Source organism: Indolivaga macrotermitis, from assembly GCF_900128985.1.
Taxonomy (GTDB): domain Bacteria; phylum Bacteroidota; class Bacteroidia; order Bacteroidales; family Dysgonomonadaceae; genus Dysgonomonas_A; species Dysgonomonas_A macrotermitis.
The window spans coordinates 519,041-634,383 of sequence record NZ_FQUC01000001.1 but is presented as its reverse complement, the minus strand read 5'-3'; the positions used below and the strand labels follow the sequence as shown (position 1 = coordinate 634,383).

The 115,343-nt window shown below is 39.6% G+C and carries 95 protein-coding genes and 1 tRNA gene (2 of these 96 running past the window's edge); 43 read left to right on the top strand and 53 right to left on the bottom strand.

All coding sequences use genetic code 11. The features are described from left to right. The 3 genes in view from BUC12_RS02545 to BUC12_RS02535 are tightly spaced (at most 17 nt apart) and all read right to left on the bottom strand, a layout consistent with a single transcriptional unit that may run on beyond the window. On the bottom strand, positions 1–85 hold the beginning of the coding sequence (locus BUC12_RS02545; RefSeq protein ID WP_062175593.1) for an FtsL-like putative cell division protein. Its footprint begins 254 nt before the window's first position; 85 of the gene's 339 nt are visible here — the first part of the coding sequence; the start codon lies at positions 83–85; its stop codon lies beyond the left edge, outside the window. Positions 86–102: 17 nt separating this feature from the next. After that, on the bottom strand, positions 103–1,044 hold the full coding sequence (rsmH, locus tag BUC12_RS02540) for a 16S rRNA (cytosine(1402)-N(4))-methyltransferase RsmH (RefSeq protein WP_062175592.1): 942 nt from the start codon (positions 1,042–1,044) through the stop codon (positions 103–105). Beyond that, entirely contained in the window at positions 1,037–1,495 is a 459-nt protein-coding gene (locus tag BUC12_RS02535; RefSeq protein ID WP_062175591.1) for a division/cell wall cluster transcriptional repressor MraZ, read from the bottom strand. The genes rsmH and BUC12_RS02535 overlap by 8 nt, the downstream gene beginning before the upstream one ends. 282 nt (positions 1,496–1,777) lie before the next feature. Between BUC12_RS02535 and BUC12_RS02530 the strand changes: the two genes are divergently transcribed. The 4 genes from BUC12_RS02530 to BUC12_RS02515 all read left to right on the top strand — a co-directional run bounded on the left by BUC12_RS02530 (position 1,778) and on the right by BUC12_RS02515 (position 5,903). After that, positions 1,778–2,620 carry a 1-acyl-sn-glycerol-3-phosphate acyltransferase gene (locus BUC12_RS02530; RefSeq protein ID WP_062175590.1) on the top strand — a complete coding sequence of 281 codons (843 nt, stop codon included), beginning with the start codon at positions 1,778–1,780 and terminating at the stop codon, positions 2,618–2,620. Between the two features lie 93 nt (positions 2,621–2,713). Further along, complete coding sequence (locus tag BUC12_RS02525) at positions 2,714–3,775, top strand: GNAT family N-acetyltransferase (RefSeq protein WP_082141850.1); 1,062 nt, start codon at positions 2,714–2,716, stop codon at positions 3,773–3,775. Positions 3,776–3,849: 74 nt separating this feature from the next. Further along, entirely contained in the window at positions 3,850–5,073 is a 1,224-nt protein-coding gene (locus BUC12_RS02520; RefSeq protein WP_062175589.1) for a 3-phosphoshikimate 1-carboxyvinyltransferase, read from the top strand. Positions 5,074–5,075: 2 nt separating this feature from the next. Continuing rightward, on the top strand, positions 5,076–5,903 hold the full coding sequence (locus tag BUC12_RS02515) for a metal ABC transporter permease (protein ID WP_062175588.1): 828 nt from the start codon (positions 5,076–5,078) through the stop codon (positions 5,901–5,903). A gap of 67 nt (positions 5,904–5,970) precedes the next feature. On the opposite strand, the gene BUC12_RS02510 is transcribed toward BUC12_RS02515, so the two are convergent. The 3 genes from BUC12_RS02510 to BUC12_RS02500 all read right to left on the bottom strand — a co-directional run bounded on the left by BUC12_RS02510 (position 5,971) and on the right by BUC12_RS02500 (position 11,777). Beyond that, complete coding sequence (locus BUC12_RS02510; protein WP_082141849.1) at positions 5,971–7,884, bottom strand: carbohydrate-binding domain-containing protein; 1,914 nt, start codon at positions 7,882–7,884, stop codon at positions 5,971–5,973. A 205-nt stretch (positions 7,885–8,089) separates the two neighbouring features. After that, positions 8,090–10,213, bottom strand: a complete 2,124-nt coding sequence (locus BUC12_RS02505; protein WP_062175587.1) for a S46 family peptidase — start codon at positions 10,211–10,213, stop codon at positions 8,090–8,092. 58 nt (positions 10,214–10,271) lie between these two features. Then, positions 10,272–11,777 carry a lipopolysaccharide biosynthesis protein gene (locus BUC12_RS02500; protein WP_062175586.1) on the bottom strand — a complete coding sequence of 502 codons (1,506 nt, stop codon included), beginning with the start codon at positions 11,775–11,777 and terminating at the stop codon, positions 10,272–10,274. A gap of 1,128 nt (positions 11,778–12,905) precedes the next feature. On the opposite strand from BUC12_RS02500, the gene BUC12_RS02490 reads away from it, so the two are divergent. The 3 genes from BUC12_RS02490 (at position 12,906) to BUC12_RS02480 (ending at position 16,152) form a co-directional block, all read left to right on the top strand. After that, complete coding sequence (locus BUC12_RS02490; protein WP_062175584.1) at positions 12,906–14,717, top strand: AMP-dependent synthetase/ligase; 1,812 nt, start codon at positions 12,906–12,908, stop codon at positions 14,715–14,717. 8 nt (positions 14,718–14,725) lie between these two features. After that, positions 14,726–15,856, top strand: a complete 1,131-nt coding sequence (gene hemW, locus BUC12_RS02485) for a radical SAM family heme chaperone HemW (protein WP_062175583.1) — start codon at positions 14,726–14,728, stop codon at positions 15,854–15,856. Between the two features lie 62 nt (positions 15,857–15,918). Then, a complete protein-coding gene (locus BUC12_RS02480) occupies positions 15,919–16,152 on the top strand; it encodes a hypothetical protein (RefSeq protein WP_062175582.1) in 234 nt (77 codons plus the stop codon). A gap of 10 nt (positions 16,153–16,162) precedes the next feature. Here BUC12_RS02480 and BUC12_RS02475 read toward each other — a convergent pair whose 3' ends face one another. Together BUC12_RS02475 and BUC12_RS02470 are read right to left on the bottom strand one after the other, a co-directional pair. Then, complete coding sequence (locus BUC12_RS02475; protein ID WP_062175581.1) at positions 16,163–16,867, bottom strand: 16S rRNA (uracil(1498)-N(3))-methyltransferase; 705 nt, start codon at positions 16,865–16,867, stop codon at positions 16,163–16,165. 15 nt (positions 16,868–16,882) lie between these two features. Continuing rightward, complete coding sequence (locus BUC12_RS02470; RefSeq protein WP_062175580.1) at positions 16,883–17,485, bottom strand: bifunctional nuclease family protein; 603 nt, start codon at positions 17,483–17,485, stop codon at positions 16,883–16,885. Between the two features lie 182 nt (positions 17,486–17,667). Here BUC12_RS02470 and BUC12_RS02465 point away from each other — a divergent pair, with 182 nt between their 5' ends. The 3 genes from BUC12_RS02465 (at position 17,668) to BUC12_RS02455 (ending at position 21,146) form a co-directional block, all read left to right on the top strand. Further along, positions 17,668–18,099, top strand: coding sequence for a GtrA family protein (locus BUC12_RS02465; protein ID WP_062175579.1), 432 nt, complete (start codon positions 17,668–17,670; stop codon positions 18,097–18,099). 120 nt (positions 18,100–18,219) lie between these two features. Next, positions 18,220–19,416 carry a bifunctional phosphopantothenoylcysteine decarboxylase/phosphopantothenate--cysteine ligase CoaBC gene (gene coaBC / locus BUC12_RS02460; RefSeq protein WP_062175578.1) on the top strand — a complete coding sequence of 399 codons (1,197 nt, stop codon included), beginning with the start codon at positions 18,220–18,222 and terminating at the stop codon, positions 19,414–19,416. Positions 19,417–19,442: 26 nt separating this feature from the next. Then, positions 19,443–21,146, top strand: a complete 1,704-nt coding sequence (locus BUC12_RS02455) for a M23 family metallopeptidase (protein ID WP_062175577.1) — start codon at positions 19,443–19,445, stop codon at positions 21,144–21,146. 11 nt (positions 21,147–21,157) lie between these two features. Here the strand turns inward: BUC12_RS02455 and BUC12_RS02450 are convergent, their stop codons facing one another. After that, positions 21,158–22,075 (bottom strand): LysR family transcriptional regulator, encoded by a 918-nt coding sequence (locus tag BUC12_RS02450; RefSeq protein WP_062175576.1) that lies wholly within the window; start codon positions 22,073–22,075, stop codon positions 21,158–21,160. 153 nt (positions 22,076–22,228) lie between these two features. On the opposite strand from BUC12_RS02450, the gene BUC12_RS02445 reads away from it, so the two are divergent. The 5 genes from BUC12_RS02445 (at position 22,229) to BUC12_RS02425 (ending at position 25,448) form a co-directional block, all read left to right on the top strand. Beyond that, positions 22,229–22,882 carry a YceI family protein gene (locus BUC12_RS02445; RefSeq protein ID WP_062175575.1) on the top strand — a complete coding sequence of 218 codons (654 nt, stop codon included), beginning with the start codon at positions 22,229–22,231 and terminating at the stop codon, positions 22,880–22,882. Between the two features lie 82 nt (positions 22,883–22,964). Beyond that, entirely contained in the window at positions 22,965–23,795 is an 831-nt protein-coding gene (gene ygiD, locus BUC12_RS02440; RefSeq protein WP_062175574.1) for a 4,5-DOPA-extradiol-dioxygenase, read from the top strand. A gap of 58 nt (positions 23,796–23,853) precedes the next feature. Beyond that, positions 23,854–24,570, top strand: coding sequence for a pirin family protein (locus BUC12_RS02435; RefSeq protein WP_062175573.1), 717 nt, complete (start codon positions 23,854–23,856; stop codon positions 24,568–24,570). A gap of 219 nt (positions 24,571–24,789) precedes the next feature. Continuing rightward, positions 24,790–25,005, top strand: coding sequence for a hypothetical protein (locus BUC12_RS02430; protein ID WP_062175572.1), 216 nt, complete (start codon positions 24,790–24,792; stop codon positions 25,003–25,005). After that, positions 25,002–25,448 carry a nucleoside deaminase gene (locus BUC12_RS02425; protein ID WP_062175571.1) on the top strand — a complete coding sequence of 149 codons (447 nt, stop codon included), beginning with the start codon at positions 25,002–25,004 and terminating at the stop codon, positions 25,446–25,448. The genes BUC12_RS02430 and BUC12_RS02425 overlap by 4 nt, the downstream gene beginning before the upstream one ends. Before the next feature lie 3 nt (positions 25,449–25,451). On the opposite strand, the gene yaaA is transcribed toward BUC12_RS02425, so the two are convergent. The 16 genes from yaaA to pyrH all read right to left on the bottom strand — a co-directional run bounded on the left by yaaA (position 25,452) and on the right by pyrH (position 40,442). Further along, positions 25,452–26,213 carry a peroxide stress protein YaaA gene (gene yaaA / locus BUC12_RS02420; protein WP_062175570.1) on the bottom strand — a complete coding sequence of 254 codons (762 nt, stop codon included), beginning with the start codon at positions 26,211–26,213 and terminating at the stop codon, positions 25,452–25,454. A gap of 102 nt (positions 26,214–26,315) precedes the next feature. After that, positions 26,316–28,043: a sensor histidine kinase gene (locus BUC12_RS02415; protein ID WP_062175569.1), complete on the bottom strand. Its 1,728-nt coding sequence runs from the start codon at positions 28,041–28,043 to the stop codon at positions 26,316–26,318. Then, positions 28,040–28,741 carry a response regulator transcription factor gene (locus BUC12_RS02410; protein WP_062175568.1) on the bottom strand — a complete coding sequence of 234 codons (702 nt, stop codon included), beginning with the start codon at positions 28,739–28,741 and terminating at the stop codon, positions 28,040–28,042. The genes BUC12_RS02415 and BUC12_RS02410 overlap by 4 nt, the downstream gene beginning before the upstream one ends. After that, complete coding sequence (gene phoU / locus BUC12_RS02405) at positions 28,725–29,405, bottom strand: phosphate signaling complex protein PhoU (RefSeq protein ID WP_062175567.1); 681 nt, start codon at positions 29,403–29,405, stop codon at positions 28,725–28,727. Before phoU ends, BUC12_RS02410 begins: the two co-directional genes overlap by 17 nt. Positions 29,406–29,464: 59 nt before the next feature. Then, positions 29,465–30,250, bottom strand: a complete 786-nt coding sequence (gene pstB, locus BUC12_RS02400) for a phosphate ABC transporter ATP-binding protein PstB (RefSeq protein ID WP_062175566.1) — start codon at positions 30,248–30,250, stop codon at positions 29,465–29,467. Next, on the bottom strand, positions 30,235–31,113 hold the full coding sequence (gene pstA / locus BUC12_RS02395; protein WP_062175565.1) for a phosphate ABC transporter permease PstA: 879 nt from the start codon (positions 31,111–31,113) through the stop codon (positions 30,235–30,237). Before pstA ends, pstB begins: the two co-directional genes overlap by 16 nt. Then, positions 31,110–31,958: a phosphate ABC transporter permease subunit PstC gene (pstC, locus tag BUC12_RS02390; protein ID WP_062175564.1), complete on the bottom strand. Its 849-nt coding sequence runs from the start codon at positions 31,956–31,958 to the stop codon at positions 31,110–31,112. The genes pstA and pstC overlap by 4 nt, the downstream gene beginning before the upstream one ends. Positions 31,959–31,981: 23 nt before the next feature. Further along, positions 31,982–33,019 carry a phosphate ABC transporter substrate-binding protein PstS gene (gene pstS / locus BUC12_RS02385; protein WP_062175863.1) on the bottom strand — a complete coding sequence of 346 codons (1,038 nt, stop codon included), beginning with the start codon at positions 33,017–33,019 and terminating at the stop codon, positions 31,982–31,984. Between the two features lie 307 nt (positions 33,020–33,326). After that, the gene (locus BUC12_RS02380) at positions 33,327–34,355 is read right to left on the bottom strand and encodes an outer membrane beta-barrel protein (RefSeq protein ID WP_062175861.1); all 1,029 of its coding nucleotides are present in this window, start codon (positions 34,353–34,355) and stop codon (positions 33,327–33,329) included. Between the two features lie 98 nt (positions 34,356–34,453). Further along, positions 34,454–35,743 (bottom strand): bifunctional folylpolyglutamate synthase/dihydrofolate synthase, encoded by a 1,290-nt coding sequence (locus BUC12_RS02375; protein ID WP_062175563.1) that lies wholly within the window; start codon positions 35,741–35,743, stop codon positions 34,454–34,456. A gap of 2 nt (positions 35,744–35,745) precedes the next feature. After that, positions 35,746–37,179 carry a cardiolipin synthase gene (gene cls, locus BUC12_RS02370; RefSeq protein ID WP_394333923.1) on the bottom strand — a complete coding sequence of 478 codons (1,434 nt, stop codon included), beginning with the start codon at positions 37,177–37,179 and terminating at the stop codon, positions 35,746–35,748. Between the two features lie 111 nt (positions 37,180–37,290). Beyond that, positions 37,291–37,689 carry a hypothetical protein gene (locus tag BUC12_RS02365; protein ID WP_062175562.1) on the bottom strand — a complete coding sequence of 133 codons (399 nt, stop codon included), beginning with the start codon at positions 37,687–37,689 and terminating at the stop codon, positions 37,291–37,293. 12 nt (positions 37,690–37,701) lie between these two features. Next, positions 37,702–38,103, bottom strand: coding sequence for a ribosomal maturation YjgA family protein (locus BUC12_RS02360; protein ID WP_062175561.1), 402 nt, complete (start codon positions 38,101–38,103; stop codon positions 37,702–37,704). Beyond that, complete coding sequence (gene rsgA / locus BUC12_RS02355; RefSeq protein WP_062175560.1) at positions 38,084–39,010, bottom strand: ribosome small subunit-dependent GTPase A; 927 nt, start codon at positions 39,008–39,010, stop codon at positions 38,084–38,086. Before rsgA ends, BUC12_RS02360 begins: the two co-directional genes overlap by 20 nt. 98 nt (positions 39,011–39,108) lie before the next feature. Continuing rightward, positions 39,109–39,669 (bottom strand): ribosome recycling factor, encoded by a 561-nt coding sequence (frr, locus tag BUC12_RS02350; RefSeq protein WP_062175559.1) that lies wholly within the window; start codon positions 39,667–39,669, stop codon positions 39,109–39,111. A gap of 62 nt (positions 39,670–39,731) precedes the next feature. Further along, positions 39,732–40,442 carry a UMP kinase gene (gene pyrH, locus BUC12_RS02345; protein ID WP_062175558.1) on the bottom strand — a complete coding sequence of 237 codons (711 nt, stop codon included), beginning with the start codon at positions 40,440–40,442 and terminating at the stop codon, positions 39,732–39,734. A 480-nt stretch (positions 40,443–40,922) separates the two neighbouring features. On the opposite strand from pyrH, the gene BUC12_RS02340 reads away from it, so the two are divergent. From BUC12_RS02340 to prfB, 7 genes are all read left to right on the top strand, one after another. After that, a complete protein-coding gene (locus BUC12_RS02340; RefSeq protein WP_062175557.1) occupies positions 40,923–43,388 on the top strand; it encodes an endonuclease MutS2 in 2,466 nt (821 codons plus the stop codon). 16 nt (positions 43,389–43,404) lie between these two features. Further along, positions 43,405–44,403, top strand: coding sequence for a Stealth CR1 domain-containing protein (locus BUC12_RS02335; protein WP_062175556.1), 999 nt, complete (start codon positions 43,405–43,407; stop codon positions 44,401–44,403). A gap of 76 nt (positions 44,404–44,479) precedes the next feature. Then, positions 44,480–45,280 carry a 5'/3'-nucleotidase SurE gene (gene surE, locus BUC12_RS02330; protein ID WP_062175555.1) on the top strand — a complete coding sequence of 267 codons (801 nt, stop codon included), beginning with the start codon at positions 44,480–44,482 and terminating at the stop codon, positions 45,278–45,280. Positions 45,281–45,295: 15 nt separating this feature from the next. After that, complete coding sequence (gene lpxB, locus BUC12_RS02325; RefSeq protein WP_062175554.1) at positions 45,296–46,429, top strand: lipid-A-disaccharide synthase; 1,134 nt, start codon at positions 45,296–45,298, stop codon at positions 46,427–46,429. 2 nt (positions 46,430–46,431) lie between these two features. After that, complete coding sequence (locus BUC12_RS02320) at positions 46,432–48,081, top strand: alkaline phosphatase (protein WP_062175857.1); 1,650 nt, start codon at positions 46,432–46,434, stop codon at positions 48,079–48,081. An 84-nt stretch (positions 48,082–48,165) separates the two neighbouring features. After that, positions 48,166–48,864, top strand: coding sequence for a porin family protein (locus BUC12_RS02315; protein WP_062175553.1), 699 nt, complete (start codon positions 48,166–48,168; stop codon positions 48,862–48,864). 95 nt (positions 48,865–48,959) lie between these two features. After that, positions 48,960–50,073 (top strand): peptide chain release factor 2 gene (gene prfB / locus BUC12_RS02310; RefSeq protein WP_139261987.1). Its coding sequence is split into 2 segments (ribosomal slippage): positions 48,960–49,022 and positions 49,024–50,073, totalling 1,113 coding nucleotides; the frame shifts between segments, so codons are not numbered across the junction. A 78-nt stretch (positions 50,074–50,151) separates the two neighbouring features. Here the strand turns inward: prfB and BUC12_RS02305 are convergent. Together BUC12_RS02305 and BUC12_RS02300 are read right to left on the bottom strand one after the other, a co-directional pair. Then, positions 50,152–52,512, bottom strand: a complete 2,361-nt coding sequence (locus tag BUC12_RS02305; RefSeq protein ID WP_062175551.1) for an ATP-dependent helicase — start codon at positions 52,510–52,512, stop codon at positions 50,152–50,154. 74 nt (positions 52,513–52,586) lie between these two features. Beyond that, positions 52,587–53,093, bottom strand: coding sequence for a YcxB family protein (locus tag BUC12_RS02300; RefSeq protein ID WP_062175550.1), 507 nt, complete (start codon positions 53,091–53,093; stop codon positions 52,587–52,589). Between the two features lie 185 nt (positions 53,094–53,278). On the opposite strand from BUC12_RS02300, the gene BUC12_RS02295 reads away from it, so the two are divergent. From BUC12_RS02295 to BUC12_RS02275, 5 genes are all read left to right on the top strand, one after another. Beyond that, the gene (locus BUC12_RS02295; protein ID WP_062175549.1) at positions 53,279–53,635 is read left to right on the top strand and encodes a MarR family winged helix-turn-helix transcriptional regulator; all 357 of its coding nucleotides are present in this window, start codon (positions 53,279–53,281) and stop codon (positions 53,633–53,635) included. 52 nt (positions 53,636–53,687) lie between these two features. After that, positions 53,688–56,132, top strand: a complete 2,445-nt coding sequence (locus tag BUC12_RS02290; protein WP_062175548.1) for an FAD-dependent oxidoreductase — start codon at positions 53,688–53,690, stop codon at positions 56,130–56,132. A gap of 110 nt (positions 56,133–56,242) precedes the next feature. Beyond that, positions 56,243–56,318, top strand: a tRNA-His gene (locus tag BUC12_RS02285). Between the two features lie 91 nt (positions 56,319–56,409). Continuing rightward, entirely contained in the window at positions 56,410–56,871 is a 462-nt protein-coding gene (locus tag BUC12_RS02280; RefSeq protein WP_062175547.1) for a hypothetical protein, read from the top strand. A 258-nt stretch (positions 56,872–57,129) separates the two neighbouring features. Beyond that, the gene (locus BUC12_RS02275) at positions 57,130–58,062 is read left to right on the top strand and encodes a hypothetical protein (RefSeq protein WP_062175546.1); all 933 of its coding nucleotides are present in this window, start codon (positions 57,130–57,132) and stop codon (positions 58,060–58,062) included. Between the two features lie 90 nt (positions 58,063–58,152). Here the strand turns inward: BUC12_RS02275 and BUC12_RS02270 are convergent, their stop codons facing one another. The 3 genes from BUC12_RS02270 to BUC12_RS02260 all read right to left on the bottom strand — a co-directional run bounded on the left by BUC12_RS02270 (position 58,153) and on the right by BUC12_RS02260 (position 60,996). Next, complete coding sequence (locus BUC12_RS02270) at positions 58,153–59,037, bottom strand: AraC family transcriptional regulator (protein WP_062175545.1); 885 nt, start codon at positions 59,035–59,037, stop codon at positions 58,153–58,155. Between the two features lie 156 nt (positions 59,038–59,193). Continuing rightward, positions 59,194–60,195 carry a DNA polymerase III subunit delta gene (gene holA / locus BUC12_RS02265; RefSeq protein WP_062175544.1) on the bottom strand — a complete coding sequence of 334 codons (1,002 nt, stop codon included), beginning with the start codon at positions 60,193–60,195 and terminating at the stop codon, positions 59,194–59,196. Between the two features lie 21 nt (positions 60,196–60,216). Beyond that, positions 60,217–60,996, bottom strand: coding sequence for an AMP nucleosidase (locus tag BUC12_RS02260; protein WP_062175543.1), 780 nt, complete (start codon positions 60,994–60,996; stop codon positions 60,217–60,219). A gap of 95 nt (positions 60,997–61,091) precedes the next feature. Here BUC12_RS02260 and BUC12_RS02255 point away from each other — a divergent pair, with 95 nt between their 5' ends. Further along, positions 61,092–61,544, top strand: a complete 453-nt coding sequence (locus BUC12_RS02255) for a type I restriction enzyme HsdR N-terminal domain-containing protein (RefSeq protein WP_062175855.1) — start codon at positions 61,092–61,094, stop codon at positions 61,542–61,544. Positions 61,545–61,555: 11 nt separating this feature from the next. Here BUC12_RS02255 and BUC12_RS02250 read toward each other — a convergent pair whose 3' ends face one another. The 10 genes from BUC12_RS02250 to BUC12_RS02205 all read right to left on the bottom strand — a co-directional run bounded on the left by BUC12_RS02250 (position 61,556) and on the right by BUC12_RS02205 (position 75,208). Next, positions 61,556–62,683: a metallophosphoesterase gene (locus BUC12_RS02250; RefSeq protein WP_062175542.1), complete on the bottom strand. Its 1,128-nt coding sequence runs from the start codon at positions 62,681–62,683 to the stop codon at positions 61,556–61,558. Beyond that, on the bottom strand, positions 62,680–63,798 hold the full coding sequence (locus BUC12_RS02245; RefSeq protein ID WP_062175541.1) for a metallophosphoesterase: 1,119 nt from the start codon (positions 63,796–63,798) through the stop codon (positions 62,680–62,682). The genes BUC12_RS02250 and BUC12_RS02245 overlap by 4 nt, the downstream gene beginning before the upstream one ends. A gap of 85 nt (positions 63,799–63,883) precedes the next feature. Further along, positions 63,884–64,561, bottom strand: a complete 678-nt coding sequence (locus tag BUC12_RS02240; RefSeq protein WP_062175540.1) for a zinc metallopeptidase — start codon at positions 64,559–64,561, stop codon at positions 63,884–63,886. Positions 64,562–64,683: 122 nt separating this feature from the next. Continuing rightward, positions 64,684–65,961 carry an adenylosuccinate synthase gene (locus tag BUC12_RS02235; protein ID WP_062175539.1) on the bottom strand — a complete coding sequence of 426 codons (1,278 nt, stop codon included), beginning with the start codon at positions 65,959–65,961 and terminating at the stop codon, positions 64,684–64,686. A gap of 17 nt (positions 65,962–65,978) precedes the next feature. Continuing rightward, entirely contained in the window at positions 65,979–66,467 is a 489-nt protein-coding gene (locus BUC12_RS02230) for a Fur family transcriptional regulator (RefSeq protein WP_062175538.1), read from the bottom strand. Between the two features lie 123 nt (positions 66,468–66,590). Further along, positions 66,591–68,168, bottom strand: a complete 1,578-nt coding sequence (locus BUC12_RS02225) for a SusD/RagB family nutrient-binding outer membrane lipoprotein (protein WP_062175537.1) — start codon at positions 68,166–68,168, stop codon at positions 66,591–66,593. Positions 68,169–68,183: 15 nt separating this feature from the next. After that, entirely contained in the window at positions 68,184–71,327 is a 3,144-nt protein-coding gene (locus tag BUC12_RS02220; protein ID WP_062175536.1) for a SusC/RagA family TonB-linked outer membrane protein, read from the bottom strand. 364 nt (positions 71,328–71,691) lie between these two features. Continuing rightward, positions 71,692–73,119: a tetratricopeptide repeat protein gene (locus BUC12_RS02215; RefSeq protein ID WP_062175535.1), complete on the bottom strand. Its 1,428-nt coding sequence runs from the start codon at positions 73,117–73,119 to the stop codon at positions 71,692–71,694. A 37-nt stretch (positions 73,120–73,156) separates the two neighbouring features. Continuing rightward, positions 73,157–74,848 carry a glutamine--tRNA ligase/YqeY domain fusion protein gene (locus tag BUC12_RS02210; protein WP_062175534.1) on the bottom strand — a complete coding sequence of 564 codons (1,692 nt, stop codon included), beginning with the start codon at positions 74,846–74,848 and terminating at the stop codon, positions 73,157–73,159. Between the two features lie 24 nt (positions 74,849–74,872). Next, a complete protein-coding gene (locus BUC12_RS02205) occupies positions 74,873–75,208 on the bottom strand; it encodes a hypothetical protein (protein WP_139261986.1) in 336 nt (111 codons plus the stop codon). A 250-nt stretch (positions 75,209–75,458) separates the two neighbouring features. Between BUC12_RS02205 and BUC12_RS02200 the strand changes: the two genes are divergently transcribed. Next, positions 75,459–77,840, top strand: a complete 2,382-nt coding sequence (locus tag BUC12_RS02200; RefSeq protein ID WP_062175532.1) for a TonB-dependent siderophore receptor — start codon at positions 75,459–75,461, stop codon at positions 77,838–77,840. Between the two features lie 450 nt (positions 77,841–78,290). Then, positions 78,291–80,693 (top strand): transglycosylase domain-containing protein, encoded by a 2,403-nt coding sequence (locus BUC12_RS02195; protein WP_062175531.1) that lies wholly within the window; start codon positions 78,291–78,293, stop codon positions 80,691–80,693. 85 nt (positions 80,694–80,778) lie between these two features. On the opposite strand, the gene queA is transcribed toward BUC12_RS02195, so the two are convergent. From queA to BUC12_RS02170, 5 genes are all read right to left on the bottom strand, one after another. Next, entirely contained in the window at positions 80,779–81,828 is a 1,050-nt protein-coding gene (gene queA / locus BUC12_RS02190) for a tRNA preQ1(34) S-adenosylmethionine ribosyltransferase-isomerase QueA (RefSeq protein WP_062175530.1), read from the bottom strand. Between the two features lie 21 nt (positions 81,829–81,849). Beyond that, positions 81,850–82,554, bottom strand: coding sequence for a tRNA pseudouridine(55) synthase TruB (gene truB, locus BUC12_RS02185; protein WP_062175529.1), 705 nt, complete (start codon positions 82,552–82,554; stop codon positions 81,850–81,852). Positions 82,555–82,559: 5 nt separating this feature from the next. Further along, complete coding sequence (locus tag BUC12_RS02180) at positions 82,560–83,417, bottom strand: undecaprenyl-diphosphate phosphatase (RefSeq protein ID WP_082141848.1); 858 nt, start codon at positions 83,415–83,417, stop codon at positions 82,560–82,562. Positions 83,418–83,480: 63 nt separating this feature from the next. Beyond that, positions 83,481–83,729, bottom strand: a complete 249-nt coding sequence (locus BUC12_RS02175; RefSeq protein ID WP_062175528.1) for a DUF3098 domain-containing protein — start codon at positions 83,727–83,729, stop codon at positions 83,481–83,483. Between the two features lie 5 nt (positions 83,730–83,734). After that, a complete protein-coding gene (locus BUC12_RS02170; protein WP_062175527.1) occupies positions 83,735–84,613 on the bottom strand; it encodes a cell division protein FtsX in 879 nt (292 codons plus the stop codon). A 453-nt stretch (positions 84,614–85,066) separates the two neighbouring features. On the opposite strand from BUC12_RS02170, the gene sufB reads away from it, so the two are divergent. Further along, positions 85,067–86,515, top strand: coding sequence for a Fe-S cluster assembly protein SufB (gene sufB, locus BUC12_RS02165; protein WP_062175526.1), 1,449 nt, complete (start codon positions 85,067–85,069; stop codon positions 86,513–86,515). A gap of 79 nt (positions 86,516–86,594) precedes the next feature. On the opposite strand, the gene typA is transcribed toward sufB, so the two are convergent. Further along, complete coding sequence (gene typA, locus BUC12_RS02160) at positions 86,595–88,394, bottom strand: translational GTPase TypA (RefSeq protein WP_062175853.1); 1,800 nt, start codon at positions 88,392–88,394, stop codon at positions 86,595–86,597. A gap of 548 nt (positions 88,395–88,942) precedes the next feature. Between typA and miaA the strand changes: the two genes are divergently transcribed. Beyond that, complete coding sequence (gene miaA, locus BUC12_RS02155) at positions 88,943–89,857, top strand: tRNA (adenosine(37)-N6)-dimethylallyltransferase MiaA (RefSeq protein WP_062175525.1); 915 nt, start codon at positions 88,943–88,945, stop codon at positions 89,855–89,857. Between the two features lie 2 nt (positions 89,858–89,859). Here miaA and BUC12_RS02150 read toward each other — a convergent pair whose 3' ends face one another. After that, complete coding sequence (locus tag BUC12_RS02150; protein ID WP_062175524.1) at positions 89,860–90,717, bottom strand: hypothetical protein; 858 nt, start codon at positions 90,715–90,717, stop codon at positions 89,860–89,862. A gap of 104 nt (positions 90,718–90,821) precedes the next feature. Between BUC12_RS02150 and BUC12_RS02145 the strand changes: the two genes are divergently transcribed. After that, complete coding sequence (locus BUC12_RS02145) at positions 90,822–92,252, top strand: CCA tRNA nucleotidyltransferase (RefSeq protein WP_062175523.1); 1,431 nt, start codon at positions 90,822–90,824, stop codon at positions 92,250–92,252. 549 nt (positions 92,253–92,801) lie between these two features. Here the strand turns inward: BUC12_RS02145 and BUC12_RS02140 are convergent. Next, positions 92,802–93,368 carry a Crp/Fnr family transcriptional regulator gene (locus tag BUC12_RS02140; protein ID WP_062175522.1) on the bottom strand — a complete coding sequence of 189 codons (567 nt, stop codon included), beginning with the start codon at positions 93,366–93,368 and terminating at the stop codon, positions 92,802–92,804. Between the two features lie 255 nt (positions 93,369–93,623). Here BUC12_RS02140 and BUC12_RS02135 point away from each other — a divergent pair, with 255 nt between their 5' ends. From BUC12_RS02135 to BUC12_RS02125, 3 genes are all read left to right on the top strand, one after another. Beyond that, entirely contained in the window at positions 93,624–94,073 is a 450-nt protein-coding gene (locus tag BUC12_RS02135; protein WP_062175521.1) for a hypothetical protein, read from the top strand. Between the two features lie 89 nt (positions 94,074–94,162). Beyond that, positions 94,163–96,373 carry a TonB-dependent receptor gene (locus BUC12_RS02130; protein ID WP_062175520.1) on the top strand — a complete coding sequence of 737 codons (2,211 nt, stop codon included), beginning with the start codon at positions 94,163–94,165 and terminating at the stop codon, positions 96,371–96,373. A 25-nt stretch (positions 96,374–96,398) separates the two neighbouring features. Further along, positions 96,399–96,725, top strand: a complete 327-nt coding sequence (locus BUC12_RS02125) for a heavy-metal-associated domain-containing protein (RefSeq protein WP_062175851.1) — start codon at positions 96,399–96,401, stop codon at positions 96,723–96,725. A 30-nt stretch (positions 96,726–96,755) separates the two neighbouring features. Here BUC12_RS02125 and uvrB read toward each other — a convergent pair whose 3' ends face one another. Then, positions 96,756–98,798: an excinuclease ABC subunit UvrB gene (uvrB, locus tag BUC12_RS02120; RefSeq protein ID WP_062175519.1), complete on the bottom strand. Its 2,043-nt coding sequence runs from the start codon at positions 98,796–98,798 to the stop codon at positions 96,756–96,758. Between the two features lie 1,557 nt (positions 98,799–100,355). Between uvrB and BUC12_RS02115 the strand changes: the two genes are divergently transcribed. From BUC12_RS02115 to BUC12_RS02085, 7 genes are read left to right on the top strand one after another with little or no spacing between them, the layout of a single operon-like run. Beyond that, positions 100,356–101,045: a hypothetical protein gene (locus BUC12_RS02115; RefSeq protein WP_062175518.1), complete on the top strand. Its 690-nt coding sequence runs from the start codon at positions 100,356–100,358 to the stop codon at positions 101,043–101,045. A 26-nt stretch (positions 101,046–101,071) separates the two neighbouring features. Next, complete coding sequence (locus BUC12_RS02110) at positions 101,072–101,773, top strand: hypothetical protein (RefSeq protein ID WP_139261985.1); 702 nt, start codon at positions 101,072–101,074, stop codon at positions 101,771–101,773. Then, a complete protein-coding gene (locus BUC12_RS02105) occupies positions 101,770–102,258 on the top strand; it encodes a hypothetical protein (RefSeq protein WP_062175516.1) in 489 nt (162 codons plus the stop codon). The genes BUC12_RS02110 and BUC12_RS02105 overlap by 4 nt, the downstream gene beginning before the upstream one ends. Before the next feature lie 16 nt (positions 102,259–102,274). Continuing rightward, positions 102,275–102,481 carry a hypothetical protein gene (locus tag BUC12_RS02100; protein WP_062175515.1) on the top strand — a complete coding sequence of 69 codons (207 nt, stop codon included), beginning with the start codon at positions 102,275–102,277 and terminating at the stop codon, positions 102,479–102,481. A gap of 46 nt (positions 102,482–102,527) precedes the next feature. Then, complete coding sequence (locus BUC12_RS02095) at positions 102,528–105,605, top strand: hypothetical protein (protein ID WP_062175514.1); 3,078 nt, start codon at positions 102,528–102,530, stop codon at positions 105,603–105,605. Positions 105,606–105,651: 46 nt separating this feature from the next. Beyond that, positions 105,652–108,750 carry a hypothetical protein gene (locus BUC12_RS02090; RefSeq protein ID WP_062175513.1) on the top strand — a complete coding sequence of 1,033 codons (3,099 nt, stop codon included), beginning with the start codon at positions 105,652–105,654 and terminating at the stop codon, positions 108,748–108,750. 41 nt (positions 108,751–108,791) lie between these two features. Continuing rightward, positions 108,792–111,887 (top strand): hypothetical protein, encoded by a 3,096-nt coding sequence (locus BUC12_RS02085; protein ID WP_062175512.1) that lies wholly within the window; start codon positions 108,792–108,794, stop codon positions 111,885–111,887. 236 nt (positions 111,888–112,123) lie between these two features. On the opposite strand, the gene BUC12_RS02080 is transcribed toward BUC12_RS02085, so the two are convergent. The 4 genes from BUC12_RS02080 to rbfA all read right to left on the bottom strand — a co-directional run. Next, positions 112,124–113,155, bottom strand: a complete 1,032-nt coding sequence (locus tag BUC12_RS02080; RefSeq protein ID WP_062175511.1) for an inorganic phosphate transporter — start codon at positions 113,153–113,155, stop codon at positions 112,124–112,126. 12 nt (positions 113,156–113,167) lie between these two features. Continuing rightward, a complete protein-coding gene (locus BUC12_RS02075) occupies positions 113,168–113,815 on the bottom strand; it encodes a DUF47 domain-containing protein (RefSeq protein WP_062175510.1) in 648 nt (215 codons plus the stop codon). A gap of 179 nt (positions 113,816–113,994) precedes the next feature. Continuing rightward, entirely contained in the window at positions 113,995–115,224 is a 1,230-nt protein-coding gene (locus BUC12_RS02070; protein ID WP_062175509.1) for an ABC transporter permease, read from the bottom strand. Continuing rightward, positions 115,221–115,343 carry the 3' portion of a 30S ribosome-binding factor RbfA gene (gene rbfA / locus BUC12_RS02065; RefSeq protein WP_062175508.1) on the bottom strand. The gene runs 237 nt beyond the window's last position, so 123 of the gene's 360 nt are visible here — the last part of the coding sequence; its start codon lies off the right edge, out of view; it ends in the stop codon at positions 115,221–115,223. Before rbfA ends, BUC12_RS02070 begins: the two co-directional genes overlap by 4 nt.

Genomic DNA, 115,343 nt, shown 5'->3' with positions numbered 1-115,343 from the left:
TTTTAAGAAAGAAATCCTCGGTAAGGATAGTCCCGCTCAAAACATGCATTGTATTCTTTCGTATATCTTTCAGACTAAACTTCATAAGTCACTCCTCCAGAGTCATTTCTTTTCTGCAATCCGTAATTTAGCACTACGGGAACGAGGATTTACAGCCTGCTCTTCGTCCGATGGCACAATTACTTTATTATTAACCAATAAAAACGGTGTATTTACATTACCATAAAAGTCCTGCTCAACCGTACCTTCAAAATTCCCTGTCTTGAAGAAATTTTTCACAAGACGGTCTTCCAGCGAATGATAAGTAATAACCGACAATCGTCCTCCGGAATGGAGAACATCTTTTGCCTGAAGCAGCATTTCTTTCAACGCCTCCATTTCCTGATTCACTTCTATACGCAGAGCCTGAAAAGCCTGCGCCAATATCTTTTTCTCTTTTCCTCCTTTAGTATAAGGTGTAAGAATCTCCAACAAGTCCTTTATTTGGCGGAAAGCTTTTTCTTTTCTTTTTGCTACAACCTTTGAAGCGATCTGACGCGACTGCTTCAACTCGCCATACAGATACAACACATTCGCTAAATCTTCTTCCTGATACTCATTCAGCACTTTTGCCGCAGTAAGGCTTCCCTGCTGATTCATTCTCATATCAAGATCACCTTCTTCAAACCGAAAAGAAAAGCCTCTTTGATCATCATCGAAATGATGCGACGAAACCCCCAAATCAGCCAGAACCGAATTAACAGATTCGACATCATGGTATTTCAGGAAAGTTTTCAGATAACGAAAATTACTTCTGATAAAAACCAGACGCGAATCGCCTGTTATATTATTGACAGCATCCTCATCCTGATCAAAAACATAGAGACGGCCTTTATCTCCAAGCCTCGACAATATTTCCCGCGAATGCCCTCCGCCTCCGAAAGTCACATCTACACAGATGTCACCGGAAGAAATATTCATCCCGTCAACACTCGCTTTAAGTAACACAGGAACATGATACCCATCGGCCGTAATGAAATTATCTTTGCTTTTATTTTCAACCATGAGAATTCTCCTTATTCATTATCTCCTGAATCTGGGCTCCGAAATCAACAGGATTAACAAGAGTAGTTTCCAGCCTGTCTTTACTCCATATCTCAATACTGTTATCCACTCCTAAGAACTGAATCTCTGCACCCGCCCCTATCATTTGCAGATAGCGCTTCGGAATCAGCACCCGCCCGCTGGCATCGATCTCCAGACGTTCGGCATCAACAACAAATTGCCGGAAAAGCTGCTGCTGGGATTTATCCCACCGGCTCAAACGGCTTCTCAAACATTGTACTTCTGCGTCCCATACATCGACAGGATACAAAACGAGGCAATCTTGAAAGATATCTTTGCGAAGTATAAGCACAGACTGAGCTGCGCCCTGCAATACCTTACGAAAGGCGGCTGGCACAAAAACCCTCATCTTTGCGTCTATCTTAGCATCTATACTTCCTAAAAACTGCATTTATCTTATCTTTTCAGTCTATTTTGCCTACTATTAATACAATAGAGCGTAAAGTTATAAAATAATCCACTTTCCCCCACTTTAAAACACCATGTTTTCTTAAAAAGTTTTCAACAGGTCATCTTTTCTAGTATTCAAGCCATTAAGAGCACTATATTTTATGCTTTTGCAAGTTGATACATTCTACAAAAAATCTTAAACACTCAGCAATATATCCGATACATCTGTTATCATTTTTATAAAAGGGTTATCTTTACGGCGAAAGGAAAATCAATATAAAAGATGGAAGACCTGAGTGAAACATCGACCCCTAACATCTTAGACCTGGATAAGGTTTTTAAAGGAAAAGCTCCTAAATTGTACGCCAAGACTCCGTCTTTCGTCATCAACTACCTGAAAAGGAAGGTACATATAGATGAGCTGAATGAGATACTCACCATCTATGCCGATAAATACGGGGTAGATTTTATGGAAGCTGTTGTCGGTTATTTCGATTTAAAACTACATGTCGAAGGGTTGGATAAAATAAAGAATGAAGGCAGATATGTATTCGTATCAAACCATCCTCTTGGAGGGCTCGATGGTATTTGTTTATCAGCTATTATCGGCAAAAAATTTGACAAGAAAATCAAATATCTGGTCAACGATATCCTTTATTACATAAAAAACCTGCAACCCATATTCGTTCCGGTAAATAAATACGGCAAACAGGCTAAAGATAAAGCAAGAGCTATACACGACGCATATGCTTCGGACGATCAGATCATCACCTTCCCGGCCGGCATGTGTTCGCGGAAAATGAAAGGGAAAATAATCGACTTAGACTGGCACAAATCCTTTATCCAGAAAGCAACCGAGACAAAAAGGGACATTGTTCCAATTTATTTTAATGCTCATAATTCGAATTTCTTTTATAGATTTGCAAATTACAGGAAAACTTTGGGCGTTAAATTCAATGCCGAAATGCTGTTTCTTCCTGATGAAATGTTTAAAAATAAACATCAAACATTTACTGTTATAGTCGGAGAGCCTATCAAATGGGAAACATTGGATAAATCGAAGACCCCACAGCAATGGACAGATGAAATCAGACAGATTACATACAATTTAGCACCGGAAAAGTAATAGGCACTTATCAATCGGAATACCTGAATAAGTGCTTAAACAAAACGCTATAATTGTTGGAACAAATCTTTAATACTCACTGTTACTTACTATATGGATAGTATTATTCCTGAAATAGACAAGAGACTGATTAAAGCCGAATTGACGAAAGATAAATTCTTACGGAAAACGAATAAGGCTAACAACGAAATTTATATTATCACACACCACAACTCGCCTAACACCATGCTGGAGATAGGCAGGCTGCGTGAAATTGCATTTCGATACTATGGAGGGGGAACCGGCAAAAGTACTGATATAGATGAGTACGACTTAATGGACAATCCGTATAAACAACTGATTGTATGGAACCCCGAAGCACAAGAAATACTCGGTGGCTATAGGTTTATTTGCGGGCCGGATATCGAATTCGATGAGAAAGGCGAGCCTATACTGGCAACCTCTCACCTGTTCCATTTTTCTAAGAAATTTATCACCGATTACCTTCCTTATACAATAGAATTGGGACGTTCGTTCGTGTCCCTTGAATATCAAAGTACAAGAGCCGGATCGAAAGGTATTTTTGCCTTAGATAATCTTTGGGACGGATTGGGAGCCCTTTCTGTTGCAGACCCTACAATGAGATATTTTTTCGGAAAGGTAACAATGTATGACACATACAACCCTCAGGCACGGGATATGATTCTGTACTTCATGAACAAGCACTTCCCTGATCCTGAACACCTTGTATATCCGAAGCAAAACCTAAATATAGATACGGACAAAAAGATACTGAAAAGATTATTCGACGAGGACGATCTAAAGACCGACTACAAAATACTGAATACCTCTGTCAGAAAACTGGGAATCAACATTCCTCCGTTAGTGAATGCCTACATGGGATTATCACCCCAAATGAAAGTTTTCGGCACTGCCATCAATGACTCTTTCGGTAATGTAGAAGAAACCGGAATACTTATCGATAAAGATGAGATACTGGAAGAAAAGCGTAAACGGCATATCGAGTCGTACCTGCTTGATAAACCGTCGAAAAGATTCCTTAAGAGATTACGTCAAATGATTAACTGGAGTTGGTCTTCTTACAAAACAGGCAGAACTACAAAAACGGGCAGAACTACAAGCCGTTTTATCAGAAGGCGCAGGCTCGAAGAATAATAAAAACCACAAAAAAACGATTAGTCTTATACATTAGCTTTTCGTATATTTGTATGAAAATCCGATTACAACTGATGAAATACAAAGTAAAAGGCACCGCTACAATCCACAGCAACATACAACTGGCTGCATCTAAAAGCATCAGCAACAGAGCGCTTATTTTAAGAGCGCTTAGCAACAGCCCTTATCCGATCGAAAACCTGTCCGATTGTGACGATACCAGAGTTATGGTCGAAGCATTTTCGTCTCACGATCATTTATTTGATATCGGAGCGGCAGGTACTTCTATGCGTTTTCTTACCGCATATCTCTCGCGGATTCCCGGAGAATGGATCATCACAGGTACCGAAAGGATGCAAAAACGCCCTATCAATGTGTTAGTTGAAGCTCTTAATGCAATAGGAGCTCATGTCGAATACCTGAAAACAAAGGGTTATCCTCCATTAAAGATCAGAGGTAAAGCTCTCGAAGGTGGAGAAGTATTTCTTTCGGGAGGAATCAGTTCGCAGTTCATATCTGCCCTGCTGATGATAGCCCCGACTATGGAAAAAGGCCTTATCATTCATTTGGAAGGAAATATTATTTCTGTTCCCTATATCAAACTGACACTAAAAATGATGGCCGAATTCGGTGTAAAATCGGAATGGACAGGCAATACCATTAAAATATTTCCAAACGAATATCGTCCCGTAAAATATACGGTCGAGTCCGATTGGTCCGCTGCGTCGTACTGGTACGAAATAGCTGCCCTAAGCAACAGTGCCTATATAGAACTGAAAGGCTTATTTAAAGACAGCGGGCAGGGCGATTCGAAAGTTGCTGAATTATTTGTTGACTTAGGCGTAAGTACAGAATTCACGGCAGATGGTGTTATTCTGACTAAAACCGACCGTGTAGCAAAGAAAATGTTCCACAACTTTGTGAATGAGCCCGATTTAGCGCAGACCTTTGTGGTTACTTGCTGCCTGATGAATGTACCGTTTCTGTTTACCGGACTACAAACCTTAAAGATAAAGGAAACCGACAGGATTGAGGCTTTAAAAGTTGAAATGAAGAAACTGGGGTATGTCATCACCGACAGGGAAGACAGTATCCTTGAATGGAATGGCGAAACCTGCGAACCGGAAACGAATCCCGTTATTGCTACGTACGAAGACCACCGCATGGCTATGGCATTTGCTCCGGCTGCGATTAAACTCCCACATTTACTTATTGCCGAACCTATGGTAGTAACTAAATCTTATCCTAATTATTGGAATGACCTGAAAAAGGTCGGATTCGAAATAGAGGAAATCTGAAAATGAATTTTTTTGAACTTTTTCAATACGATTTTTTCAGTAATGCTCTTATCGGTAGTATTTTCGCCAGTATTGTGTGCGGTATTATCGGTACGTACATCGTTGTGAAGCGCCTCGTTTTCATTAGTGGCGGAATAACGCATGCATCTCTGGGAGGACTGGGTATCGGCTTCTATCTGGGAGTTAATCCTTTTTTGGCGGCAATGATATTTTCGATCTTCTCTGCGTTTGGCATCCAGTGGTTCACGTCGAGACAAGGCGTACGCGAAGATTCGGCTATCGGAGCCTTCTGGTCTTTCGGTATGGCTATCGGTATTATATGTATCTACCTGAAAGCCGGATTTGCACCAAACTTATCCGATTACTTATTCGGAAATATTCTTACCATTACCCGTACGGATATCTATATGTTCGTAGCCCTGTCAATCATTCTCGGTCTGGTTTTCTCATTCTTCCACAGAGAGATACTTTATACTTCATTCGATCCTGATTTTGCCAGAACAAGGCATTTACCTGTAAAGTTGATAGAGTATACTATGATGTTCTTTATCGCGGTTTCGATTGTGCTTATTATCAGGCTTGTGGGAGTTGTGCTACTGATGTCTTTACTTACCATTCCGCAGATGACCGCAAATCTGTATACGGCTAATTACTCTAAGATAATATTTCTGTCCATCCTGTTCGGATTGATCGGTTGTGTTGTAGGACTTATCTTATCAGCCTACATAAATGTACCATCCGGCGCGTTTATTATATTCACCCTGATTGCTATTTTCTTTATTTGCAAAATAGTATGCCGCATATCCGGTATTCAGCCCTCTAAAGCATAGGTTGATCCTGAAAAATAAAAAGGGAAGAAAAATATATTTTTCTTCCCTTTTCATTTTATTTATTTTATCAGCGACCTCCGCCACCCATTCCTCCACCTGAGGATACATTACCAACAGTAGTAACCATCGATGATGTTGTAAAGGTATTAGCCGAAGTTCCTTTTGTATATGTTTCGCCTGAGTACAGTCCATGGAAATCAGTCCCTCCTGAAACACTGCCTCCCGTATAAATTGTATATGAGGTACTTGCTTTCAGATCAGGAGAACTAACTAACATTACCATCTGGCTGTTATAAGAACGTGGAACTTTTACGGTTAAGACTCCTGTTCCATCTGAAGATGCGATATGAATCAACTGGTTAGCCGTTCCGGTTCCTCCGTAAATCACACAACGTTGCGTAGTAACACTCGATGTGGGTGTACTTGTTGCTCCACCAAAACCAATCACAGTTCCACCTGTTATTTTAAACGTATTATTATCGCAGTCAATTCCTTCTTCGGGAGACGTTGTTCCTGACGAAACAATCGTTCCGCCTGTAATAGTCAATGTTCCGTTCGAGTCGATACCATCATTAGTCTCACTGTAGCAATATATCGATCCTCCATTGATAGCTATATGGTTCGATGCATTTATGCAATCGTCATAAGTTTCTATTTCTATAGTTCCGCCATTTATAGTCAACGTCGCTTTACTTTCAAGCCCTTCAGCTTCCGTTTTGGTCGTTTTAATCGTTATTGTACCATTATTAACTGTTAAGTCTCCATCGCTCTTGATTGCTTTGGCTGCTGTATCGTCTGATCCGTACACAAACTGATCGCCTGTAGTAGTTACATTTATGGTACCATTATCGATCGTTATAGTTCCGTCTATACTGATACCTTTTCCTCCACTACCCGAACTGGTAATGGTCACCGTTCCGTCTTGCATCAGGAAGTTTCCATCTGCTTTAATTGCGGATGCGGACGAAATATCGGCATCATCCGTATCGTAATACGCAGCGCCTTTAGATACAAATATCAATGTGCCTTTTGCGATAGTTATGTCGCCTTTACTTTTTAAGCCCTTCGATCCTTTTCCCACAGTTGTAATATCAAATGTACCACCATTTACCGTAATATAAGGGGTAATTGAGGTATCGGTTCCCGAATACGATGTTTTTATTGCATCTCCTTCAACAGTACTGATCTTTATATCTCCACCATTTATTTCGATATACCCTTCCTCACATTCCATGCCGTCTCCTGTTGATACCAGATTGACAGTTCCTCCATCAATACGGATATAATCATTGGCATGAATAGCATCTTTTACAGCGCCGGCAACTTTCACAACACCTCCGTTTATCCGGATATAGTCGTCGCTGCAAATCCCATGCTTATAGCGTCCCTGAACCTGTAAACTTCCGGCACCTCCGAAGATCAATTGTCCTTCGCTGAAAAAGGCCGCTTTCATATCTTCATTGCTAGTAGCGGTATAAGTGGTTCCATCTATAAGACGGTTAGAAGTACCTCCTACTAAGGTTATGGTTACTTTTTTCCCCGACTGGATATTCAATGCCGGCCCATCTCCGCTAATAATATCAACCCCATTGAATCCCAATCCGAACTTATAGTCACTGTATATCTTTACCGAACCATTAGTCGTAGATCCCGATAATACATAGTTGATTTCAGTAACCGTATTAGTAGAAGTAACAACCACATCAGCTCCGTCTGTTACGATCGAAACCCCATCTTCGGCATATGGATTATCTACTGTAGCTGTAGTTCCGGAGAAAGCAATGGTCACAGCATTCACAAAGGTGGTATCCTGAGAATTGGTTACAAAATTCTCGTCCACATTATTTTCGGTTCCTTCCTCAACGGTTTCTTCCTCATCAGTACCTCCATCAATTACCGATTCATCGTCATCGCTACTACATGACAAAGCAAATATTGTCATAAGGCCGATGAAAAATAAAAAGAATCTTTCTAGTTTCATTTGTCAATTATTTTTTTGGATAAAATTTAGGATGCGCTAAGTTTATAATCATTAGACTCTTCCGCAAAAACAATCGACAAATTACCCCATATAGCCGATGAATAACCGTATTGGACATAAATAAAAAAGCCTCGCCGTCTTAGGGCAAGGCTTTTTTTATAGATTTCTTATATTACAATTTAATAAGATAAGAAGGCTGGAGAACTTATTTCTGAATATTCAGTTCTTCGATAAGACGATGGCAACCCATAATTTTATCTATTGTATATAATACATAACGAATATCGACACTGATAGTACGTTGCAATTTAGGCTCAAAAATAATATCACCGCTCAAGGCTTCCCAGTTCCCATCGAAAGCCAGACCTATCAGCTCCGCCTTTCCGTTAAATACAGGGCTTCCCGAATTTCCTCCGGTAATATCATTATTGGAAAGGAAACCAACATGCATTGTTCCGTCTTCGTCGGCATATTCGCCCCACTGTGCGGCTTTCAGGTTATCGAGTATATATTGCTGAACAGCAAATTCCGGATCATCTTTATTTTCTTTTTCCAACACACCCTGTGTAGTTGAGTAATAATCGTAGCTGACCGCATCTGCCGGATTGTATCCTCCTACCGATCCGTAGCTTAAGCGCTGTGTGAAATTTGCATCAGGAGAGAAAGCCTTATCGGGTTCCATTTCCTGAAGAGCTGCCATAAATTTACGTGCATTTTTATCTATAGTCGGATAATATGGAAGCAACTCTTCACGGATTTTCAATCTACAATCGGCAACTGAGTTAGACAAGGCAATCGCAGGGTCTTTATCTATATCTTTCCTCGATGAATTAGCCAAAAGAGAAGCCAAACTTGACAAACTAGTCAGTTTAGTATTTTTAAATACCCAATCGGTATATTTTTCATAATCACCTTTGAACTTCTTATCTATAATTTCATAAATATCAGGGAGATAAGCAGCAGGTACTTTTTCCGCATAAAAACGAAGTAATGCCGGCATCAGTTGTCTATCCAGTTCCGGTTCGTAGTCTTTGTATAAGTCTACCATTTTTGACCTGACCGCTGCTGCTGCCAATTCTTTATCACTTAAGTCTATAGCATTAATGATATTTGCAAAACGAACCAGTTCGATTCCGTTATTGAATGTTTCGCCAAAGTAAGTAGCTATCTTAACAGGCTCCATTGTACTTGTGTAGGCATTGTCTAAACTAGACAGTACCTCCCCGTATTTTTCCTGAGCCGACGGGCTTTTCGCAATCCAGTCTGCCAGGCGGGATTCTAAATCCTGTTTGTTCTCCAAAACATGAAGGCGGCGTAGTGCCTGATTCATACCCATAGAGTTTTTCCAGTAGTTTGAACTACGGCTGAATTTTACCGAGTATTTGATACGTACAGCATCATCCGCATTCATCGCTTTACGCCAGATATCCTGTTTAATAGTACGGACTTCGATACGGGGAATATTTTCTGATTCCATCATTTGCTTGATACCCCACGACGGAAGATAACGCTCGGTACTTCCCGGATATCCTATAGTCATCGCATAATCCTTATCCTTATATCCTTTGACGGATACCGGTACCGAATATTTCGGTTTGTAAGGCACATTATCGGCACTGTAGTTAGCTGCCTGATTGTCTTTGTTAGCATATACACGAAATACAGAGAAGTCTCCTGTATGGCGTGGCCATTGCCAGTTATCGGTATCACCACCGAATTTACCGATCGATGACGGCGGAGCAAATACCATGCGTACATCTTTAAATATTTCATATACTACCAGATAATATTTATTACCTGTATAAAAAGGGACAATACGCGCCTGTAAAAATTCGCTGTCCTTATATCCATCAAGAACCTTGGTCGACAGAGAGTCTATAATTACATTTCTCTCCTCTTCCGTCATATTATCTGTTACTCCGGCTGTCACTTCCTCAGTTATATCTTCAGTCTTTTGGAGAAAAGAAACTGTTAAACCTTCTGTATATAGTTCTTCTTGTTTCGATTGGCTTACAAATCCGTCTTTCAGATAATCATGTTCTACCGAACTGTGCTTCTGTATAGCATCGTATCCGCAATGATGGTTGGTAAAGATCAACCCTTCCTGAGACACGGCAACTCCGGTACAACCTCCGCCGAATATTACAACTGCATCCTTCAACGAAGCGTTTTTTTCGCTGTAAAGACTATCGATAGGGAAAGTAAAGCCGAGCTCCTGCATGCGGGCAGCGCTCTGGCGATTAAGCTCTTTCAGAAGCCACATACCTTCATCGGCATGAATAGCAGACAACGTCAGCAAAGCTCCGAATAATAAAAAAATTCTTTTCATTTACACTACTTTAAATTTATCGAGGAACAAAAACCTCTTCTTTTATTTTTTTAAGGTCTCAGACCTTTTTATTAGTTTTAAAAAACTTATTTATATATGGTATTTCTGATACCGGAAGATCTCTCTTCACCAGAACCAAGAAAAACACCCCCAGTAAGAGAGTCCTGTACGACAATCTGAGGACTTCATTCTCTATGGGGACATATACTCCCAATGTATACAAAACACCCGCTAAAAGGAAGTATAATGCAATAGTCTTTAAATCATATCTTATAGGGAAATACTTTTGCCCGTAAAAATAAGATATCGACATTATAATCAAGTTACAGACAAATGTAGCCCAGGCACTTGCTATAAAGCCGAAAACGGGTACAAATATAATATTTATAAGAACAGTAATAACACAGCCCAACACCGAAAAAGTAGCGCCATACTGAGTTTTATCGATCAGTTTATACCAAACAGACAGATTGAAATATATACCGAAAAATATTTCCCCCATCATGGCTATGGGCACAATGGAGAGACCAACCATATAATTCTTGCTGACTATATATTTCAGTATATCCATAAAAAACATAACCCCAAGAAAAACAAAAAGTGCAAAAATGATAAAGTATTTCATCGCCTCGGCATAGGGTCGGGTGTCTTTATTATCGTTATTCTTGGCAAAAACAAAAGGCTCGTAAGCATACCTGAATGCCTGTGTGAACATGGTTATTACAACCGTAATTTTCAGACAGGCGTTGTATATCCCTAATTGGCTATACGCCTCATCGGGACTCTCGAAAATATGAGGATAAACAAGCTGGGCTACTGTTTGATTTATAACTCCGGCAATACCTAATATCAGCAACGGGAAAGAGTATTTATAAATACGCCTCAAAAGCGCTCCGTCGAACTGATATTTGAATCCTGTCATATCAGGAATAAGTAAGGCAAACAAAACTATATTAGCTAACAAGTTTGCTATAAATATATAACCGATCCCATAACCGGGATTATAAAACCAGTCGATCGTTTCCGGAAATGACTTATATATATACGGGCATGCAACCAGAAAGAACAGGTTGAAAAAGATATTGGCAAATATGAATATTATCCTAAGTCCGGCAAAGCGCAAAGGGCGTTTTTTGTACCTCAGATAAGCGAAAGGAATCACCATAAAGGCATCCATAGCTACCGTCACAGCCATCATTAAGATATGTTCGGGATGATCGGTATACTTCATCCATTCCGAAATGGGCGACAGAAACAAGGCACATAAACCGATAAAAAGAATAGAAGTAACTCCTAAAGAAGTAATTACAGACGAATACACTTTAGCCGGATCTTCGTCTTTTTTATTCATAAAACGAAAGAAACCCGTCTCCATTCCATACGTCAGCAATACCATAAAAAGGGCAACAAATCCGTAAATGTAGCTAACCTTACCGTACTCTACCGTATTAGTGAAAATATATACATGTAATGGTGTCAGACACCAATTCAAGAAACGACCCAGAATACTGCTTAGCCCGTAAATGGCTGTATCTTTTGCCAGACTTTTTACTCCTCCTGCCATAATCAAGCGATAAATAGGTCTTTGACCCGAAAATTCAGGATGCAAAGGTAATATAAAATAAGAGGAGGGTCGCCGGCGGGCTTGTTATTTTTGTTAAATCTAAAAGAATATCTATATTTGCAAACTCTAAACAGAAAAGTATCCTATTTAGATACAAAATATCGCACAAATTATGCAGAATATTTTCACACATAAAAACTCTGATAACAATCTAAATTTTAACAATTTGGATTTGTTTTTATGTACTGAAATATTAGAGAGAGACCCATCACAGGGCGTTAACTAAACAAAAAAAATTATTATGTCAAAACAACGGGATGTTTTTTAATATCCTCGTTTTCGTCGTATACATCCAACTATTTATCACTAGCAGGACGGGCAAACTGTACCGATTCGAGTCATTATTACTTTTTAATTGTCACTTAAACACTACTCTGGACTGCAGTTTGTCTAAAAACCTGCTAATTGTTGCAGCAAGGTGCAGCGAATGCACTTTGCTGTTTTATTTTCGAGATTTACCGGATAGTCTTTTAAACACAAAAACGCAAAGAGACAAAGACTTTACACAAGAATTCCTTGTAGGGGGGAAGCGCTGCTTTACCCGTTGTCTTGAAAAACAAGATAGTGCACTTAGTGCCTTCTTCGTCTGCTTTGTGTTAAAGCCCTTATTATCGGCCAGAGCAGAGCCCTGCCCCTACAATAGCGGAATATATCTTTTTCAACTCTGTGAAATAAACTTCACGATATCCTGTGTTGAAAAACAATCACTCCTTAAAGAACAACAAACTGCTCTCGAACCTTAAAACAAAACTTCTTCAGGTAAACTATTTGTTTTTACTTTATCTATACAATAAAAGGAAGAATGAAAACAACTACTCATATATATATAATATATTACTATATGTATAACGAATGTCACTTTTCAAGAAACAAAACATTTATAACAAAGCATATAAATAGGTGACATGGGTGACACAAGTGTCACGTTTTTGTCACGTTATCAGTGTATAAGCAATATATATTGCTACAACAATTAATGCGTAGACAATAATAAAAATCAAGCATTTAGCACCAATTAACGATTAATTAACCTAACTTTACTGTCTGATACCATAAGTTAAAATAGAAATGAGTTACTATCACCTTGCAGAACTGGTACACAAGCGTGCAACCAAATACAAATCGCGAACTGTATTGAAATACAGAGACAATGTACAGAATAAATGGTTATCAATTTCATGGAACCGTTTTTCGGAATATATCATGAAGACAGCTTGGGCTATGGCTGAGGCCGGCGTTGAAACCCAGGAAAACATAGGTATATATTCGCAAAACATGTATCAGTATTTATTGTCCGAATTCGGGGCATATGCAAACAGGGCAGTATCAGTTCCTATCTATGCAACCGCTTCACCACAGCAAGTCGAATATATTGTGAATGATGCCCAGATACATACATTATTTGTAGGAGAGCAGTTCCAATATAATAATGCGCACAAGGTACAGATGCAGAGTGATGTACTCAAAAGGCTGATTATATTTGATCCGAAAGTAAAAAAACACCCCGAAGATACAACCTCTATCTATTTTGATGATTTTATTGCTTCGGGTGAGAATTCCGACTCGATGGTAAAAGTATCTGTCAGGCTAAAGTCGATCCGCGAAACCGATATTGCCTGCATTATTTACACATCGGGTACTACCGGCGAACCTAAAGGTGTAGTATTGTTACACTCTTCTTTTATGGAAGTATTCAGGATACATGACGAGCGCCTTCCAAAGCTTTCGAGTAAAGACCTGTCGATGAATTTCCTTCCTCTCGCACATATATTCGAAAAAGCATGGACTTATTATACCTTACATAAAGGTATGACCATCGCCATAAATACCGATGCGAAAGAAATACAGAAATCGATCAAGCAAATACGCCCGACGGTAATGTGTAGCGTTCCACGTTTCTGGGAAAAAGTATATCAGGGTGTAAACGAAAAGATCGACAGTTCGAAAGGTATTATGCGCTGGCTATATACTGACTCTATAAAAACAGGTAGAATACATAATCTCGATTATAAGAATCACGGATTGAGGCCGCCATTAGGAAACCGCTTGAAATTCTTCTTCTATAACAATACTGTTTTCCGCATACTGAAAATGGTTATCGGCATCGAAAAAGGTGTTCTATTCCCCTGTGCCGGTTCTCCTTTATCCGATACAATTAATATATTTCTGCAATCAGTGAATATCCCGTTAATCATAGGATACGGGTTGACCGAGACCACCGCTACGGTAACATGTTACCCCGATCGCAACTTTATGCTCTCATCGGTGGGAACAGTAATGCCGGGGCTGGAAGTGAAGATAGACCCCGAGAATAACGAAATCCTTGTAAAAGGACGTACCGTTATGAAAGAATATTATAAAAAGCCTCAGGAAACGGACAAAGCCTTTACCGAGGATGGATTTTTCAGAACCGGTGATGCCGGTGAAATTCTCAACGGAAATACAATTGTTCTGAAAGAAAGGATCAAAGACCTGTTTAAAACTTCTAATGGTAAATACATCGCACCTCAAGCTATCGAGACATTAATAGCCAATGACAAGTTTATCGATATGATATCTGTTATAGGAGATGATGTAAAGTTTGTCAGCGCATTGATCGTACCCGACTACGATGCCGTAGAGAAATGGGCAAAAGAGCATGACATTGAATATCCTACCCGGGAAGAACTTGTGAATGACAGGATAGTAAATACAATGATAGCTACCCGTATAGAAATGCAACAGGCATCGCTTGCCCCCTACGAAAAAGTAAAACGTTTTACCCTATTACCCGAACCATTCACAATGGAAAACGGGGAGCTTACCAATACGTTAAAAATAAAACGAAAGGTTGTAGCCGAGCGTTACAAAGATATTATCGATAAAATGTACGAAGACTAATTCCGTAAATGGCAGTCATATACATACATGTTCCTTTCTGTAAGACGAGGTGTATCTATTGCGATTTCTACACCCGTACCAATATGGATCAAAAGACTCCTTATGTAGACGCCATATGCAAAGAGATGGTTTTGCGTGCCAATTACATTGGTAATGAAACTATAGAAACTATTTACTTCGGGGGAGGCACACCCTCGCAACTTAGTGAAGCAGATTTTAAAGCCATATTCGAAGCCATATTCTCTGCTTTCGAAGTTACCGATAATGTAGAAATAACCCTCGAAGCCAATCCCGATGATTTATCTGTAAAATATATAGATATGCTCAGGCGGGTGGGATTCAACAGGTTGAGCATGGGAGTACAGAGCTTCGATGACGCACAGCTTCAATTTCTAAACAGACGGCATTCAGCACAGAAAGCAATTAATACTGTAAAGGCTAGCCAGCAAGCCGGATTTTCGAATATAAGTATCGATCTTATGTACGGACTGCCCGACTTGTCTATCGAGATGTGGAACAAAACGCTTGATCAGGCTATCAGTCTCAACATTCAACATATATCATCATACCACCTGATTTACGAACAAGGTACAAAGCTATATCGCCTCCTTCAAAAAGGAGAAGTAAAGTCGGCTGAAGAGGAAACCAGTGTCGAAATGTTTTCCATTCTGATAGAAAGGTTACAGCAAGCCGGATTTATTCATTACGAAATCTCGAACTTTGGGAAAGAAGGTTATTTTTCCCGTCATAATAGTTCGTACTGGCTGGGAGCCAAATATTTGGGGCTAGGCCCGTCTGCCCACTCTTATAATCGAGAAAACCGTTGCTGGAATATTTCGTCTATCGCAAAATACATACAAGGGATAGAGAACCGAAAGCCTTTTATTGAAGAAGAAGACCTAGACCCACCAACCCGTTATAACGATTTTATCCTTACGGGCATGCGTACAATGTGGGGGATCAGTACTACAGACCTGAAGAACCAATTCGGTGAAGAGTTTCTCGATTATTGCAACAAAAATATAAGAAAGCACCTTCAATCGGGAGATGTTATTACTGAAGGTGACCGCTATAAGATAAGCCGTCAGGGAATATTTATCTCAGATTCTATTATGAGTGATTTGATGTATATCGAATAAAATGTTCGCATATATCCTGAATATGCACTATCTTTATTTCTCAATTCTGATAATTATTCTCTATGCCTGAAGTTTCTCAAAATAATACAGACCCATCGAAAGCAGAAAAAGACAGAGCATTACTTCAACCGATGATAGATGCCTTTGTTGCCAGTGCACGCCACACTCTCGAATACAATGTGACAAAATATTCTATCAAACGTCACGAATCGTTATTCTGTATAAAATCGTATTACCGTAAAAAACTGTATAAAGCGATAGTCGAATTAAGAGAATTTAATAAACAGAACAGCTAATATCTTTTCTTTATCCGTTTATTATCTGAATAGTATTACATGCCACCAAAGCTGCGGTCTCTGTTCTCAGGCGGCTATTTCCCAAACTGATAGCTTCAAACCCGTTATCTAATGCCAACCCGACTTCCTGTTCACTAAAATCTCCTTCCGGCCCAATCAGTATCAAAACATTTCCGCCGGGCTTATAAATATCTTTCAATAGTTTTTTCTCCTGAGGATAACAATGTGCTATAAATTTTTGTCCGTCGAAAGGTTGTTTTACAAATTGAGAAAACGGGATCATTTCGTCTAATTGGGGTAAAAATGCTTTTTGAGACTGTTTCATTGCCGAAACCAGAATCTTCTCGATACGGGACAACTTTATTTCTTTCCGTTCGGAATACCGGCACAATAAAGGAGTAAAACGGTCGACTCCTATTTCGGTTGCTTTTTCGGTAAACCACTCTACCCTATCCAGATTTTTAGTAGGAGCAAAAGCTATATGCAGATTATTAGTCCAAGGCTTCGGTTCTTCGATAGTACGTACTATATTTACAATACAATGCTTTTGATGAGCCTCTACGATTTCGGCATCGAAGAAACAACCTTTTCCGTCTGTAATATATATATAGTCTCCTTCTTTTTTCCGTAAGACACGTACACAATGAGCCGACTCATCTTGCGGCAAGGTCAGGTCTTTAAGGATATCAGGAGCAAAAAATATAGTCTTATCCATTGTTCAGATTTCTCCTTAATGTTTCTTAGCCCGCTTTTCCATCTCATCCCTCAGCAAAGATGCTAGTTCATAATCTTCGTGTTCAATCGCATCGTCAAGCATCGATTGCAGTTCTTCCTGATTAAGCAATGCATATGTATCGGTATAACTGGTACTGTCATTACCGGCAAACATATCTTTAGAGGCTGTTTCCTCATCTCCTTCTGTAAATACTACAGCCAGATCCTGCATTATTTCTTCGGTTGTATATATCTTAGACTTGCTACGCAAAGCAATGCCTATTGCATCCGATGTACGTGACTCTACAGCGACTTCGCGACCTTCCTGACGAAAATAAAGTTTTGAATAAAACACTCCGTTTTCATATTTATAAATAAATACCTCGTCCAACTCGATACCGAAACTTTCCATAAACGAGTAAAACAGGTCGTGGGTTAACGGACGCGGAGGTTCGGTGTTCTGCAACTTAAAGGCAATCGATTGGGCTTCGGGCGTTCCCACAACAATCATCAGGCGGCGCACACCTCCATCTTCAGCCAGCACCAATCCATATGTCCCTGATTGTGTCTGGTTAAACGAAAAGCCTAGAACTGATAATTTAATCTTATTTGCTGCCACTCTCTTTTATAATTTGACTGAAATTGTTATACAATTACACAATACAATCGATTTCTATATCAAAAGTAACCATTTTCGGTGTATCCATAAACCATATATCTGTTTTTTTAGTCAACTTTTCGTCGAAAAAGAGAAATCTCAGAAAAAATAAACAATTATCTTTGCCCTTTCAAACAGATATAATGAAACAATCGTACAAGGAATTTATTAAATACGGATTAGTTGGCGTTATAGGTCTTGGAGTAGAATGGCTTGCCTTTTTTCTGTTTCGCGATTATTTAGGAATTAATTATATTGTATCACATGTGCTCAGCTGTGTTCTTGCTATAATTAACAACTTCCTGCTAAACAGCTTTTTCACATTTAAAGCTACAGACAAAATCGTACAAAGGGCATTGTCTTTTTTCGGAATAGCCGGGATTGGTATTGTTATCAGCACCATCTTACTACCGCTGCTGGTACAGCTTTACGGTTTTATTGTAGGACAATTTGATCTCGAATTTTTCAGTCAGAAGATAATACAAAACATCGCCAAATTGACTACAACCGGCATTATTGCATTCCTGCAATTCTTTTTCAATAAATATTTCACTTTCAAAAAGAAAAGCCAGTAATATCGGGTCTCGTTCCTTTTTGTTACTTTTGCAGATGGTACAACCGGACATTATCAATTCCGGTCTCGTATCATATATACATACAAATGTGTTTCTGTATCTATAAAATCTTCACCAGCAATGACATTTAATGGTAAACATATCGTTTTAGGAATAACAGGTAGTATTGCAGCTTATAAGGCAGCATCGCTTGCCCGCCTTTTTGTAAAAGAAGGTGCCGAGGTGCAAATTATAATAACACCTGCCGGAAAAGAATTTATAACACCTGTCACACTCTCTGCTCTTACAGGTAAACCTGTGATCAGTGAATTCTTCGGTGCGAATGATGGAACCTGGCACAGCCACGTCGATCTCGGGCTTTGGGCTGATTTTATGTTGATCGCGCCTGCCACTGCGTCGACCTTAGGAAAAATGGCTAACGGCATTGCAGATAATATGCTTATCACCACTTATATGTCGATGAAAGCACCTGTATTCATAGCTCCGGCTATGGATCTGGATATGTTTGCACACCCGTCGACCAGTCGCAATATATCTCAGCTTCAGTCGTATGGCAACCATATAATAGAACCGGCTTCGGGAGAATTGGCCAGTCACCTTATAGGAAAAGGACGCATGGAAGAACCCGAAAACATAGTCGGGTTTATTCGTTCTTACTTTGAAAAGCAGGAAAGCCTGTCAAAAAAAAAAATACTGATAACAGCCGGGCCAACTTATGAAAAACTCGATCCTGTCCGTTTTATAGGTAATTATTCTTCAGGAAAAATGGGTTTTGCCCTTGCTGAAGAGTGTGCCCAACGGGGTGCGGAAGTGATTCTAATATCAGGTCCTGTCTCCCTGAAAGTATCTCATCCGAACATCAGGCGTATCGATGTAGAATCGGCCGAAGAAATGTATCAGGCCGCTATTACCGAATTCCCTCAATCGGATGTAGCTATTCTTTGTGCGGCCGTTGCTGATTATCGTCCTAAAGAACAAGCCGATACCAAGCTCAAACGTACGGATGATACAGGTCTTACCCTCGAACTGGTTCCGAATAAGGATATTGCCGCAGCACTCGGAAAAGTAAAACAGCCGGAACAACTACTTATCGGTTTTGCTTTGGAGACGAACAATGAAGAGCAAAACGCGTTAAAAAAGATAGAAAAAAAGAACCTCGATTATATTGTTCTCAACTCATTGCAGGATAAAGGTGCAGGATTCCAGCACGACACCAATAAAATTGCCGTAATTGACAAGCAAGGTAACCGCCGGAATTTTCCGTTGAAGGACAAAAAAGCTGTAGCAAAGGACATTATAGACCAAACCTTAGGCTAACAGATTATAAAACCTATTAATAAAAGATGAACAGATTAACTTACATACTTATTTTATCTCTTTTCAGTATCAACTCTTTTTCTCAGGACTACCGTAGCCCATTGGATATTCCGCTTCTATTGAGTGGTAATTGCGGAGAATTACGGAATAACCACTTCCACGCCGGACTGGATATCAAGACACAAGGCGTAGAAGGCAAATCGGTATATAGTGTTGCCGATGGGTTTGTTTCGAGAATATCAGTTTCACCTTCGGGATACGGTTTGGCACTATATATAGACCACCCGAACGGACAGACCACTGTATATGGGCATCTTAGCCGGTTCAATAAGGAGATAAGTGATTATGTGAAGTCGCAACAATATGCACAGGAAAGTTACAGAGTAAACCTCTCCTTAAAAGCTAATCAGATAAAGGTAAAGAAAGGCGATGTGGTAGCTTATTCGGGAAATACCGGAGGCTCCGGTGGTCCCCACCTGCATTTCGAAATACGGGATACCAAATCGGAGCATGTTCTTGACCCTTTGCCCTTTCTTAAAAGCATGATTCGTGACGAAGTTGCTCCCGAAATCAGGGGTATAGCAGCTTATCCTGTACCCGGAAGAGGTGCTGTCAATAGCACTTTTCTACCTTTACGCCAAACAATCACTAAGCTTAAAGACGGAAGTTATTCTTCTCCTCAAGAGAACATAGAAGCATGGGGACTGATAGGTTTAGGAATTAAAGCATATGACCGGATGTCGGGTACAACTAATATTTATGGAGTGAGGACGATAAGTATGAAAGTGGATGACAAACAGGTATTTTCGTATGATATCTCGCGGTTTGCTTTCGACCAAAGCCGTATGATCAATACCTTTACCGACTTTGTTGACTGGCGGTTGAATAAATCTTTCTATATGTATTCATTCGTCGAGCCGGGTAATACACTCCCCTTTTACCAAACTCAGAACAGCGGTTATATCAATATCAACGAAGAGCGCACATATAATATAGAATATACGTTACAGGATGTGTACGGCAATTCTACCATTTATAAGTTTACAGTAAACGGTAAACAGCAGGATATTCCCCGTCCGTCGGGTTGTTCTCTTGTTATGATCTGGGATCAGGATAATAAATATATCAGCGAACGCTTTTCGCTCATCATCAACAAAGGAAACCTGTATAACGATGTATGTTTTACTTTATCTCAAAGTGCTTCGTCCGATTATTTTTCCGATGTCTTCACAGTTAATCAGGCACCTGTAGCCCTTGATAAGTCGGGCGAAGTAAGGATCAAATTAAACTTCGATCCTTTGAGTAACAAGAAACAATATGGAATAGTACAACTTACAGGCAATCGTAAGTCATGGATAGGAGGAACATATAATAACGGGACAATCTCAGGAAACATCCGTGAACTTGGGGTACGTTTAGCCGTTGCATCCGACACACAGGCTCCTACTATTTCCCCTGTTACTACAGCAGCATCCAAAAAGAAAAAAGCTGCACTACCTAAATCAACCGACTCCATCCGTTTACGTATAACCGATAACCTGAGCGGTGTCGCATCTGTAAGGGGTACTATAGACGGAAAATTCGCTTTATTCGAGAATGATATAAAATCACCTGTATATACATACAAATTCGACCCCGACCGTCTGTCTAAAGGCACACATAACCTGATAGTGGTTGCCACCGATGCTTGTGGAAACAGTACCGAATACAGTACCGAATTTACGTACTAACTATGTAGCACTTATTTGGTATCTATATATCCATCCATACTTTGCGTGATATAGTCTCGCATTTCGTCCACAAGGCGAGGATCTATTTTGTTTTTATCGTAAGCCAGATGTAAACTGTTCGTTGCAGGTATAATACCTCTCCAAACGACCTTTACCTGTCCGTTCTTTAAAGTATCTCCTCCTATCAGATCCGACGATACGGCGAATCCACCACTCATAGTGATAGCCTTTAGTATCGCCATATTATCGGGAATAGCAGCTTTGAGCTTGACAATAGGGCGTTTCAGAAAATTACTTCGCCAAAACCGCCGAATCAGAGGCAGGTTCGTATCATAGGCATACCAACTTTGGGCCTTCAACCATTTTTCGGCCTTCACCAGATCATTATCCGCTATGTATCGGTCAAATTCGGTTGTATCGTGATCCACATTACATACTATCATAAATGATTCTGAATACAAGTATTCATATGTCAGGCTGTCCGGATTTTTGTCCTGCTTAGTTATAAATGCAATATCCAGCTCATCATTCCTTAGCTTATTGATAAGATCCATAGCAAGGCCATATTCGACAACGAGATGTGATTTAACGAGATTCATATTCTGGGATAAATAGGTGTAAAATACCTCGGAAGGAACTCCCAGCCGGATAGTCGGCTCTTTACGGATACTCGACTTCTTAAATTCGATTTCTACCCTTTCCAGATTATCTATCGACTCTACAATCTGCGTATAAAGTAGTTTCCCATATTCGGTCGGAACCATTTTTCGGGGTAACCGTATAAATAGGGCATGACCTATATAGCTCTCTAAAGAAGACAACTGTACACTCACATTTGGCTGCGAAACCATCAGTTCTGTAGCAGCTTTTGTTAATGTCCCCTGCTGATATATTGCTTTAAACGTTCTGTACCATTCTAAGTTTACCATACATCAATACTTATATTAAGCACAAATCTATAAAAATTTTAATAGATTAGTATTAAAACATCTATTTTGATTATAGATAATAGCATCATACCTTTGTATCAAGAAAATCAAAAAAACGTAAACAAAAACAAAAACAAAAAAACGTAAACTTGTATGAAAACTTATTTATTTGCATTGACAGTTCTAGTATTCGCAGCTTCTTGCGGAAACAATCCTAAAAATAAAGTAGAAGGTTCGGATGCTCAATCAGTAGCATCGGGCGAAGGAGTTAATCTGGTAGTAGATACTCAGGCATCATCCATAAACTGGGTAGGTTCTAAACCGGGAGGTGACCACCACGGAACCATCGCCATTAAAGAAGGAGCATTAGCTATTAACGGTGAAAGCGTAGCATCCGGTTCATTTATTATCGACATGAACGCTATTGCAGACAAAGATCTGACCGATGCTAAAATGAACGAAATGTTGGTAAACCACCTGAAAAGCGCCGACTTTTTTGATGTAGCAACTTACCCCGAAAGCAGTTTCGCAATCACTAAAGTAGAAGCAGTTACAGGAAATGATTCTATTACTCATAACGTTAGTGGTAACCTGAAACTGAAAGATGTAGATAAGAATATCACATTCGGTGCTAAAATCACGAAAGAAGGAGATGTATACAAAGCTGTTACTGTACCATTTACAATAGACCGTACACAGTGGAATGTAAAATTCGGATCGAAAAGCCTGTTTGCCGAACTTAAGGATAACATCGTAAACGATAATATCGAATTACAGATAACCATCGTTGCCAAAGCCGCTCAATAAGCCGGACTAAGGATTATATATAAAACGGTTTTGGCAAAACAGAATAGTCAAAGCCGTTTTTTGTTTAAAGAAAGGAGTTTATATGAACCTGCATAGCCTGCACAAACAATTGTCTTATCTTCCGGATACACCGGTTATGCCTGCCCTATTTGTAGGACACGGTTCGCCAATGAATGCGATCGAAGATAATGAGTTCTCTCAAAGATGGAACGAGTTGGGAAATACACTTCCCTATCCAAAGGCTATATTATGTATCTCGGCTCACTGGGAGACCCGTGGGACATTCGTCACAGCTGTAGAACAGCCCAAAACCATTCATGATTTTTATGGTTTTCCCAAGGAATTATTTGCCCAACAATATCCGGTAAAGGGTTTTCCTGAACTGGCAGTGGATATTGCTGACAATTCAAAAAATTTCGGTATTGAACCTGAATATGAATGGGGATTAGATCACGGTAGCTGGAGTATATTGAAACACTTGTATCCAAAAGCCGATATACCTGTTATTCAACTGAGTATTGACTATACAAAGGACATGAATTATCATGTAGAGCTAGCCCGCGAATTTAATTATTTGCGAAGGAAAGGTGTCTTGATTATCGGCAGTGGAAATATGATACATAATCTCCGCATGGTACGTTTGAAAGACGATGATTTCAATACACCCTATGCATATGACTGGGCTATGGAGATAAATGAAAAGTTTAAGGCAAAAATATTGGATAACGATATCCGTTCGCTTACCGAATACAGAACTTTAGACAGTTCCATTAATCTGGCAATCCCATCGGCCGAGCACTATATACCTTTGTTGTATACGCTTGCCCTAAAAGAGAAGGATGAGAATGTTATTATATTCAACGATAGAGTAATTGCAGGATCTTTGTCTATGACATCAGTCATTATCAACTGAGGCGTCAAGTCTCTTAAGGTCTCAGACCTTTTTATTAATAAAAATAAATAGATTTTTTATGAAAACAATATTATACAGGTCCGAAACCAGAGGACACGAACAACATGGCTGGTTAGATGCACGCCACACATTTAGTTTTGCAAATTATTATGATCCCAACCGGATACATTTCGGTGCACTACGTGTACTGAACGACGATATTATAGAAGGAGGTAAAGGATTCGGGACACACGGGCATGATAATATGGAAATTGTCACTATACCTCTCGAAGGAAACTTGAGCCATCAGGATAGCCTCGGACACGGAAGCGTTATCAAATCGGGAGATATACAAGTGATGAGCGCCGGATCGGGTATCAGGCACAGCGAATACAACGGTGAACAGGATATACCTGTGAATATCTTTCAGATATGGATATTTCCGAATAAGAAGAACGTAACTCCGCGATATCAGCAAAAGACATTCGATTTTGCTAATAATAAGAATGTTTTGCACGAAGTCGTTTCTCCTGTCCAAGATGACAATGCTCTTTGGATACATCAGGATGCATGGTTCTCGTTGGGAACATTCGATAACGGCAAGAGTGCAGCATACAAATTAAAATCTGCTGCGAACGGTATTTTCGCAATGGTTATCGAAGGCTCATTCAATGTCGGAGGGGTCGTACTTAACCGAAGGGACGGGCTTGGAATATCAGAAGTCGATGAGATAGAAATCAAAGCCTTGTCTGACAATGCACGCATACTATTAATGGAAGTTCCGATGCAAATATAAATTCTGAAAAGGGAGCTGGCATTCTTCAGTTATGCTCCCTTGCTTTTTTCTTGTATCAATAGTATTTTTGTTTTTGACGAAGAAGCAGCTTTAGAACTAAAGCTGCTTCTCTTTTTGATATTAAGTCTATCAATATTGACACAATATCATAAGCTCCGGATATATTTTACACACAAAATCTTTTGCTTTTCACCTAAAGCAGCTTAATTTTGTAACCAAATGAAACCGAAACAGAAAACATCTACGGTTGTCCGTTCCAAACAGGTCAATTTTTCGTTGAGTGACGAAGAATACAACCTCATGTTGCTATATATAAAGAAATACAAGATTTCGAATAAATCGCGCTGGCTGAGAGAGACAGTTATTGCCCATATACTGAAAAACCTGGAGATGGACTACCCTACCCTTTTCGGTGAAAACGAAATGCGCCGATGAATACTCAGATTCTTGGTGATGAATATTTTATGCGACAGGCTCTGAACGAAGCCCGTTATGCTTTCGAGAAGGACGAAGTTCCTATAGGTGCTGTAGTGGTTTGCCAGAATCGTATTATTGCCCGCGCCCACAACCTCACCGAAACTTTAACAGACGTAACGGCTCATGCCGAAATGCAGGCTATCACTGCCGCAGCAAATGTTTTGGGCGGAAAATACCTGACAGATTGCACCCTATATGTAACTGTAGAACCCTGCCCTATGTGTGCCGGAGCTTTAGGATGGTCACAAATACCCAAAATCGTATACGGTGCGCCGGATATCAAACGTGGATACAGGGATATTGCACCAAAGGCATTGCACCCTAAAACCCAGATCATCGGTGGAGTCTTAGAACAGGAATGTGCTCAGTTGATGCAGGATTTTTTTAAAAATAAACGGTAAGGTCTAACGCACAAATACCCATTCCTTTTCGTCAGACAAGTTTGGCGAGAAAGAATATCCTTCACTATCAAACAACTTAATACCCTCTATATTCTTTATCCGTTTCTGAATAACGAAGCGAGCCATCATCCCTCTCGCTTTCTTGGCATAAACCGTTACTTGTTTATAGCCTTGCAAACTTTGTTCTTTAAATACCGGGGTGATTATCTTTACTCCTTTACACAGATGATTTTTATTAATGACTTTACTGTATTCATTGGACGAGAGGTTAAGCCAGACATTATCATCCGTACTTAGGCGATCATTGAGGTACTCGGTCAGATCACGTCCCCAATATTCGTAAAGGTCTTTTCCCTTGCTATTAGCTAATTTAGCCTGCATTTCCAGCCGGTAAGGTTTTATCATATCCAAAGGGCGAAGTGCCCCGTATAATGCCGAAAGAATAACTAAATGATCTTGCGCAAAATCCCAGTCTTTAGAGGTAAAGGTTGCAGCATCCAAGCCCAGATAAGCCATACCATTATAAGCTGCAGCAGCTTGTTTTCGTGAAGTACGCCTCATATCAAAAGCCTGAATGTATTGATATACTTCTAAGGCTTGTTTGGGATTTACCTTCATCAAGCTACTTATTTCGTTTACATCCAGATCTCTTAGTATATCATTTATTTCAACCGAATTTTCCTCAAATAAAAGTTGCGATGTTTTCTTTGTAGAAACATCAGACGTAAAATCCAGCATCTTCGCAGGCGAAAGCGTTAGTATCATCTATATAATATATTATTTACCGGCAAAGATATGGCAAATAAAGCAAACAGAGCAAATGTTGTCATTTGCCCTGTTTGTTTCCTCTTGAATTATTATTCCGGATTATTTCGCCAAAGTGAAAAGGAACTCCAAACCTCCTTTCGAAAATTTACGGGCATGTATTTCTCCTTTATGTAACTTCACTGCATTTTTCACAATAGATAATCCCAGACCCGAACCTCCTGTTTCGCGGGTACGACCTTCGTTTACACGATAGAAGCGCTCAAATAAGCGAACCATGTGCTGTTCGTCTACACCTATTCCTGTATCGTAATATGAAATGTACACAAACTTATTGTCTTCCATATAATCTTTGATATGTATCTCAATATCTTTTCCGGCATAGTTTATAGTATTGTCCATCAGATTACGAAAAATAGAGTACAGAAGTGTTTCGTTTCCGTGCACTGTCAATTCAGGATTCACTTTTATAAACAGATCGATATTATTAGCTTTCAGTCTGTCGGTGAGATCGATGCGTACTTCATTGATTACCTGTACCAGATTGACCTTATCCATGGTAAACTTATTAGAAGCTTCGTCTATTTTACTTAACAGACTTATGTCCTCTATCAAATTCGATAACCGGATAGATTGTAAGTAAGCTCTTTCGATAAACTGCGATTGGCGTTCGGCCGGCAAATCCTGATCATGTAACGTTTCCAGAAACCCTCTCAGGCTGGTTACAGGTGTACGCAACTCATGAGCTATATTATTAGTCATTTCCTGCTTCAATTGACGGTTTCTTTCTACCTGAGTAACATCCCGGATCGTGATTTCGAAACTCTGGTCATCGAATACAATAACCTGAATATTGAATGTCTTTGCATTCTTTGCCACCTGAAACGCAAGATGGTTATCTCCAAGGCGTTTTGTCTCAAAAAAATCATCGATAGGCTGTAAAACCTTATCTCCGAATATATTGTCGGCATCGAATATCGGCTTATCCACTATCTGGTTGATATTCTGCAGGAAGTGAGAATTGGCATAAATCTTTTTTCTCTTAGGAGAAAAGATGCAAAGACCGGTTTCCGAAAATTGGAAATGTTGGATTAGTTTTTCCCTTTCCAATTCGACTGCCAGCTTACTTTCTTCCCTGAAGTTGAATATATCAACTAGTTCTTTTCCCATATCGCCCAGTTCATCGTCGGGAAATGTGATATCGGTAGGTAAAGGCTGATCGTTTTTCAGCCGGGAAGTTATATCCCTGAGTTTTGTTATTGATTTTTCAAAGCGCCCTGCTACCAGATTCAGTAGAATGAACACAATGACAAACATCACCAAAACGATATATATAAAGAAGTTATCGGGCTGCAATACATTCTTCACCTGTATATTATAAGGCAGGGCAACGCGGACAAAATATTTGCCGAAGAACTTGGCATAGTAGAGATATTCGTGATTCATGGAAGCCGACATACGGATATTCGATCCGTAATCCTGATACAATGCTTTCATTATTTCAGGCCTGTCAAGATGGTTGCCCAGCTGCTTGATGTTCTGAGTATCATTTTCATAGAAAACATTTCCTTCGGCATCGATCAAAGTAACACGCAATTCCTCCGGAAGTATATTTACGACTGTAGGAACAGCTATAGAATCTGATATCGGCAACTGCTTCTGTTCGATATATCTGTGGATAACTTCCACATATCCGTCGAGTTTCGACTCGAGAGCTTCGGTACGGAATTTCCTTTCCTCCCGTTGCTCCGATATAATTATACACAGCGAGAACACTGCGAATATCACAAATATAATACCGAAAAGACGCTGCTTGTAAGTTAACTTCATTGAATATTGACATTAAAATTATAACCGTAGCCTGTACGGTTGACTATATTTTCACCGTAACGTCCTATCTTCTTTCTGAGCCGGGCAATATGGACATCCACTGTACGGTCAAGAACAACTCCATCGCCATCCCATGCCCGGGACAATATTTCGGAACGTGTAAATGTTTTCTCCGTATTTTTCGCCAGTAATACGAGTATATTGAATTCGGTCTTTGTTAAATCGACCAAGTGACCGTCGATATTTACGGTTTTCAGTTTCAGGTCTATTCTAAGGCTTCCAAAAGTAAAGGTCTCTTCCGGGGTAGATAACTGCTTCTGTTCGCTACGTTTCAACACAGATTTCACACGTGCTATTACTTCCTTGATAGAAAAAGGCTTTGATACATAATCGTCTCCTCCGATTGAGAATCCGGTCAGCATATCATTTTCAGTATCGCGGGCTGTAAGGAATATTATGGGAGTATCGTTTCCCGACTTTCGCAACTGGTCAGCAAATTTAAAACCGGATATACCTCCCATCATTACATCCAAAAGTATCAGCTGATGATCGGGGCGAAGTTTTCTCAAAGCATCTTCAGCCGAATCTGCCAAATCGATCTGGTAACCTTCGTTTTCGAGGTTAAACTGTAATATTTCACGGATATCGATCTCGTCGTCAACGATGAGTATCGAAGTGCTTTTATTTTTTGTTTCCATGTCTGATATCCCTTCCTTCTGTCAGGTAAATTGTAGCCTCACTGATATTTGTCGCACTGTCGCCAATCCGCTCCAAATTGTGGGCAATAGCATTTATATTGATAATATTTCTGACTTCGTCTTCGGTCAATGCTTTACCCGAAAATGATGTTTGAGTAAAACGGCTGACATCATGAAAAAGTTTATCAACCTTGTCATCTTCTTCTATAACACCGTACGCCAAAGAACTGTCTTCGTTTGTAAATGAAATAATAGCATTCCGTAGCATTTCATCTACATATTGGAACATTTTACTTATTTGTTTCCGCTCTTCGGCAAACTCGGACAGATGCAGGTTAGTCTCTTTCGAATAATGTATAATATTGAGTAGCATATCTCCTATCCGCTCGAGATTGGTAGTTGTATCCTGATAAGTGATAATCCGTCGCAGATCGGCAGCTTTCGGTGTAAATTGGAATATCGAATATACTACTTCTTCGCGTATCTTTATTTCAAGGCGGTCTATAATCAATTCGTTTGATTCGGCTTCTTCCTGTAACGATTCTATCGTACTATCCTGCAAAAGCTTGGCAGATAGTTGTAATTGAAGTAATACGGTTTGTGATAACAATTCAAAGTCATTCAATAAAACCTTGAGCTGTTTCGATTTCATATTTGTTGTCATAACTTTTCTCCTGTTATTCGTTAGAAATACTTTCTTAAGTATAAATGGCTTTGCACCTATTAACCGAATACACCGGTCAGATAATCTTCGGTTCGTTTATCTTTTGGTTTGGTAAACATCTGCTTAGTTGTATCATATTCAACAAGATGCCCCAGATACATAAACATCGAATTATCAGAGATACGTGCTGCCTGAGACATATTATGTGTAACGATCACAATTGTATAGTGTTCTTTCAATTCCAGAATCAGGTCTTCGATACGGTTAGTAGAGATAGGATCCAGAGCAGAGGTAGGTTCATCCATAAGTAATACTTCGGGTTTGAGTGCTATTGCACGGGCAATACAAAGACGTTGCTGTTGCCCTCCCGATAGGAATGTACCTTTTTTCGATATAGAGTCTTTCACCTCATCCCAAAGAGCTACGCTCCGAAGGCTGTTTTCGACAACTTCGTCCCTATCGGATTTACTGAGTTTGATATTATTCAACTTGTATCCGGCCAGAACATTGTCATAAATACTCATTGTAGGGAACGGATTCGGACGCTGAAAAACCATTCCTGCGAGCCGGCGTACCTTCATCGGATTCATTTTGAAAATATCTTCGCCTTTCAATAATATTTCACCTGTTGTCTGTATTTCGGGATACAGGTCGTGCAGCCGGTTAATCGCCCTGAGTAAAGTACTCTTACCGCAACCTGAGGGTCCCATTATAGCCGTAACCGTATTTTCGCGAATGTTGGCACATACATCTTCCACCGCTTTTTTTTCGGGGGTGTAAGCTACCGACACGTTTTTTAGTTCGAGAATATATTTATCGTTATTTGTATTTATTGTATTTTCCATTTTTTTGAAATTCGTTTAGCGAATATATTGATACCCAATACAAGGAAGAGTAGTAGCAAAGATGATGTCCATACCAATGGAGCCAGATTGGGATCGTTGTAGAATTCCCAGATAAGTAACGAGATCGCACTGGTAGGATGTGTTATGTCCCAATTGACAACCGATGCACCAAGAACAGTTACCAGCAAAGGTGCTGTTTCGCCCATCACTCTCGATATAGCTAGTAACGATCCGGTAAACAGACCGCTGAATGCCGAAGGTAATAATATTCTGAGAACTACGGAAGAATATGAACCCCCTAATGCCAATCCCGCCTCTTTCAGTGAAGCCGGCAGCATCTTCAAGCTCTCTTCCGTCGAACGGATTATCATTGGCAACATCATTATAGCAAGTGATATACCCCCTGCCAGAGCCGAATAACTGTACATAGGTTTTACAACCCATGCGTATACTATTATACCTACTACAATTGAAGGAATACCTTGCAGAAGATCCGACAGACTACGTATCAGTTTGCTAAATGCCCCTTTAGGATTTTCCGCCAGATATATCCCGGTACAAATACCTACCGGAATAGCTAATATTATAGAGATAGCAAGTATCAGTAATGTGCCTGTTATACCATTGAGTATACCACCGGGGATGGGCTCGTTGCTTATCTTGGCAAGCATAGCATCCATAGATGTGGGTGATACTTCTGTAAACAGGCTCAAATTTAATTGTTTATATCCTTTTTTCAGCAGTTCCCAGATAATCAGGAAAAGCGGAATCATAGTTATACCACTGAAAGCACAAACTGCATAGAAGAACAATTTACTCTTGTACTGCCTGTATTTGGATGATGAGAAAATCGTCTTTTTCATTTATTCACAATTTTCATTATATACTTAGCTACAAAGTTGATAGTAGCTGTAATAAGGAACAGCAGCAACCCGATAGCCATTAATGAACTCAACTTTAACCCATCGGCTTCGCCAAACTGGTTGGCAATGATACTCGCCATGGTATTTCCGGTATCGCTTATTGCCATCGGTATATTATTGGTATTACCGATAAGCATGGTCACGGCCATAGTTTCGCCCAGAGCCCGGCCTAATGCCAGTACATATGCAGCCGTAATTCCGGATATGGAGACCGGTAGACTCACTGTACGAATTACTTCCAGTTTTGTAGCGCCCAAACTATAGGCGCCCTCTTTAAGTTCATTCGGAACCATTGAGATAAATTCCGTACTGAGTGACGATGCATAGGGTATAATCATTATAGCCAATATGATAGCTGCTAACAGGACTCCGAATCCTTGTGCACTGAATCCCATATCGATAAGGATCGGACGAAGTACATAGAAGCCCCATAATCCATAAACGATGGAAGGGATACCTGCCAGCAAGTCGACAACGGCACTAACAATAGATGACATACGCGTGCCCCTGAAATATTCGCCATTGAACAAGGCTATAGAAAGGGAAAACGGTATACAGAAAAACAAGGCTAATAACGAGGTGATAAGCGTACCTGTTATAAATGGCAATGCACCGTAACTGTCGTTGACCGAATCCCATTCTGTGGATGATATGAAGTTGAAGAAGCCAAACGCAGAAAATGCACTGATACTTTGTGATACCAAAGCATAAACAACACCTGCCGTCAACAAAAGTATCAGGGCAGATGCTGCAAATAGTATGGCTTTAAATATTTTATCTTTCATTTCGATTGATAAGGTGAGCAATTTTAATTATTAGCCAGAGCTTGTCCGTTGAATGTAATCGAGTTGATTATAGCTTGTGTTTTCTCCACAGCTTTAGCGGACAAAGGAGCATAATGGGTCTTCACTGCCAGATCCTGACCATCTTTGCTGATAATGAATTTCAGCAATGACACCAAGCTTTTTGCCTGCTCTTCGGTACGTTTATTGTAATCCTGCTCTTTGTAAACGATAATCCATGTAAATGTGCTTATCGGATAAGCCTGAGGATTATTTGAATTTGTGATAATCAAGCGTGTATCGTCCGGAATATCAGTTTCAGCCGATGCCGATATACTTTTATCATTAGCTTCGACAAAGTTACCCGAGCTATTTTGTAGGAGCGCTGTAGGAATACTCAGTGCCAGAGCATATTCTGATCCGATATAACCGATCGATCCGACTGTTTCTTTTACAACACCTGCTACACCGGGATTACCTTTGGCGGCAACTCCTTTTGGGAATTTCAACGATTTACCAGTACCCAGTTCTTTGTTCCATACCGAATCTACTTTCGACATATATTCAGAAAATACTGATGTTGTTCCGCTACCATCCGAACGGTAAACCGGAGTGATTGCCTGGTCGGGCAAATTCAGGTCAGGATTTAATGCCTTGATCTTTTCATCGTTCCAGTTGGTAATTACTCCTCTGTACATATCAGAGATAAGCGAAGCATTCAGTTTCAAGCCTTTTACATCAGGCAGGTTATAAGAAACAACCACTGCACCCAACGCTGTAGGGATATGCACCACATCACTGCCCATTTCTTTTAGCTCGGCATCAGATAAGAAAACATCGGTTGCCCCGAAGTCTACGGTCTTATCTTTCAAACTACGTATTCCACCACCACTACCTACTGCGCCATAAGTAACGTTATTACCCGACACTTCGGTAAATTTCTTGAATACAAGGTTGTAATAAGGTGCAGGAAATGTTGCGCCTGCTCCTGAGAGTTTAGGAGACGAATTACAACTGGTCAAAGCCACTACTGCTGCAATGGCGATAAATAATAGGTTTTTCATATTCTTTGTTATAACGTAATGTTTCATAAATTGTCTTTTATTTTCTGATACAATATTATTGTGAAAATGTAACAGAATTATAACACTTTTGTTACGTTATTGTTAAGAAGATATTCGTTAAACAATCAGGAAAGTAACTATCTGTATACCAATGGCTATTTAGATAAGAATCTTTTCCTCTAAACTATTACAATTATAGCTTGTCAGTTTTTCTCTCAGCCTTAATCCCCAAAAGAGGTAATATTATGAACAAAAAAACGCACATTTGGGATGTACGTTTCTATAAGGAATTCCAAGAATTAAAACATCAGAGATTAATCTCGAAATTCACAAAAATATATTGTTCCGATTTACTTCTGTCGGGATTGATATTTCGGAAGTTAGGAGATATTTTCAATTGCTTCAAAGGCTGGTATTCTATACCCATTATGATAAACTGCCCATCGAGGCTATTCCATTCACTGCCGAAACTTTCCGGTTTATCGGAGTCCATCAGGTCATAACGTCCGTATACCCTCCATTTATCGGCAATTTTACCTGAAGCATAGAACGAATAACCATAATAATCTTTACCCTGAATGAATCCCTTGTTGAAAACCTTATTAAATTCGGCTCCTCCCGAAATAATGGAATTCTGATAACCGGCAAAAAGAGCAAGAGACTTCTGATCGGAATATTTTCCGTCTGTTACGCCTTCCGGTAAGGCATCCCGCAAATCTTCGCCATCGTTATATATATCTCCGTATACACGGAATACCATATTTTTCAAAGGCGAGACTGTTAGTCCGGCAGCATAGCGGGTACTGTTGTTCTTCTCTACTTGTTTATATCCCTCCCCGTTGGTAAGGCTAAGGTCTGCCGAAAGATAATCGTTAATCTTATATTGAGCTGTTACTCCCAGATCTACACTCGGAGCCATTTTATTCCTGTCCTGAAAAGATTTCTCTACATAGCGGTGCTTCCAGTAATTTTCCTGAAGGCTGAACTGCAATAGCCCTATCTCACCGACACTGATATCGAACCCCTTGTCCTGCCAGCGGATAAATGCATTACGTACATATACTTCGAGCTTTCCATCCGCGTTTTTTCCGGAAGCTCCATCTATTATAACCTGTGCCTGCAATGTACGTGATATCTGGTAACTGTAGCCTAAAAAAGCGCGGGTAAGATCAAAACCCGATTCGTTATTAACCGATCCGAAACCCTGGCTATAATCGAAAAAGCTACGGGCTATAATCCGCCCTGATGGCTTGAATTCTGTAGTATCCTGCGCTAAGGCTCTCTTTGCCGTAAAAAGAAATGCTACAGTAACAAAAAAGAAATAAGGTAGTCGCATTTTTTCAAGAATAATTATGTATTTCTTGCAAAGAACATGTAATATCATTTCGTTTTTATTACCAATCTGTTACAAATTAGTTAAGTTGTTTTTGTGCATTATAGTAACAACTCCAAAGCCTCGGCTACAACAAAGTTACTGCCTCCTATAAATACAACATCCTGCTTATCCGAATCGGCTATCGCTGTATTCACTGCATCCTGTACGGTATGATGTCTCGATCCGCTCAATCCATGGTTTTCGCCCAGCTTAGCTAATTCCTCTTCATCCAAAGCTCTAGCAATATTGGCTTTGGTAAAGTAATACACAGCTGACTTAGGCAACAATTCAAGCACATGGTTAATATCTTTATCATTTACCATACCGATAACAATCCTGAGATTATCGCATGGTTCGGACTGAAGCTGTTCGGCCACATATTTTATGCCCCCTACATTGTGTCCTGTATCACAAATAATCTTCGGGTCAAATTGTTTAATTATCTGCCAACGTCCCATTAATCCGGTTATTTCGGTAACTAGTCCGAATCCCGAATAAACGGACTGGATTGTTGTATGTATGCCTTGTTTTCGTAGTACATCGATAGCACATAAGACTGTTGCTGCATTTTTGATTTGTGGTAAACCACCCAGTTCCCCTTTCAGGTTAGGGAATGTATCTGTCTGGAATAACCACGCTCCGCTATCCAGTTTATCGGCTGCCAGAATACGATTTTGGTCTTCTGCAAAAATGATAGGTGCATCTACCGAAGCTGCCTTTTCTTCGAACACCCTGCGTACCTCACCTTCTGCTTCACCTATAATTACAGGAATATACGGTTTGATTATGCCTGCTTTTTCTGCAGCTATCTTAGGCAATGTATCTCCGAGAAACTGAGTGTGATCTAAACTGATATTTGTAATAACCGAAACAATGGGTGTTATGATATTCGTACTGTCGAGACGTCCTCCCAAGCCTACTTCTATCATAGCTATATCAACTTCTTCATCAGCAAAATAACAGAATGCCATCATCATTGTCAACTCAAAAAATGAAGGATGGATACTTTCATAATGATCCTTATGACGGGCTACGAAATCTATAACATACTGCTCTGATATCTTCTCGCCATTCACCCGGATGCGTTCCCTGAAATCGACCAGGTGGGGCGACGTATATAGTCCGACTTTATAGCCCGACTGTTGCAGTATTGCCGCCAGAAGGTGAGATGTGGAACCTTTTCCGTTAGTACCTGCAATATGTACTGTCTTATACTTGCGATGGGGATGCCCGAAATACTTATCGAGGGCAAGACTGTTATCCAGCCCTTCTTTATAGGCACTGCCTCCCACATGTTGATATACAGGAAGCTGATTGTACAAATATTGTACTGTTTCTTGATAATTCATAATTAAAGCAACGGAGTAAATAACCGTAAAAACGATTCGGCAAAACGCTTGTGCCGGGGACGCTTATTCCATGTTTCCAGAGCAATCAGGTCTGAACACTGCATATCGTCGAGAAATATATTTTTGGCAGCCAAAGCTGTTTCCCTGTTATAAATAAATGCATCTATCTCGAAGTTATGCTCGAAACTTCGTACATCCATGTTTGCAGAGCCCGTAATAGTAAGATTATCATCGATAACCATGAGTTTGGAATGCAGGAATCCTGCTGTGAAAAGATGTATCTTAACCTTCGATTCCAGAAAATCTTTGATAAAAGACATGGATGCAATCTGTACAAATGTCGTATCCGAATTCTGGGGAATCATTATACGCACATCTACCCCCGACAAAGCTGCCGTTTGTAAAGCCAGCATCAGAGCATCCGTCGGGATAAGGTAAGGTGTTTGTATATAGATGTATTCTTTTGCATTGGTTATTGCCTGAAATATTCCCTGATGGATTTCCTTAAACTCGCCTGTCGGCCCACTGGTTGCAATCTGCATCAGGTTATTGCCTTTGGATTCTAACTGCGGATAATATTTATTTGATGTAAGAAACTCATTACGTGACGCATACCAGTCGATAACGAATGAAGTCTGCAGCCCATGAACAGCTCTTCCTTCGAGTTTGAAATGGCTATCGCGCCAAATTCCCGAACCGTTACCTTCAATATAACGGTCAGCTATGTTCATCCCTCCCATAAAGCCTACTTCACCGTCTATTACAACTACTTTTCGGTGATTACGGTAATTAACCCGACTAGTCAGTATCGGAAATGCAACTTTCAGGAATGGAGTCACTTGCACTCCTCCGGCTTCCATCTCCTTATAAAATTTCTTTTTGGATTTCCATGCACCCATAGCATCGTACAATACACGAACTTCGACACCTTCGCGTGCCTTTTCTATCAACAGGTCTTTTACCTTATGACCGATCTTGTCGTCCATAAAGATGTAGTACTGTAGATGAATGTGTTTGGTTGCTTTCTTTATTTCTTCAAACAGGGCTTCGAATTTGCTTTCGCCATCACTGTAAAAGGTTATTTTATTACCTCCATATAAAGGGCAATTATTTACCTTGTTCAGCAAGTTGATCAGCCCCTTGTATTCGACAGGAGGATTTAGTGATTCTTTTAGTTCGGTACGTTCCAGTGTTTTCCGGTTCAGTCTCTTGTGCATTTTGCGCGAGATAAGCCTTTGCTTGCGGTGGTCTTCTCCGAAAAAGTAATAGAATATGAGCCCTACCAAAGGAAGAAGTAAAAGTACCAGTACCCATGCTATTGTTTTCAACGGATTCCGGTTTTCGGAAATCACAACGATCACAACACCCAATGCCGTAAGAATATACAGAAGCTGAAATACGAGTATAAAGTTGTTTGCCGAAAATACTTCCAGCACCGATTTGATATTAATATTTAAAAGCAGATCAGTCAACAGTTAGTTTATTTTTAAGGTTCCGAACCTATTTATTACATTGGTTACAATATATTATTAAATACTTACCGGTACTCAATTCTCGTCCGGAGTATCCAGTATCCGGAGTAAATCTTCTTTAAGTATTGTCCTGTCCCACGAGTACGTTTTGTCATATACTTCGAGATACCTGACCAGATCAAGGGCTATATATAATTGATCTATTTCCTTCAGATCGACTATTTCGTACTTGGTGAGTAATATTTTGGCGTATTGTTCCAATAATTCGGCATCTGCTATTTTCTCGATAATCATAGCTGCCGTATCGGATTGCTTTGTTCCAAAGTGAGACTGAAAAAAAGACAAGCAATCGCCGATTATTTCTTTTTGCTCCTCTTTATCGGCGCTTTCCTGCGATTGCCGTAACTGTTGAAGTTTTGCAAAGAACTCTTCAATCAGGCGTTGTAGATAATCTTTTTTTCGCTGTTGCAACATTTCTTCTTACAATTATCCCTTTATCTCCTTACTATCTATAAACATACAGATAAGGGCTCCGATTGTATAACAAACTATATCGCCCCAACTGAATGATGATCCTATAATTATACGCATTACTTTGTTGTCTTGCAAATTCAGTATCTCGACCAAATTGAAATATTGCCCGATCTCTACTGCATAAGCAAACAGCAATACACCTATTGCTATATATAACGGCTTAGCTGATATAAATGATTTAAAGAAATAGTACATTAACATTACCACTAAAACATCGCCGCCATACGGACGTATAATACGATCATTGACAAAGAGTGCAATTAGCACTTCTATAGCAAATATAAGTAAAAATACCAAGAATGATATATAGTCGAATCTCAATTTAAAAAGTGTGTTATTTTCTATATTTATCATCGGTTTCGTCTTCCAATATATTTAAGTACGATTTGTAACGGCTTTCGCTGATATAGTGATTTTCGACCGCTTCGCGGACAGCACAGCCGGGTTCGTTTATATGGATACAGTTGTTAAAACGGCAGTTGTGCGAAAATTTGAATATTTCGGGGAAATAGTGCCCTATCTCTTCAGTCTCCATATCTACCGTACCGAAACCTTTTATTCCGGGAGTGTCGATAATGAATCCGCCCTGAGGCAACTCCATCATTTCGGAAAAAGTAGTCGTATGCATTCCTTTTCCATGAAAATCGGAAATAGCTCCGGTCTTAAGCCGGGAGTCCGGAACAAGGGCATTGATCAATGTAGACTTTCCGACGCCGGAATGCCCCGAGAAAAGGGTTATTTTGCCCTTCAGCTTATCTTTCAATTCATCCAGGCCTGTCTGATTTAGTGCCGAAATCTTGTGACACGGATAGCCGATATATTCGTACAGATCGATAAGGGCATCCATATATTCCATTTCGTCCTCGTCATACAGGTCTACTTTATTAAACAACAAGTTAACCGGTATACGGTAAGCCTCGGCCGATGCCAGAAAACGGTCTATAAATACAGTTGTAGTTATGGGTTTGGTTACGGTCACGATAAGGAAGCACAGATCGAGATTGGCTGCAATGATATGCGAATGCTTTGACAGGTTAGACGATTTGCGGATGATGTAATTCTTCCGGTCGAGAATCTCGGTGATAACCCCTGTGCCGTCTTCATTCAGGATAATAGAGACCCTGTCGCCAACTGCAATAGGATTGGTACTTTTGATTTCTTTCAGACGGAAATTGCCTTTCAGCTTACATTCCACATCCGAACCTTCATCAGTCCTAACCTGATACCAACTTCCTGTATTTTTAATAACCAGACCTTCCATTCACGGCTTTTGTATTATTGTAAAAAAGAGCAAAGAACCAAGGACTTATTCTCCTAAGCTCTTCACTCTGTATACTATTTATAAGTTTGCAATAGAGCTTATACTGTAAGTATTTCTTTCTCTTTTGCAGCAAATAATTCGTCTATCATCTTAATATACTTATCATGTATCTTCTGGATAGATGCCTCAGCATCTTTCGCTACATCCTCAGGAGTACCTTCTTTTACCGACTTTTTCACAGCATCGATTACATCGCGGCGGGCGTTACGAACACTGATTTTCGCATCTTCCGACTCTTGTTTCGATTGTTTTACGAGTGCTTTACGGCGCTCTTCGGTCAACGGAGGAATACCCAAACGGATCATTTCACCATTGTTATCAGGATTTAATCCAAGATCAGAATTGATTATCGCTGTTTCTATTTCCCTCAGCATCGCCTTTTCCCAAGGTTGGATAATAATGGTACGCGCATCGGGTGTATTAATAGAAGCAACACTACTCAGAGGAGTCAGGCTTCCGTAATAGTCTACTTTTATACCGTCTAAGATACGGGGATTTGCTTTTCCCGCACGGATATGAGCCAGCGATTCTTCTAAGAATTCAACTGAACTCAGCATCTTCGATTCCGCTTTTTTCTCTAGCTCTTTTATATCTGCCATTGTCTTTATATGATATGTATTATATTATTTAATTCAAATTATAAATAATCCCTTGCACTCTGTCAAGCATGAACGTAAGTCCCTATATTCTCGCCTTTTATCACTTTAGCAAGATTACCGACTGTGTCCATATCGAAAACGACAATAGGAAAATCGTTTTCCTTACACATAGTGGTGGCTGTCAGGTCCATCACTTTAAGCCCTTTATTGTATACCTCGTCATATGAGATCTTTTCATACTTTGTTGCAGTAGGGTCTTTTTCGGGATCGGCAGTATATACACCATCCACACGTGTTCCTTTAAGCATTACATCTGCTTCGATCTCGATTCCTCTCAAAGCCGAACCCGTATCGGTAGTGAAGAACGGATTACCTGTTCCGCAAGAGATGATGGCCACTTCGCCATTTTCCATAGCTTCTATTGCTTTCCACTTTGAATAGAATTCGCCGATCGGCTCCATACGGATAGCAGTCAGCACACGGGCTTTTTGTCCAATGGCAACAAGGGCAGAACTCAGTCCAAGGCTGTTGATCACGGTTGCGAGCATTCCCATTTGGTCGCCTTTCACCCTGTCATACCCTTTCGATGCACCGCTCAATCCACGGAAAATATTTCCGCCGCCGATGACGATACCTACCTGTACTCCCATTTCAACAACCTCTTTTATCTGGGTAGCATATTCCGAAAGACGTTTTTCGTCTATTCCGTGCTGCTGTTCTCCCATCAAAGATTCTCCGCTAAGCTTTAGTAAAACCCGTTTATATTTTGCCATTAATCTGATTATTCAGGTCGCAGACCTTGTTTAATTTCTATTGTCTTTTTTTCTTGACATAAAAATGCAAGTACAAAACTAATAAAATTTGTGTGAAATAAAATGTACAGATATAAAATTCCAAAGCAAGCGCATGAAAACCAAGTAGAGTATTCGGATGCTTGTAGGGGTGTATTACATACGCCAAAAACGAAAAACGGGTAATCGGACGTATGTAAATATTAACATCCTTAGTTTTATCTATAAAGAAAACAAAATGATATTACTATTATGAAAAATAAAAAAAATATCTGTCACTTGTATAATTTGTCACTTTATGAGAGTTAAAAAACTATGGATAAGCATTATACCAAGGTGACACGTGTCACCTTTTTGTCACCTTTTATGTATACTTTGTGAGTTTTGTGTGTAGTTTATGTTTACTTTAATATTTGCTGGTAGTTTACTATCTTTGCTAGCTGAAAACAAGAAGAATAGAACGTGATATATCCAAATAATTTTGAACAAAAAATAGGTTTCGACAAGATACGCAATCTGATTATCGAAAAATGCCTCAGCCCTTTGGGAATAGAGAAAACCGAAGAAATGGGCTTTTCGTCCGATTACAATACGGTTCAGAGCCTGTTGTCGCAAACCGACGAATTTATGCGTATCATTCAGGAAGAGGATGACTTTCCGGTCAACCACTTCTTTGATGTGCGTCCTGCGTTAAAGAATATCCGGGTCGAAGGTACATGGTTAGACGAAAGTGCCGTATTTGACCTCAGAAGGTCTCTGCAAACGATCAAAGACATAGTAAGTTTTCTTCGCAAAGAAGACGAAGAAAATACGCCATATCCGCACCTGCAACAACTGGCAGGCGATGTATTGATCTTTCCCCAGCTTCTGAACAGGATAGATTCGATACTCGACAAGTACGGAAGGATAAAAGACAATGCATCTGCCGAACTGAGCAAACTCCGCAAAGAAATATCGCAGGTATCAGGGAGCATATCCCGCACACTGAACAGTATATTGAGAGCCGCCCAATCGGAAGGGTTAGTCGAAAAGGATGTATCGCCCACCATGCGCGACGGACGGCTGGTGATACCCGTTGCCCCCGCTTTCAAGCGCAAGTTGAAAGGTATTGTCCATGACGAATCGGCAACCGGAAAGACTGTATTTATTGAACCTGCCGAAGTAGTAGAAGCCAATAACCGCATCAGGGAACTGGAAAGCGAAGAGCGCCGGGAGATTGTGAAGATACTCATTGCATTCACCAATGAGGTAAGACCTCTTACACCCGATATACTTCAATCGTACGAATTTCTGGCATGGATAGACTTTATTCGCGCTAAAGCCAGACTTTCTATCGAGATTGGAGCGATACATCCTACTGTCGAAGACAAGCAGCTTATCGGATGGGACAGAGCCAAACATCCCCTACTCTATCTTTCTCACAAGAAACAGTGCAAGGAGATTATACCGCTTGACATCTGGCTAAATAACGAAAACCGACTGCTTATTATTTCAGGGCCTAATGCCGGAGGAAAGTCAGTTTGCCTGAAAACCGTGGGATTGCTTCAATACATGGTTCAGTGCGGATTGCCTATTCCTTTAGCCGAAAGTTCGAAAGTGGGTATTTTCGGTAATATATTTATAGATATAGGCGACGAACAATCTATCGAAAATGATCTGAGTACTTACAGTTCGCACCTGACCAATATGAAATTCTTTGTCAGGAATTGTGATGAGAAAACAATCCTGTTGATAGATGAGTTCGGAGGAGGAACCGAACCTCAGATCGGAGGTGCAATTGCCGAATCGCTGTTGAAACGCTTCAACGAACGAAAAGCATTCGGGGTAATAACAACCCATTATCAGAACCTGAAACATTTCGCAAACGAAAATCAAGGGGTAGTGAACGGCGCTATGCTTTACGACCGGCATATTATGCAACCTTTGTTTACTTTGTCGATAGGCAACCCGGGAAGTTCTTTTGCTATTGAAATCGCCCGGAAGATAGGGTTACCGGAAGATGTAATCGCAGATGCTTCGGAAATAGTGGGCAGCGACTATATCAATATGGATAAGTACCTTCAAGATATAGTGCGTGACAAACGCTATTGGGAATCGAAGCGGAACAACGTCCGCATACAGGAGAAAAAGCTGGAAGATATAACTTCCCGTTACGAGAACAACCTGACCGATATAGAAAAGCAACGCAAGGATATTATCAAGCAGGCCAAAGAAGAGGCTCAACGCCTGTTATCGGATGCCAACGCCAAGATTGAAAATACTATCCGTGAGATAAAAGAGGCTCAGGCCGAAAAAGAAAAGACTAAAGTTGTACGGAAAGGACTGGCTGAATTCAAGGCCAAAATAGAATCGGAAGAACTTGTTACCGATGATAAAATAGCGCGTAAGATACAGAAACTACAGGATAGAGAGAAGAATAAGAAGAACAAAGTAAAGGCAGTTAAAGAACAAAAAGCCGAATCTATCTCGGTAGGAGATAATGTACGGATGAAAGGGCAATCGTCAGCCGGAGAGGTGATGGAGATACAGGGCAAAAATGCAGTAGTAGCATTCGGCATGATAAAATCGACGGTAAAGCTCGATAGCCTGGAACGTGTCAGCAAGAATCAACTGAAACGCGAAAATCAGAAAAGCACCTTTGTCAGCTCACAAACCGGAGATATGGTTTATGAAAAGAAACTGAACTTCAAACAAGATATAGACGTTAGAGGTATGCGGGGAGACGAAGCGTTACAGGCCGTTATGTATTTTGTAGACGATGCTATTCAGGTTAATGCCGGACGGGTACGCATTCTTCATGGTACAGGTACAGGAGCTTTGCGCCAGATTATCCGTGACTATCTGCGCACTGTACACGGAGTGGCTCACTATCAGGACGAGCATGTACAGTTCGGAGGAGCAGGTATCACTGTTATAGACTTAGAATAAAGTTTGAGGAAAGCCTATGAATACAGACAAAGTAGATATAGTAATCCCATGGGTCGATAACACCGACCCTTCGTGGCAAGCCGAATTCGATAGGTTTGCCAAAGAAGGGGTACAGGGCGACTCCCGTGAAATACGGTATCGCGATTGGGGATTACTCCGCTACTGGTTCAGGGCGATAGATCAATTCATGCCATGGGTAGACAGGATACATTTTGTCACATCGGGACATATACCCGAATGGCTCGATCTGGAAGATACACGTTTGAACTGGGTAAAGCACGAGGATTTTATTCCAATCGAGTACCTCCCTACATTCAGTGCCAATACAATCGAATTGAATCTACACAGAATAAAAGGATTATCCGACCGGTTTATCTATTTCAATGACGATATATTTGTACTCCGTCCTTTATCCGAAAAACGTTTTTTCAGGAAGGGGCTTCCTTGCGATTTTGGAGTAATGACCGCCAAGCCTTCCAACGGAGGTATTATCCATATGGCGATTAACGATCTGGATGTTATCGACAGGCATTTTAATAAACGCAAACAAATGCGGAAATTCTTCACAAAGTGGTTTTCGCCCCATTATGGAGTTGGGGTAATAAATAACCTGTTGCTATCTCCCTGGAGGGATTTTTCGGGATTTATCGATCCTCATCTGCCAAATGCCTTTCTAAAGCCTACACTTGATGAAGTATGGAAATCTGAACCCGAAATCATGGATAAGACCTGCCGTTCACGTTTCAGAACCGATGCCGATGTAAACCAATGGCTATTCAGATACTGGCAACTGGCACAAGGCAATTTTTGCCCCTCCAATACACGCCGCAATACCATCTGTATGGATATTAACAATACGAATATTACGGAAATAAAGCAATTGATCGGTAGCAGACAACTCGATATGATCTGTTTGAATGACAGTTCCGATATATCAGATTTCAATGCAATACAGAACTCTATACAAGAATCATTTGAGAAGTTATTGCCGCAAAAGTCACCTTTTGAAAAATAATATTCTCATTTTCAGCAAGGAGATATTTTGCGTATCTTTGTTATTCTCATAAAAAAGCAAATTTATAAAATACAATATGTCAGTAAATAAACCATTAATATTTGTAACTAACGACGATGGCTATTCCGCTAAGGGAATCAGGTCTCTCGTTGAATCTTTAATAGGCTTAGGCGAAATAGTTGTAGTAGCACCCGATGGGCCCCGTTCGGGTATGTCCAGTGCCATAACATCTATCCAGCCGATCAGATATCATTTAGTGAAAAAAGACGAAAAAAACGATATAACCGTATATGCCTGTACAGGTACCCCTGTCGATTGTGTAAAACTGGGAATCAGTGAAATAGTCGGCCGTAAGCCCGATCTTTTAGTTTCCGGTATCAATCACGGCTCTAACGCATCGGTATGCGTATTATACTCCGGCACGATGGGAGCTGCTATGGAAGGTGCATTGTTCAAAGTTCCTTCTATCGGGTTCTCTTTACTGGATCATGCTCTCGATGCCGATTTTGCTCATACCTACCCGATAACACGGGCTTTGAGCGAAGATGTGCTGAGAACAGGCTTACCTGCCGGCGTCTGCTTGAATGTTAACATTCCTCATTCGGATGACGAACTGAAGGGTTTAAAGGTTTGTCGTCAGGCATCCGGTCAATGGATAGAAGAGTTCAAGAGATCGGAAGATGGAGCCAACAAGCCTATTTTCTGGTTAACAGGACGTTTCGACAATGACGAGCCTAATGACGAAACTACCGATGAATGGGCTCTGGCTAATGGTTACGCTTCTATTGTCCCTATCACAGTAGATATGACTGCCCATATGTTTGTCGAAAAGATGAAATCGTGGGAAAAACTCATTTATGTAAGTTCAGAATCATAACAATTCCGGCATGATATGAAATACTTTCTGGTTGCAGGAGAGGCCTCCGGCGATTTACATGCTTCGAACCTGATGGCTTCACTGAAAGCTAAAGATACTGACGCTGATTTTCGTTATTTCGGCGGCGATCTGATGCAGGCACAGGGAGGTACCCTTTTGAAGCATTACCGCGAGTTGGCATTTATGGGATTTATACCTGTATTGCTCAATCTTCGCATCATTCTCCGCAACATGAAAAAGTGCCGGGAAGCAATTGTCGAATATGAGCCCGATGTGGTAATACTGATCGACTATCCAGGATTTAATCTGAAAATAGCCAAATATATAAAGACTAGGACCGCTATTCCTGTTCATTACTACATATCGCCTAAAGTATGGGCATGGAAAGAATACAGGGTAAAATCATTTAAAAAGTATGTGGATGAGATGCTTTGTATCCTTCCATTCGAAGTGGAGTTCTTTCAAAAGCATAACTATAAAGTCGATTATGTAGGGAATCCTACGGTTGACGCTATTGCCAATTATAAAGAAGCCGCTAAAGCTGATACTTTTAACACATTTCTTACTGATAATAATCTGGAACAGAAACCGGTTATTGCCTTATTGGCAGGAAGCCGCAAGCAGGAAATCAAGGACAACCTGCCGGCTATGCTAGAAGTTACAGCTACATTCGGCAACTATCAGGCTGTTATTGCCGGAGCACCGGGTATTGATCCTGAATATTACAAGGCATATGTAGGAAAGTATTCGTGCAAGATAATTTTTGACCAGACATACCGGCTGCTCACCTATGCCGAAGCAGCCCTTGTTACATCAGGAACAGCAACATTAGAGACCGCTTTATTCCGCACACCACAGGTGGTCTGCTATCGTACTCCGGTACCTAAACTTACTTACTGGGCATTTAAGAATATTCTGCATACCCCCTATATATCTTTAGTGAACCTGATTGCAGGAAAAGAGGTCGTAAAAGAGCTTTTTGCCAGATTCTTTACTATAAAGAATATCCGGCACGAAACAGACATGCTACTGAACAATACCGAGTACAGGGAGAAAATGCTGAAAGAATATGACCGGATTATCGGGATACTCGGCAAGCCGGGAGCATCAGATAAAGCCGCAGAAATCATTATACAAAAAATTAGATGACTATGAGAAAGACTCTTTTAATCTTAGGTTTAGTTTTACTTTGTAATATCGTATGGGCACAGCAGTATCATAGACCGGTTAAAGCGGTAAAGAATGTTATTCTGATGATTCCTGACGGGACCTCTATCGGAGTTGTTTCGGCTGCACGATGGTATCAGATCTACAACCGTTTGGGCGGAGACAATCTCAATATTGATCCTTACATTTGTGGTACTGTAAAGACATTCTCATCCAATGCTCCTATCGGAGACTCGGCTCCTACAACTTCGGCTTACATGACAGGTATGCCTCAACAGACAGGCAATGTAGCAATATATCCGCCTGCCGATCCGGAAAACGACCTTATCTATGTAGATCCGGCAATGGCATATCAGCCACTGACAACTATCCTCGAAGCCGCGCGTATCGAGAAAAACAAGGCTACAGGGCTGGTTGTTACCGTTGAATTTCCTCATGCAACGCCTGCCGACTGTTCGTCCCACTACCATAAAAGGGGCGAATACAAATATATAGCTTCGCAGATGGCATACAATAATCTGGATGTAGTGTTCGGTGGCGGAACTTCTATTCTTACGGATGACATGAGAGACCGTTTTACAAAGACAAATACAACCCTGATTGAAAATGACCTGAACGCATTCCGTAACTTTCAAGGGAGAGACAAGATATGGGCATTATTTGGAGATAAAGAACATCCATACGACATAGACCGGGACAGCACCCTGATACCATCACTCAAAGAAATGACAGAAAGGGCTATTGCACATCTTTCGCAAAATGAGAATGGCTTTTTCCTTATGGTCGAAGGCAGTAAAGTCGATTGGGTTGCGCACGGCAACGATGCTGTCGGCTGTATTACCGAATATCTTGCATTCGACCGGGCTGTAGGAGCTGCTATTGATTTTGCCAGAAAAGATGGGGAAACCGCCGTTATTATTCTACCCGATCACGGTAACAGTGGTTTTACTATCGGGCGCCGCGACCTGAAAAGGTATGACAAAGCAACAAAAGACGATCTCTTTGCGAATGTATCTAAATATAAACGAACCGGAGAAGGACTAGAGAAAATTCTGATTAATGAAAAACCGGAAAACATAAAGGCTACGTTCAAAAAATATACTGATATCGACCTAACGGAAGACGAAGTCGAATCACTCCTAAGTTCTAAGAATTATAAGGAAACCGATTATATGAAAAAGTCCGAAAGCCAGAATATGGGACATGCGATTGTTGATATAATGAACAGCCGTACCTATTTCGGATTCACAACCGGAGGACATACCGGCGAAGAAGTGTTCCTTGCAGCTTACCATCCTCAGGGAGACATGCCTCTGGGCATGAACACCAATATCCAGATCAACAATTACCTGTTTGATGTTGTCGGGTTGAAAACTCCATTGAAAGAGATGACCAGACAAATATTCGCAAAACATACTGATATCTTCGAGCCCGGAAGTTATACCATCGATACTTCAAAAGACTTCCCCGAATTAACTGTAAAGAAAGGAAATAATACTTTAGTAGTCCCTGCTTTCAAGTCAATAGCTTACCTGAATGGTCAAGAAATAGAGCTTGGCTCGGTAACAACATATATTGATGTAAACGAAACCTTCTATCTACCTGAAAGTCTAAAAGATAAGATATCTGAATAATCAGAGTATACAAAAGCAACGAATCAGCGAGTATAAGCATCTTCAGTATATACTCACTATTTTTTTATATAACACCTTTCTATCATGAAAAATATCAGACACCTTCTTTCTATCTGTTTCATAGTATCAGTAATTTCGTTACAAGCACAAACCGAATCCAAGTTCAGCTATGGAATCAAAGCCGGATTTAACTTGTCCTCTGCCGGAGGAGACTTTTCTGATTCCTCTTTAAGGTCAGGCTACCATTTTGGAGTTACTATGGATTATGACTTATCCAAAGGATTCTTTCTACGATCCGGGCTGGATTTCACCTCCAAAGGTGCGGAGATCGATAATAGCTGGGACTATTCATACATCGATGGCAGTGCGGGCTGGAGCACTGACAGGTATACACTAAATTACCTGCAACTACCATTACAATTAGGATTTAGACTCCCTGTATTTAACAACAAGCTCAATTTGGTTGCCAGTGCCGGTATGTACTTTGCATATGGAGTCTACGCCAGAGAAAAATATGATGAAACATATGCATCTGGATATTATACCTATATTGACGAATGCACTATATTGATTGACTACCCTATAGTATATGAGGGATTCGACGAAATTGGCATGCGCCGATTCGATTGTGGTTTTACGGGTGGATTAGGGGTCGAATTCAGCCGCTATTCACTATCAATTAATTACGAAGGAGGTATTCTTAATACAATGAAAGAACTTGATGGCAGCAACCCTTCGTGGAAAAACCGGAGTTGGGCTTTCTCCTTCGGATATAAGTTCTGAAATATACTTCTACAAGCTAAACAATATAAATAGTGTGCAAAAAATAACTACCTTTGCACACTATTTTTTATTTATAAACTTAAACTGAATCGGATATGATTACAGCAGACCAACTCAAAGAAGTGTTGGAGCGCGAGTTAGCGCTGAGGGGGTACCTTTGACATCGATGCAAAGATAATCCAGCTCGAAGAAGAAGAAATAAGAACACAAGATCCTGATTTTTGGACTGATAATAAAGCTGCTGAAGCTCAAATGAAAATTATCAGAGAACTGAAAGGGTGGGTCAACGGATATAATGAAGTAAAAGCCGGAGTCGAAGAACTTCAACTGGCTTTCGATTTTCAAAAAGAAGGGATTACTTCCGAAGAAGAAGTAGATCAGGCTTATACAAATGCCATTGCATTGTTAGAGAATCTGGAGCTGAAGAATATGCTTCGCCGTGAAGAAGATCAACTCGGAGCTGTTCTCAAAATCAATAGTGGTGCAGGAGGCACAGAAGGTCAGGACTGGGCTTCGATGCTTTTTCGTATGTATCAAAGATGGTGTGAATCCAAAGGTTATAAAGTAACAATAACCAACTGGCAGGATGGTGATGAAGCCGGAATTAAAACTGCCACTATGCAAGTTGAAGGAGACTTAGCCTACGGATATCTAAAGTCTGAAAACGGTGTACACCGCTTGGTCAGGGTATCGCCTTACAATGCGCAAGGTAAGCGCATGACATCATTTGCTTCGGTATTTGTTGTGCCTCTCGTTGACGACAGTATCGAAATAGATGTAAAAATGGGAGATATCACATGGGATACTTTCCGTTCAAGTGGAGCCGGTGGACAGAATGTCAACAAGGTTGAAACCGGAGTTCGTCTTCACTACAAATACAAAGATGATGAAACCGGAGAGGAGAAAGAAATTGTAATCGAAAATACCGAAAGCCGTTCTCAATTCGGAAACAAAGATAATGCGATTCGTTTGCTTAAATCTCAATTATACGAAATAGAGCTTGAGAAACGTAACCGCATGCAATCGGATGTTGAAGCCGGAAAGAAAAAGATAGAATGGGGATCACAAATCCGCAGTTATGTCTTCGACGACCGCCGCGTAAAAGATCATCGTACCAACTACCAAACATCGAACGTTAATGCTGTGATGGATGGAGATATTGATGATTTTATTAAAGCCTATCTAATGGAATTCGGAGGAGAAGCCTAACCTATAGCGGAACTTAATCTTAGATAAATGAAAAGAGACAAACCAAATGGTTTGTCTCTTTTATATTTAAAGAAAACATTACCCTATAATTTCGAAGCGTGCAAATTTCAACAATAGTTGTTTGGTTCCTGCATTTTCAAATTCTACTGTTGCTTTTCGACTGGCGGCATCCCCGTCTAAGGATACTATTTTACCTATACCAAACCGCTCATGCTTAATTGTTGCTCCCACCTGAATATCCCCGATATTATTATTCACCGGATTTTTAGGCTGGGCATTCTTTACATTGACAAAGTTTGTCCGGCTAGGAAATGCTGTTTCCTGCGGAAATTCGGGCTTTTCAAAAATTGAAGTCTCTTTTCTGACAGTCTCTTTAAGCTCCTCCCTTTCTTCTCTGTTTCTTCGTACTGTATCCCAGAACCCTCCTTGCGAATACTGAGAATATTCACCACCTTGCCCACCTTCAATTACTCCGGTATTAGCTTTCAGATATTCCTTATCTATATCTCTCAGAAAACGGCTCGGATGGCAAGAGTTAGTTTGTCCGTTACGAAACCTGCTCTTAGCATAAGTCAACATACAGAAGTTCTCGGCACGGGTAATGGCTACATAGAATAAGCGGCGCTCTTCTTCGAGTCCTCTGGGCTCTGACTTTGCCATCGAAGATGGGAAAAGATCTTCTTCGAGCCCTACAATAAAGACATTCTTAAACTCCAAACCTTTAGAGGCATGAATAGTCATCATGGTTACTTTCTCTTTTTCTTCCTCCTTATCCGTATCCTGATCACTCAGTAAGGATACTTCCGACAGGAAGTCTATCAAACCAACACGGCTCTCTCCTTCCTCGATACGGCTCTCGCAAAACTCGTGAATTCCTCCAAGCAGCTCTTGTAAGTTTTCCTGCCGGCTCATTCCTTCAGGTGTCTGATCCTGATATGCTTCACGGGCAATACCACTTTCTTTTACTATTTTGGTCGCTATTTCGTAAGCGGTTGCAACAGGTAATTCTTGAGCAAAACTATCTATTAATAGATGAAAGTCTTTCAGTTTTTTAGCAGTTCCGGCATTTACATTCAGGTTATATTTCAAAGGGTCGTTTATTACTTCCCAAAGGCTTATATTATGAAGCTGTGCAGTATCCGTAACTTTACCGACTGTAGTTGCACCGATACCGCGTGTAGGATAGTTGATTATACGCTTAAAAGCTTCTTCGTCCTTCGGATTCACAACCATACGGAAATAGGCTATAACATCCTTGATTTCTTTGCGCTGATAAAATGACAAACCGCCATAAATACGGTATGGAATATTCTTCTTTCTCAGTGATTCTTCAAATACACGAGACTGTGCATTGGTTCTGTAAAGAATAACAAAATCACTGTACGAAGCATCTTCACTGCGACGGAGATCCTGAATCTTATTAGCGACAATTACACCTTCTTCAAAATCGGAGAAAGCGCTTGCCACCTCTATCTTTTCACCGACTGCATTTTCGGAGAATACATTCTTTTGTATCTGCCCTTTATTCTGCTTTATCAGGCTGTTTGCTGCATTTACAATATTTTGAGTCGAACGGTAATTCTGCTCCAGTTTGAAAATACGGGCTTCGGGGTAATTACTCTTGAAGTTGAGTATATTATCGATATTCGCCCCCCGGAAAGAATAAATACTTTGGGCATCATCCCCTACTACACACACTCTATGGTGGATATCAGCCAATTGCTTAACGACCAGATATTGTGCAAAGTTTGTATCCTGATACTCATCTACAAGAATATATTGAAACCGGTTCTGATATCCTGCCAATACATCGGGATGATCTCTGAATAAGCGGTTGGTATAATACAATAAATCGTCAAAGTCCATAGTATTTGCCGCATGCAGGCGATTGCAATATATCTTATATATATCCTTCACCTGAGGCACTTTAGCTTTCATATCGTACTCTAGCATTTCTTTACTTTGGGCATAAGCGGTCGGAGACACTAAAGCATTTTTCGCATTCGATATCATTGACTGGATACGGGCAGGTTTATATACCTTGTCATCCAGCTGCAATTCCTTAATGATGGTTTTGATAAGATTACGTGAATCGGCCGAATCAAAAATAGTGAAATTAGAAGTAAATCCGATCCTCTCGGCTTCGGTTCTCAAAATCCGAGAAAATACCGAGTGGAATGTACCCATCCAAAGCCTGCGGGCAATATTTTCTCCCACCAATTCAGACACACGGGATCTCATTTCGCGGGCAGCCTTATTTGTAAAAGTCAGCGCCAATATATGTTGTGCAGGCAAGTCTTGCTTTAAGAGATAAGCTATTTTGTATGTAAGTACACGTGTTTTTCCGGAGCCGGCTCCGGCTATCACCAAAGAGGGCCCGTCAATAAACTGAACAGCCTCTCCTTGCGATTTATTTAATTGTTGTAATAATTGTTCCATGATTGCAAATCGAAGAACAAAGATACATAATGATAAAGATAGTAACCGAAAGAATGTACAGATAAATTACCTTACTATTTTTTCTTAGAATAAGGTTTTCCTATCTTGAGGATAAAATCTTTATCTTCGGGAGTTATGCATCTCTTAGGGATGATATTAGCTGTAAGCTTGGTCTGCCAGATAAATATACTCGCTTTATTTTCGGTGACTCCGAAGGTCTTATCCCAAGTCAGAGTTGATTCAAAAGACTCTCCTTTGACATTTATAGTCTCCGCATTTATTCTATATTCCAGTTGCTCCTTTAATCTCGGATTATTTTTGAACACCGACTTACCTGAATAAATTAATAATCCCCAATAGGCAAACATAATCGCAGGCAATATTATCAAGATGATGTTATCTTCTAATTTAAATGGGTAAGAAGAGACCACCGCTATATATAGATTGGCTATAAATACTATAATCCACACCACTAGCAGTAATATTAATGATTTTCGTCTCCTAGTCCCATAATAAACAAAGTTAATCACATCTTTTTCATCCAGTTTTACGCTGATTTTAATTTCTTCGGGGTTTTCCATTTTAAGTGCTCTTATTTAGAAGCAAAGATAATATTTTTGCATTCCCAACCTATACCTTACATTCCTTTCGTATACCTGCTTGAATATTTTCATAGTTAAAATATATTTTTTAGTAGCAAATATTTTTAGCAACAAAAATAAATCATTTACTTTGCAAATAGTTTCTACTAACAAATATATTTTATATGGAAGCAATATGCAAGCTAAAGGACATATATAAGGCTCTCTATATTTTCGAAAAAGAGTTTGCCGAGAAGAATAGCATCACAATCAATGAAGCGATGTTACTATGTTGTCTTAAGGATGGTAAGCCCAAAGCTGCAAATCAGTTATGCGAATTTGTCGGACTATCTAATTCAAGAGTCTCGCGAATAATTACAACTGTTGAAGATAAAGGCTATATCGCAAGGGAAATGGGGACTACCGATAAACGCCAAATGATATTCTCATTGACCGATACAGGTGTACAAAAAGTAAAAGAGATGCAAGAACAAAACATTGATTTTTCGAAACTTACAAATCAAATAAAGAGTTTACTATAAATAAAAAATTTATTCATTTATTTGCCAATAGCAAATATAATTAATAACAAATATGAAAATACTTATAATAGGAGGTGTCGCCGGAGGAGCAACCGCTGCAGCCAGACTCAGAAGAATGGACGAAACAGCAGAAATAATATTATTCGAAAGAGGCGAATATGTTTCGTATGCCAATTGTGGATTACCCTATCACATAGGAGGAGCCATCAGCGAACGCGACAGGCTTTTTGTACAAACGGTCGATAGCTTTACAAACCGTTTCAATATAGATATACGGATAAAATCGGATGTAACACGCATCAATCCGGAAGAGAAATATATAGAGGTACACAACCTCAATACATCAGAAAAATATGTCGAAAAGTACGATAAACTTATTGTATCCACCGGAGCCGAGCCTATAAGACCGCCTTTACCCGGTATCGATAGCTCAAATATATTTTCGCTAAGAAACGTACCTGATATGGACAGGATTAAAAGGTATATAGAACTTAATAATCCTAAAACAGCAATTGTAATCGGCGGAGGATTCATCGGGCTCGAAATGGTGGAGAATTTAAAGGATGCGGGACTGAATGTTTCGGTTATAGAAAGAAGCAATCAAGTAATGGCTCCTATTGATTTCCCGATGGCCGCTATTATACACCAGCATCTGAAACAAAAGGGAGTTTCTTTATACTTAGGTGAAGAGGTCGAAGGATTCAGCACGCAGAATAGCCGGACTGAAGTCTTACTGAAAAACCGGAATAACATTTCAGCAGATCTTGTTATACTCAGTATCGGAGTACGACCCGAAGTAAAATTAGCCAAGGAAGCAGGATTAACATTAGGCTCGTTGGGCGGTATCAGGGTGAACGACTATATGCAGACTTCCGATGAAAGTATTTACGCATTAGGTGATGCTATTGAAGTTTTCAATCCTGTAATCAACTCATATTCACTGATTCCTTTAGCAGGTCCGGCCAACAAACAAGCCAGAATTGTAGCGGATAATATACTAACAGACAATAAGCATAAGTATGCAGGCACTATAGGCACCTCTATCGCCAAAGTATTTGATCTGACTGTGGCTGCCACAGGTGCATCCTCCAAACTGCTGGACAGATTAAATATTACGCATACAACCTCATATACGCACGGAAGTAGCCATGCCAATTATTATCCGGGAGCTTTACCATTATCAATAAAAATAAATTTTTCACCTGAAGACGGAAAATTACTAGGTGCACAAGTTGTAGGCTTCGACGGAGTAGATAAGCGTATAGATTTATTTGCTCAAATCATCAAAAAAGGAGGAAATATATACGATCTGGAAGAGATAGAGCATGCTTATGCCCCACCCTATTCTTCGGCAAAAGACCCTGTAAACATGGCCGGATTTGTTGCTGACAATATACTCAGCAACAAAGTAAATATTATCCATTGGGACGAATTAGGAAAATCCGACAGATCAGGACTGATGATTATAGACGTACGGACAAAAGAAGAGCATGAGCTCGGAAACATACAAGGCTCAATAAATATCCCACTTGATGAAATAAGAAACAGGTTCTCTGAAATCCCGAACAATAAAAAAATTATTCTTTACTGCGCTGTCGGACTCAGAGGATATATTGCCAGCCGGATACTAATGCAAAACGGATGTAAAGACGTATTTAATCTTTCCGGAGGATATAAAACCTATTCTACATCAACTGAAGATTATTCAGGAGCAGCAAATGCCAACCAAGAAAAAGACGACAAAGAAACAAAAGCCACCAAGAATATGAAAACAATAAAAATAGATGCCTGTGGATTGCAATGCCCCGGCCCGATAATGCAATTGAAAAAGAATTACGATACAATAGCTGAAGGAGATCGTCTCGAAATAAAAGTTACAGATCAGGCATTTGGTGAAGATCTCAATGGATGGACACGTATGGTCGGCGCTAAACTGCTTAACATGGATAGTTCGAGGGGGGTTATCACCGCTGTGATCGAGAAACAACCGTCTGATAAAAAGGCTAGTTTACAGTCCGAAGAGAGGAAGGACAATAAAACTCTGGTCGTTTTCAGCGATGATCTGGATAAAGCATTGGCTTCCTTCGTTATAGCAAACGGAGCATTAGCTGCTGGTAAGAAAGTCAGTATGTTCTTCACATTCTGGGGATTGAGTATTATAAAGAAACCTCAAAAACCGTCTGTGAAAAAAGACTTTATGAGTAAAATGTTCGGATTTATGCTTCCATCCAATAGTAAAAAACTCGGATTGTCGAAAATGAATATGGGCGGAATGGGTGGAATGATGATGCGCTCTATAATGAAAAATAAGAATATAGACAGCCTCGAAGTACTGATGAAACAGGCTATAGACAATGGCGTCGAAATTATAGCCTGCTCGATGTCGATGGATGTTATGGGCATCAAGAAGGAAGAACTAATGGATAATGTAGTTGTGGGAGGTGTTGCTGCCTACCTCGACCGTACAGACAGTGCTAATGCGAATTTATTTATATAAAGAGGATTAACCTTCTGCTGAAAAGATTTTTCCTGCATATCGGAAAAATTCCGCTCGAACGGCTTGCTTCGAATTATAAAATAACTATCTTTGCACCGCAAACCAAACATGGTGATCGTAGCTCAGTTGGTTAGAGCGTCGGATTGTGGTTCCGAAGGTCGCGGGTTCGAGCCCCGTCTTTCACCCTTTGCTAAAGCATCTTTGATTTACTATCGGGATGCTTTTTTTATTTCATATTTTTTATTTACGTTTGTAAAACACTCTAACCGGGACAAAGATGAACAAGAGATTATTATCAATAGCCAAAATTGCAATTCTGCTACTCTCAGTAACTACACTATTTAGCGCATGTGGGGAAGATAAAGAATACTATTATGATAGTACAGATATATATCAAAGATATATTGTCATACAAGCAAATCAATGGAAATGGAATTCCGAATATAGCAGATATGAAGCTACCGGCAATCTAGATGGATTCAGTCAAACACAATATGACGATGCTGCAATTGTAGTTTCTACTTTCTGGACAGAGGGAAATACCGAAATACAAACATCTTTACCTTATGTCAGAACATGGGTTGATAACAACAACATCAAATATAATGAGACTATTGGTTATGAATTAATAACCGGTTCGCGCACTATAACTTTCTACATTCAAAATTCTGATATGCTGGAAAGACCATCTTCGAAGATTGATTATGAATTCAAATTTACTGCGATAAAATATTTCTAATCTGAAAAGCTAGTAGTATAAGCAAACAAATAGAAATAAAGTCTCGAAAAGGCTGCTTTCTCCTTCTAATAAAAACAATACTCTGATTGTCGCGAGCATAAATCCATGACATCTTGAACATGAGAAAGCAATGAATTATTTAATACTTTTTATGAGATTAAATAATTCTAAATATTTTTAGAATTAGACACATATACTTGATACAAAACTGTATTTACAATTACATATTATACACTAATCCAAACAAAACTAACATTTATGAAAAATTTAATTTTCGTTGCTCTTTTCACACTTAGTATTTTCTTTATTATATCTTGCAGTAATAATGATTTTGATGATGGGATTAATAACAAAAGAGAAGATCGATCAACTAATATTCTTCGATTTACTTATAATGGTGAAAACTATTCTTCCGCTTCTACTTTCGATCAAAAAGGCAACATTATCTTAGATGATAAAGAGATAAACTTTTTATACCAAAAAATTATAAATCTACCTGAATTAATTACTTATAAAAGTATAGAAGGAGAATATATTTTTTTCGAGAATCAGCTAAATTTTAATGATCATTTTGACCAAACTTTATTACGAAGTACATCTGCGACCAGTTCAAGAAATACATCCAGAGGAGAAAGTACATCTTCCGACAGAGGTAATTCCAACGGAAGTACTTCTGAACCTTCTGATTATACCTACACTCATAGAGTTGGAAATAAAACATATTTAGTAAAAGTTCATGTAGACAAAACTCTTGGTAAAAGATATTATACAGTTAAAGGAACATCTTCTGAGACCAAAACTAAAGTAAAAGAAAATGAGGTTGTTTATTTAATATACGATCCGAATGTTGCAGATTGGGAAAAGTCTTTCCTAGGTCATAATATAAGAACCTATTCTGATATCTATGAATTCAGCTATACTCAATCTGTTCCTGTGAGCGAAAAGCAACCAAAGTTAACAATCGACCTAGAACAGAGTGGTGCTGGTTGGGTTAAGTTGGGTAATCCGAACAATCAGAAAAGAGGAGTAAGACAAAATGTTTCAGTAATAACATCACGGAGTGGACAGATGTACCAATACATATATACCACCTATGTTTACTTTATAAGATCGTATGACGGAAAGCTTCATAATGATTATTGCCCTGTAAATATTGATGATGTTTCAATTACTTATACTGTTGACTTTTAACATTTTCAACTTATAGTCAATAGTTGACTTAACATAAATGAGAAGGAGGTTGCCCAAACGACCTCCTTTCTATTTATATAGACTTCATCTCTACTCTACCGGAACATAAATCTCTGTTTTCAATTTATCGGGTTCTGTTCTGTCCGGATGATTCAGATATTTTTCAAAGCAATGTTCATTTCGTAGTTTCAGCCTATTCTGGGGCAGCAACTCCGAATAGATTATATCATATACCGCATCCAAATTAGCATATGCTCCGTGATACAGAAACATTGCATACTTACCACCTTCCATTTCGCGAACACCTACTTCTCCGTGAGGTTTAGCATCTTTCTGTATAACAAGACAAAGATCAGTTCTTAATTTTTGGGGTTCGGTCACTTTCGGGTCATCATAATAGATTGCAATATGCTCTATCCCTGCCGAGTACAATTTATTCTCTTTCACAAATTGCCAAAGGCGTCCCCAAGTACCTCCAGAATCCAGATTTCCATACTTTCCGAATAATTTTATATAGATCATCTTACGGAGGGGGATATTTACAATTTTGACCTTTTTAATATTAAGGTCGAGTTCTTTTTTAATGGTCTGCATAATCATATAATTTTTATTGTTACGGTAATCTATCGGAGAGATTTCATAGTGCTGTTTAAAGACTTTCGATAGCGAAGACGGAACATCATACCCGACCTTATATGCGATATCTGCAACGGACAGATCGGTATACCTTAATAAACGGGCGGCAGTCTCTATCTTCATCCGTATGATATAAGCCCCGATAGGTTCACCCAGAAAAGCCCGTGTTATACGATGAAAATGAAATGGGGAGAAATTACTTATTTCGGCTAATCGTGATAAATCTATATTCTCATCCAGATGGTTATTAATATATTCCGTGATTATATTAATCTGCCTACAGTACTCTTCCGTCGTAGAAGTTCGTTGACTTGGGTTGTATTTATCTTCTGAATTCATAGCTGATTGTTTTTATCTGTAACAAAAGTAAGATCAATATATCTATGTATCTTTTCCGATCTTGCTGATTTCACAAAGCACAAATAAAAAAAGCAAGACCTATGACTAAGATAGATCTTGCTTTATTATATTATTTGTTTTCTTAGGTAAAACTGATTAGTGCATCATCTTGAATAACAATTCTCTCAAAAGCTCCCCATCAGGAGTTGAAGGATTACCCACCCCTTTACACTTTGCATCATATGTACGCAATAATGACATTATCTCCATAGATTTGAAGGCATTGTAATGCTTCAAAGCCAAGACATAATCTTTTGCCTGATACGAATTTCGGAAACCTAGTTCGGAAGCTATTCCATTTTCGGACTTATCCTTTGCCCAGTAACAAACCATAAGGTTACTAAAGAAATTAAAGAGTACAACCAAAGTCACAATCAGAGGATTATTCTTAGGATTCTTTTCAAAATAATCAGCAATGCGGTTCGCTTTCAGAATATCTTTCTCGACAATAGCTTTGAGCAGTTCGTAATTATTGAAATCTTTACTGATACCTATATTCCGTTCGATCAGTTCAGCAGTAACCCTCTTATCCTGTCCCATAGACAAGATTAGCTTATCCACTTCATTGACTACCTTACTCAGGTCGTTACCTAAATAATCGGCAAGCATTTGCGCCGACTTGGCATCAATACCAAGCCCTTTGGATGATACGAACGAAGTGATGAATCCGGACATCTTATAATCGGGAATTTTCTTCGAATCGAAGATAACTCCCCGCTTTTCGATCTCGGCATACAGTTTTTTCCGTTTATCGAGTGTTCCGTTCTTGTAATTAAGGACAAGTATGGTACTCGCCAACGGATTCTTGATGTACACTTCCAGGTCTTCTATTTTTTTCATACCCTGCGCCTCCTTAACTACGACCAATTGGCGGTCGGACATCATCGGAAAACTACGGGATAATGTTACAACCGAAGCTACATCTGTCTCGGCACCATAAAGAATGGTCTGGTTAAAATCCTTTTCTTCTTCAGGAATAACCGTAGCCAACAAATGATTGGTTATGTCATCTATATAATAAGGCTCATCCCCCATCAATAGATAGACAGGATGAAACTTACCGGAAGATATATCTTTCTTTATTTGCTCGAACGACATCAGTTATAATTGATCTCAGAATCAGAAATCCTCGAAACGAAGGTGTTTTACTGTCGAGCCATTATTAATCAATGTTGTCAACGCCTTGATACCGATCATCACATGTTCGGTTACAAAGTTTTGAGTAACAACATTATCACTTTTTTCGGTTTTCACTCCGTCAGAAATCATCGGTTGATCGGACACTAACAACAAAGCCCCTGTAGGTATCTGATTGGCAAATCCGCAAGTAAACAAGGTCGCAGTCTCCATATCTACAGCCATCGCTCTGATCGAACGAAGATATTCTTTAAACTCTTCATCATGTTCCCATACACGGCGGTTAGTAGTATATACCGTACCTGTCCAATAATCCTTATTAAAGTCACGGATATTGGATGACAGAGAACGAAGAAGGTTAAATGCAGGCAATGATGGCACTTCAGGCGGGAAATAGTCATTAGACGTTCCCTCTCCTCTGATAGCTGCAATCGGCAGAATATAGTCACCTAACTGATTATGCTTTTTAATACCGCCACATTTACCTAAGAACAACACCGCTTTGGGTTCTATTGCACTAAGTAAATCCATTATTGTAGCAGCATTTGCACTTCCCATCCCGAAGTTGATAATTGTAATACCGTTTGCCGAAGCATTAGGCATATTACCATCCAAACCAAGAATAGGAACTTTGAAGTGTTCAGCAAAAATTTCTACGTATTTCGAAAAGTTGGTCAATAAAATGTGTTTCGTAAACTGTTCCAACGGACGTTTGGTATACCTGGGTAACCAATTGTCTACAATTTCTTGTTTTGTCTTCATAATAAATCTATTTTTGTTTTACACAAAATATGTATACGCCATTACAGAGAAGTTGCGTTGTAGCATATAAAAAATTAATCGACAAAGATAGCAAAATGTTAGCACTTAATCTCCCTGAATACAATCCAAAAATAAAAAAAACAGATAAAATATGTATTTGGGACCCGATCAGGAAGAAGTATGTAGCTTTGACCCCCGAAGAATGGGTCAGGCAGCATTTTGTGAATTACCTGATTACCGAAAAAGGTTATCCGGCATCGTTAATATCAAATGAAATACAAATCAGTCTGAATAACCGTATTAAAAGATGTGATTCGGTAATATATGACAATACACCCTCGCCTTTGGTTATAGTAGAATACAAAGCTCCTGATATACCTATTACACAACAGGTCTTTGACCAGATAGCCCGATATAATATTGTTTTAAAAGTACGCTATCTGATAGTATCAAATGGTCTTGAGCATTACTGCTGCCGCATCGACTATGATTCTCTGAGCTATGAGTACCTTCCGGATATTCCGGAGTATCCGGCATTGAAGAAATAAGAAGTAAGTAGTTATTTTTTGAATTTCAGATTCAATACCACTATCTCCGATATAGTACCGATCCGGTATTGAGGTCCGGCCAATCCTATTCCCGAAGTTACGTATACATGGGTATTATCTTTCTTCTTATAACCATGCCCTACTTCATAAAACCAATTGATAAAGATATTATATGGAAATAACTGTCCGTTATGGGTATGGCCATATAAAGCAACATCTACTTTCTCATTTGATTCTTCAGACAGATTTTTAGGTTCGTGATTCATCACAATTACAGGATAAGCTTTATCGACATCTTGCATTACTTTTGACAAAGATTTACGTTTCGGTGCATGATCGTCTTCGCGCCCTACGACATAGAATTTATCAGCAACTTTTACTGCTGCATCCCGTAGTACGGTCATTCCGGCTTTTTCTCTCAGCCAAGTAATCTTTTCTTCACTATTCAGCCGATATTCGTGATTACCGGTTGAGAGGAATACACCATAAGGAGCTTTTAACCGCTGCAACTCCTGATCCATTTTTTGATCAATCAATGGAGGTAGATCATAATCTATAATATCGCCCACCAACATAATAACATCCGGCTTTTGTTCCATTATCCGGTCGACATACATATTCAATATATCTTTATCAATAAGGTATCCCAGATGCATATCGGCAACCATGACAACACGGAGGCTATCTAATCCTTCGACTTTTTTATCAACTTCCAGAGAGTATTCATTTACTATGGGATGAAAAAAGCGATAATTACCATAACACATAGCCGAGATTACAATCAACAGTGATATAATGAAGTATGGACGGCGCTTAGCAACACGCCCCATCTGCCATGCTTTTATACGTTTTATCCATCGTCCCAGCAACCTCACACCATCATATAGTAGCAATAAAGCAGCAAGATAGCCGATAAGTACCATCCACGATGTACCGATCAAAAGTATCGGTTTGAGTATTTCTACCGGCAATTTGACATTCAAAAAATAACCTATCAAGTATACAATCAGTTCCAGTACAAATAAGGCTGCATAAGGAATCCTGTATACTTTCTTCTCCGGTAGAATTTGCCTTCCGCGAATAAATACATAAATATTGAAAACAAGATGCACAATCAGTGCATTAAAAAATACTTTCATCGGCCTTTCAAATTTACAACTGTATATTCGGATTGCGTCCCTATCCTGAATTTTCCTCCCCAAATACCGATACCCGAGCTAACATAAACGTATGTATCTCCTTTTTGAAGCGATCCGTAAGAGTCTTCATAGATAGCATCGGTTATTAATGAAATAGGCCAGACCTGCCCTCTATGGGTATGCCCTGAAAACTGGAAATCAACACCATTTTGTTCTGCTTCTTCCAGATTGTAAGGCTGATGATCAAGAAGAATTACCGGCTTAGTTTTATCAACCGCTGTCATTAATTGATTTAACGGTTTACGTGCAGGATTTGTTTTATCATCACGCCCTACGATATAAAATGTACTGTCAATAAGTACTGTTTCATCCCGCAGCAATTTAATGTTAGCATCTGCCATAAATTTGGCAGAATTGGCAACACCTGCCATATAGTCATGGTTACCCATCACTGCATAAACTCCATATCGGGCTTTTATTTCCCGGAAATCGGCTGCCAGATCAGCATCTAGAAGGGGGCGTATGCTGTTATCCACTATATCTCCGGCTATCAGGACAATATCCGGCTCCTCCCTGTTTATCAACTTTACCCAGCTTTGCAATTCTTTCTTTCCAATATTATAACCCAAGTGCAAATCACTCAAGGCAACTATCTTTAAAGAATCCTTCTGATACAATGTTTTATTAACGGTTATCGGAAGCTCTACCCTCTCTTTTATTCTGTACTTAAGATAGCCACACAACATCAGCAAACCTATAAAACCAACCATCAGGGCGAAGCTTAGCCAATTATCCTGAGTGTAGTGGCTCAATGTATTCCGGGGTATTAGCCTTGTTGCCCGGACCAAATCGACAACCAGATTATAAATCAGAAAATAAAGAAATATAAATATCCATGATGTTCCGATCGTATACAAGACGGAAGTGACACATATCGGGAAATGCTCTCCTGCCAGAAATGTGAGGAATAATGATCCTATGAGTATTACTGCCAGAATTATTAAACATATGCGGACAATATTACTCGTCGGTATCACCGTCCATGTACGATAAAAGACATAATAGTTTCCTCCCAGAAAGAGTAATAAAAAAGTAACGAAGAAGAGTATTTTCATAACGTGTGTAAAGAGTTGTTTCCTATAGAAGTAAAAAAAAGAGTAACCTGAAAATGTTACTCTCTTTTTCTATCTGAGTTATTAATTATCGTCTGTTCAAAGCGATGAAAATGTAATATATCAATGTTGCCAATGACCCGAGTGCAGCCACAACGTAAGTATAAGCAGCCCACTTCAACGCATCTTTAGCCTTAGCCTTGTTTGAGTCTCTTACAATCCCTGCATTATCCAACCAGGCCAGTGCCCTGCTACTTGCGTCAACTTCCACCGGAAGAGTTACAAAGCTGAATATGGTAGTCAAAGCAAAAAGCCCTATACCAATCCAGATCAAGGCAGGAAATATATTTATCATAAAGATACCTGCCAATAAAACCCACATCACCCATTTTGAAGCGAAACTTACAGCCGGAACCAAAGCCGAACGCATTGTCAAAGGGCCATACGCTTTTGCGTGCTGTACAGCATGTCCACACTCGTGAGCAGCAACAGCAGCTGCAGCTACACTATTACTATGATAAACGCCTTCACTAAGGTTTACAGTTTTATTTGCCGGATTATAATGGTCTGTCAACATTCCGGCAGTAGAAATCACCTGTACATCAAAAATGCCATTATCATGCAACATTTTCAAAGCAACATCCCGTCCTGTCAATCCGCTATCTAATGGTACTTTTGAATATTTTTTGAATTTACTTTGCAACATTGCGGAGATCCCCCAACTCAACAAAGCTATTAATCCAAATAAAATCCATCCTATATACATAAACTTATCATTTTAATTAATAATCTTCTTAATCTTATAAATACCTATTCAAAAGGTATGCCAAAGATAGAGATATTAATTGTTTGAAAATTTGATAATTACTTAAAAAAGTCTAAGACGGATTATGAAAACATCTCATTTCGTATGACAGTTTGCTCACGATCGGGCCCTAAAGATATTATACTGATACTTACGCCCAGTTCTTTTTCTAAAAATGCAACATACTCATTGAATTCATTCGGAAACTCTTCTTCGCTTTGCATTTTGGACATATCTAGTCTCCATCCCGAAAATTCTTTGTAAACGGGAGTCAGGTCTTCCGGCACTTCAAATGGGAACTCTTTTGTTTCTTTTCCGTTGATGTTATATGCAACACATGCCTTGATAGTATCAAATGAATCAAGAACATCGCTTTTCATCATAATTAGCTGAGTAACCCCATTTATCATAATCGCATAACGTAGAGCTACCAGGTCGATCCACCCACAACGGCGAGGACGTCCTGTAACAGAGCCAAATTCGAACCCTAGTTCCCGAAGCTTATCTCCGGTCGAATCAAATAGTTCTGTAGGGAAAGGTCCACTACCAACACGGGTACAATATGCTTTGAAAATACCGAATACTTCACCAATTTTTCTCGGAGGAATACCCAAACCGATACATGCTCCTGATGATACCGTATTGGATGACGTTACAAATGGGTATGAACCAAAATCGATATCCAACATTGTGCCTTGGGCACCTTCGGCTAATATACTTTTTTGCTTGGATAATGCTTCATTCAGAAAATATTCGCTATCGATAAATGCAAACTCTTTGAGTTTTTCGACTCCTTCGAACCATTCTTTTTCTATTTGGAACAACGAACTGCAATTGAATTTATATTGCTTGAGTATCTCCAGATGGCGGGCTTTCACATCCTGATATTTTGCATCAAAATTATGTAAAAGATCTCCGACACGAAGTCCTCCACGACCCACCTTCTCGGTGTATGTAGGACCGATACCTTTTCCGGTAGTGCCTATCTTAGACTCGCCTTTAGCCGCTTCATAACAAGCATCCAGCAAACGGTGCGTCGGGAGAATCAGATGTGCTTTTTTAGAGATCAGCAGACGTTGTGTAAGGTCATGTCCTGTTTTTTCCAGGGAATCCACTTCTGCTTTAAACAAGGCCGGATCAAGTACAACTCCGTTTCCGATTATATTTACTTTATCGCCTTGAAATATTCCGGAAGGGATAGACCTGAGAACAAACTTTTCACCTTCAAATTCGAGGGTATGTCCGGCATTGGGTCCTCCCTGAAATCGTGCAATAACTTCGTATCTAGGTGTAAGAACGTCTACTATTTTGCCTTTACCTTCATCGCCCCATTGCAATCCTAGCAATACATCTGCTTTCATCGTTTCTTTATTGGTATTTATGTATTTTTACTTGATTTATTCTTCTTCTCAGCTTGCTGCTTTTCTTTCAGACACTTAGCACATATACCATATATGTACATACTATAATAACTGACCTTAAATTTTTGGACCTTTTTTTGCTGTGCCGGAGTAAACAGATTTCCATTTTTATACTCCTTTACTTTTCCACAGGAGGTACAGATCAGATGGTCGTGGTTTTCGTTGCCTATTGCCCTTTCATACTGAGATATATTCTCTCCAAACTGGTGTTTTATCAGCAATCCGCAATCAAGCAACAACTCTATTGTATTATAAAGAGTTGCCCTACTTACCCTGAAGTTGCAGGAGTTCATGGATTGAAATAGAGATTCGACATTGAAATGCCCTTTTGTAGAATAGATATGATCGAGTATGGCAAAACGTTCGGGCGTCTTACGATGCCTGTTTTCATTTAAGTATTCGGTGAACCGTATCTTTACCTGCTCTTTTATTTTATTAGCATCCATCTTACCAAAGTCAATATCAACAAATATACACTTTTTTAGGCAATGAACAATTGAATAAAGCAAAAGAAAGACATCCGAATAATCAGATGTCTTTCCTTATATAATATAATTGCAAATTAAAAATTAGCGAGTACCACCAGCCCACCACACAGGCTCAGTATAAACATAATTACCCTGATCGGTGTATAGAACCTTTACATTCTCATTAGCCGTCATTTCGTCTGAACCATATGGTAAACGTAATGGGAATTGTGTTGTATTCTTAGGATTATTTAATGTTATGAAATTCTCCCCTGTGGCTTTTAACCTACGGTAGTCATTATAGGCTTCTACAGATTCACCCGAAGCTCCATAAAAAGCTAAATATTTCTGAATCATTACTTCTTTAAGAGGATTTACATCGAAAAGAGGCTTTACTGATTCGGTATAATATTTAGTACTAATATCTGCATCAAAAGTAACAGGATCTCCTCCAACAAACTCATTTACAGCCGAATTTACTGAATTTTCAAAATTAGCAAAAGCTACAGTAATAGCTTCCTTCAAAGCAGATTCAGCTTCCGTATTTCTACCCAAACGAGCAAGGGCTTCTGCTTTTAAAAATAATAACTCATGATAGCTCAACAGCATTGTTGGTGCAGTAATAGCTAAATCAGCTAGTGAAGTAGAATAATAATACTGAAGTTGCTCAGGTGTTCCATTGGGCGCAATCTTCAATTTCGTTGCATCTGTAACCTGCTCATATGAGTTAATACTAGCATTAAAGTTATAAAAAGTATTATTATAACGAGGATCGTTTCTTTCCAATAACTTATCAACAAGGCTTTGGCTAGCAGCCATATAGTCTCTACTATACGTAAATGAGAACAAAGGGTTTAGTTGAGAACCTCCATCGTACTGAGCAAATTTAAATTCATCTGCTGTACTAGCAAAAGATTTATTTATATAGTCCAGAATATTATTTAAGTCTGTAGTCTTATCAGTACTTCTATTCAGCAATCTCATTGTGTAACGAGCCTTTAAAGCATAAGCAGCTTTTTTCCATTTAGCAGAATTGCCACTATATAGAAAATCTTTTCCTCCCATACTCCCTGTAACACCAGAATCTGATCCATCAAATAATACAATTGCCTCATTCAAATGAGTAAAGATACTTTTATAGATATCTTCTTGCTTATCAACTTTAGGTTGCATGTATTTAGGTGTTCCATCAGCATTTATTTCACCTGCTTCTGTGTATGGAGCATCCCCAAAAAGATCTGTTATGATAGCTGCATTATAAGCTAGCATAACTTTTGCTGCGCCTAAAGTGATATCGTTACCTTCTTCAGCACCACCTTCAGAACATTTCGCTATGATAATCTTTGCTGTTTTAATATTAGAATAGACACTGTTTTGCCATACGTTATTAAATGTACTTCCTAAAGTTGGTTCTCCTGATCTTATTTCAGCATTATACAATTGATTATAAATACCTGTCTCATGCTCTATATAAGATGCCAGATAGAACGAGAAGTCTCCTCCTACAACATTAAAAGCTGTACTCGTACCTAGCTCAGCCATCATAAACTTGGCGTCTGTATTAGATGGATTATTCGGGTTTTTATTGATACCATCCATTGTATCTTCAGAGCAACTGGTTAAAAAAGAACCAGACAACCCTAAAGCTAAAAGATATATAAATAGTTTTATCTTTTTCATTTCAAAATTTCTGTTTTAAAATTTGACATTAACACCAAAACCATAGCTCGATGTCTGAGGTAAAGAGAATCTTTCGAATGCACCACCCATATTGTTATTTCCCTGTGAACTTTCAGGATCTAAGTTTGGCAATTCTGACCAAACAATGATATTACGAGCAAAAGCATTTACAGTAACCTCTAACCAAGATCTTTTAAATACCGGATAACTTACAGCTAATTCTCTCAATTTTATAAATGAGGCATCATAGATAGATGATTCGTCAATATTATTTACATTAACATAATATGTTTGTTTGTCTACTTCTATATCATTTTTAGAACCATCTTCCTTAACGCCGTCAACTACAATCATTTGATCTCTGTTGTCAGTTGCTTTACTTACGCCATAAAGGTTTAACAAGCCGTTTGTTCCACTATACATTTGGCCTCCGCTTTTCCAATCGAAAACAGCACTAATATTCAGCTTTTCGATACGAATGCTTGTATTAAACCCTAGGGTGAAGTCTGGAGAAACATTTCCAATAACCTTAGTATCACCAACCATAGGTAAACCATCCGAATCTACAACCATATTGCCTGCATCATCTCTCTTGTATGAACTACCATATATTACAGGGAATTTATCTCCAATACCAGCTCTTACCTGAGGGGTAACAAAACCACCCAAGAAGATACTATTTACCCCTGGGGCTAATGCATCTACATAATTATCAATTTTTGTCCAGTTAACCCCGAAAGACCAATCGATTAATTTTGTTCTTACAGGATTTACATTAAGGGTAATCTCATGACTATTAGTGTGTACCTTACCTCCGTTCATCTTCATATAACCTGCACCAGTCGAACCCGCCAAAGGCACATCGAAAATCTGGTCTTTTACATTTTGACGAGAGTAAGTATAGCTTAAGCCAAATAAGTTATCCAAAAAGTTTACATCAAATCCTAGTTCATACGATTTTGTATTCTGAGGTTTTAAGTTAGGATCATATATTCTGTAATATGGAACAAATCCACTAACTCCATTTATTGGATATAAGATCGGAGTAAGAGCATAAAAACCACTACCATACTCTGGTTTATAATAGAAATTATCATAATAATCACCAGCCTGACCTACTTCAGCATACGAAGCTCTAACTTTTGCATAATTAACAACACTCTTATCAAATCCACTTAATTCAGACAAAACAAAGCTTCCTGATACTGAAGGATAGAAGAACGACCTGTTATTCCTTGGCATATAAGACACAATATCATTTCTACCGGTAACGGTTAGATATAGCATGTTTTTATATGATGCATTTGCACTTCCAAAAAATCCAACGGTTCTTTTTCTTCTTGTTTCTTCTTTACTATTAGTAACTGTCGCATTTTCCATATGATTCCAGCCGCCGAAGTTATAATCAGCACCATAAGAATAGTTATATTTCTTACGATCCTGTATAAACTCATTTCCTAATATTACATTAAGGGCCCAATCCTCATTGATATTCCAATCATAAACAGCGGTTAACAAGGAGTTTATAGTAACATTTGTCCAAGAATATTCTTCTATTTGACCACTATTATTCGATCCTTTATTTCCATAACCCCACGAATCTGTATAATTAGTTGTATAAGAGTCTGTTCCTATTTGATATTTTAAAGTCAATTTTTGATCCTCTGTATTCATCTTTGTAACATAAGAAGCATATGCATTACCAAAGAATCGATTTGTACGTTCTTTAAAATTATTATTATCTACCGACCAATATGGTTGAGCAAATGATCCACCTCTATAATTATTTTGTTTATACGGATTATTTTCGTAATATCCAGGTATACCTTTTAAATCATAACTTGGAGGAGCCCCATATACAGTAGCCAAAAGAGCATCATTTGCTGTCGGCATTTTTGATATTGAAGAATAAACGAAATTTCCAACAAAACCTGTTGTCCACTGATCTGTCAATTTAGTTTCTGCAGAAAGTTTTGATGTATAACGGTGCATTCCAGTTGTAGGAATAATACCATCTTGTGTAGTACTACCCAGAGAGAATGAATAATTTGACTTATCTGTAGCCTGTACAATATTCAATGAATTATTGAATGTTGTTCCTGTCTGGAAAAAGTCCCTTACATTATCATAAGATTGAGGTGTAGCCCAAGGATCTAATCCTGCATTAGCTCTTTGAGGCACGTAATATTTACCAGACTGCATACCATATTTCTGAGTATATGCGTTATCTGTATTACCACCATAAGTCGCATCATTTGCTAATTCTGAAATCTTAGGACCCCACGCATATGAAGTTAGAGGGTTATACTTTCCTCCTGAACCTTGTGCATATGTAGATTGGAGTTCTGGATAACGAGAAATCTTATCAAAACTAAGTGTACTAGAGAAAGACACCTGAGGTTTTCCTTTTTTAGCACCTTTACCACTTCTTGTAGTGATAATAACCACACCATTTGATGCACGGATACCATACAAAGCCGAAGCAGCTTGTCCTTTCAATATATTAATTGACTCAATATCATTCGGATCAATATCGACTGCACGGTTAGCAAAGTCTGTTCCTGTTACAGATTGATCTGTATCAACATCGGCAGATGAAGCAATAGGCATACCGTCAACTACATAAAGAGGAGTATTGTCTCCTGTAAATGAACGTGATCCGCGGATTGTTATTTTAGACGAAGCTCCGGGCATACCACTTGATGGAGTGATTTGCACACCGGATACTTTACCCTGCAAAGATCCAGCTAAACTAGGATTGGAAGCCTTGATCAAATCATCCGATTTCAAATCTTGAGCAGCATAACCCAATGACTTTCTATCTCTAGAAATACCCATCGCAGTTACGACAACCTCTTCCATCAATTTTGAATCATTTTCTAATACAACCCTAAGATTTTGACCGGCAGCAACCTCTTTTGTTCTCATACCAATTAGAGAAATAACCAAAGTCTTTCTATCAGACGGAATATTAAATGAAAAATTACCATCCACATCAGTCACTGTACCTACTGTGGTACCTTTTGCAACTACCGAGGCTCCAATTACGGTCTCGCCGGTATCATCTACGATAGTACCGGAAACCTTTGTTGTTGTCTGAGCCACTGATAACCCCACACTTGCAATGATGCAAGTCAAAATCATTATCAATTTTTTCATAAACACTACTTTAAATTTACTCAATTACTTAATTTATAATATTTTGCTTAAAATCAACCTGAGAATACATCACATAAATTCACAAAGCAGGGGACAAATATAACAGTTTTTCACAAAAGACACAAAAAAATATAATGTTAGATGTTAGTATTTATCTATTTAAAATAGATTTTAGACATGAAAAGTGTATATTTTTGACAAAAAACAGCATTAATACCCATCATAAATATATCATTTCGTCAGCCACTTCACAGAATTCACTTCGTTAAAGAATAAAAAAGGTTGCAATTTTCACCAATTGCAACCTTCAGATTATCTATTTGCCAAACAGGCATTAATCACTCAATAGTATAAATATCAGCTATTAATATTTTATATTTTTATATAACAGCCTACAATTAAAGGCTTCAGAAAGTCTGTTTAGCAAATATTCTCTATCAGAAATCGATATATCTCTATGCTCATCCTGGTAAAATAACAGAAAGAAATCCCTTAATTCATCATCACTAAACATATCCAATGTAGAGGTATAGTTTTCCTTATCTCCCTTTTCTAAATACAGTAGTGCTAATTTTTTCAGAACAGAAGCAGAAGCATTAATATCTAAAATTCTTTTTTGCCATCCTATGGCTTTATCCAAATCACCTTCTTTCACACTAACAGATACAAGCTTTTCCAACACATCGTCCGAGTCTGACTCTGACTCTTGTAATGTTAATGCCTTCAAATAGAAAAATTCTGCCTTAAGCATATCTTCCTGTTTGTAACTAAGCTCTCCTGCGATCATATTTACCTCAAAGGACTCAGGATCGATCTCTAGCACTTTATCAATAAGCGATTTAGCCTTATCATAGTTTCCTTTCATCAGATATGCATATGCTTTTTTCGATATGGACTCAGTCGTTTCTCCTGCACATCGCTCATATTCATCCAGATATGCCAGCATATCATCAAAGCGCTCCAATTCTAAATACGAATCGGCTAAAGTCAGGTAAATAGTATCATCTTCGGGATATAATGCCAGACATAATTTCAGGACTTCGATAGCCTCTTCTGTTCTTTCTGATAAAATCAAGCAATGCGCTTTTAGTTTGAGTGCACTGAAGTCTTTCTCATCCAATGTAAGAGCAAAATCAAAGGCATCGATAGCATTTTCATAGTCATTATTCAACGAGTACAGTTTCCCCAACATCAACCATGTTTCCAGTGAATAGGGGTCTATATCTAATACTTTATTACAAATACGAACTGCAGACTCAAAGTCGCCCTTAGACTCATAAGCAAATGCTAAATCATCCAACACTTCCCGGTTTTGGGAATCATATTCGAGGCTTTTCTCCAAATACAGCACAGCTTCGTCATAATATTCTGTCTCAAGGTATATAAATCCTAACTCAGACAATATTATTCCTAAATCAGTATCTTCATCGTTCAATACCTCTGTTGTTAGCTGATAAGCTTCTGCGTATAAGCTCATATTCAACAGGCATTCTATCTTCATCAGATACAAATCAAAATTATATGTTCCGAAGTGTGTATTCAGAAAAGTCAATGCCTCACTATATTTTGAATCATAGATCAAGAAGCGGGCATTTTTCAGCATCAAACGCTCGTTTTCGGGATGTATAGCCAAACCTTGCGCTACTATATCGCGTGCAGAATCAAGATCGTCCAGTTTATCATAATATTCAGCCAATTCATCGTATTCATCAGCGTCAAAATAAACGGGTTTACCCGATATGAGCATATGCTCGTACCGGGCAATCAAATCAGAAATATCTCTTTCTGCCATAATCTGTATATAACTTATAAAAAGATAACCATTCAGGTTATTTATCTTTAATCTTACTCCATGAATCTTTTAATGTCACGGTACGGTTAAAGATCAGATGACTATCTGTTGAATCGGGGTCTACATTGAAATACCCGATACGTTGGAACTGATAATTATCCAAAGGCTTCGCGTCTTTCAAGAACGACTCGGCCTTACAACCTGTTTTTATTATTAATGAGTCCGGATTAAGAAACTCACGAAAGTCACGGTCTTTATCGTCTCCCGGGTTTTCGACAGTGAACAACCGGTCATACAAACGCACATCCACATCAATTGCGTCCTGAGTTGACACCCAATGGATAGTACCTTTGACCTTACGGTTACTTTCGGCCATACCACTCTTTGTTTCGGAGTCATATTCTGCATACACTTCCACTACATTTCCGTCATCATCACGTTTACATCCTGTACATTTTACAATGTAAGCATTCTTCAAACGTACCTCCTGTCCGGGTGTCAAGCGAAAATATTTCTTAGGAGCATCTTCCATAAAATCCTCCCTTTCTATAAACAGTTCTTTAGAGAACAGCACTTCATGAGAACCGGACTGCTCATCTTCGGGATTATTTTGTGCACGTAACTTCTCGATTTCTCCATCAGGATAGTTTGTCAATATCAGTTTCACAGGATCTAATACAACCGATGCACGGGTAGCTCTTTTGTTCAAATCTTCTCTAACTGCATATTCGAGCAAAGCGACATCGATCACGCCATCATATTTGGTATACCCTATCCGGTCTATGAAATTGTGGATCGACTCCGGTGTATAACCCCTCCTTCTGAATCCGCAAATAGTAGGCATACGGGGGTCGTCCCAACCTTGTACCAGATTTTCCTTAACTAATTGTAGCAACTTGCGCTTGCTCATCATAGTGTAAGTAAGATTCAAACGGTTGAACTCGTATTGGTGAGGGCGATAATCGCCATCTGCCAACTGGTCTATAAACCAATCATATAATGGGCGGTGAACAACGAATTCAAGTGTACAAATAGAATGCGTAACTCCCTCGAAATAATCACATTGACCATGAGCGAAGTCATACATCGGGTAAGCATTCCACTGATTACCTGTACGGTGGTGAGCCTGCTTGATTATACGATATATAATAGGATCTCTAAAGTGCATGTTAGGGGACGCCATATCTATTTTGGCCCGTAACACCATGCTTCCTTCTGCCAAAAGCCCTTCATTCATCTTTCTGAATAAATCCAGATTTTCTTCTATAGGCCTGTTTCTATATGGACTCTCGGTCCCGGCCTGAGTAGGTGTACCTTTTTGTTTAGCTATCTCTTCCGCCGACTGTTCATCAATATAGGCCTTGCCTTCTTTTATCAGAAGTATAGCAAAATCCCATAGCTGTTGAAAATAATCAGAAGCATAATATACATTCGCCCAATCATAGCCAAGCCATTGTATATCTTCCTGTATTGCGTCAACATACTCCACATCCTCTTTTACCGGATTAGTATCGTCAAAGCGCAAATTACAAACCCCGCCATACTGCTGAGCCAAACCAAAATTCATACATATAGCTTTTGCATGCCCTATATGTAAATATCCGTTTGGTTCGGGAGGAAAACGTGTCTGTAAACGACCTCCGTCTTTTCCTTCTTGTAAGTCTTTCTCTACTATCGCTTCGATAAAATTAAGACTTCTCTTTTCTTCAGTTGGCGTAATTTCTGACATTTGTTCTTTTAATATTTAGGATTCTTATTTTTTTTCGTTTGTCGTTCCTGCTGGTTCAGCCAACGCAGCATCCGCTTCTTCTTCGAGCTTAGCATCTTCTACCCGGGCGCTCTCCTGCAGGTAAGAGTTGTATATTTCGTAAAACTCTTCGAATTTACCCAGATTCTTATACTTTTCCATTATTGCCTGAGCCTCACTATATGCTTTTCCTGCACCCGTCATATCATTCTCAATGGCACACTGGTTGGATATGCGTGACAGGTCTGCCGCTGAGCGTGCATCTTCTTCAATAGAAGGACCTGAACAGGCATACAGGAACGAAGCTAATGATATTGATAATAGTATTGTAAGTAATCGCATCAGATATTTATTTTTTGCAAAGATAACTAAAAACAGTACAAACATATCACATTACAGCCCGAACTTACTAACATTGATTCGTATACAAAAGCTGGAATTTAAGGTACTAAATACCTAATATAGGTGATTAGCCATGTATAATATCCCTATTTTTTGCGATTATCCCGTATAGACATAACCTATACCTTTGCAACCGAATCTAAAAGTTTTTAAAACTTAATTAAAATTTCTATTAATTAAAATATAAATCATGTCTAGAAAAATTCTTTTCTCTCTATTTCTTCTCTTTATTTGTATAGGATACAGCTATGCTCAAAAAGTAAAAGGATATGTATATGACGAGAACGGCGATCCTCTAACTTCTGCAACAGTAGTGATAGAAGGATCAAATCTATCAGCCCTCACCGATGATAACGGAGCTTTTATATTCAAAGGCTTACCAAGAGCAGCAAGAAAAATAACAGTAAGCTACATTGGCTACAAACCTAATACACAGAACCTGGAACAGCGTTCTGATATGCAAAGAATGCGTTTCGATATGGAAGTCAGCAATGCTCTTGCCGAAGTCGAAGTATTTGGTGAACGATATAAGCAACCCGAGAAACTGGATGCTATAACCCGTATGCCTCTTCGTCCAAGTGAGCAGATACAAACAATCTCGGTTATTTCAGAAAAAGTAATCACCGAACAGGGTGCATTAACGATTACCGATGCAGTTAGAAATGTTCCCGGTGTTACTCTTTTCGGATCATACGGTGGTGTTAAAGAGAGTATGTCGACTCGCGGCTTCCGTGGCATACCGGTATTAAAAAACGGAGTTCGTATCGACTCTCAATTCCAGACAGCATCGGGTGTAGCTGATATGCAAGGTGTAGAAAGCATCCAGATGATAAAAGGATCGGCTGCCGTCACTCAGGGGGTTATCACTGACTTAGGAAATGCCGGCGGTGTAATTAATGTTGTGACTAAAACTCCTAAATTCGTAAATGCAGGACAAGTAGACTTACGTGTCGGTAGCTGGGGGCAGGTACGCCCCACATTCGATGTACAATCGGTATTAGACAGCAAGAGAACAGTTGCATTCCGCCTAAACGGAGCATACGAGCGTGCTGACAATTACAGGCCTGTAGTTTCTGCAAATAAAGCATACATCAATCCATCCTTGGAATGGCGACCCGATGACAGAACTACCATAAACCTCGAAATGGATTATCTAAATGCTGATGTTACACCGGTTAGCAGTACTGTCAACTTAGGACCTATATCCGAGGAGAAGTTGTACGATATGCCTCACAGCAAATATCTAGGATTTAATATAGAAAATAATAACACCAGAATCCTCACCTATTCTGCCAGAATCAACCGGATGCTAACTAAGAATTTAAGTATTAGAGCGGCATATTTCAATTCATCATATAATGTGGATAATACATCAAGCGCTTTATCCGACCTTAAGAACCCAACTAACTACGAAGAAAAGGTACGTAAATTATCCAGAAGCTTACGTGACGACAAGAACTCGACTTTTCAGTTAGACTTCATCGGACGGGATGTATATACCGGTTCATTAAAACATACATTCCAAATCGGGTTCGATTACAGAATTGCTGATGCCACAACCACAAACATGGGATCTATAACCGTAGATACAATAAACGTGGTATCCGGTAACATAACGCGCGATCTCCCTAAAGACTATAAGCTGACAGGTGCTACCGATCCTGTGCAAAGTAAATATACAACATATGGTATTATGGCTCAGGAAGTACTTACTATTAACAAATACCTGAAAGCTATACTTGGTTTAAGATACAGTTCGATATCTACTGTTCAGAGCCCTGCCGGAAACGATGTACGTGACGCCTGGGATCCCATGGTTGGCGTAATGATCTCCCCTATCGAGAACATCAACGTATTTGCATCATACACTACAAGTACCAGCCTTCGTTCGGCCGCTAATAAACTGGATAGTGTAACCGAAGCAGGTCCATCCAGAACCAAACAGTTCGAAGTCGGAATTAAATCAGACTGGTTGGACAACAGACTACGTTTCAACTTTACTTACTTCCATATCTACACTGATAACCTGACTAATACCGAATATTATGAAGGAACTACAACAGCTACAGGATATGTATTCAAGGCCGGGGATTTGAAAAGAGACGGTATCGAAGTAGAACTTAACGGACGTATACTTCCTAACCTTCAGGTTATGCTGGGATACTCTTACCTACATGCCAGATACGAAAAAAGCCCCTCTTATGTTAACGGGTCTGCTCCTATGAATGCACCCAAGCATACTGCAAACGGCTGGATTAATTACGCTGTTGACAGAGGTGCTCTCAAAGGGCTATCAGCCGGAGTCGGTGTATATTATGTAGGGAAACGTCCAGTTAATGAATACAGTAATGCATATGATGGCCACAATTACAACCCAGGAGTAAAGCCATTTGATATGCCTGCTTACACTACAGTAAATGCTCAATTGGCATACAAGATAGGACATGTAACTACCCGTGTATTCTTCAATAACATATTCGATGCACTAGGCTACAATTCCTATTACAGAGGAGGTTACATAAACCAGATTGACCCAAGAAATTTTGCAGCTCAAGTATCTTATTCTTTCTAAAAAACTGTATGTAAAATAATATAACCGAAAAAACGGCTCTTTCTATTAAGGGTCGTTTTTTTCATCTATCACCATTAATAGTGATTAAAAGTATGCAAATTCATTATTTATTGCGATTGTAATTACATCAATCCCAACATATCTTTGCATTGTAAGAATAATATACTTGACCAAAAGAAATAAGACTTACTGACTTAATGACAAAATACGCCCGATGTTCTGAATCATTTCATTACATCGGGTGCATTTTTTGTTGCCCGACAGAAATAAACACACCTCTAATCACCTGAAAAACACACCAAAGACAGATACCACAGATCATCTCTTTCTTAAGCTTTTATAAAACTAAATAGATGATACTCGATATTTGAGCGTTTTTGATTAATTTCGCAAGTTGAATAACAGCAATCACTAACAAGCTGTATTTTTATTCATGCTTTTTTAATTCATATGAGCAAAGGAAAGAAAAAAGAAGGTAGTAAGAATAATACCAACCCCAAGTCTAAGAAAATAGTTAAATTTCTTTGGGTTGTATTTGCTGCCATCATTGGGATAACAGGCTTAACATTTGGCCTTATTGCTACAGGCATAATCGGATATATGCCACCTATCGAAGATTTAGAAAATCCGATAGATAAATATGCCTCACAGGTTTATTCCAGCGACAACGAATTACTGGGGACTTACTCTCAAAGTAAGGAGAACCGCATATATTCTAATTATGACCAACTATCACCTTACTTGGTTCAGGCATTGATAGCTACGGAAGATGCCCGTTTTTACGGCCACTCGGGAATAGACTTTTATGCTGTATCCCGTGCTGTTGTTAAACGTGTGATCTTTCAGCAAGAAAGTGGCGGCGGCGGTAGTACAATCTCACAACAATTAGCAAAGCAGTTATACTCCCCTCCTGCAGAGAGTTTTCTTGACCGTATTCTGCAAAAACCTATTGAATGGGTTATTGCAGTTCAACTGGAAAGATACTATACTAAAGAAGAAATCATAAATTTATATCTCAACAAGTTTGACTTTTTAAATAATGCAGTAGGTATCCAGACTGCATCGAAGGTATATTTCAATAAACTACCCAGTGAGTTGACTATCGAGGAAGCTGCAACACTGATAGGTATGTGTAAAAATCCATCGGTATTCAATCCGAAAAGAAGGCCTGAAGCAACCAGAGGCCGTAGAAATGTCGTATTGGAACAGATGTATAAAGCCAACTACATAACCAAGGCCCAATTAGACTCGTTGACTCAACTGCCCCTTACACTTGACTACGTAAGAGTTGATCATAAGGACGGTTTAGCTCCATACTTTAGAGAGTACCTAAGGAAGGTTATGACAGCAAAAAAACCAGACAAAAGTAACTATGCCAGTTGGCAAATGGAACAATATGCAGTAGACTCTACTACTTGGGAGAACGACCCTCTATATGGATGGTGTAACAAGAATACTAAATCAGACGGTAAGCCCTACAGTTTATACACCGATGGTTTAAAAATCTACACAACTGTCGATTCACGTATGCAGACCTATGCGGAAGAGGCTGTCAGGGAACATTTCAGTAAAGAGTTACAGCCATTGTTCAACAAAGAGAAAAAAGGCCGGTCGTATGCACCATTCTCTTCTTCTGTATCTAAGCAAGTTGATTCCCTTATATATAAAGCAATGAAGGTCACCGATAGATATCGCAGTCTGAAAAAAGACGGGAAAAGCGAATCGGAGATACTTGCGATATTCAAAAAGCCTGTGGATATGAAAGTCTTCTCATGGGGCGGAGAAATAGATACGACTATGACTCCCTGGGACTCGATCCGCTACCACAAATCGTTTTTAAGAACCGGATTTATGGCTATGGATGCACACAACGGACAAGTCAAAGCCTATGTAGGAGGGATAGATTTCAAATATTTCCAATACGACATGGTCAATATTGGACGCCGTCAGGTAGGTTCTACCGTGAAACCTTTTCTTTACTCACTATGTATGCAGGAAGGGATGACTCCCTGCGATCAGCTCTTATACGAGCAAAGGGCGTACATTACCGAATCGGGTAAACCATGGAGCCCCAGAGGAGCCCGAACAAGTATGTTAGGTCAAATGGTTTCTGTCAAATGGGGACTGCAAAATTCTGACAATATAGTTACTGCTTATATGATGAGCAGAACAACGCCATATGCTTTAGTAAGAATGCTCCATACTTTTGGCATTACAGGTAAGATCGACCCTGTATTGGCTCTTTCGCTGGGTACTCCCGATGTATCTGTTAGTGAAATGGCCGGAGCCTATACTGCTTTTGCAAACAACGGCATCAGGGTAAACCCGTTATATGTAACACGTATAGAAGATGCTTACGGAAACACAATAGCGACATTCGATTCACGTATGCAGGAAGTATTTAATGAACTTACTGCTGTAAAAATGCTCGACATGCTACGGGCTGTAATGGATGGTGGTACCGGTAGCCGTATCAGATACAAGTACGGATTGAAAGCACCTATGGGTGGCAAGACCGGAACAACGCAAAATAACTCTGACGGTTGGTTTATGGGATTCACCCCCAGTTTAGTTACAGCAACATGGGTTGGTGGCGAAGACAGGTCAATACACTTCGACGGAACGGCACAGGGACAAGGAGCAAGTATGGCCCTGCCTATATATGGGCTGTTCATGCAGAAAATATACGCCGATCCCAGACTAGGGTATAGCGCCGAAGAACAGTTCGCTAAAAGCCCAAGTAATCTCAGCCCTTGCGCAGGTTCGTCCATAGACGAGACCTTAATGGACGCAAATAGCATTCAAAATTCGATGGGAAATGGAGGTATCGATGATATGTTCGACTCATATTAAGAAGCGTAATCCTTAATCAAAATAAAAGAAGCGGGGTTGTGAATATTATTTCACAACCCCGCTTCTTTTTATCTTATGTAGAAATTTACAAAATCAACATGGCATCGCCATATGTTCCGAATTTATATTTTTCCTTTACAGCCTCCTCGTAAAGTTCCATCACACGGTCATATCCTCCAAAAGCAGCGGTCATCATCAATAAGGTTGACTGTGGTAAATGTAAATTTGTTACCATCGAGTCTGCTATATTAAATTCATAAGGAGGGAAGATAAATTTATTAGTCCACCCCTTACTTGATTTTAATTGATTATCTGTACTTACAATTGTTTCGATACTTCTCATTACAGATGTTCCAACCGCACATATCTTAGAGCCACGGGCTTTTGCCTGATTCACTATATTAGCAGCCTCTTCGGTAATTTCCATCTGCTCCGAGTCCATTTTATGTTTAGTCAGATCCTCAACATCGATCTCTCTGTAATTACCCAAACCTGAGTGCAGCGTGATATAGGCGAAATCAATACCTTTGATTTCCATCCTTTTCATCAATTCGCGACTAAAGTGTAGGCCTGCTGCAGGAGCTACAACCGCACCTTCGTTCTTTGCGAATATTGTTTGATATCTTGTTTTATCATCTGCTTCTTCTTCTCTACCCAAATATCGGGGAATCGGGGTTTCTCCTAATGCATACAAAGCTGTTTTGAACTCTTCAGCGGGCCCATCATACAAGAAGCGCAATGTACGCCCTCTTGAAGTAGTATTATCAATCACCTCAGCTACCATAGAGTCATCATCGCCGAAATATAGCTTATTACCTATACGGATTTTCCGGGCAGGGTCAACAAGCACATCCCATAGATGGAATTCTTCATTCAGTTCGCGAAGCAAAAAGACCTCTATCTTCGCTCCTGTCTTTTCTTTATTTCCATAAAGGCGGGCAGGGAATACTTTGGTATCATTAAATACGAATACATCCTTATCATTGAAGTATTCCAAGATATCTTTGAACTGCTTATGTTCTACTTTATCGGTTTTTCGGTTATAAACCAAAAGACGAGCCTCATCCCTGTTTTTTGCAGGATGAGTAGCAATTAGTTCTTCCGGAAAATCGAATCTAAATTGAGACAGTTTCATGTTTTAACTATATTATATTATTCACTCTTTTTCATTATTAACTTGAGATGCCGGGATAAGGTTATCCAAATCTTCCACACTCAAACACTGATCGAGGGTTATATCACCCACCCTTGTACGAATCAGCCCGGTCAGATGTCCTCCCGAATTCAGCGCCGTACCGATATCGCGAGCCAATGCCCTTATATAAGTACCTTTGCTGCATACGACTCTTATCTTTATCGATTGAGGGTCGTACTCCAACAGCTCTATCTCGTCTATAACAAGTATTTTAGGCTTTAGTTCGACATCTTCTCCGTTACGAGCCAGATTATAAGCCCTTTCTCCATTTACCTTACAAGCCGAATACGCCGGTGGAACCTGCTCTATCCGCCCGATAAAAGAGTTTAATGTTTCTTTTACCAGCTCCTCTGATATATGATCGGTCGGATATGTAAAATCTATATCTGTTTCAAGATCAAAAGACGGAGTTGTTGCTCCCAGACGGATCGTCGCAATATATTCTTTCGTCTGAAGCTGAAAGCTTTCTATCTGTTTGGTTTTCCTGCCCGTACAAATAATCATTACACCTGTAGCCAAAGGATCTAATGTTCCGGCATGACCAACTTTCAGTTTTTTCACTTTCAGTCCACGGCAAAGCTTATACCGCAATTTCCGTACCAAATCGAAAGATGTCCAATGTAGGGGTTTATCTACGTATAATATTTCCCCCGAAATAAAATCCATGCAACTCAATTTTGATTCTCGTCTTCGACAGATGTATTATGAACGTATCCTAGTATATATTTATCAATCTTAGTATCGACTTCCATTTTCCCTGAGAAAAGCAAAGCTAATAATATACCTCCGACAATAATTCTATACCAGCCGAACAACTTGAAGCCGTATTTAGACACGTATTCTATAAAGAATTTGATTGCCAGCATTGCAACTATAAAAGCAACAATATTTCCTATAACAAGCGTCATAGCATTATCTTGCAATATAGTCAATCCTTCAGGCTCAAGAATCAATTTCAATAGTTTATATCCGGTAGCAGCAGCCATTGTCGGTACTGCCAGGAAAAACGAAAATTCGGCGGCTGCCCTTCTACTCAATCCTTGTGTCATACCACCGACAATTGTAGACATTGAACGGGACACTCCGGGAATCATTGCTATACATTGGAAGAAACCAATAACAAAAGCATTCTTATAAGTAACTTCTTCTTTGGCATTGGGCGAGTTAAACCACTTATCAACGAACAGCATCAGAATACCTCCCAGCACAAGCATAATGGATACTACTGTTATACTCTCCAGCAGGTCATCTATTTTATCACTGAACAACAGTCCTAGTACAGCAGCTGGAATAAATCCGGCTAATAGCTTGAGGTAAAAAGTCCACGATTGAAAAAAGCGCTTCCAATACAATACAATAACTGACAATATGGCACCAAACTGTATTATAACAGTAAAAGCTTTTACAAAATCGGTACTCTCAACACCTAACAGATGTTGTGCTATAATCATATGACCGGTTGATGACACGGGTAAAAACTCGGTCAAACCTTCAACAATGGCGATAATAATCGTCTCTAATATATCCATTCTTATAATATGTGTGTATATGTTTTAACGAAGTGTTATTTTACTAAACAAAGAGTGCGTTTATCACTTAACAGACGTCTCGTCTGAACTTTTTGCCTTATACAATATTCCTACTATCATCAATAAGAACCCGACAAAGCAAGTCATTGGCGCAACAACAATGCGCCGAGTACTAAATATGTCCGCCTCAAATCCACCTTCGATAGTGGTAGCCGGCCCGGTCATTAGAAAGAAGCCTATTATTACGAGCAAAAATGCCGCGCCACAAATAATGTAGTTTATTTTTCCTAATGCAAAATCTTTCTTGTCCATGAATGTTAGATATGATAAAGATTATTAGTATTCATTCGTAAGTATCTGTTTACAGCAGACGCCGTAGCTATTCCCGGAAGCAAAATACCAAGTAATAACACAATTATATATAAGATTACGAGATATTCGACAGAGACAATGCTTATTATCTCGGGGAATTCCTTTGTCAGGCTGTAAATTAGTGCGGTTATTGCAATATTAGCTATTATGGCGGCTATAACACCATATCCGATTGTCTTGAGGATAAACGGACGCCGGATGAATCCGTCTGTAGCTCCGACCAATTGCATAGTATTGATAAGGAATCTCTTCGCATAAATATTCAACCGTATAGTATTCCGGATCAGGGTAAATGATATGATCATTAGTATCAAAGCCAAAAAGAGCAAACTGGTACCTATCTTTGAAAGATTAGAATTGATCATATTCATAGTATCCTCACTATAAAGGAAACTTTTGACAATCTTCTGACCTTTTAGAGATTTTTCGACAACTTTGATACTATCAACATTTGCATATTCAGCTTTCAGGTTTACATCGAAATAGTTCGAAGCAGGAGTATAGCCAAATATTTCTTCCGGATCGCCTCCTAATTCTTCTACCAAATCCTGCTTTATTTGTTCTTTGCTGATGAATGTCACCGTTCTTACATACGGGCTATCACTTAGTTCTTTTTGTAGTTTTGCAGCTGCATCTTCCGATGTTCCGGCCGACAATTCTATTGTAATGCTTAAATTCTCTTTAATAAAAGAAGATATCTCACGTCCCATCACTGCTACAAATATGGTGAGGCCTAATAAGAACAGTACCAAAGTGATACTGACGGTGGTAGTAACGCCCGATCCAAACAAAGATGATGATCGATATTGTCTATTTTGTGACATCTTTAAATACTCTTCTTTTTAGTTAAATGTATTAGTAAAAACCGATTCTACACAATACGCCCTAAATTGGTGCAAAGAAACAAAATATAATGCTCTTTTACAGCATTATTTCTATTTTAATTATAAAAAACAGCCAAAATAAAGAGAAGTAGATGACTTTTCCCTTACTTCTTCTCTTTTTTGGTAAAAACTCTATAGGTGAACAAATAGAAGACTCTCTTTGTTTTAATGTGCAGCTCCGAGAATATAGTTTTTATTGATAATTAGTAAAAACCAAGTGAGAACAGAGCAAAATAATTGTGTAATATTTAAGACCCAACTATTTTTTAAGGTTATCTTTGTAAAAGAAATAAGCGATAACTAACAGCTATAAGATTTATTGATTGGCTTAAGTTATAAGGTTTATTTATATTTGCACTCAAATATTTCCAGTACTATAAAGTTTACAGATAAATGCAAGAAGATCAAGATAAAATTTTAGATGAAGTAACGTCCGGTGAATACAAATACGGATTCGTTACCGAAATAGAGGCTGAATCGATTGGTAAAGGTCTGAACGAAGACGTTATCAGACTAATCTCATCGAAGAAGAATGAACCGGAATGGCTTCTCGAATTCAGACTAAATGCTTACAGACATTGGCTGACAATGAAGATGCCGGAATGGGCACACCTTGACATTCCGGAAATTGACTATCAGGATGTGATATATTACTCAGCCCCCAAACAAAAGATAGCACCTGAAAGCCTCGACGAGGTTGACCCCGAACTACTAAAGACGTTCGACAAACTGGGTATTCCTTTACAGGAACAAAAACAGTTAGTAGGTATGGCTGTTGATGCAGTTGTGGATAGTGTTTCCGTAAAGACAACTTTTAAAGAAACATTAGCTGAAAAAGGCATCATATTCTGCTCATTCAGTGAAGCCGTACAAGAACATCCCGAATTAGTACGCAAGTACTTGGGCTCAGTTGTTCCATACAGGGATAACTACTTCGGGGCACTTAACTCGGCTGTATTCAGCGACGGTTCGTTCGCCTATATACCGAAAGGAGTGAGATGCCCGATGGAACTTTCGACATACTTCCGTATCAATGCCGCTAACACAGGACAGTTCGAACGGACACTGCTTGTTGCCGACGACGATTCGTATGTAAGCTATCTCGAAGGATGTACAGCACCTATGCGCGACGAGAACCAGTTGCATGCTGCAATAGTTGAGATAGTTGCTTTAGACCGTGCAGAAGTGAAATACTCGACTGTACAAAACTGGTACCCGGGAGACAAGACCGGAAAAGGAGGTATCTATAACTTCGTTACTAAACGTGGATTATGTAAAGGTAATGGCTCTAAAATATCATGGACTCAGGTTGAGACCGGCTCTGCTATTACATGGAAATACCCTTCGTGTATTCTCGCAGGAGACAACTCCGTGGGTGAATTCTACTCTGTTGCAGTAACCAATAACTACCAGCAAGCAGATACCGGTACCAAAATGATACATTTAGGTAAGAATACCAGAAGCCGTATCGTATCGAAAGGTATATCGGCCGGATTCAGCCAGAACTCTTATCGTGGATTGGTTAAGGTTTCCCCTAAAGCGGAGAACGCCCGTAACCACTCGCAATGCGACAGCTTATTGTTGGGTGATAAATGCGGCGCACATACTTTTCCTTATTCAGATATAGGTAACGAAACTGCTATCATCGAACACGAAGCTACCACTTCAAAGATCAGCGAAGATCAGGTATTCTATTGTAACCAGCGTGGTATATCTACCGAAGATGCCGTAGGGCTGATTGTAAACGGATATGCTAAAGAGGTGATGCAAAAGCTCCCTATGGAATTTGCAGTAGAAGCTCAGAAGTTATTACAGATTAGTCTGGAAGGTAGTGTAGGTTAATCGCCCGCTACCATTCTGGCTTTAAATATTAAAGGCTGTTCTCTTCAGAACAGCCTTTAACTTTATATAGAGATTAAGATTACTTCTTAGCGAAACGCTTACGGTCATTCTCGTCCAGATATATCTTACGCAGACGGATAGCACCGGGTGTAACCTCAACATATTCGTCTTCTTTGATATACTCCAAAGCCTCTTCGAGACTGAATATAACAGCAGGCGCTAAAGAAGCCTTATCATCCGTACCCGAAGCACGAACGTTTGTCAACTTCTTGGATTTGGTAAGATTTACTACAAGGTCACCTTCTTTCGAATGTTCTCCTACAATCTGTCCCATATATATATCGGTCTGAGGCTCTACAAAGAAACGCCCTCTGTCCTGAAGCTTATCTATTGCATATGCAAATGCGTTACCCGACTCACTTGCTATAATAGAACCGTTCTGACGCTTGTCAATATCACCTTTCCATGGTTGGAATTCAATAAAACGGTGAGATATAATAGCTTCACCGGCCGATAATGTCAATGCTGCATTATTGATACCGATGATACCTCTCGACGGAATATTGAATTCAAGGAATGTACGTTCATTCTTAGATTCCATCATTACAAGCTCCCCTTTCCGGCGTGTCACAAGGTCGATAATCTTACTCGCATATTCATCAGGAAGATTGATAGACAACTGCTCGATAGGCTCGCATTTCACACCATCTATCTCTTTGATGATTACCTTCGGTTGCCCTACCTGCAACTCATACCCTTCGCGACGCATAGTCTCGATCAGTACCGACAAGTGAAGAATACCACGTCCGTAAACGATCCATGAGTCGGCACTCTCAGTCGTTTCGACCCTAAGAGCAAGGTTCTTATCCAGTTCCTTTACTAAGCGGTCATAAATATGGCGAGAAGTAACAAACTTTCCTTCCTTACCGAAGAATGGCGAGTTATTGATTGTGAACAACATCGACATAGTCGGTTCATCAATATCAATCGGGTCAAGAGGTTCAGGGTTTAACGAATCGGCAATAGTATCCCCGATTTCGAAACCGTCTATCCCAATCAATGCACAAATATCGCCGCATTGTACCGATTGTACTTTAGCTCTTCCTAAGCCTTCAAATACGTGAAGCTCTTTTATCTTGGATTTGGCTATAGATCCGTCACGTTTACAAAGCGACACATCCATACCTTCCCTCAGTTCACCTCTGTGTACACGGCCTACAGCTATACGTCCTACGTACTTCGAAAAGTCGAGTGAAGTAATTAGCATCTGGGGTGTTCCCTCCAATATTTCAGGAGCAGGTATATACTCTACAATTGCATCTAACAGAGCTGTAAAATCGGTGGCAGGAGTTTTCCAGTCAGTCGACATCCATCCGTTTTTAGCAGAACCATAGATTGTTGGAAAATCGAGTTGTTCTTCGGTAGCATCAAGAGAAAACATCAGGTCGAATACCATTTCATGTACTTCTTCCGGACGGCAATTCGGCTTATCTACCTTATTAATTACAACTATCGGCTTCAAACCTATCTCGATAGCCTTTTGAAGCACAAAGCGTGTTTGTGGCATAGGCCCTTCGAAAGCATCCACTAACAAAAGACAGCCATCGGCCATATTCAATACACGTTCTACTTCTCCTCCGAAATCGGCGTGCCCCGGAGTATCTATAATATTGATTTTAGTTCCTTTATAATTGATCGAAACGTTTTTCGAAAGAATAGTGATCCCTCTTTCCCGCTCCAGGTCGTTATTATCAAGAATTAATTCTCCGGCCTCCTGATTCTCACGGAATAGTTGTCCGGCCAGTAATAGTTTGTCTACCGTTGTAGTCTTACCATGATCGACGTGCGCAATGATCGCAATATTTCTAATATTCTGCATACCTAAATTTTGAGGGTGCAAAGATACAATAAATAATTGAAAATCTTTTCTATCTGCATCAATTAGTATCATTAAATCAATCTTATAAATTAAAGTGACACTAGGTAACAATTCCGTAACATGCCTGTATAACCAAGTGTCACCTTTGTCACCTTGCTACATCACTGAAAATCGCACAGTTAACCTCTCTAAAGTGACAAAAGTGACAGAATACACATCATTTTCAATATTTTTATTTTTCCTATTCATTTTTAAATATATCAAGTAGCTGTTTGCTCTGTTTATTAGTAATATAGATCAATAATTGAAAAAGATTCTTTTTAATATTTACTGTGCGCAATCAGAATTTGTCTTCGCTTTCGAATACGTAACGGGTCGGGCTTGAAGGCGCAGTCTTGATCTTTTGCTTCGTTTTGCATCAAGGTAAAATGAAGAACAAACCTTTAGGCGCGTTAATAAATAGCAAAAAACAAAAGAACCTTTTTCAATTACTGATTCTTTTTAATAGATAAATTTATACTGCAAAAAATCGATACCTTTGCATAAGTATGAGCAAATACGATTTAATAACTATTATAGGTCCGACAGCATCAGGTAAAACATCCTTTGCCTGCCGGTTGGCTTATACTCTCGACACAGAGATAATCAGTGGAGACTCACGACAGGTATACAAAGGGATGGATATCGGTACAGGCAAAGACCTGGGCGACTATGTCGTAAACGGAATTCCTATCAAGTACCATTTGATAGACATCAAAGATGCCGGATACAAATACAATATATACGAGTATCAGCACGATTTCCACGAAGCATACACAGCCATCCGGTCGGAAGGCAAACTCCCGGTACTTTGCGGAGGATCGGGTCTGTATATAGAATCGGTTTTGAAAGGTTATAATCTGATAAATGTACCGGAAAACAAAAACCTCAGAAAAAAACTCGAAAACAAGAGCCTTGAGGAACTCACTGCATTACTTGCCGCATACAAAACGTTACACAACAACACGGATGTAGACACGGCGCAGCGTGCGATCCGCGCAATAGAAATAGAAGAATATAAAAAAGAGAATGAAACGGATAGTAATGAATACCCTCCTATCAAAAGTCTCATTCTGGGTGTCGATATCGACCGTGAAATCAGACGCCAGCGAATATCCAGCCGTTTGAAAATCCGGCTTAAAGAAGGGATGATAGATGAAGTACAAGCTTTACTCGATCGGGGAATTTCGCCCGAAGACTTATTGTATTACGGGCTTGAATACAAATTTGTCACCCAATACATTCTCAAGGAATTGAGTTATCAGGAAATGTTCTCACAACTGGAAATTGCGATCCACCAGTTTGCCAAGCGGCAAATGACATGGTTCAGGGGTATGGAAAAACGGGGGCTTCACATCCACTGGATTGACGGCACGTTACCCGATACCGATAAAGTTACCCTAGTGAAAGAACTTTTGGAATAATTTCACTTCGCTTTTTGCTGTTCCAGTTTCAGTGTTTCGTTTTTTTGTTTTTGCTCATCCACATACTTAATCCTCAATGAGGCTTTGTCTTTTGCCGACATCAGGCTATCTTGCAACAGCAATAATTTAGACAAATTATAAGAGTCGGTTATCGCTTTCTTCTGGACATTCGACAAAGCAAAAGAAGTAGTATTTTTTCCCTTTAGAGTAATAGTGATAGGCTGCGATGCATTATTAAAGATAAAATCAGCCAATCCATTGTCATGAAACTTAGTGGCTTTTATCACTTCGTATTGCTTTCCCATATGGGAGAATCTGAAATTCAACCCCTCATCGTCGATAGGCTTCGTTTCGGCTAAGCTACCATCCTTTATTTTTGCCTGGATAGCATTATGCAATTGCCCTCCGAGGTACACACTTTCGATATACATAGGACCTTCCTCCTCGACTCCCGCACGGAGCATGGTGGCAGTCAAAACACCACCCGATACTGCTTTAGGAATAAAAGTACCCTTTGTATCCTCCTTATCTTTCTGATAAACGAAGAGTTTCTTCACAGAATCTATCCGGGGTTGGTATACAGTCATCAATGAGTCACAATCAACTATCTGCCGGGCATCATACGCCTTACGCACTTCCTGTTTAAGAGCCAGACCTTCCTTTATCTCGGGAAAAGCTTTCGGAAATAGTATCTGTATACTATCTATCCTGCTCAAAGCCTCAGGATAAGCGCTCTGTTGATACAAAGCCTTTATACTATCCAGATATTTGATCGCTTCTTCATTTTTTTTCTCCTGACAAGAATTCAGGGTAAAAAAAGCTCCTATAACCGCTAATAAGTATATATATTTCTTCATCATACAAAATCTGTTTTCACAAAAATAGCATTATTTTACAGCTTTCTAAGTCGGATTATTGTATTTTTGTGCGAATTTAAGGTTGTAAGCCTAAGAGAATAGAAATAATGCGTTTAGACGAAGACAAAATACAAAAACATTTTTCGGGTAAAATATTCGATATCATCAGTTCTGCCGCCGACGAGATGAATCTTGAATGTTATGCAATAGGTGGATATGTAAGGGATATATTTTTATATCGTCCATCGAAAGACATCGATGTAGTTACTGTCGGCAAAGGTATAGATCTGGCAAAAGCCGTAGCCAATAAAATAGGCAAAGGCGTAAAACTATCGGTGTTCCAGAATTTTGGAACAGCCCAGATCAAATACAAAGACCTCGAAGTTGAATTTGTTGGTGCCCGTCGCGAATCGTACGAACGGGGCTCCCGTAAGCCATTTGTCGAAGACGGAACGCTGGAAGACGATCAGAACAGGCGCGATTTTACCATCAACGCTTTAGCCATCTGTTTAAATAAAAACCGCTACGGCGAACTGCTTGATCCATTCGGAGGACTGGAAGATCTTGAAAACTGTATCATACGCACCCCACTCGATCCCGATATTACATTCAGTGACGACCCATTGAGGATGATGCGTGGAATACGCTTTTCGAGCCAGCTGGGTTTTGATATCGAACCTGAAACCTTCGACGCAATCAGCCGCAACAAAGACCGTATCGAAATAGTCTCGAAAGAACGTATTATAGACGAGTTGAATAAGATAGTACTCTCTCCCAAACCTTCCGTAGGCTTCCTGTTACTGGACAAAACCGGCCTGCTCGAATTGATCTTCCCCGAACTGGTTGCCCTTAAAGGTGCCGAAACAAAAGATGGTGTAGGACATAAAGACAACTTCTACCATACATTATCGGTGCTGGACAACATCTCTCTCAAAACCGACAACCTTTGGTTGCGTTGGGCTGCCATATTACATGATATTGCTAAACCTGCCACCAAACGGTGGGACAATCGTCTGGGGTGGACTTTCCATAATCACAATTTTATCGGGGAGAAAATGATTCCGGGGATATTCCGCCGGATGAAGTTACCTCTTAATGAAAAAATGAAATACGTTCAGAAACTGGTCGGGTTACATATGCGACCTGTTACTTTAGTCGAAGATGAAGTGACCGACTCGGCTGTCCGCAGGTTACTATTCGAAGCCGGAGACAATATCGAAGACCTGATGATACTTTGTGAAGCTGACATCACATCTAAAAATCAGGACAAAGTACGCCGTTTTTTGAAAAACTTTCAGATTGTCCGTCAAAAGATGAAGGACATCGAAGAAAAAGACCATGTACGGAACTTTCAGCCACCGATAGACGGGCAAGAAATTATGGATATATTCGGATTAGCACCCGGTGCTGAAGTGGGACGCCTGAAATCTTCGATCAAAGACGCCATTCTAGACGGAATCATACCCAATGAATACGAGGCTGCTTATCAATATCTGGTAAAAAAAGCTGCCACTATCGGGCTCAGTCCGGTAAAATAAAAAAGAAAAAGACACCTATAATAAATCATAGGCTCAATAAATCGGTTATTTATTTCTTAGGGGAAATTCACTTCACAAATAACCACCGCCACATCATGCCTTCGGGATTCCCCTCAAAAGCAGCGAAGGCCACCCCACTGGGGTAGCCTTCAAATCCAAAGTAGTAATAATTCTACATTGCGTTAAGAAATGCCTGTTTATTCAACAGAATAGAGTGTTGTTGATGATTCTTTATATATTAAGAAAAATGATTCATTTAAGTTGTTCATATTGTTTTTAAGTGTTCAGTATTTAAAATATCTACCACAGATCTCAGCTAAAAGACCCCGAAATAATCAGGTAAGTTCTGCGAACTCAACCTAAATCCTGCATTTTTAATACAGTTACATAGCTTTTTACATTCTGTTTTAACAAAAACTATGTAAAATATGATATTGAATTGATAAAATACTTGTTTATTAAACGTTGTTCTATCTATAAATATTTAACTCTTACAATAGCAAATATAGAAACATAGAATTTAAAAAACATTGATTTAAATCAAGCATTTCAAAATAATGCTATTTTTCTTCGAATCCGGCTTAAAGTTTCGGGCGTCATTTTGATAAAGGAAGCTATTTCCCTAAGGGACACCTCATTTACAATCTGAGGATAGCGTTCTAATAGTTTCAGATAACGTTCTTCCGGTTGGTCGCAGTAAAGGCTTAGCATTCTATTGTAAATATCCGCAAGAAACGTCTCGGCCACTCTTGCCCTCAGATTTGTTGTGTCCTGATTTATAAAAAAATCCTGAATTTCTTCAAATGTTAATACATAAACCACGCTATTGCGAATGGCTTGTGCATCGGTAACCGATAAAGTCTGTGTCTGAAAAGCCCCGTAATTAACAACAAAGTCATTTTCAAAACTATACCCTACAATTTGCTCTTTTCCGGTTGTCGAGTAGCACAGATAACGAAACCCTCCGGACTTAATAAAGCCGGCTGTTTTCTGATACTGCCCCTGACGTATAAAGTAATTATTTTTTTGACACTGATGCACTTCTCCTTTTTCTAAAAACAGTTCCCTGATTGTAGAAATCCCCGCCAGATTCAAATATTCATTAAAAACCTTCATATCAAAAAAATTATATTGTGGGTTGTGTTATTTTTTGCATTCCTTAGTTTCCGGACAATGTTAAAATAATTTATTTTAAACTATCCGGACCAGCTCCTTTTATTTCATTCAGCTGTTAAATTTAATCTTTTTATTAAAAAACAGGGCTTACATTAGCATTTAATTTACCAAATATCAAAAAAAATAACATCTCTTATGAACGTTTATTTTGCCAATAACCAGATCGTATATATATTTGCATTCTTGGATATTTAGATGAAACAGATATTAAAACATATAGTAGTGCTGTTTATGGCTGCAACAATCTTCTTTGTTGGAGCCGGAGTTACTATTGTCAACCTGTGTTGTTCCGGTTGTACCGATACTGTTTTGTCTATCGCATCATCCGGCGATGAGTGCAACAGCCACCATATGGAAAGCGCTCCTAAAGCAGACTCTTGTTGCAGTTCTAAAGGCATGGAAAGCAGTGAATGCCCCAGCCATTCTGAGAATTCTTGCAGTATCGAGCGTATATCGATAGATATTTACAATGCTATATATAAGCCCGATCTATCTGGTCTTCTTGTATGGTCGGCAACACCTTTGCATTACGGATTTACATTTTTATCATCAGTTGCAGAAAACCACATACAGCCTGATGTTAAAGAACATATACCTATTCCACCCCGGGATTACTTATCCCTGATACGAATTCTTATAATTTGATTTAAACCCGGATTCAACTGTTTTTCTACACGATATTTTTGTGTAGGATATTATTTATGTATCTAGGTTTTATCAAATTAATGTTCACAATGAAAACATTTAAACCCACTATATTTTTATTATTATTCTTATTTGCGCTGACTGCGCATGCCGAAAAGCTAAAAGGCTATATTTATGCATCTGACAATTCTCCTATTATTGGAGCTCAGGTACGTTGGGAAAATGCCAAAAGCGGAGTTACATCCAACGAAGATGGTTACTTCGAAATCAATGGCACACCTCACAAAGACCATATGCTGGTCGTTTCATACATCGGTTTTACTGAAAAGGTTACCCATATAAATGATTTTAAGGGCGAACAAAAAATCACGTTGTCCGAAAACACCGAGTTAGGCGAAGTCGTTGTAACAAAATCTGTTGCAGGACGAATATCATCGCGTACCGAACTTTTAAATACAGAAAAGCTATCGGCCAAAGAACTTACCCGTGCGGCTTGTTGTAATCTGGCGGAGAGCTTCACTACAAACCCTTCGGTAGACGTATCATACAGCGATGCGGTTACAGGAGCGAAGCAAATACAGCTACTGGGTATATCAGGAAACTATATACAAATGCTGACCGAGAACTATCCTAATTTCAGAGGTGCTGCAAAGCTATATGGGTTGGATTATATTCCGGGCCCGTGGATGGAGAGTATCCAAATATCTAAAGGCGCCGCTTCGGTAAAAAACGGCTATGAATCAATATCTGGGCAGGTTAATGTAGAGTATAAGAAACCGACAACAGCCGATCCTTTGAGCCTCAATCTATTTATGAGTGATGCCAGCAGAGTAGAAGGCAATGCCGATGGAGCTATTAAGATAAATGATAAATTATCGACAGGTATATTTGCCCATTATTCGAACGAGAAGAAAGGCCATGATGATAATAAAGACGGTTTTCTGGATATGCCCCAGAAACATCAGATAAACCTGATGAATCGCTGGCACTATCAGACCGACAAGTTTATCTCCCAGTCTGGAATAAAGTTTATCAACGACGAACGGATCAGCGGACAAACTTCACATACGATGAAGAACGATAACATGTACGACCCTTACCGCATAACAAATTACACTAACCGCGGAGAGATTTTCTCTAAAAACGGATATATATTGAATCCGGAGAGAAATGAGAGTGTAGCTCTTATCGTTTCGGGATCCTACCACGATCAGAAATCGAAATATGCTTCGAGCTTATATAACCTGTATGAAACCAACTTGTATGCATCGCTTATGTACGAACGCGATTTTTCGCCTATGCACAAATTGAGTACAGGCCTTAGCTATAACTGGGATAAGTATTCCGAGACAATAGATATCCCCCAGTTAACGATGGGAAACCAACCCGATAAAGAGACTGTAACAGGTGCTTATGCACAGTATACTTTCAACCTGAATGATAAACTTTCTGTACTTGCCGGATTGAGAGCCGACCACAGTTCCCTTTACGATTGGTTTGTTACACCCCGCCTACATGTAAAATATGATGTTACACCTTGGGCACAAGTCAGGTTATCTGCCGGAAAAGGATACCGTTCGGTATTCGCCTTATCCGAAAACAGCTACATGCTTGCCAGTAGCCGGGCGATTAACATAGCCGAGAACCTGAAGCAGGAAAGCGGATGGAATTATGGTGTAAGTACAACATTCCACATTCCGTTGAATAATGAAGAGCTAACCTTATCCGGCGAATGGTTCTACACCGATTTTTCAAGACAAGTTATTGTAGATATGGAAAACCCTCACGCTATTAACATCTATAACCTGAACGGTAAATCGAATGCGCATGTATTACAAGTAGAAGCCTCGTACCCGCTATTCAGAGGATTCAACCTGCTTGCTTCTTATCGCTGGATGGATTCGCGTGTCAATTATGATGGAAAGGAAATGCGTAAGCCACTTACCAGCCGTTACAAAGCATTGGTTACAGCATCGTACGAAACGCCTCTAAAAAAATGGCAGTTCGACTTCACTACTCAATTTAACGGTAGCGGCAGGATGCCTACTCCTGATGCCGAAAATCCACTTTGGAACAAAAACTTCAAATCATTTGTTGTAATGAATGCTCAGATTACAAAATATTTCCGAAATTGGAGTGTTTATTTAGGAGGAGAGAATCTGACTGATTTTACGCAGAAGAACCCAATCATCTCAGCAGACAACCCTTATGGTTCTGATTTTGATGCGACTATGGTATGGGGGCCTACACAAGGTCGTAAATTTTATGTCGGATTCAGATATAATATAAGTAAATTATAAAAACCAATATAAAACCTTTATGTATATGAAAACTAAAATATTTTTATTCTTAATCGCATGCTTTACCGCAGTAAGCATCAATGTACAGGCACAAAGCAATAAAGAAAAAAAGAGTAACAAAGAGGAGGTGACCTTTGACGTATCTATGACCTGCCAGAACTGCCAGAAAAAAATAGAGAAGAATATTGCCTTCGAGAAAGGAGTTTCTGATATGAACGTAGATCTTCCGGCTAAAACTGTAATGATTGTCTATAACCCGGCCAAAACCAATGTAGGAAAGCTTCAGGAAGCAATTGAAAAACTAGGCTATACTGCAACAGTACATAATAAGGTAGAGAATGCTAAGAAGTAATTAGCAAGAGAAATAGATAAAAAAGGCAGATTAGATCAATCTGCCTTTTTTCTTTGTCCTCTCGTAGAGAGTATCTTCGAGTTTTATTAATTCATCCCTATATTGGGCAGCTTGTAGAAATTCCAGTTTCTTGGCAGCCTCCGACATCATTTTTTTCATCTTCACAATAGCCTCCTTCAAATCATCTATACTCTGGTAAGCATATTCAGCTTTCGAATCAGCAGCTATAGATATACGTTCCGGCTCTACATATGCTTTTGACTCTCCGTCAACACCACGATTTAAGGTGAGTGCCGACCCTCTGGCTTTCTTTATCTGCTGTGGTGTAATACCATGCTCAGCATTATAAGCCAACTGAATTTCGCGCCGGCGGTTAGTCTCATTTATAGTCAGTTGCATACTGTCGGTCATCTTATCTGCATAAAAGATCACTCTACCGTTCACGTTACGCGCAGCACGCCCCACTGTTTGTGTCAAAGACCGGTGGGAACGCAAAAAACCTTCTTTATCAGCATCCAGTATGGCAACGAGAGAAACCTCCGGTAAATCCAACCCTTCGCGTAAAAGGTTGACCCCGATAAGTACATCGAACAGCCCGTTTCGGAGGTCGTCCATGATCTGAACCCGGTCTAATGTTTCCACATCCGAGTGTATATAGTTACATCTTATACCATTGTTAGACAGATAAGCTGTTAACTCTTCCGCCATACGCTTGGTAAGGGTTGTTACCAGTGTACGCTCATCCTTTTCGACCCTGATTTGTATTTCCTCCATCAGGTCGTCTATCTGATTTAAGCTTGGGCGAACATCTATCGGCGGATCGAGAAGCCCCGTCGGACGGATCAATTGCTCTACAACAACCCCTTCAGACTGAATCAGCTCATAGTCGGCAGGAGTTGCACTCACATATATAACCTGCTTAGCCATAGCCTCGAATTCTTCAAACTTTAGAGGACGGTTATCAATAGCAGCCGGAAGACGAAAACCATATTCCACCAGATTTTCCTTTCGGGAATGGTCTCCTCCGTACATCGCCCTGATCTGAGGTATTGTTACATGGCTTTCATCTATTACAATCAGGAAATCGTCGGGGAAGAAATCCAGCAAACAGAAAGGCCTTGTTCCCGGCGGACGGTTATCAAAGTATCTCGAATAGTTTTCGATACCGGAACAGTGCCCTACTTCCCGTATCATTTCAAGATCATAACTCACACGTTCATAAAGCCTTTTAGCTTCTAATGGCTTTCCTATCGACTGAAAAAAATCGACCTGACGACCCAGATCTATTTCTATCTCGGAAATCGCACGGTGTATCCTGTCTTTGGTCGTAACGAAAAGGTTAGCCGGATAAATACGGTATTCTTCGAACGATTCAATTTTAACTCCGCTTTGAGGATCGATACTTTCAATCGATTCTATCTCTTCATCCCAAAACATCACCCGGATAATAATTTCGGCATATGCCAGATATATGTCTACCGTATCACCTTTTACCCTGAAATTCCCGTGCTCGAAATCAACTTCATTACGTGAATATAGACAATCGACCAGAGCGCGTAAGAAATTGTCTCTGCCGAGCTTTTTATTCTTAGATACAAGTATTGTATTACTCTTAAAGTCCTCAGGATTTCCCATACCATAAAGACAAGAAACTGAAGAGACTACAATTACGTCTTTCCGTCCTGACAATAACGACGAGGTAGCTGCTAAACGTAACTTTTCTATTTCGTCATTAATTGACAAGTCTTTTTCTATATAAGTATTAGTAGAGGGAATATATGCTTCGGGCTGATAATAGTCGTAATACGAAACGAAATATTCAACCGCATTATCCGGAAAAAAACCTTTAAACTCGCTATAAAGCTGGGCTGCCAATGTTTTATTGTGACTCAACACCAAAGTAGGCTTATTTACCTGATTGATAACATTAGCCGCAGTAAACGTCTTGCCCGATCCCGTTACCCCCAATAGGGTCTGAAACGGAACATGGTTATTCAGACCATCCACCAATGCTTTAATCGCAGTAGGCTGATCTCCCGTCGGTTTATAAGCCGATGTTATTTGAAAATCCATAATAATCTAATACTACATGATAATATATACTCCAAAGATAGCTATAAATAAAGGAATGTATCTAAAGACATCCCCCACCCTTATTATTTATTTCATAATTATACGCCAATCATCTTATTATCAAATATTCAGGTTGAGAATAATTCAGATAGGATTCATTTTATAATTATGATATACTATATACGTTTAGAACTCATTTTTTGTTCAATTGAAAACATTTCTTATATTTGCGACACAAAACAACTCACGACAATCTCCGGATGACAAATATTTTCACATATAAAATATTCAACAACAGCTTAAATTTTAACAATTTAAACTTGCCTGTTTATGCTGAAATATTAGAGAGAGAGAGAGAGAGAGAGAGAGAGAGAGAGAGAGAGACGCACCTGATGCGTTAACTAAGCGAAAAAATCTATTGTGTCAAAATGACGGGGCTTTTATTTATGTCTTCGTTTGGCTTGTCATATATATCCAATTTCAAATAGTATGTTGGCCGGGTAAACTGTGTCGGGTAGGATCATTGTTGTTTTGTTGTCGTTTGAGTACTACATCTTATAACAGTTTACACATAAGTCAACTACCTTATGCAGCAGGGTGCAGCGGATGCACTTTGCTGCATCTTTTTGTGCAAATATTACGAACAAGACAGCCTTCTTGCTCCATAAATTTCAAGATACAAAATTCTTTAAAATCACAGGAAATCCGCAATATACCGAGAACTTCGAACTTTAGAGAAAACAAACATTTTAACCTCTGCGCAGACTTTATGTGCTTTGAAGTAAAACCCAAACATAAATCAGAACGTAAACATCCTTTCAATAACAACAAGCAGGGTACAAACTCTGAGAACAACAATTCAAAACGAAACGACAATGAAAACAAAAATTCCTTTATCATTTGGGATACTCTTGCCCAAAGCACCAAGTGCGTATATTAAACGCAACACAGAAACATCCAGCATTATTCTACCTATACGTACAACCGGGTTTAGACTGATAAACTTCAGTGATTTTTTAACAAAAACAGGGTATATAGCATGAATATACAAGTTAAATTTTAACTGTAAAAAGTCGGGAATAGAGCGCTAAACCGCGCTCTACAACACGATTTTATAAAAAAAAGATAAGAAACTAATTATTAAATGTTTATAATTTATTCATTATTCGATAAATTTGTTTTACTTTTGGAGATCGAAAGCAACGTCCGAACGACACATTATGTTATTTACGCAACAATTCTATGATCTCTATTTTAAAGATTACAGTCTCTTTTAGAGTGCTAATAATTCTAAGAAGTAAACTCAAATATCTGAGATTCGAACACAGGAAACTGCTCCCAGATAGAATGATAAGTATAAAAAATACATCATGCCTACTTGGTTAATTTTCTTCTGTTTCAGGTTTCAAAAAAATCTCCAATAATAAATAATTATAAATTGAATAGTTAAAAAACTCTGTTAATAATGTATTGATAAAAAACAATGCGTTAATAAAACACAACATAATTCAAGAAATTAAAAAAACAGTTTTGTTTAACCACAAATGAATATTAGGAATGAAAGTTAAATTATTTTTTTCCATTGTATTTTCCCTGTTTACTATGACGGCATTCAGCCAGGTAGGAATAGGTAAGACCACTTCTTCTGCCACATTGGATGTAGCAGCCATTGCTACTGATGCCTCGACTGCAGAAGGTTTTATCGCCCCCCGGTTAACAGGAAATCAATTGACTGCTAAAAATGCTCAATATGGAACTGCTCAAAACGGAACTATGGTTTACGTTACCGAAGTGGCGTCGGCCACTACCGGAAAAACGAAAAACATAAAAAGTATCGGATACTACTTTTATGATGCTACAGCCGAAAGTGGAGCTGGCTTATGGATAGCATTTGCCGACGAAACGAAAGAACAATTTTACGTTCCAACGCTTCTTTTACCAACGGATATGTATTCATTACCCGATAATACATATTATACTGCTCCTGCAACCAACAGGTTTACGGTTAACCTATTCGGTCTCTTCAAGGAGCAACTGGGTAATCCTAAAGCATCCAGTAACTCCATAGCTTCTCTGCAAACGGGAAGTAATACTGCAACTGACTACTATTACTTTATACTCTATTATGACACAACTGTATATACTTCGGTCTCTGTAACTACAGCCGGAGTGATGACGTATTATCTGGTAAGCGGATATACACCATCTGAAAAAACATTTATGAATATAATGCTCAGGGAAAAATAAAATAATCAATTAAAATACATCTGAAAATGAAAAAATTAAAACTATACTTATCCCTAATCTCTTTTATGTGCGTAAACAGCGTTATGTTTGCTCAGGTAGGAGTAAATACCGACAGCCCTGTGGCCACGCTCGATGTTGTAGCTTCAAATACAGGTGCTACAACAGCCGAAGGTTTAATCGCTCCCCGGTTGACAGGAGATCAACTGGCTAGCAAGAATGCACAATATGCGGCTGCACAAGATGGTGCCGTTGTATATGTTACAGCAGCTGCAACAGCCCCTGCAGGCAAGACTATAAATCTAACAACAATCGGATATTACTATTACAAAGCTACTGCAGATAACGGAGCAGGAGCTAATTCGGGTTTATGGATACCTATCACCGGAACTAAAAAACTCCAGTTTTATATGCCTTCGGTAGTTCTTCCAATCGAAGAAGATGCATTGCCCGATGCTACAAATTACACTTATTCAGCTGGCGTCTTCACTGTTAAATTGTTTGATATCTATAAATCGCAGTATGGTACTCCAAAAGTTAAGAGTGCTACAGCAGCTGCTCTGACTGTTGCTGCAACATCTGCAGATATGGACTACTTTGTCCTTTATTACGACCCCTTGGTTTATACATCTGTCTCTGTTTCGGCAGCAGGAGTATTAAGCTATAGTGTAGTTGCAAATTACACTACATCCGAAAAAACATTTATGAATATAATGTTCAAAGAAAAATGAAAAAATTACTGATATTTATATATGTAGTTTGTATAGCAACTACAGCCGTATATTCGCAAGATTCTCTTCGTATAGACAGAGTGGTGCTGACTGTACACAATAATGACTCTAAGTCTCAGCTTTTTGTCAAGACCCTTAACGACTCTGTGCAGATTATGACCTCAGACTGGGACTTCCCTGTTCTTCCGGTTTTCAAATCGCTGGAGTTAACCGACGGTAAAATTACCACAGTCCAAATTTTAGGTGATGATAATAAGTACAATGTGAATTCGGAGAATGTATTAACATTGGCTGAACCTCAATCAAATAAGAAAGAAACCACCGAATCTACAGAATCCGGCAATAGCATTCAACTATTTGACTACACCATTAAAGAATCGGGTAACCAATTGACCATAACTTTTGATAATATTGTTTACGGATCTTCCAAATATCCGGGACAAACACTCGCAGGAAAATGTGAAATGATCTACATAAGACCTTGAAAATAGGAAGCTAATTATGAAAAAATTATTTTATCTGTTTTTGGGGATTATACTCTTCATTTCGGTTGTTTATATCCGGGATTGTAGTGATGTAACTATCACTGCTATATCCTTCTCTTCTACCTTTCAGAGTAATAGCTGTATCACAGCTACTCTTGGAGGGGCTTCGGTTCAGAACCCGACAAGCAAACAACACTCACTAAATCTATTACAGGAAGCATAACAATAGAACCTGTCACTATAGTATAAATATTATCTTGAACGACATAATGAAAAAATTATTGACACTTATATATATGGTCTGCCTGACAAGTATGGCTGTATATTCACAGGATTGTAGCGATGTCACTATCACAGCGACACCCTCACCTTCGACCTGCCAGAGTAACGGTTCGATTACAGTTACCCTTGGAGGAACGTCGGCTGAGAATCTCGTAAGCAAACAATACTCGATAAAATCTATTACAGGAAGCATAGCTAGAGGGCCTGTCAGCACTAATGTGTTTAACGACCTGCCTCCGGGTAGCTATTACGTCGAGGCAGCAGGCTACTGTGGTAGTTTAAGTGGCGAGCCCATTGTACGTACAGTCAACAATGTAACGATTACAGGTGATTATAAAGAACCTATGCTGTCATTTGTAGCTCCTACTGCCACCAGTACTGCATCAATACCTACCTCGCGTAATTCGTATGTAAATTGCAGTACAGGGCTTATCGTTGTATTTATGGAGAACGGAAATCAAACCACTACGCCAACCTTTACCATCACATCTGCCCCCTCGGGCGTTACTGTTCCGCAAACTGTGAATGTGACCAGAGCAACCAGTGGATCGGCTACTGCAGGATGGCGTTATACGCTCGACGGCACATGGCCGGCAGGAGCATATACTGTAGCTGTTAACGATGGTTGTTATACTGCAACGGCATCATTAGTACTTAATGAGCTTACAACTGTTCCTTCGGGAACTAATCAGAGATATTTTTACCCATACGGAGATGGTACCGACTGCTCGAAGTTCTATTATCAACCATATTATAGTTATGCATCCACTACCTATCCCGACTGGTACAGGTATTACTATGACGGATTATTTGAATATGGGATAGCACCTGTAGGGGAAACGCCCAAAGATGAAAACTGGTTCCAGGTCAGATACTTTAGTGGATCCAGTTCAACGTATAGAGACTTGTTTGATCTGAGTCCGAATAGTGTATCCGATTTTTATACCACAAATTCTTTAACTATTTATACCAGGGTAAAAAGTTGTCCAACAGCCATTACATCTTACGATACTTATAACCCGTATCAGAGATCTATAACTAGCAGTACTAATGCATGTTCCGGTATCCGTACTTATAGTTTTACTTATTCAAAAACCAGCTATCCTTACTATAATATGTTCTGTTATCCGCTAACTATCGAAATAACAAACAAATCGGATGGATCGTCTGTGTATTACAATGATAATTATTTGTATACTGATACTAATTTCTCATGGGCTTGTAATCCGGGAGATGACCAGTACCTGACCATAACTGATGCTTCAGGATTGGTAATCCAGAATAATTATTCAATGACTGGGGGTACAACTACAGCAATAGGAATAACCCTTAATTCAGTAGGTAGCTATCCTGAATATAACAATTGCGATTCTTACAAAAGGACCTATAGTACAAACAATTGTGATGCCGATTTGACCTTTCCATGTTATGTAACCATAACTGACGAATTTGGTAATGTATTTCAAAAGGACACATTGACAACGACAAGCTCTAAAACGGTTGATGGCTTACAGTATGGGATAACATATACATTTACTGCGGTATATCCAAATATGGGTAACCATACATCTACCGCAACATCAAATCTGCCACGGGCGACTTATATTGCCGACAGTTTTATCCTGACTAAAACCAGCACCTCTACCTGTAGCGATAATACAGGTATATTAAGAGTTGCTACCAACAGTTCGTCTAAATGTTACAAAGCAGGTACAGTAATAACAATCACAGGACCCGATGGGTATGAAAGCCAAACCTATACTTATACAGCGAATACAACCTCAACCAGTACCGGCTACTATAGAAATTTCGCTGAAACCTATCTTCCCCCTGGTGAATACACAGCTACTGTTCTATTTTGTGGGCAAACCTATACCACAAAAGCTACTATAGCAGCGGGATATGTAGGCGAGAGCCTGAGCTATACTACGACACAGGATTGTACAGGTCTAAGACTTTTCCCTTCAGGAAGTGTTTCCAACAATGGAACACCTTTGAGTGCTGCATATTTCCGTATGACTACTGTACCGAGCGGAGGGGATAACTCTAAAGTTATAACCAATGGTAGCGGAGACTATTTTACTCTTAATGCTGCAGGAACTTATGTTCTGGGTCTGATGTATTCAAATAGCCTTACCGGATGTGCCATTAAATTAGATACTATAGAATACAATCCTCAACCTATGGCTTTGGATCCAGATAAAACGAGTGCATATTCTTGTCCTTCAGGACAAACCGGATACCTTACTTTACAGGCGACAAACGGAGTACCGCCATATACTTATACAGTATATGATGAATCGAATACAACGCAACTGACCCCACCTATGACTTCGAGCACTGCAATAGACCTCGGTAACTTTGGTGTAGCAAACGAAACCTATACAGTACGCATGGTAGACCAGTGCGACAACGAATTTCCCCAGAAGGTTACCCTTGTCTCTCTCGACAGGACGGCTTTGGCATATGGAGGAACTCCCGTATGCTACGGTGGACCTATCAATATAAACGGATTTACAGTTACAAATGCTACTTACAAATGGACCGGGCCAAATGGATTCACCTCAAGTGAGAAGAACCCTGTGATACCTAATGCAACCGAAGTGAACGAAGGATGGTATAAAGTAGAGATTAACAGTGCCGCTTGTAATATAACCGTAAAAGACAGTATATATATAGCGGTATATGACCCTGTAAGTGTTGCCGATCTGGACGGAGTAATGCAGGAAGTAACCTTTTGCCCCTATCAGGCGGTTATTGCCGGACAAGCAGCAACCGGAGGTAGCGGAAGCTTTACATACCAATGGGCATACAATAACAACACTGCCGGTACCGGAACATGGGTTAATCTGACCGGAGAAACAAATCCTACGTTTAGAACAACTTCGACCACTTATATGTTTACTAGTACAGCAGCAAGTCCTTCTCGCAGATATTTGCGGCTCGCAATTACAGATGCCACATGTGGTACATTCTATTTGTATTACCATACCAACGTAAGAGCTTGTACGTTCCTTGTAAATCCCGATCTCAAGAGTCCCGGAGCACCGAGAGCCGGAGATTAAAATAAGATAGAACCGATCCATAATATAAATATTATATTCGAAGCAAATGAAGAAATTTTTGATATTTATATATATAGTCTGCTTTGCAACGATGGCTGTATATTCTCAGGATTGTAGCGATGTTACTGCTACAGCTACAGTTACAGCCTCAACCTGCCAAAGCAACGGTTCTATTACGATTACATTTTCAGGAGCTTCAGCTGGAAATCTGGTAAGCCAGCAATACTCGCTGAAGTCGACAACAGGAAGTCTCTCTATAGGCCCTGTCAGTACCAATGTATTTTCTAACCTGCCTCCGGGAACTTATAACCTGGAGGCTGCCGGTTACTGTGGCAGCATATCCGGTGAACCAATTGTGCGCACCATCAATGGTGTAGTAGTTACCGGGTCTTACGAAGAACCCCGGTTATCTTTTGTTGCCCCGGGACCAACACCTTCAACAACTGTTCCGACATCCCGTAAGTCATACACAGGTTGTAATACCGGCCTAATAGTGGTATTACTAGAAAATGGTAATCAGGCTGATATGCCTACCTTTACTGTCACATCCGCCCCCAATGGTGTAACAGTACCACAAACAGTAGGTGCGACTAAAGGAACCAGCGGATCGGCTACAGCCGGATGGCGTTATATGCTCGACGAAACCTGGCCGGCAGGCACATATACCGTAGTTGCCAACGATGGTTGTTACTCTGCTGCTGCAACCTTCGTCATCGAAGAACTCACAACAGTACCTCCGGGAAGTTCAAGTGCATCAAGTTTTCTAACATACGGAGACGGTACTGATTGCTCTAAATTTGTTTACCAACCATACTATTATTATACTATGGCTGCTTATCCGGACTGGTACCGGTATTATTCAGACGGGATGTTTGAATATGGAATAGCACCCGTAGGGCAAATGCCCAAAGATGAAAACTGGTTTCAGATCAGATATTTTAATGGATCGAGCGCAACTTATCAGGATGTATTTGATATCAGTAATAATAAAGTATCGGACTTTTATACATCCAATTCTTTAACAGTCTACACCAGAGTAAAGGGTTGCCCCACTTCAATGGCATCCTACAACACTTATAATCAGAACAGTACGGCCATGACTTATACACAAAATACTTGTACAGGAGTCAGAACCTACAGACCAAATTATATAAAGAGTTCCTATGGTTACTATCATACTTTTTGTTATCCGCTGACTATAACCATAACCAACAAGTCAGACGGATCAGTGGTATACAATAACGACAACTATGTTTATACAGATGCTAATTTCACATGGGATTGTGCCCCCGGAGATGATCAATACCTGAATGTAACCGACGCTTCCGGATATAAAATACAGACAAATTATTCAATGGTCGGTGGAACTCCATCGTCTTCAAAACCGACATTTTATCTCAACACTGTAAGTTCTTATCCTGAATACAATAATTGTGATTCTTACAAAAGGAGTTATTATACAGGCTCCGGTACTCCATGTGATGATGAATCTGCTTTTCCTTGCTATGTAACAGTAACCGACAATGTGGGTACGGTTGTCCTCCAGGATACATTGACCAGCACTGCAACTAAAATAATAGATAACTTACAGTACGGGGTATTATATACGTTCACTGCGGTTTATCCTAATTGGGATAATTACACTCTTACTACAACTTCTAATTTGGTGCGGGCGACCTATATCGCCGACAGCTTTACACTTACAAAATCCGGAATCTCCGCATGTAAGGAAAATGCCGGAACGTTAAGAGTCTCTACCGGAAATTCGAATAAATGTTACAAAGCAGGTACAGTAATAACAATTACAGGTCCTGATGGATATACAAGCCAGACCTATACCTATACTTCAAATACAGTCACTACCAGTACCGGATATTACAGGGATTTCGCTGAAACCGACCTTCCTCCGGGTGAATATACAGCTACTGTTCTATTTTGTGGGCAAACTTATACGACAACGGCAAATATAATAGGTGGATATACCGCTGATAAACCAACTTATACAACAACTAAGGATTGTATGGGTACTCAGCTCTATCCTTCCGGTGGTATTTCCAACAATGGTAATCCTCTTGCTACCGTGTATTATCGCATGATGTCGGCTCCATCCGGAAGTAGCGCCAGTTCGAAAGTAATATCAAGCACAAGTGGCGACTATTTCTTACTTAATACTGCAGGAACCTATATTCTGGGGGTGATGACCACAAATAGTCTTACAGGATGTGCTATAAAGACAGATACAATAGTGTATAATCCGCAACCAATGGCTCTGGATAGGGACAAGACAAGTGCATATTCTTGCCCTTCTGGCCAGACCGGATATCTGACACTTATGGCTACAAACGGGGTTGCACCGTATACCTATACCGTTTATGACGAATCGAATACAACGCAGTTAACCCCACCTATGACTTCGGAAAGTGCAATTGATCTCGGTGACTTTGGTGTAGCAAACGAAACCTATACAGTTCGTATTACCGACAATTGCGGAAACTCTTTTGACCAACAGGTAACCCTCGTTTCTCTCGACAGAACAGCCCTAGCTTACGGACAAAGCCCTGTATGTTACGGCTCGCCTATCACCGTCAATGGATTTACAGTTACAAATGCTAACTATACATGGACAGGGCCGAACGGATTCACCTCTGACCAAAAGAACCCTGTGGTGCCTAATGCAACTGAAGTCAATGAAGGATGGTATAAGGTTGAGATAGCCAGTACATCGTGCGGCATAACAGTAAAAGACAGTATATACATATCGGTATATGATCCTATAAATATTGCCGATCTGGATGGAGTAATGCAGGAAGTAACCTTTTGCCCCTATCAGGCTATTATTGCCGGACAGGCTGCCACCGGGGGTAGTGGAAGTTTCACATACCAATGGGCATATAATACCAATGCTGCCGGTACCGGAACATGGTCTAACCTGAGTGGAGAAACAAATCCGACTTTTAAAACAACTTCTACTACTTATATGTTTACAAGTACAGCAGCAAGCCCTTCACGCAGATACCTCCGTCTTATGGTAACGGATGCAACCTGTGGCACATTCTATTTGTATTACCATACTAATGTTAGAGCATGTACGTTCCTAGTCAATCCTGATTTGAAAAATCCGGGTGGACCGAAAACTGAAGATTAAAATAAAACAGATCGGATAAAATAGATTACATTCAAAGTAAGATGAAGAAATTATTGGCATTTATATATATAGTCTGCTTTACAACTATGGCTGTATATTCACAGGATTGTAGCGATGTTATTGCGACATCGACAGTTACACCTTCCACCTGCCAGAGCAACGGTAGTATTACGATTACATTTTCGGGGGCTTCTGCAGAGAATCTGGTAAGCCAGCAATACTCACTAAAGTCTGTAACAGGGAGCCTTTCCATAGGGCCTGTGAGTACTAATGTGTTTAACGACCTGCCTCCGGGTACTTATAATCTGGAGGCTGCCGGTTACTGTGGCAGCATATCCGGAGAGCCTATTGTACGTACTATAAATAATGTAGTAGTCACCGGTGATTATGTAGAACCCCGGTTGTCTTTTGTTGCCACGGCAGCGACCAGTAGCGCGTCTGTACCGACCTCACGTAATTCGTACGCAAATTGCAGCACTGGGCTTATCGTTGTATTCATGGAAAACGGAAATCAAACCACTACGCCAACCTTTACCATTACATCCGCCCCCTCGGGAGTTACTGTTCCGCAAACAGTAAGTGCGACTAGAGCAACCAGTGGATCGGCCACTGCCGGATGGCGCTATACGCTCGACGGTACCTGGCCTTCCGGAACATATACAGTTGCCACCAACGACGGCTGCTATACTGCCACAGCGTCATTTATAATCGATGAAATTACTACTGTTCCTCCGGGATCTAATCAGAGGTATTTTTACCCATACGGAGATGGTACCGAATGCTCGAAGTTCTATTATCAACCATATTATAGTTATTCATCCACTACCTATCCCGACTGGTACAGGTATTACTATGACGGATTATTTGAATATGGGATAGCACCTGTAGGGGAAACGCCCAAAGATGAAAACTGGTTCCAAGTGAGATACTTTAGCGGATCAAGTTCAACATACAGAGACTTGTTTGATCTGAGCCCGAATAGTGTATCGGATTTTTATACCGCAAATTCTTTAACTGTTTATACCAGGGTAAAAAGTTGTCCAACAGCCATTACATCCTTCAATACTTATAACCCGTATCAGACATCTATGACCTACAGTACTAATATCTGTACCGGTGTCCGAACTTATAATCTTACTTATTCGAAAACCAGCTACCCTTACTATAATATGTTCTGCTATCCTCTGACAATCGAAGTCACTAATAAGTCAGACGGGTCACAAGTATATTACAATGATAATTATTTATATACTGATACAAATTTTACTTGGGCATGTAATCCTGGAGATGACCAATATCTGAGAATTACCGATGCTTCAGGATTTGTTATCCAGAACAATTATTCGATGGTTGGAGGTACACCGTCGTCAACAAAACCATCAGTCACATTTAATACTATTAGTACTTATCCCGAATACAATAATTGTGATTCCTATAAAAGAACTTATTATACAAATGCAGGTACCCCATGTGAAGGTGAATCGGCTTTACCCTGCTATGTAACGGTAACCGATGAATTTGGTGTTGTATTTAAACTCGATACATTGACAACTACAAGCTCCAAAACAATTGATGGCCTACAATATGATGTAACATATACATTTACTTTCGTTTATCCTAATTGGGACAATTATACTATTACTACGTCCTTCAATCTACCACGGGCAACTTATATTGCTGATAGCTTTACCTTGACTAAAAGCAGTACTTCTACCTGCTACGATAACAGAGGTCAATTAAGAGTATCAGCAGGGAACTCGTACAAAGCCTATAAAGCCGGCTCAACAATTACAGTCACAGGGCCTGATGGATATACAAGTCAAACCTACACTTTCACTACAAATTCAACCAGCGGCAGTACTGGTTATTACTATACTTTTCCTGAAACCAATCTTCCACCCGGTGAATATACAGCTACTGTTATCCATTGTGGTCAAACTTATACCGCAACAGCAAATATAGTAGGAGGTTATACGGGGGATAATATAGGCTATACCACAACACAGGACTGTATGGGTATGCAACTCTATCCAACAGGAGGTATTTCCAACAATGGTAATCCTCTTGCTACCGTGTATTATCGTATGACGTCAGTACCATCGGGAAGTGGTGCCGGGTCTAAAGTTATAGCTAGTACTAGTAACGACTACTTCTTACTTAATATTCCAGGAACTTATATTCTGGGAGTAATGACAACAAACAGCATCAGTGCTTGTGCGATAAAGTTGGATACGATCGTTTACAATCCTGCTCCGATGGCTTTGGATACAGATAAAACAAGTGCATATTCGTGTCCTTCCGGTCAGACCGGATATCTTACCTTACAAGCAACGAACGGTGTTACTCCATATACTTATACTGTATATGATGCGACGAATACAACTCAATTGACTCCGCCAATGACCTCGAGCAGTGCAATCGACCTCGGAAACTTTGGTATAGCGAATGAGACCTATACCGTACGTATGACCGACAGTTGCGGTAACTCTTTTAATCAGCAGGTTACACTTGTTTCTCTAGACAGAACAGCTTTAGCCTATGGGGTAACACCTGTATGTTACGGATCACCCATCACCGTCAATGGATTTACAGTTACAAATGCAACTTATTCTTGGACAGGTCCGAACGGATTCACCTCTAACGAAAAAAATCCTGTGGTACCTAATGCAACCAAAGTGAACGAAGGATGGTATAAAGTTGAAATAAATAGTATTTCGTGTGGTATAACAGTAAAAGACAGTATATATATATCGGTATATGATCCTGTAAGTGTTGCCGATCTGGATGGAGTAATGCAGGAAGCAACTTTCTGTCCCTATCAGGCGATTATTGTCGGACAAGCTGCCACCGGTGGTAGCGGAGTCTTCACATACCAATGGGCATACAATAACAACACTGCCGGTACCGGAACATGGGTTAATCTGACCGGAGAAACAAATCCTACATTTAGGTCAACCTCTACCACTTATATGTTCACCAGCACAATAGCAAACCCTTCACGCAGGTATTTGCGACTCGCAGTTACAGATGCCACGTGTGGTACATTCTATTTGTATTATCATACCAACGTCAGAGCATGTACATTCCTTGTCAATCCTGATCTGAAAAGTCCGGGAGCACCTCGTGCCGATGATTAAAACAAACAATAGAATGAACAACTAGTAAATAGTATCATTATATATAAAACGGGTTCAATTGATTTAATTGAACCCGTTTTTATTTCTTTAAGTGAGGATAATAATATGTGATAGTAAAACACCGGGGTATTACGTTCCATACAAAACAAGCCATAGAGGTACACAAAATAAAAAGTGAGAAGATATTCAATCTTCTCACCCTAGTATATTTTAAAGTTACTTACCTCTGAAAAAATTTAGATAAAGAAACCTAATATCCAATATATAATACCTGCCATAACTGCACTGATAGGAATTGTTATAATCCATGCCAACAAAAGATCTTTGGTTACTCCCCATCGCACTGCTGCCAAACGTTTTACAGAACCAACGCCAATAATGCTACCGGTTATTACGTGTGTTGTACTTACCGGCACATGTAATTTTTCGGTAATAAAGAGAGTAGTAGCACCCGCAACCTGAGAACAAAAACCCTCGAGCGGAGTAATTTTAGTGATCTTATTTCCCATGGTCTTCATAATCTTGAATCCTCCTGCCATTGTACCAACAGCGATAGCTGTAAAACAGGCAACAGGCACCCAGATATGCATATCCTTATTGATATCTGTCATATAGAAAAATTCATGAATGTTAGGATCGGCTTTTGATGCTGCAATAAGAGCAACAGCTATAATACCCATAACTTTTTGAGAGTCGTTCAATCCATGGCCGATACTCAACATAGCTGACGACACTAGTTGTAAGCGTTTGAACCATTTATCGGCTTTTCCCGGCTTAATCTTCCTTGCCAGATGTAAAGTAATCAAAGTGATTATATTACCACCGACAATACCTATAAGCGGAGCTATAAATATGAATATGATGATAACACCGACAGTACCCAGATGCACCGACTCGAATCCGTATCCGGCAATACCGGCACCGGCAAATCCTCCGATAAGAGTGTGAGACGACGACGACGGGATACCAAACCACCAGGTAATAAGATTCCATGCAATTGCGGCTATAAGTCCGGCTATCACAACATGTGATGTTATGAATTCGGGCTCTACGGTCTTAGCAACCGTATCGGCAATACCGAACTGTCCGATCAGATATTTTGCGATGAAAAGTGCTACAAAATTAAAAAATGCAGCCCATAACACAGCCTGACGGGGCGTTAATACTTTTGTCGAAACCACCGTTGCCACTGAATTAGCCGCATCATGAAAACCGTTGATAAAATCGAATATAAGAGCGAGGATTATTATAATTATCAGTAATGTCATCGAATAGCTTTTTTATGAATATTTGATGATGATAGTTTTGATTATCTTACCCACCGCTTCCTGTGTATCAGTCGCCTTCTCTAGCTCGTGTAAAATATCTTTCAGCTTGATAACTTCGATAGCGTCTTTTTCATTTTCGAACAAGTCTATCAGAAAATGCTCATACACATCATCCGCTTTAGATTCTATCTCATGCAATTTTTCACAATATTCAGTTACTCTAGCCGGAGTCTTTTTCAGTACATCCAACTCATCTATTGCCTTGGTCAGACACTCTCCCGACTCACGTACCAATTGAGCAAGAAGCCTCGCGCTTTCGGGCATCACTTTCGGGCTATACAGCATAATCCTTTTTGCACAGCTGTTGATATGATCTACAACATCGTCCATTCTGCTTGACAATGCATTGATATCTTCTCTGTCGAATGGAGTAATAAATGTGTTGTTCAACTCTTCAAAGATCTTGGCTTGTAGTTTATCGCCTCTGCGTTCCTGATCTTTTACTTTTTTATAAAGCTCTACTGCTTCTGCATGATTTTTAGCTTGAACACAAGCGATAATCAATTCGGATGCTGATAAAATCACATCAGCCATTTGGCTTAGTAGAGGGAAGAATTTGTTCTCTTTAGGAACAAATCGGTCGAAAAAATTATTCTTCATATATGTAGAATCCTATAATGGTAGATACGTGTCTTTTTCGTACTAGACAAAGATAAGTCAAAAAAATAAAAATGTAAACTATTTTTAACAACAAAGTAAACAAAATGTAATATCAATTGTTGTCTCTATTTTGCAAAACCCTTTAAAAACAACGGCATCAAATGTGTACATAACACAAGTTAAACTTTTCGATTAAGCCGTTTTTTCAGGTTATTAACAGGATAAAGAACTATCAGCCCTCCTATAACTGTTACCGTAATAAAAACAAAAAGAATATCTGATACCATTACCTGTACCGGATAGGCGTTTATTACAAATGCGTCGGCATCTTGTCCAAGTTTCAGGATACCAAAATGTTGTTGAATCAGACATAAAACCAAGCCTATAATTATTCCGGAAACAGCCCCGGTCATAGATATAAGCCATCCTTCAATCTTGAAGATACGCGTGATCAGGGCATTATTTGCCCCCATATGTCGAAGGATATCAATATCAGCACTCTTATCCAGTATAAGCATCGAAAGTGACCCGACGACATTAAATACAGCAATAACGAGTATAAAAGCCAGAATAAGGAATGTTACCCACTTCTCTACATTTACCATCCGGAAAGAATCAGCTTGCTGCTCGAACCGGTCTTTCACCAGATAATCATCTCCCAGTAATTTTTGTATTTTCGTTTTGGCTTCATTCGTGTTCTCATTGTTTTTCAGTTTGATATCTAAAGACGATACCTCGCTGGAATATCTGAATAATTCACGTGCCAGTTCTAATGACACCAGAATAACATTCTCATCATACTTAACCTGATTGAGTGTGAAAATTCCGGCGGGATATGTATAAGCTGTAGTAAAAGCACTGGAAGGATTTGCTAGTTGAACTTTTACATCACGCTTTGGCGAGTATATTTCTATCGGGGAGATATTATCGATTCTCAATCCGAGATTTGCAGCAACACCTACACCAGCGACACAAAAGTCGACATCGCCCTCGCGTAGGCTGAACTCACCATACGTAACCAGCCTTTCTGTGTTTACCATGTCCCGGAAGTGTTTTGACACTCCTTTTATCTGTACCGGGGTTTGCCGGTCGCCGTATTTTACTAACGCATTATCCTCTACGGTCTCAGATATAATATCAATCTCAGGCAGTCCTCTGACTTCGTCAAACACTTTAGTTCCGGGATCAAAGGCCTTTCCCTTAGCCACTGTAATTTGCAGGTCAGGATCCATCACACTGAATGAGTCGGAAACCAGTTTTGTAAAACCATTAAAGATGGAGAGTGTGCACACTATAGCCATAGTCGCAATAGCAATACCACATACCGATACCATCGATATGACATTGATCGCATTGTGCGACTTTTTAGAGAATAGATATCTTCGGGCTATGTAAAATGAAAGATTCACTCCTTGTCTTCCTGCTTGTTATCTGTATTGAGAAGACGGTCGATGTTCTCAAGATAATCCAATGAATCATCCAGATAAAAGACCAATTCGGGTATAATACGCAATTGCTTTCCTAAGCG

Coding starts and splice junctions, on each gene's coding strand:
- yaaA (WP_062175570.1), bottom strand. CDS start 26,213: ATGATACTAACGCTTTCGCCTGCGAAGATGCTGGATTTTACGTCTGAT.
- BUC12_RS02270 (WP_062175545.1), bottom strand. CDS start 59,037: ATGAATTCAGAAGATAAATACAACCCAAGTCAACGAACTTCTACGACG.
- coaBC (WP_062175578.1), top strand. CDS start 18,220: ATGACATTTAATGGTAAACATATCGTTTTAGGAATAACAGGTAGTATT.
- BUC12_RS02415 (WP_062175569.1), bottom strand. CDS start 28,043: ATGAAGTTAACTTACAAGCAGCGTCTTTTCGGTATTATATTTGTGATA.
- BUC12_RS02475 (WP_062175581.1), bottom strand. CDS start 16,867: ATGGATAAGACTATATTTTTTGCTCCTGATATCCTTAAAGACCTGACC.
- BUC12_RS02245 (WP_062175541.1), bottom strand. CDS start 63,798: ATGAAAATACTCTTCTTCGTTACTTTTTTATTACTCTTTCTGGGAGGA.
- BUC12_RS02290 (WP_062175548.1), top strand. CDS start 53,688: ATGAAAATACTTATAATAGGAGGTGTCGCCGGAGGAGCAACCGCTGCA.
- BUC12_RS02140 (WP_062175522.1), bottom strand. CDS start 93,368: ATGAAGGTTTTTAATGAATATTTGAATCTGGCGGGGATTTCTACAATC.
- pyrH (WP_062175558.1), bottom strand. CDS start 40,442: ATGGCAAAATATAAACGGGTTTTACTAAAGCTTAGCGGAGAATCTTTG.
- BUC12_RS02220 (WP_062175536.1), bottom strand. CDS start 71,327: ATGAAAAAATTGATAATGATTTTGACTTGCATCATTGCAAGTGTGGGG.
- rsgA (WP_062175560.1), bottom strand. CDS start 39,010: ATGGAAGGTCTGGTTATTAAAAATACAGGAAGTTGGTATCAGGTTAGG.
- BUC12_RS02530 (WP_062175590.1), top strand. CDS start 1,778: ATGGAAGACCTGAGTGAAACATCGACCCCTAACATCTTAGACCTGGAT.
- BUC12_RS02090 (WP_062175513.1), top strand. CDS start 105,652: ATGAAGAAATTTTTGATATTTATATATATAGTCTGCTTTGCAACGATG.
- pstA (WP_062175565.1), bottom strand. CDS start 31,113: ATGAAAAAGACGATTTTCTCATCATCCAAATACAGGCAGTACAAGAGT.
- BUC12_RS02520 (WP_062175589.1), top strand. CDS start 3,850: ATGAAATACAAAGTAAAAGGCACCGCTACAATCCACAGCAACATACAA.
- pstB (WP_062175566.1), bottom strand. CDS start 30,250: ATGGAAAATACAATAAATACAAATAACGATAAATATATTCTCGAACTA.
- pstS (WP_062175863.1), bottom strand. CDS start 33,019: ATGAAAAACCTATTATTTATCGCCATTGCAGCAGTAGTGGCTTTGACC.
- BUC12_RS02275 (WP_062175546.1), top strand. CDS start 57,130: ATGAAAAATTTAATTTTCGTTGCTCTTTTCACACTTAGTATTTTCTTT.
- BUC12_RS02115 (WP_062175518.1), top strand. CDS start 100,356: ATGAAAGTTAAATTATTTTTTTCCATTGTATTTTCCCTGTTTACTATG.
- BUC12_RS02205 (WP_139261986.1), bottom strand. CDS start 75,208: ATGCGATTACTTACAATACTATTATCAATATCATTAGCTTCGTTCCTG.
- BUC12_RS02215 (WP_062175535.1), bottom strand. CDS start 73,119: ATGGCAGAAAGAGATATTTCTGATTTGATTGCCCGGTACGAGCATATG.
- BUC12_RS02300 (WP_062175550.1), bottom strand. CDS start 53,093: ATGGAAAACCCCGAAGAAATTAAAATCAGCGTAAAACTGGATGAAAAA.
- BUC12_RS02410 (WP_062175568.1), bottom strand. CDS start 28,741: ATGGAAACAAAAAATAAAAGCACTTCGATACTCATCGTTGACGACGAG.
- BUC12_RS02445 (WP_062175575.1), top strand. CDS start 22,229: ATGAAAACTTATTTATTTGCATTGACAGTTCTAGTATTCGCAGCTTCT.
- BUC12_RS02200 (WP_062175532.1), top strand. CDS start 75,459: ATGTCTAGAAAAATTCTTTTCTCTCTATTTCTTCTCTTTATTTGTATA.
- BUC12_RS02170 (WP_062175527.1), bottom strand. CDS start 84,613: ATGTCACAAAATAGACAATATCGATCATCATCTTTGTTTGGATCGGGC.
- BUC12_RS02175 (WP_062175528.1), bottom strand. CDS start 83,729: ATGGACAAGAAAGATTTTGCATTAGGAAAAATAAACTACATTATTTGT.
- BUC12_RS02225 (WP_062175537.1), bottom strand. CDS start 68,168: ATGAAAAAGATAAAACTATTTATATATCTTTTAGCTTTAGGGTTGTCT.
- BUC12_RS02210 (WP_062175534.1), bottom strand. CDS start 74,848: ATGTCAGAAATTACGCCAACTGAAGAAAAGAGAAGTCTTAATTTTATC.
- phoU (WP_062175567.1), bottom strand. CDS start 29,405: ATGACAACAAATATGAAATCGAAACAGCTCAAGGTTTTATTGAATGAC.
- BUC12_RS02435 (WP_062175573.1), top strand. CDS start 23,854: ATGAAAACAATATTATACAGGTCCGAAACCAGAGGACACGAACAACAT.
- BUC12_RS02075 (WP_062175510.1), bottom strand. CDS start 113,815: ATGAAGAATAATTTTTTCGACCGATTTGTTCCTAAAGAGAACAAATTC.
- BUC12_RS02195 (WP_062175531.1), top strand. CDS start 78,291: ATGAGCAAAGGAAAGAAAAAAGAAGGTAGTAAGAATAATACCAACCCC.
- ygiD (WP_062175574.1), top strand. CDS start 22,965: ATGAACCTGCATAGCCTGCACAAACAATTGTCTTATCTTCCGGATACA.
- BUC12_RS02535 (WP_062175591.1), bottom strand. CDS start 1,495: ATGCAGTTTTTAGGAAGTATAGATGCTAAGATAGACGCAAAGATGAGG.
- BUC12_RS02490 (WP_062175584.1), top strand. CDS start 12,906: ATGAGTTACTATCACCTTGCAGAACTGGTACACAAGCGTGCAACCAAA.
- BUC12_RS02380 (WP_062175861.1), bottom strand. CDS start 34,355: ATGCGACTACCTTATTTCTTTTTTGTTACTGTAGCATTTCTTTTTACG.
- BUC12_RS02150 (WP_062175524.1), bottom strand. CDS start 90,717: ATGATGAAGAAATATATATACTTATTAGCGGTTATAGGAGCTTTTTTT.
- BUC12_RS02080 (WP_062175511.1), bottom strand. CDS start 113,155: ATGACATTACTGATAATTATAATAATCCTCGCTCTTATATTCGATTTT.
- BUC12_RS02465 (WP_062175579.1), top strand. CDS start 17,668: ATGAAACAATCGTACAAGGAATTTATTAAATACGGATTAGTTGGCGTT.
- typA (WP_062175853.1), bottom strand. CDS start 88,394: ATGCAGAATATTAGAAATATTGCGATCATTGCGCACGTCGATCATGGT.
- BUC12_RS02280 (WP_062175547.1), top strand. CDS start 56,410: ATGAACAAGAGATTATTATCAATAGCCAAAATTGCAATTCTGCTACTC.
- pstC (WP_062175564.1), bottom strand. CDS start 31,958: ATGAAAGATAAAATATTTAAAGCCATACTATTTGCAGCATCTGCCCTG.
- BUC12_RS02450 (WP_062175576.1), bottom strand. CDS start 22,075: ATGGTAAACTTAGAATGGTACAGAACGTTTAAAGCAATATATCAGCAG.
- BUC12_RS02240 (WP_062175540.1), bottom strand. CDS start 64,561: ATGTATATAGGATGGATTTTATTTGGATTAATAGCTTTGTTGAGTTGG.
- BUC12_RS02335 (WP_062175556.1), top strand. CDS start 43,405: ATGAATACAGACAAAGTAGATATAGTAATCCCATGGGTCGATAACACC.
- rsmH (WP_062175592.1), bottom strand. CDS start 1,044: ATGGTTGAAAATAAAAGCAAAGATAATTTCATTACGGCCGATGGGTAT.
- BUC12_RS02480 (WP_062175582.1), top strand. CDS start 15,919: ATGCCTGAAGTTTCTCAAAATAATACAGACCCATCGAAAGCAGAAAAA.
- BUC12_RS02455 (WP_062175577.1), top strand. CDS start 19,443: ATGAACAGATTAACTTACATACTTATTTTATCTCTTTTCAGTATCAAC.
- BUC12_RS02085 (WP_062175512.1), top strand. CDS start 108,792: ATGAAGAAATTATTGGCATTTATATATATAGTCTGCTTTACAACTATG.
- BUC12_RS02105 (WP_062175516.1), top strand. CDS start 101,770: ATGAAAAAATTACTGATATTTATATATGTAGTTTGTATAGCAACTACA.
- hemW (WP_062175583.1), top strand. CDS start 14,726: ATGGCAGTCATATACATACATGTTCCTTTCTGTAAGACGAGGTGTATC.
- BUC12_RS02365 (WP_062175562.1), bottom strand. CDS start 37,689: ATGTTGCAACAGCGAAAAAAAGATTATCTACAACGCCTGATTGAAGAG.
- BUC12_RS02510 (WP_082141849.1), bottom strand. CDS start 7,884: ATGAAACTAGAAAGATTCTTTTTATTTTTCATCGGCCTTATGACAATA.
- BUC12_RS02110 (WP_139261985.1), top strand. CDS start 101,072: ATGAAAAAATTAAAACTATACTTATCCCTAATCTCTTTTATGTGCGTA.
- BUC12_RS02145 (WP_062175523.1), top strand. CDS start 90,822: ATGCGTTTAGACGAAGACAAAATACAAAAACATTTTTCGGGTAAAATA.
- BUC12_RS02360 (WP_062175561.1), bottom strand. CDS start 38,103: ATGATAAATATAGAAAATAACACACTTTTTAAATTGAGATTCGACTAT.
- BUC12_RS02095 (WP_062175514.1), top strand. CDS start 102,528: ATGAAAAAATTATTGACACTTATATATATGGTCTGCCTGACAAGTATG.
- BUC12_RS02525 (WP_082141850.1), top strand. CDS start 2,714: ATGGATAGTATTATTCCTGAAATAGACAAGAGACTGATTAAAGCCGAA.
- BUC12_RS02135 (WP_062175521.1), top strand. CDS start 93,624: ATGAAACAGATATTAAAACATATAGTAGTGCTGTTTATGGCTGCAACA.
- BUC12_RS02320 (WP_062175857.1), top strand. CDS start 46,432: ATGAGAAAGACTCTTTTAATCTTAGGTTTAGTTTTACTTTGTAATATC.
- BUC12_RS02515 (WP_062175588.1), top strand. CDS start 5,076: ATGAATTTTTTTGAACTTTTTCAATACGATTTTTTCAGTAATGCTCTT.
- BUC12_RS02315 (WP_062175553.1), top strand. CDS start 48,166: ATGAAAAATATCAGACACCTTCTTTCTATCTGTTTCATAGTATCAGTA.
- BUC12_RS02255 (WP_062175855.1), top strand. CDS start 61,092: ATGTTAGCACTTAATCTCCCTGAATACAATCCAAAAATAAAAAAAACA.
- sufB (WP_062175526.1), top strand. CDS start 85,067: ATGCAAGAAGATCAAGATAAAATTTTAGATGAAGTAACGTCCGGTGAA.
- BUC12_RS02505 (WP_062175587.1), bottom strand. CDS start 10,213: ATGAAAAGAATTTTTTTATTATTCGGAGCTTTGCTGACGTTGTCTGCT.
- BUC12_RS02425 (WP_062175571.1), top strand. CDS start 25,002: ATGAATACTCAGATTCTTGGTGATGAATATTTTATGCGACAGGCTCTG.
- truB (WP_062175529.1), bottom strand. CDS start 82,554: ATGGATTTTATTTCGGGGGAAATATTATACGTAGATAAACCCCTACAT.
- BUC12_RS02180 (WP_082141848.1), bottom strand. CDS start 83,417: ATGGATATATTAGAGACGATTATTATCGCCATTGTTGAAGGTTTGACC.
- BUC12_RS02500 (WP_062175586.1), bottom strand. CDS start 11,777: ATGGCAGGAGGAGTAAAAAGTCTGGCAAAAGATACAGCCATTTACGGG.
- miaA (WP_062175525.1), top strand. CDS start 88,943: ATGAGCAAATACGATTTAATAACTATTATAGGTCCGACAGCATCAGGT.
- holA (WP_062175544.1), bottom strand. CDS start 60,195: ATGTCGTTCGAGCAAATAAAGAAAGATATATCTTCCGGTAAGTTTCAT.
- lpxB (WP_062175554.1), top strand. CDS start 45,296: ATGAAATACTTTCTGGTTGCAGGAGAGGCCTCCGGCGATTTACATGCT.
- BUC12_RS02230 (WP_062175538.1), bottom strand. CDS start 66,467: ATGGATGCTAATAAAATAAAAGAGCAGGTAAAGATACGGTTCACCGAA.
- queA (WP_062175530.1), bottom strand. CDS start 81,828: ATGAAACTGTCTCAATTTAGATTCGATTTTCCGGAAGAACTAATTGCT.
- BUC12_RS02235 (WP_062175539.1), bottom strand. CDS start 65,961: ATGAAAGCAGATGTATTGCTAGGATTGCAATGGGGCGATGAAGGTAAA.
- BUC12_RS02305 (WP_062175551.1), bottom strand. CDS start 52,512: ATGGAACAATTATTACAACAATTAAATAAATCGCAAGGAGAGGCTGTT.
- BUC12_RS02100 (WP_062175515.1), top strand. CDS start 102,275: ATGAAAAAATTATTTTATCTGTTTTTGGGGATTATACTCTTCATTTCG.
- surE (WP_062175555.1), top strand. CDS start 44,480: ATGTCAGTAAATAAACCATTAATATTTGTAACTAACGACGATGGCTAT.
- BUC12_RS02375 (WP_062175563.1), bottom strand. CDS start 35,743: ATGAATTATCAAGAAACAGTACAATATTTGTACAATCAGCTTCCTGTA.
- BUC12_RS02125 (WP_062175851.1), top strand. CDS start 96,399: ATGAAAACTAAAATATTTTTATTCTTAATCGCATGCTTTACCGCAGTA.
- BUC12_RS02130 (WP_062175520.1), top strand. CDS start 94,163: ATGAAAACATTTAAACCCACTATATTTTTATTATTATTCTTATTTGCG.
- uvrB (WP_062175519.1), bottom strand. CDS start 98,798: ATGGATTTTCAAATAACATCGGCTTATAAACCGACGGGAGATCAGCCT.
- frr (WP_062175559.1), bottom strand. CDS start 39,669: ATGGCAGATATAAAAGAGCTAGAGAAAAAAGCGGAATCGAAGATGCTG.
- BUC12_RS02260 (WP_062175543.1), bottom strand. CDS start 60,996: ATGAAGACAAAACAAGAAATTGTAGACAATTGGTTACCCAGGTATACC.
- BUC12_RS02295 (WP_062175549.1), top strand. CDS start 53,279: ATGGAAGCAATATGCAAGCTAAAGGACATATATAAGGCTCTCTATATT.
- BUC12_RS02430 (WP_062175572.1), top strand. CDS start 24,790: ATGAAACCGAAACAGAAAACATCTACGGTTGTCCGTTCCAAACAGGTC.
- BUC12_RS02250 (WP_062175542.1), bottom strand. CDS start 62,683: ATGAAAGTATTTTTTAATGCACTGATTGTGCATCTTGTTTTCAATATT.